The sequence below is a fragment of the Ruegeria sp. BHSB196 genome, from assembly GCF_059613135.1.
This window is the reverse complement of sequence record NZ_JBXWRY010000016.1, coordinates 1-82,615: the sequence shown is the minus strand read 5'-3', so window position 1 is coordinate 82,615 and position 82,615 is coordinate 1. Positions and strand designations below refer to the sequence as shown.

The window sequence follows — 82,615 nt, the reverse complement described above, 5'->3', positions numbered from 1 at the left end:
AGGCGATGCCGGGTCGCCACCCGCTCGGCCTCGGCCTTGACCGGGCAGGCATCGGCATCGACGAAAAGCGTCGTCACGCCTTCTTGGCCTGCTTCGGTGCGGGGTCGGGCACTTTGGCGACCGCGGGCTCCGGCGCTTTGGCGACCGCGGGTTCGGCGGGCTTCTTCCGCACCTTGAACTCTTCGGGAATCGGCATCCGGTTGAAGGCGTCCAGACCGGCGATCTTGTAGGCTTCGGCCAGGGTCGGATAGTTGAACGTGTTCTGCACGAAATAGTCCACCGTGCCCTTCAAGTTCAGCACCGCCTGCGCGATGTGGATCAGCTCGGTCGCGCCTTCGCCGACGATCTGCACGCCCAGCACCCGCCGGGTCTTGAGCGAGAACAGCATCTTCAGCATCCCGTGCTCCAGCCCCATGATGTGCCCGCGCGAGGTTTCGCGGAACCGGGCAACACCGACCTCATAGGGGATGCCGCGCTCCTGCAGTTCCTCCTCGGACATGCCGCAGGTGGAGATTTCGGGCACCGAATAGATGCCATAGGGATACCACGGGCTCTCCGGCAGGGTGGGGGTTTCCAGCGCATGGCAGGCGGCCACACGGCCCTGTTGCAACGCGGTCGAGGCCAGCGACGGATGCCCGATCACGTCGCCCGTGGCATAGATATGCGGCACCGAAGTCTGATAGGTCTTGCGATCCACCGAAATGCGATTGCGGTGATCGGTCTCGATCCCGACGGCCTCGAGGTTCAGGGCCGAGGTCATGCCCATGCGCCCCGCCGCAAACAACAGCATCTCGGCGCGCACGTGACGCCCGTTCTCCAGTGTGATTTCCACATGCGCGCCGGCATCCTCGATCTTTTCGACGGCGGACCCCAGCCGCAGATCGACCCCGTTTTCCCGGATCTGATGGGTGAATTCGTGGATCAGGGTCGTGTCGATGAAATCCAGAAAGGTCTCGCGCGGTTCGATCAATGTGACCCGCACATCCAGCGCCGAGAACATCGTTGCATATTCGACGCCGATGACTCCGGCTCCGATAACGCAAAGCGAGCGCGGGATTTCTGCCATTTCAAGGAACTCGTCCCCGTCCACGATGGTCTTTCCGTTGAACGGCACATAGTCCGGGCGATAGGTCTTGGTGCCCGTCGCGATCAGGAATTTCGCGGCCGTCAGCCGCGTCTTTTCACCCGCATCCGCGGCGACCTCGATCTCGTGCGGGCCGATGAACCGGGCCATCCCTTCCAGCGTTTCGACATGGTTGCGATTGAACTGGTGTTCCAGAACATCGACCTCGTAATCGAGCGTCATGTGCAGCCGCGCCTTCAGATCCTCGGCCCGGATCTTGTCCTTGACGCGGTAGGATCGGCCGTAAAAGCTGCGCTCGCGCCAGCCGGACAGGTTCAGAACGGTTTCCCGCAGGGTCTTGGACGGGATCGTGCCGGTATGAACCGAGACGCCGCCCAGCCTGTCCTTGCGGTCGACCACCAGAACCTTGCGCTTGAGCTTGCCCGCCTGAATGGCCGCCGCCCGCCCCGAGGGGCCGGAACCGATGATGATCAGGTCATAATCGTATTTGCTCATCCCTCAGTCTCCGTACAATGCCTCGGCGTGAAAGGCGACGTGATCTTCCATGAAGCTGGACACGAAAAAGTACGAATGGTCATACCCCGGCTGAAAACGGTTGATCGCCTGCTGGCGGCGTTCGGCGATGGCCTGGGCCAGTGCCTCGGGGCGCAGCAGGTGGATGAACTGGTCGTTGGTTCCGGTGTCGATCAGGATCGGGCCGTCGAATCCCCTGTCCTTCATCATCAGCGAGGCGTCATGTTTCGCCCAAGCCGCGGGGTCGTCGCCCAGATAGGCGCTCAACTGCTTGCGGCCCCAGTCGCTGCCGGTCGGGTTCGAGATCGGCGCAAAGGCCGAGACCGACCGGAACCGGCCCGGCAGGTTCATCGCCAGTGTCAGGGCGCCGTGGCCGCCCATCGAATGGCCGGTGATGGCCTGACGGTCGCCGTCGATGGCGAAGTTCCCGGCCAGCAGCGCGGGCAGTTCCTCGGCCACATAGTCCCACATCCGGAAATGCGGCGCCCAGGGCGATTGCGTCGCGTTCACGTAGAACCCGGCGCCCTGGCCCAGATCATAGTCGTCGTGATCGGCCACCCCTTCGCCGCGCGGTGAGGTGTCGGGGAAGACCAGCGCGATGCCCTGCTCGGCGGCCCAGCCCTGTGCGCCTGCCTTGGTCATCGCGTTTTCGTGGGTGCAGGTCAGCCCCGAGAGATACCACAGGACCGGCACCGGCCCGTCCTTTGCCTCGGCCGGCAGGAACAGACCAAAGGTCATGTCGCATTGGCACGCCTCGGAGGCATGGCGATAGACGCCCTGCACACCGCCGAAACAGGCATTCTCGGAAAGGGTTTCCATCTGATCCGTCTCCTCGTTTGGGGTCGGGCCATGGCTAGCGGTCCGCCGCGCCTGCGTAAAGTGCAGGAGCGACCGGTCACGCGAATTTTCCGCAAGCGTTCCTGCAATCAGGGCGTGCCGAGCCAGGCGATGACGACCGGCACCGTCACGATGCTGGCGGCGGTGGACAGCAGAATCGCCGCCGAGGCCCGATGCGGCGCGATCCCGTAATGCGCCGCCAGGATGTAGACGTTCCCGGCCACCGGCAACGCGGCGGCGGCGATGGCGACCGTGGCCGAGAACGGGTCGATCGGCATCAGCCAGAGCAGCGCGACCGCGACCAGCGCCGGGTGGATGGCCAGCTTGCAGAAACCGAGCCAGGCGGCGATCTGCACCCGTTCCGCCGATTTGCTGGCCAGCGACGCGCCGATGGCGAACAACGCGCCCGGCGTGGCCGCGCCTCCCAGAATCGTCAGAAAATTCTCGGCCGGGGCGGGCACCGGCAGATTGAAGGCCGACCACAACAGACCCGCCGAGATCGACACGATCATCGGATTGCGCACCAGTCCCAGCCCGATCAGACGGAACGTGCCCAGCGTCAGCCTGCCGTCCCGCCCGCCATTGATCAGCGCCACGATGAGCGAGGAAAACACCACCAGATCGACCGCCAGGACCACCATGACCGGGCCGATGGCGGCTTCGCCGAACAGCATCGCCAGCATCGGCAGGCCCAGAAATCCGACATTGCCGATGGCGGCGCATTGCGCCTCGACCGCGGCGGTGGGGATGTTCAGCCCGCGCAGATAGGCGACCAGCGTCGCGATCGCATAGACGCCCGTCGTGCCGATCAGATACCCGACCACCAGGCGGCCATTGAAGATCTCGGCGAATGGCAGCGTGGCCGAGAACCGGAACAGCATGGCCGACAGCGCGAAGTAGAAAACGAACTTGGTCAGATAGGCAGTGGCTTCTTCCGTGAAGAACCGGGTGCGACCGGCCCAGTATCCCAGGCCGATGATCGCGAAGAAGGGCAGCGTGCGGAAAAAGATCTCGACCATGGCCGCGTTGGTACCACGGATTTTTTTCGCCGCAACGCCCCTTTGTCACCCGCTGCCGATCAGAATGCCGGCGGCCAGCACAAGCGCGCCGCCCAGAACGACCTGGAACGCGGCGCGGAAGAACGGCGTTTCCATGTACCTGTTCTGGATCCAGGCAATCGCCCACAGCTCGAAGAACACGATGATGATGGCGATGGTGGTGGCGGTCCAGAATTCGGGGATCAGATAGGGCAGGGCATGGCCCAAACCGCCGATCGTGGTCATCACGCCCGACGCCAGCCCGCGCTTGACCGGCGATCCCCGCCCCGAGATTTCGCCGTCGTCCGAGGCCGCCTCGGTGAACCCCATCGAGATACCCGCCCCGACCGATGCGGCGACCCCGACCAGAAAGGTGGTCCAAGTATCGTGCGTGGCAAAGGCGGTGGCAAAGATCGGCGCGAGGGTCGAGACCGAGCCATCCATCAACCCGGCCAGTCCCGGCTGCACCCAGGTCAGGATGAACTGCCGATGGGCCTTGGCGTCTTCTTCCGCGCGGCTGTCCTCGTCCAGATGCGTGTGTTCAAGCTCGGATGCCGTGGCCTGGTGCCCGGCTTCGGCCGCGGCCAGATCCCCCAGCAGCTTCCGGGTGGAGGCGTCGCTCGTGCGTTTTGCGGCGGCAAGATAGAACCGCTCGGCATCGGCCTCCATGGCTTCGGCCTCGGCGCGGATGCGGTCGATCCCGAGGTTTTCGACCAGCCAGACCGGGCGGCGCGCATAGTACCCGGCCACATGCTCGCGCCGGATCAGGGGGATGACCTGACCGAAGCGTTGTTCGTGCAGGGCGATCAGCCGGGCGCGGTGCTGGTCCTCTTCCGCCGCCATGCCGTCAAAGATCTTCGCCGTTGACGGATAGTCCGAGCGCAGCATCTCGGCATAGGAGCGATAGATGCGCGCGTCGTCCTCCTCGGACGAAATCGCCAATGCGATGACCTCCTGTTCGGTCAGATCGCGAAAGTGCTTGCGTTGAGTGATGAACCGCATGTCCTGCCTCATTATTAGAACGATTCTAAGATAGCGGTTGCGCCAGATCATGCAACAGCCGCCGCGAATCGTTGAAACTGAACTGAACGGTTTATAGATTTGAGAAACCGAATATCTCAGGAGACATCATGACCCAGGCCGCCACCATTCTTCGCACCGGACGCAAATTCGACCAGGTATTGCGCGGTGCGCGCGAGGTGTTCATGGCTGACGGGTTCGAAGGCGCGAGCGTTGACGACATCGCCCGCGTGGCGGGCGTCTCCAAGGCGACCCTTTACAGCTATTTCCCCGACAAGCGCCTGTTGTTCATGGAAGTGGCGCAGACCGAATGCAGGCTGATGTCCGAGCGGGTGCTGGCGATGATCGACGAGACCAAGCCGGCCCGCGAGGTGCTGACGATCGCCGCGACGCAACTGACCGGGTTCCTGGTCTCGGATTTCGCGCAAAAGGTCTTTCGCATCTGCATGGCCGAGCGCGACCGGTTTCCGGAACTCGGTCGCGCCTTTTACGCGGCCGGGCCTGAGAACGGTCAGCGGCAGCTTTGCGAATACCTTGAAAAGGCGGTCGCCGCGGGCGAATTGGTGATCGAGGACATCCCGATCGCCGCCGAACAGTTTTCGGAACTGTGCAAGACGCGCCTCTGGATGCGCGCCGCCTTTGGCATCCAGACCAGTTTTTCGCAGGAAGAGATCGAAGAGGTCGCCCTGCACGCCGTGGACACGTTCATGGCGCGGTACGGGGCCTAGTCCCGGCGACGCACCAACAGCTGATTGCCCTGCCCGCGCTTGGTTTCGAATATCTTGAGCGCGGTCACGAGGTCGGACAGCTTGCGTGTGCCATAGCTGCGCGTGTCAAAGTCGGGATTGGCCGCAATCAGGCGCTGGCCGATGCTGCCCAGCGTGTACCATTCGTCCTCCTGATCGATGGACTCCATCGCCTTGATCACCAGATCGCGGGCTTCGCGCATCTTGCTGGCCGGCAGCTTTTTGGCGGCGGGCTCGGCGCTGGTCTTGCCGCCGTTCGGACCTGCGTCGGTGTCTTCGGGGCCGGTCAGGTTCTCAAGAAAGATGAACCGCTTGCACGCCTTGCGGAACGCGTCGGGTGTCTTCATCTGTCCCATGCCGAACACGTCCAGACCCTGTTCGCGGATGCGGCTGGCCAATCGGGTGAAGTCGCTGTCGGAACTGACCAGAACGAACCCGTCGAACCGGCCAGAATGCATCAGGTCCATGGCGTCGATCACCAGCGCGATGTCGCTGGCGTTCTTGCCCACGGTGTTGGCCGGCTGGTGATGGGGAACCAGGCCGAACTCGGCCTGGACCTTGTTCCAGCCGCTCATCTGCTGGCTGGAGAAATCGCCATAGCACCGTCGCACCGACGCCTCGCCCAATGTCGCGATCTCTTCGAAGATCGCTTTCGTGAATTTGGGCGAGGTGTTGTCGGCGTCGATCAGGACGGCCAGCAGGGGGATGGGATCGGCCACTTAGTATATCACCACCGAGCGGATGCTCTCGCCCTTGTGCATCAGGTCGAAACCCTTGTTGATGTCATCCAACCCCATCGTATGAGTGATCATCGGGTCGATCTCGATCTTGCCGTCCATGTACCAGTCAACGATCTTGGGCACGTCGGTCCGCCCGCGCGCGCCGCCGAACGCGGTGCCGCGCCAGACGCGGCCGGTGACAAGCTGGAACGGACGGGTCGCAATCTCGGCCCCCGCTGGCGCGACGCCGATGATGATCGATTCGCCCCAGCCCTTGTGCGCCGATTCCAGCGCCGCGCGCATCACCTGCACGTTGCCGGTGGCGTCAAAGGTGTAATCCGCCCCGCCCTTGGTCAGGTTCACCAGATAAGGGACCAGATCGCCCTCGACTTCCGCCGGGTTCACGAAATCGGTCATGCCGAATTTCTCGGCCATCTCGCGCTTGGACGGGTTCAGATCGACGCCAACGATCTGATCGGCCCCGGCCAGACGCAGGCCCTGGATCACGTTCAACCCGATCCCGCCCAGGCCGAACACGATGGCGCGGCTGCCGATTTCCACCTTGGCGGTGTTGATCACCGCGCCGATGCCGGTGGTCACGCCGCAGCCGATGTAGCAGATCTTGTCGAACGGCGCGTCCTCGCGCACCTTGGCCAGCGCGATCTCGGGCAGAACCGTGTGGTTCGAGAAGGTCGAGCAGCCCATGTAGTGCAGGATCGGATCGCCATCCAGCGTCGAGAACCGCGACGTTCCGTCTGGCATCACCCCCTTGCCCTGGGTTTCGCGGATTGCCTGGCACAGGTTGGTGCGCGGGTGCAGGCAGTATTCGCATTCCCGGCATTCGGGCGTGTAGAGCGGGATCACGTGATCCCCCGGCTTCAGGCTGGTCACGCCCTCGCCCACCTCGACCACCACGCCCGCGCCCTCGTGGCCCAGGATGGCAGGGAACATCCCCTCGGGGTCGGCGCCGGACAGGGTGAATTCGTCGGTATGACAGATGCCGGTCGCCTTGATCTCGACCAGAACCTCCCCCGCCTTGGGGCCGTCAAGGTTCACATCCATGATTTCCAAGGGTTTGCCGGCCTCAAGGGCGACGGCGGCACGGGTACGCATGGTGTCATTTCTCCCTGTCGATTTGGCACGACCCTGCGTCAATCGCCGGGCATTTTCAACACCCGTTTCCTGACAAGCCGGTTCGCGCTATGACCGTCCGGAACCGACATCGCCGCAAAAAGGAACGCCAATGTATCGATTTGCTCTCGCCCTGACCCTGCTGGCCGCGTGCAGCGAACTCGGCACGACGACAGCCGTGGAGCCCGCAGGCGCGGCGGAAGCGGCGCCCGTCGATCTGGCCTTCTGCAAGGGCGAGCCCTTTGCCGACTCGGTCGGTCAGCCGGTTTCGTCCATCGCGGCGCTGCTGCCGGAAAACGCGCGGGTGCTCGAACCCGACAGCATCGCCACGCAGGATTACCGCATCGATCGGTTGAATGTCTTTGTGGACGGGAACGGGACCGTCAAGCGGCTGACCTGCGGCTAGGTCGCGGCGGGCGGGTCTCGACTCGGTTGCCGATTCTCGGGTAAGAACAAAACAGGAACATTTTGATGTCTTCCCGATGTCCAGACGCCGAATACTCTCGCTGTGGTTTCCCCGGCTCGGGGCCGAACGGTTGATCCGCGCCGCCCGCGGCCTGCATTCCGGCCCGCTGGCGGTGGTGGCTGAACGGTCCAACATGCAGGTCGTCACTTCGCTGAATACTGAGGCACAGGCCGCCGGTCTGCGCGTGGGCCAGCCGGTGCGCGACGCCCATGCCATGTGCGCCGCCCTTGTCACCCGTCCGCGCAACGCCCCCGCCGAAGCGGCCTTTCTGACCGCGCTCAGGCGCTGGGCGGGCAAGTTCAGCCCCTGGGTCGCCGAAGAACCCCCGGACAGCCTGATCGTCGATCTGTCGGGCTGCGCCCATCTGTTCGGCGGCGAAGCGGCTCTGCTGGACGTGATCGAGACCGACTGCGCCGATATGGGCCTGAGTGTGCAGATGGGCATCGCCGACACGCTGGGCGCGGCCTGGGCGCTGGCGCGCTTTGCCGGGCAAGAGGCCACATCCGACCGCAATGGCGACGCCATCAGCCAGGAGGCCCGCGCCACCCGCGCCCGCGCCGGCAAGCGGCGGCACTGGACCAGGGGCGGCGCCGCGCCGCAGGTGACGGCGCCGGGCGGTGGCGCCCGGATCGCGCCGCCGGGGCGGAGCTATGGCGCGCTCAGCCCCCTGCCCATCGCGGCGCTGCGGCTGGACGATCAGACCCTGGCGCAGCTGAACCGGCTGGGCCTGCGGCGGATCGGCGACCTGCTGGGCCAGCCGCGCGCCTCGCTGGCCCGCCGTTTCGGGCGCGGGCTGGTGCTGCGGCTGGATCAGGCGATGGGCAGCGCGCCGGAACCGGTCTCGCCCGCGCGGCCCCCGCATCACTTCGCGGTACGGATGACCCTGCCAAACCCGATCGGCCTGGCCGAGGACGTGATGGCCGCCATCGACCGGATGCTGCCGGCGCTCTGCGCCCGGCTCGAGGACAAGGGGCGCGGGCTGCGCACCCTGCGGCTCGAGGCGCATCGCGCCGATCAGGCGGCCGAGATCGTCGAGGTCGGGCTGGCCCGCCCGACCTTCGACAGGCACCGCATCCGCCCCTTGCTGGAGATGAAGATCGACCGGATCGATGCGGGCTATGGCATCGACATGCTGCGGCTGGAGGCGGTGCAGACCGAACCGATCCATGCCCGCACGCTTTCCGGCCATGCCGAAGCCAGCCGCGCGGTGCGCGACCGGCTGGCGGGCAACACCGCCGTTGACGACCTTACGGCCAAACTGGGCGCGCGGGTGGGGCTGGAGGCGATCACCCGCCGCCACCCGGCAAATTCGCACATCCCCGAGAAAACCGCGCAGGTGCTGGCCGCCGCCTGGTCCGAGCCCGCAAGCGACTGGCCCGCCCCGCCGCGCCCCCGTCCCCTGCTGATATGGCCGCCCGAACCGGTGATGGCGCCCGAAACCGCCGATGTTCCGGCGGTGTTCCGCTGGCGTGGGCGCGACTGGAAACTGGCGCAGGCCACCGGCCCGGAACGGATCGCGCCGGAATGGTGGCTGGACGATCCCAACTGGCGCAGCGGCGTACGCGACTATTGGGTGGTGGTGACGGAACAGGGCGACCGGCTGTGGCTGTTCTACGGCCATGGCGGCACGATGTCGGCGGGCTGGTTCTGCCAGGGGCGGTTCGCGTGAAATCCGGCGCAACGTACCTTGCCGGACGATCCAAAAGGGCGAAAACCGCGTGCTCGCGACGCCTCAAACCCCAGCGACCTGAACGCACAAGGCTTGATTTGGCCGAATTTTCTGGCAAGGCTGGAGCCATGAACATGCAGCCTCCCAGCCCGTTTGCGACGGGCCCGGCCCAGATGCAGGTCGCGTTCGACCGGCGCGAGTTGTCTTTGATCCTCTCTGTCTATGGCCGGATGGTGGCTGCGGGCGAGTGGCGCGACTACGGCATCTCGAACCTGCGCGACATGGCGGTTTTCTCGATCTTCCGCCGCTCGTCCGAACACCCGATCTATAGGGTCGAAAAACATCCCCGATTGCGCCAGAGGCAAGGGACATACTCGGTCGTCGGACTGGACGGGCGCATCCTCAAACGCGGTCATGACCTGCGCACAGTTCTGCGCGTGCTCGAACGCAAGCTGATCCGGGCGGTCGATCCCGACTAGAACCGTTTGTGGGCAGTCACCGGCCCGTCGCCCTGCGCCTCGATCCGCGCAATGGCGGAATCGATCGGCTCGTATTGCACCGCCATGTGATGCGCATTGGCATGCAGCAGCGTTTCCGGGTCCGCAACCCAGGCCACATGGCCCTTCCAGAACAGCAGATCGCCGCGTTGGGGCGGGGTGCCGGCGGCGACGGCCGTGCCAAGGGCCTTCTCCTGATCGCCGCTGTCACCGGGACAGGCCCCGCCACAGGCCAACAGCGCGGCCTGCACAAGGCCCGAACAGTCGATCCCGAACCGGCTGTTGCCGCCCCACAGATAGGGCGTGCCCAGAAACAGGGCCGCGACCGCGACCGGGTCGGACAGGGTGGAACCGGCCTCGATCAGGTGAACCTTGGGAACGAACCCCGCATCGGTTTCCAGAAACCGGCCCGCTTCGGACCGGGCCGAGACCTTGCTGCCGAAACTCAGGTTCATGCGCTCCGGGCTCTTCATGTCCGGCAGGGAATAGGCGTGGGTTGCCGGGGCCGTGACCCAGTGCGTGCTGCGTTCCGGGCGCGCAAGGTCCGACGACTTCACCCAGCCGGGATACCCATCCTTGTCCGAGGTGATCCGGCTCCAATCCCCGGCCTCGTCTTCGACGGTCACGACATCGCCGTACAGCAATTGCCGGTCGCGCGGCCCGTCCGGTCGCCGCAAGAGATCCACGACCGCGGATTTGACCCGCCGCGCGGTCATGTGCCCAGCAGTTCGGGCAGGGCTTCGAGCAGGGCGCGCGGCCCTTGTCCCAACCCGCCCTTGCTGCGCCCCGGGGCTTTCGCCTGTTGCCAGGCATAGATGTCGAAATGCATGTAGCGGCTGTCGGTCACGAAGCGCCGTAGAAACAGGGCCGCGGTGATCGACCCGGCAAACCCGCCGGCGGGGGCGTTGTCCAGATCGGCAAGTCCGGGTTCGATCATGTCCTCGTAAGGGTCGTGAAACGGCATCCGCCAGACCGGATCGGCCGCCAGCGCCCCGGCCCGCGACACGGCCTGCGCGGCGGCGTCGTCGTCGGTATAGAACGGCGACAGATCGGCCCCGACCGCCACCCGCGCCGCGCCGGTCAGGGTCGCCATCGAGATGATCAGGTCGGGCCGGTCTTCGTCCGCCAGCGCCAGCGCGTCGGCCAGAACCAGACGCCCTTCGGCATCGGTGTTGTTGATCTCGACCGTCAGCCCCTTGCGCGATGTCAGCACGTCGCCGGGGCGGAACGCGTCACCCGCCACCGAGTTTTCGACCGCCGGGATCAAGACCCGCAGCCTCAGCGGCAGCTTCAGTGCCATGATCATGCGCGCCAGGCCCAGAACATTGGCCGCCCCGCCCATGTCCTTTTTCATCAGCGCCATGGCCGCCGCCGGTTTCAGGTCCAGCCCGCCGGTGTCAAAGCACACGCCCTTGCCGACCAGCGTCAGGGCCGGTCCCGCATCGCCCCAGTTCATCTCGATCAGGCGCGGCGCCTGCGCGGCGGCCCGGCCGACCGTGTGGATCATCGGAAAGTTGCGGGTGATCAGATCGTCGCCCGCAACCGTCTCGCAGGACGAGCCGAACTCGGCGGCCAGCGCCTCGGCGGCCGCTTGCAGGTGGTCCGGCCCCATGTCCGAGGCCGGAGTGTTGACCAGGTCGCGGATCAGCGCCTCGGCATTCGCGAGGATCTCGATCCGCGCGGCATCGACACCCGCCGGCGCGACCAGCCGCGCCTTGGCGGGAGACTGGGACTTGTAGCGGTCAAAGGCGTAGCCTGTCAGCAACCAGCCGAGGGATTCGCGGGCCAGCACCTCGCCCTCCAGATCGGTGACGATCCGGTAGACACCTTTCGGCAGCTTCTCCGCGGCGGCGGCCAGCGGAAACCGCTTGCGGCGGCGGTTCTCGGCCTTTCCGTAACCGGCCAGGGCAAAGCCAGGCGCCCCCTGCGCCGCCGGCACCAGCAGAGCCTGCCCCAAGGCGCCGGTGAACCCGTTCGCCTCGATCCAGGATCGGGCCTCGGGGCTCTGCGCCTCCAGCCACGCCTCCAGTTCGTTCTGGTCGATCACGTGCAGGGGCAGGGCATCGTCGGACGGTTTTGTGAAAGACAGGGACATGGGTGGCTTACCTCGACGCGGTTCCGGCCCAGACTATCGCGCTGCAGGGCGCCCGCAAGTCCCGTCACACGGAAAGGTTCTGCTGGTCCCAAACGGCGGTCAGCGAGCGCTCTCCGACCCGGATCAACCGGAACAGGGTGGCGCTGGCCGCCACCTGATCGCCGCCATCCACCGAAACGGTCACGTCGCCCGCCACCCTGGCCAGTTCGGTCATTCCGATCTGCCTGGCGATGGCCACGATCGAACGCGCGCCCTTGCGCAGCCCGTACCAGTCCTGTTTGCGCCACATGCGTTCGCATCTGGACAGGCGCATCGCCAGTTCCTCGATGGCCCGGCACACCACGTCCTCGGCCCCGGATTCGCCCAATTGATCGTAAAGACGGCCCAGAGGGTCCGGATCAAGCCGCACGGATTCCCTCTGAACGAGTGTGATCACTTTCTCCACCACGTTCACCCCAATCGTTTGCACCCCCACGGCGCGCAGACATCCTGTTGCCGCGGGGGTTGCCAAAAGGTTGCCGTTGATGCGGATAATGTCTCGAATTTTGCTTCAATTCGGACTAGACGAGCCGGCAGCACCAAATACCGGGGACAAGTGAATGGAACATGCCAAACCTCTGCCGAGCTATCTGATACATCGATACCATGGCTGGAAGGCCACGACCTATTCCGAGAACCAGGCCTGGTACCGGCGCCTTGCGGCCGAGGGCCAGCGCCCCCGCGCGATGGTGATTTCCTGCTGCGACAGCCGGGTGCATGTCACGTCGATCTTCGGGGCCGAACAGGGCGAGTTCTTCATTCACCGCAACATCGCCAACCTCGTGCCGCCCTATGCGCCCGACGGCCACCACCACGGCACCAGCGCCGCCATCGAATACGCGGTCACTTCGCTGAACGTGTCGCATCTGATCGTGCTGGGCCACTCCCAGTGCGGCGGCGTTCAGGGTTGCATCGACATGTGCACCGGCCAGGCGCCTCAGCTGGAGGTCAAGGAAAGCTTCGTGGGGCGCTGGATGGATATTCTCAGACCGAAATTCGATCTCGTTTCCGACATCGCCGATGGCGCCGATCAGGCGCGCGCGTTCGAGAAATTCGCCGTCATCGCCTCGCTGGAAAACCTGATGACCTTTCCGTTCATCGCGTCGGCCGTCGATGCCGGAAAGCTCAGCGTCCATGGCCTGTGGACCGATATCGAGAAGGGCGGGTTGGAATGTTACGACCCGACCGTGAACAAATTCGTGCCGGTCTAGCCTTTACATTTCTGGCAACGGTTATAATTGAACAACAGTTCAATTAGGGGCGTGAACAACAATGGAACAGCTTCTTTCGCTGACGGCGGAAAACCTGATCTCGCCGATCATCCTGAGTTTCGTGCTGGGGCTGGCGGCATCGCTGGCACGGTCGGATCTGACAATCCCCGAAGCCATCGCCAAGGCGATGTCGATCTACCTTCTGTTTGCCATCGGTTTCAAGGGCGGCGTCAGCGTCGCTTCGCACGGGATCGATGCGACCCTGGGGTTCTCGCTCCTCGTGGGCGTAGCCCTGTCCGCCTTGTTGCCGCTGATCGCGTTCGCGCTGTTGCGGGTGCTGACCAACCTCGATCACGTGAACGCCGGCGCGGTGGCCGCGCATTACGGCTCGATCTCGATCGTGACCTATGTGGCGGGCACATCGGTGCTGGAAAGCCAGGGCCTGATCTACGAAGGCTACATGGTCGCCGTCGCAGCGGCGATGGAAGCGCCGGCGATCCTCTCGGCGCTCTGGCTGATTTCCCGCGGCGGCGGCGCACGCCAGATGGACGCGGGTCTCTGGCGCGAGATCGCCCTGAACGGGTCCATCGTCCTGCTCATCGGCTCGTTCGCCATCGGCTGGGCAACGGGCGAGGAAGGTCTGGCCGAAATCAGCGCCTTTGTCGTGTCGCCGTTCAAGGGCGTCCTGTGCCTGTTCCTGCTCGACATGGGGATCGTCGCCGGACGCGGGCTGCGCAGCGGGCGCGGCTTGATCGGGCCGGGTCTGCTGGGTTTTGGCGTGCTGATGCCCCTTATCGGGGCCAGCGCCGGATTGGCGGGCGCGCTGCTTCTGGGTCTGTCCACGGGCGGAACCGTGCTGTTGATGGTGCTGGGCGCGTCGGCCTCGTACATCGCCGTGCCGGCGGCGATGCGCGTTGCCGTGCCCGAGGCGAACCCTTCCATCTACCTGACACTGTCGCTGGGCATTACATTCCCATTCAACCTGACCCTGGGTCTGCCGCTCTATGTCGCCGTGGCCCGGACCGTGACCGGAGGATAATCCGATGCAGACACATGCCGCCAAAAGGGTAGAGATCACCATCGAAGCCATCATGAGGTCGCGCCTGACCGATGCGTTGATCGAGGCCGGGGTCACGGGCTTCACGATCCTGCCGGTGTTCGGTGGATCCGGGCGATCCGGCGAATGGAGCCGCTCCGGCCAGGTCAGCCGGGCCAGCGGCATGGTTCAGGTCATCTGCATCATCCGCCCCGAACGCCTGGACCAGCTTCTCGAAGCGGCTTTCTCCGTGGTGGACACCCATATCGGCGTGGTCAGCATCACGGATTGCCAGGTGCTGCGCGCCGAACGGTTCTGAACAGGAAAGGGGCACCCTTTCGGATGCCCCGCCAAAACCCCTTCCTTGGGGCTTACCCCTTTTTCAGAACCTCGCGGCCCAGCAATTCGGCGATCTGAACCGCGTTCAGCGCCGCGCCCTTGCGCAAATTGTCCGACACGCACCACAGGTTCAGGCCGTTTTCCACGGTCGAATCCTGCCGGATGCGGCTGATGAAGGTGGCGAAATCGCCGACGCATTCGACCGGCGTCACGTAACCCCCGGCCTCGCGTTTGTCGATCACCATGATGCCGGGGCTTTCGCGCAGGATGTCGCGGGCTTCGTCCTCGTCCAGGAACTCCTCGAACTCGATGTTCACCGCTTCGGAATGTCCGACGAAAACCGGAACGCGCACGCAGGTTGCCGTGACCTTGATCGACGGATCGACGATCTTCTTGGTCTCGGCGACCATCTTCCATTCTTCCTTGGTCGAGCCGTCCTCCATGAACACGTCGATATGCGGAATGACGTTGAAAGCGATCTGCTTCTGGAACTTCTTCGGCTCGACCTCGTTGATCGGGTTGTAGACGGCCTTGGTCTGGTCCCACAGCTCGTCCATGCCTTCCTTGCCCGCGCCCGAGACCGACTGGTAGGTCGAGACCACGACGCGCTTGATCCTGGCGCGATCGTGCAGCGGCTTCAGCGCAACGACCATCTGCGCGGTCGAGCAGTTGGGGTTGGCGATGATGTTCTTGTTCTTGTAGTCGTGGATCGCCTGCGGGTTCACTTCCGGCACGATCAGCGGGATTTCGGGGTCGTAGCGATAGAGCGACGAGTTGTCGATCACCACGCAACCGGCGGCGGCCGCCTTGGGGGCGTAATCCTTGGTCGCGGCCGATCCCACGGCGAACAGCGCCATGTCCCAGCCGGTGAAATCGAACGTGTCCAGATCCTGGGTCTTGAGTGTCTTGTCGCCAAAGCTGACTTCGGTGCCCAGCGAACGACGGCTTGCCAAAGCGGCAAGTTCGTCCACCGGAAACTGGCGCTCGGCCAGAATGTTCAGCATTTCGCGGCCCACATTGCCCGTGGCGCCGACGACGACGACGCGATAGCCCATGTTCTGTCTCCTGTACTAAGGACGCGCGTACATAGCCGCGTTGCGGGGAATAAAAAAGGGTCTCTGGGGCGGTTTTCGACGAATAACGCCGAATTGGGACGCGGCGGGGTGTCTCAGGTTTCGCCCAGCAGGGAACGATAGACCTCGACCAGCGCCCTGGCCTCGCCCTCGATGTCGAAATGCCGTTCCACATGGGCGCGGGCGGCCTGGCCCCAGAGCGCAAGGGAATCGCGGTCGGCCAGCATTTCGGACGCGGCCCCGGCCAGCGCCGGTATGTCGTCCGGCGGCACGATCCGGCCCAGCGCGGGGTCGGTCACGATCTCGGAAAACGCACCCACATCGGTGGCCACCACCGGCACGCCGCAGGCCATCGCCTCGAGCGGGGTCAGCCCGAACCCCTCCCACCGCTGCGGCGCGATGAAAAGGTCCAGCACCTGATACCACTCGGCGATCCGGTCCACCGTGACCTCGGGCTTGAACAGGATGCGGTCCGACAGGCCGGCCTCGGCGACCTTGTCCTTGAGCCCGTTCAGAAAGCCCACATGCTTTTCCGTGGCCCGCCCCATGACGATGCCCGTCGCGTCCGCGTACTGCCCGCAGAGTTCGATCATCGCATCGACGAAGGCATCCGTACCCTTCTGGTGCCGAATACGCCCGTAGCAGCCCAGCAGCAGCCCGTCGGGCAATCCCAGGCTGGCGCGCAGCGCGGCACGGTCCTCGGGCGGCGTGAAGTCCTGCAGGTTGATGCCATGCATGATGACGCGGGCGTCGCGCTCCAGATACCCGGCGGTCTTGCGCGAGGTGGCGACTACGGCATCCATCTTCGAGATCAGCCACTTCGTGTACCCGGTGTGCTTGCGCTGTGACGCGCTGGTGAACAGCAGCTTCAACCGCATCCGGACCACGCCGCGCAGCACCAGCCCCAGCAGCATTTCCGTGTTCCGCCGTGCGTGCCAGACCCGCAGCGTGCCGCGCGGCAGGAACGGCACCCGCGCCAGCGGGAAGTGTGGAACGTACGCCGGCAGGCCCGGACCCGTGGCGGCGATGTCGATCCACCGGGCCTGCAACGGCACCAGCCGCGCGATCGTCGCGGTCACGCCCGAAAGCCTGCGCTTGAGGTTGGGGGCGAGGACTCGCGGGTCTGTCACGTGGATCTCCTGAACCGGGCCGCCGGCGCGGCCTTAGTCGATGCTGTCCCGGCTGAATATGTAGATCGCGCATCCCAGCGCAAGCGCGAGTGCAAAAAAGCCGAAAATCGCGACATAGGGCGCGGTCGCGCCGGCCGCGACGGTTCCGGCATGGATTCGCCCGGTCACGAACTGCATGAGCCCGACCCCGCCGATGCCGAACAGGTTCAGCAGGGTGACACCCCGCCCGACCAGATGCGGCGGGATGAAAGCCCGGCCATGCGCCATGAGGACGGGAAAGGACGCCCCCATGAACCCGATCACCGCCATCAGCGCGACGGATGTCCAAACCGCATGATCGATCCAGAGAACCAACAGCGCCAGCGCCGCCGCGCCCAGCACGTTGCCGCCCAGGATGACCCATTTTCGGGTGCGAAACAGCCGATCCAGCGGCCCGTAACAGAACGTCCCCGCGATCATCGCCGCGCCCATCACCAGCGTGGCCTGCCCGATCTGGGTGGTGCCCAGATCGAAGACATCGCGCAGATAGGGCCCGGCCCAAAGCCCGCGCAGCGCGGCGGCCGGGGCATAGTTGACCAGCATCAGCGGCAGGATCGCCCACAATACCGGCTGTTTCAGCAGGTCCAGAACCGACCCTTTCTGATCGGCCGAGACCCGTTCCGGATCGCGGACGCTCAGCCAGATGCCGACGGCGACCGCCGCCGAGATCGCGGCAAGCGCCGCCAGTGTGGCCCGCCAGCCGACCAGTTCGACCGCCAGCGCGGTAGGGTAGGAGGCCACCAGATTGCCGACCGACCCGACACCCAGCATCACCGCCGCCAGCGTGGCGAATTTCGCGGGCGGAAACTCGCGGGCGAAAATGAAATAGGACGCCATCAGCACCGGCGAACAGCCCACGCCGATCAGAACCATCGCCAGGCCGATGTGAACCGGCGCCGTCGCGACCGCGAACAGCCCGGCACCGCCGCCGCCGCCCAGAAACAGCAGCACGGCCGCCGTCCGGCGCGGCCCGATCCGGTCCAGCGCCCATCCCACCGGCAGCTGCATCAGCGCAAAGGTGATGAACCAAAGCCCCGAGGCAAAGGCCAGATCCTCGGGCATCGCGCCGATGTCGCGCCCCAGATCGGCCGCCAGAACCGCCAGAAAGGCGCGGAAGAACTGGCTGAGAACATAGGCCAGACACAAAACCACCAACCCTGCCTGCATCGTCCCATCTTCCCCGGTGCCGCCGCTCACGGATGGTTGGCACGTTCCGCGCCTGCACACAACCGTGTGCGATTGGTTTCAGCCGGCTGACAAAGCCCGCAACCGGGTTATCTTGGGGCAAACGGGAGGATGGCGATGGAATCCGGGCAGGTGTCCTTTTACGATCGGCTTTCACCTCTGCGGGATTTTTCCCAGCTGGCCGAACCGTCGCGTTTCGCGCCGGTCCCGCCGGATTGGGTGGTCGGCGTTGCCGACATCGTCAACTCCACCGGCGAGATCGAACGGGGCCGCTACAAGACCGTGAACATGGTCGGCGCCGCGGTCATCTCGGCCATGATCAACGAACTCGGCGGACAGGTGTTTCCCTATGTCTTCGGCGGCGACGGGGCGTCCTTTGCCGTGCCCGGCGAGGTCGGGCAACGCGCCGAGCGGGTGCTCGCCGCGCTCCGTCGCTGGGCCGAAGAGGAGTTTCAGATCTCCATGCGCGCCGCTTTGGTGCCGGTCGCCGAGATCCGCGCGACGGGGCGGGACGTGCGGGTCGCGCGATTCGCCGCGTCGGACGGCGTGGACTATGCGATGTTCTCGGGCGGCGGCCTCACCTGGGCCGAGGCCCGGATGAAAGAGGGTGCGTTCCAGGTGCCTCCGGCCGATCCCGGCGCGCAGCCGGACCTCACGGGCCTGTCCTGCCGCTGGGCCAACAGCCGGGCCACGAACGGCCACATCCTGTCGATCGTGGTGCAGCCGACCCCGCAGGCGACCGAGCGCGATTTTGCCGATCTGGCCCGGCGCATCGTCGAAGCGGCGGACGGGCTGGAGCGCGGCGGTCACCCGGTTCCGGCTGCGGGGCCGCCGATCCGATGGCCGCCGCCGGGCCTCAGCCTGGATGCGCATGTGGCCCGCGGCCGGAGCAACCTGACCCTGAAGAAAACCGTGCTTCTGGGTCAGAACCTTTTGATCTGGCTGCTGTTCCGGACCGGCATCCACTTGGGCGACTTCGACCCGGTCCGTTACAAGCGGATGGTCTCCAGCAATGCCGATTTCCGGAAATTCGACGATGGGCTGAAGATGACGCTCGATTGCGACCGGGACACGCGGCAGCGGATCGAACAGCTGCTGGACGAGGCCCGCGCGCGCGGCAAGATCCGCTTTGGCCTGCACGCGCAGGACGAGGCGATGATGACCTGCATCGTGCCATCGGCGATGCAGGACGATCACGTGCATTTCATCGACGGCGCATCCGGCGGCTATACCCAGGCCGCCGCCGCGATGCGCGCGTGACCCTAGCGGGCCGCGCGCAACCGTCCGACGACGCCGGTCGGGAAGAAATAGACCGACAGGATGAACAGCACGCCCAACCACAGCAGCCAACGGTCCGCGCTCAGCAGTTCGGGCAGCACCGGCAGCCCGTCCACCACGCCCGAGGCCACCCCCATCAGGTTCTGGAGATAGTTCTGCGCGATCACCAGAACCGTCGCGCCGATCACCGCGCCATACATCGTGCCCATGCCGCCGATCACCACCATCAGCAGGATGTCGATCATGATCTCCATCGACAGTGCCGTATCCGGCCCCACATAGCGCAGCCAGATCGCGTAGAGGCTGCCGGCCAGCGCGGCGACGGCCGCCGAAAGGCAGGTCGCGGCGACCCGGTAATGCACCACCCGGTATCCGATGGCCTCGGCCCGGAAGTCGTTTTCCCTGATCGCCTGCAGCACCCGGCCAAAGGGCGAATTCACCACCCGCAGCATCAGCAGGAACAGGATCAGGCTGCCGAAGAAGATCAGGTAATAGGCCAGCAGCTTGCCGTTCAGCTTCACCCCGAACAGCTCGTCGCCGAACCTGAAGGCCGGCCCCAGCGCGCGCGGCGTCTGAAAGGTCAGCCCGTCCTCGCCCCCGGTCAGGCCCGACAACTGGCTGACCAGCACGGCGACCGCCGACGCGACCGCCAGCGTGATCATGGCGAAAAAGATCGCCCTGACGCGCAGCGAAAACAGCCCGATGATCAGCGCCAGCACCGCCGCCAGCGCCGCCCCCGCGACCGAGCCGACCAGCAACGCATCGAACCCGCGCCCCATATGGGTCGAGGCCAGCGCCACGCCATAGGCGCCGATGCCGAAGAACATGGTATGCGCGAAGCTGACGATGCCGCCATAGCCCAAAAGCAGGTCATAACTCGCCACCAGCACGACGAAGATGCAGATCCGCGCGGCCGTATCCACCGTGCGCACACCGGGAAACAGGAACGGCGCCAGCGCCAGGCAGACCAGGATGACGCCGAGGATCAGCGCCAGGAGAACCGAACGGGGCGTGTCGCCCGAAAGAACTGCTTTGATCATTTCGCCTTCACCACCGGGATCATGCCCATCGGGCGCCACATCAGGATCGCGACCATCAGGCCGATATTCGAGATCAGCGCCACCTTGGGCTCCAGGAACGCCACATAGTTCTGCATCAGCCCGACCAGCAGCGCCCCGAGGAAACAGCCCTCGACGCTGCCCAGCCCGCCAATGATCACCACGATGAAGATCAGGATCAGCGCCTGATTGCCCATATGGGCGGTGATGACCTCCTGATAGAGGCCCCACATCACCCCGCCCAGACCGGCCAGGGCCGAGCCGGCGATGAAGACGCCGACGAAGACCAGCCGCAGCCGGTAGCCCAGCGCCTGCACCATCTCGCCGTTCTCGACGCCGGCCCGCACGATCAGACCGATCTTGGTGTGGCGCAGAACCCATCGCATGGCCAGAAACACCACCAGGCCGATGCCCACCGCCACCAGCCGGTATTTTTCGATGGCCGCGCCGGCAAAGGTCACGGCCCCCTTCAGGGCCTCGGGGCGCGCGATATAGATCTCCTCGGGCCCCCACAGCACGATGATCAGCTGTTCGACCACGATCAGCCCGCCCATCGTCACCAGGATCTGCTTCAGGTGATGGCCATAGACGGGCTCGACGATCACTTTCTCAAAGGCCCAGCCCATCGCGCCGGTTGCCGCCATCGCCGCGAACACCGCCGCCATCAGCGCCGCCAGGTTCAGTGCCAGCGACGGGGCGGCGGTCATGTGCCCCAGCACCAGCAGGACCGACACCCCGACGAACGCCCCGACCGACACGAACGCGCCATGGCCGAAATTGATCACGTCCATCAGCCCGAAAACCAGGGTCAGCCCCGAGGCCATGATGAAGATCATCATGCCCATGGCCAGCCCCGACACGGTCAGCGTCAGCCACGAGGTCGCGCTCGGGATCGCCAGGAACCCGAACACGATCAGCGCCGGGATCAGCAGCACCGGCATCCATGGCGCGATCCGGTGCGCGAACGAGGCCCGCGCCATCTTGGGTGCATGTTCCGGGGCCGCCGTCATGCCTGCCCTCCTGCTTCTTTCTGGTCAAAAATACCCATGTTCCCACCTTTCGGCCGGCGCTTCAGTGCGCCTCCATGCTCAGGCCCATCAGCCGCTCCTGCAGCTCCGCGTCGCCTGCCAGTTCGCGCATCTGCCCCGCCCAGATCATCCGCCCGTCATCCATGACACAGGCGGTGTCGCCGAGCGCGCGCGCGACCGAGAAGTTCTGTTCCACCAGCAGGATCGACGCGCCCTGGTCCTTGAGCTCGCGCAGGGCGCGCGCCATGGTCGAGATGATCGCCGGCGCCAGGCCCTTGGTGGGCTCGTCGATCAGGTAGAGCCGCCGTTCCTCCACCATCGCCCGCGCGATCGACAGCATCTGCTTCTGCCCGCCCGACAGGTTCCCCGCCTCGGATTTCCAGAAGGTCTTGAGCGGCGGAAAGATCGAAAACACCCAATCCAGCCGCGCCGCGTCCATCGGCCCGGACGCGGCGGCCAGGATCATGTTCTCCTCCACCGTCAGATCGGCGAAGATGCCCATGTCCTCGGGCACGAACCCGACGCCGGCCCGTGCGATCGCCGGGGTCGGTGTCGTGGTGATGTCCTCGCCGTCCAGCAGGATGCGGCCGCGATGCGCGCGCCAGTGGCCGATGATCGTGCGCAGCGTCGTGGTCTTGCCCACGCCGTTGCGCCCCAGCAGCATCGTCACCGCGCCGCGCGGCACCTCCAGATCGACGCCCTGCAGGATGTGGTACTGCGCGATGTTGGTATAGACCCCTTCGAGCCTCAGAATGGGATCAGACATCTTCCAGCTCCCGGCCCATGTAAGCCTCCTGCACCACGTCCGAGGCCATGACCTCGGCCGGCGGTCCGTCCGCGGCCAGGGCTCCGTTGTGCAGCACGATGATGCGGTCGGCCAGGGTCCGGATCACGTCCATCTTGTGCTCGACCAGCAGGATCGTCCGGTCCTTCTGCGCCTTGAGGTCCGAGATCAGGTCCAGCACCACCGGCGCCTCGTCCACGCTCATGCCCGCGGTCGGTTCGTCGAACATGTACACATCCGGATCGAGCGCGATCAGCAGCGCCACCTCCAGCTTGCGCTGGTGGCCGTGCGACAGTTCCGACACGATCTGATCGCGGTTGTCCAACAGCCGCACCCGCTCCAGAATTCCTTCGGCCGCTTCGGTCAGTTCGGTGTGGCGGCTGGCCATGGACAGCAGGTTGAACCCCTGATGGGCCTTGGCCTGCACCACAAGCCGCACGTTTTCCAGCACCGAAAGGTTCGGAAACAGGTTGGTCAGCTGGAATGCCCGCCCGATCCCGGCGCGGGTCCGCTGCGACACCGACAGCGCGGAAATCTCGCGGCCGCGCAGCAGCACCTTGCCCGAGCTTGCCGGAATCTGACCCGAGATCAGATTGAAATAGGTGGTCTTGCCCGCCCCGTTGGGGCCGACGATGGCGGTCAGCTCGCCGGCCTGAAAGGCGCAGGTCACGGCGTCCACCGCCACGTGCCCGCCAAAGCGGACGGTCAGAGCCTCGGTCGCCAGGATAGGGGGTGTCATCGGTCGTGTTCGTCTTTCAAAAAACCGGCCCGGAGACACGGGGCCTCCGGACCGGCCAAGTCCACGGGGATTACTGGTTGCGAACCGGGATCGGCAGGTCGTCGATCGTCAGTTCACGGACAAGCTCCGGAATGGCCCATTCCACGTTGTCATCCACCTTGATCTTGAAGTGGTACATGGATTGCAGCGCCTGGTGATCCTCGGGGCGGAACATCATCTTGCCCTTCGGCGTCTCCCACTCCATGCCTTCCATCGCTTCGATCAGGGCCTCGGTATCGGTGCCGCCTGCCTTCTTGATCGCCTCGACGATCGCGATGCCGGCCGCCATGCCGCCCGCGGTGAAGAAATCCGGCGGCGTGCCGAAGCGTTCCTGATGCTCCTTCACCAGCCAGTCGTTCACCGGGTTGTCCGGGATTTCATAGTAGTAATAGGTCGCCCCCTGCATGCCGGGGAAATCCTTGTACCCCTTCATCGCGGCCAGGATGTTGCCGCCGGTGGCGATCTCGATTCCGAACCGGCCCGGATCCATGGCGTTGATCTTGCCCATGGGGTTGCCGCCACCGGCCCAGATGATGAACAGGCGCTTTTCGCCGTCCAGATCCTTCATCGCGTTGAAGATCCGTTCCGCCGCGGCGGTGAAATCGGTTGTGTCGGTCGGCACGTATTCCTCGTGCACGATGCCGCTGCCTGCCCCTTCCAACGCCTCCTTGAAGGCGGCGATGCCGTCACGGCCAAAGGCATAGTCCTGCGCCAGCGTCGCGATGTGCACGTTCTCGCCGGCCAGCGCGATGGCGTTGGCCACGGCGTCCTGCGACGAGTTCCGCCCGGTGCGGAAGACATAGCGGTTCCAGTTCTCGCCGGTGATCGAGTCGGCCACGGCCGGCTCCACGATCAGCAGCTTCTCGTACTCCTCGGCCACCGGCAGCATCGCCAGGGCCACGCCCGAGCTGACCGGGCCGACGGCCAGATCCACCTCGTCGTCGCCATAGGCCTCTTCCAGAAGGGCCTTGCCGTTCTCCGGCTTGAGCTGGGTGTCCTTTTCGATCACGACGATCTTTTCGCCGTCGATCTCCATGGTGCCGCCCGTTGCGTATTCCAGCCCCAGCATCAGCCCGTCATGGGACTGCTTGGCATAGGCTTCGAACGGGCCGGTCTTGCCATAGACATGAGCGATCTTGATGTCGGCGGCGGCGGCGGATGCCAGGGCCAGCGCAGACACCATCCCTGCGCACAAAATGCGTTTCACGATTATCCTCCCCGATGGCGCGCCTCGGTTTCGGCGCTGCAATTTCTGAATGTATGCAGGCTAATGTCGCAAGGGCGTTTGGGTCAATTATGCGGAAATACGTATTCCCTTACTTGCCCTTCCACTTTGCCGACAGGTCGCGGGCGTTTCTGGCCAGGATCATCACGTCCAGACCCACGGCCAGAAACTGCGCTCCAAGATCCAGATAGGCTTGTGCGGCCTCGTCGGTCGTTCCCAGAATGCCGGGCGCCTTTCCCGCGGCCTTGATGCGCGCGAGCGCGTCGGCGATCACCGCGCGGACCTCGGGCGCGGCGCCGTTGCCCGCATATCCCATGTCGGTCGAAAGGTCCGAAGGTCCGATGAACACGCCGTCGATGCCTTCGACCTGCAGGATGTCGTCCAGCGCCGCGATCCCGGCCCGGTTCTCGACCTGCACCAGCAGGCAGATTTCCCGGTCGGCGGTCTGAACGTAGTCGGGGACCGAGCCGAACATGGTGGCGCGGGCCGAGGTTGCGCCGACGCCGCGCGCGCCCTCGGGCGGATAGCGGCAGGCGCGCACCAGGTCGCGCGCCTGCGCGGCGCTTTCCACGATCGGCACCAGGACGGTCTGCGCCCCGGCATCCAGTACCTGCTTGATGATCCAGGTTTCGCCGATAGGAACCCGAACCACCGGATGCGCCGGGCTTGCCGCCAGCGCCATCAGCTGATCCCGAATCGACCGGATGTCGTTCGGGCCATGCTCGGCGTCGATCACCAGCCAGTCGAAGCCGGTGGTGCCCATGACCTCGGCCACGCTGGCCTCGCCAAAGCTCATCCAGCATCCGATCAGCCGGTCTCCGCGCGCAAGCGCCTGTTTGAAACTGTTGGTGGGGGCGGGCATGGGCGAACTCCCGGATGGACGGTTGGGGATCTGGGACACGATACGCAGCCGTGGGCTGGCGTCCAGCCCGATCAGTCTGACAGGGCACGCGCAACTTCGGTGATCACCTCATGGGCCATCATCACATCCGCCTCGGTCGTTTCGAACTGGCCGGCCTGAAACCGGATCACCAAGTCGCCGTCCACGCGGGTTTGCGTCAGATAGATCCGGCCGTCGTCGTTGATGGCGTTCACCAAGCGCTGGTTCAAATCATCCAAATCGGCGTTTCGGGCTGGTACAAAACGGAAGGTCCAGAGCGACCACATCGGCGGAGTGACGATTTCAAAGTCGGGCTCGGCCGCCAGCCTGTCGTGCAAGGCCCGCGACCAATCGATGTGGTTGCGCAGCCGCTGGCGCAGCCCTTCCAACCCGTAGGTGCGGATCACGAACCACAGTTTCAGCGCCCGGAACCGGCGGCCCAGCGGCACCGACCATTCGGAATAGTTGATGATCCCGTCCTTGCCGTGGGTCTTGAGATACTCGGGGCTGATCGCCAATGTCTGAACCAGATCGTCCGGATTCTTCAGGAAATGCGCGCAGCAATCGAACTGCACGCCCAGCCATTTATGCGGGTTGAACACGATGCTGTCGGCCTTTTCGATGCCGGGCCAGTAGTGGCGGTATTCCGGACAGATCATCGCCGATCCGGCCCAGGCCGCATCCACGTGGCTGTAGAGACCATATTTGGCTGCAATTTCAAGACACCGATCGACAGGATCGGTTGCGCCGGTGCCGGTGCCCCCGACACACAGGATCACCCCGGCGGGGTGCTGTCCGGCCTCCAGATCGGCCTTTATCGCGGCCTCCAAAGCCGCCGGATCCATTCCCCTCCAGTCGCCCTTGATCGGGATGCGCACCAGGTTCTCCTGACCGATCCCGGCCACCCAGATGGCCCGGTCGATCGAGGTGTGCACCTCGGACGAACAATAGACGCGCAGCGGTTTCTGCCCGAACATCCCCTGCTGGTTGCCCTGCCAGTCCAGCGCCTTTTCCCGCATGGTCAGCACGGCGGCCAGAGTGGCCGAGGACGCCGAATCCTGGATGACACCCGCGAAGCCCTTGGGCAGGTCCAGCGCCTGACGCAGCCAATCCATCATCCGCGTTTCCATCTCGGTCGCCGCCGGAGAGGTCTGCCACAACATGCATTGCGGCGCGATGGCGCTGGCCAGAAACTCGGCCAGAACCGACGGCGCCGAGGCGTTCGAGTTGAAATAGGCGAAGAACCGGGGATGCTGCCAATGGGTGATCCCCGGCATCACGATGTCCTCGAAATCGCGAAAGATGACCTCCATCGCTTCGGGGGTTTCCGGTGGGGTCTCCGGCAGGGCCTGCAGCACCTCTCCCGGTTCGGTGCGGGCCCGGACCGGGCGTTGACCGACGGTCAGGTGATACTCCCGCGCCCAATCCGCGATCTTGCGCCCCCAATCGGCGAATTCGTCCCAATTCATGTCTGGCTCCGTCCGGTATTCCTTTGCCGCACCGCCGGCGGCCTCGCCATCGGCGCGGAACGCGCATGTTAATTAACATGTCAAATAAAAAACCGATTCTGTCAAACGACCCTACGTACTCGTGTGTTGCTTACGTAAGGGAATTCGGCAAAAATTCGGCATGAACAATGATTTACCTCTGACATCCAGGTCTTTGCCGATCGCGCTGCTCAGGGCGCGGGAAAAGGTGATGGGCCCGATCCGCGCCATGCTGGCCGATGTCGGCATCACCGAACAGCAATGGCGGGTTCTCAGGGTGTTGCAGGAAGAGGGGCCGCAAGATCCGACCCGCATCGCGGAACGCGCCTGCCTGTTGCTGCCAAGCCTGACCCGCATTTTGCAAAAGCTTGAAAAAAAAGAACTTATCGAACGCCGCCCGGACGATCGTGACCGCAGGAAACAGGTGATCCGCATCACGCGAGAAGGGCGGCAGATCATCCATGACAATCTGAGCACCAGCGTCCGGGCGGCCGAACGTCTAAGGGCCCAGATGGGGGCGGAGCGGTACGAAACGCTTCTGGACCTGCTCAACGAGTTGCACGACCTGAAGGACTGAGGCCAAGCATGGAACGATTGCGTTCCGCTTGATCGCCAGGCCTGCAGTTGGATAGATGCAATCTATGCGAAACCTTTGGAAACTGCTGCACTCGCCGCGCAATCTGATCATCTTCGAGGCGGCAGCCCGCACGAAATCCTTCACGCGCGCCGCCGAGGAGCTGAGCATCCAGCAGCCTTCGGTCAGCGCCGCGATCAAGCAACTGGAATCGGCGCTGGGCGTTCACCTGTTCATCCGGCGGCATCGCAGCGTCGAACTGACCGAAGCTGGCCAGAGACTGTATGCCACGGCAGCGCGGGCGCTGAACGACATCGAAAACTGCGCCGCCGACATCCGCAGGACGCCCAAGGACCGGCACGTCACGCTGAATTCCTCGACCGCGTTTTCCTACTACTGGATGATGCCGCGGGTTCACGACCTGCGGCAGAAACATCCTCAGGTGGATTTGCGCATGCAGATCAGCGATCGCGAACCGGATCTCGACGAAGAGGATATCAGCCTGGCCATACGATTGGGAAACGGCTCCTGGCCTGGATATGACGCGGCGCTCATCGCGGACGAGGTGATCTATCCGGTTGCCAGCCCGCAGGTCATGCACGGCGCGCGCAACCTGCGCACCATTCCCAATCTGCTGCACGAACGCCTGATCCATCTGGAGGAACCCATTCGCGCGCGGCCAAGCTGGCGGCAATGGTTCGCACATCACGGCATTTCGGGCTGCGACATTTCCGCGGGACTGAGGCTCAACGACTATGCGCTTGTCCTGCAGGCGGCGTTGAACGGCGAGGGGTTTTCCTTTGGCTGGAACCATGTTGTCCGGGGTCTGATCGACAGGGGGCAGTTGGCCGCGCGCAAGGAATGGGCCTGGCGGACTGGCAACGGTTTCTATCTGGTCTGGTCGCAGTCCCGGCGGCTGTCCGATGATGCGGTCAAGGTTCGCGACTGGGTGCTGAGCCGGGCCGAGGCGGATCGCCGTTCGGATCCGGATTTCTGAGGCCCCGCCGGAGAAGAGGGGGGTTTTCTCCGGCGAGGGGGCCAGGATGGATTGCGTTACTTTGCCTGGCCCAGGGCCGGAACATCCCGGTGTTCCCCGGGATTCCGGCCCGTGCCGCAGGGCAGGTGATGGTCTGAAATGAGACCGTCCCGGGTCAGTGGAACGTGGGTGCGACTTCCCTGACCGGAGCGCCCTGAAGCATTCCTTTGCCGATACTTGATGGATCGGTCGTGTTTGTTCATGCCCCGAAAAGTTGTTCTCGCGAGGGTTTCCTCCCCGCTTTTCGGCAGGTACCGGTGTCCTTCGCCCCTCTGACGGCATCCAAGCCGCCCCGAGTGAGTGGCCCGCCGGCTTTGGCGTTCAAGCGTCCGGTCCTGCTCGATTTTAACTGTAGTACATTCGCCGCGAAATCCAACCTGATGGCGCGATAAAATCTCGGTGAAACACACGCGGGAAGCCGCATCGCGCCACCAAACGGAAGCACGGCGGCGAAAACGGCCTTGGATCAAGGCGAAAGCCTCGAGGTCGTGAAGCCATCGAACGGAGGCGAATTGCATGTCGCCGATCCCCACACGGTTGAATAATCCCCCGATTGGCCAACCACGTCACGTTGCCAGATGGGGATTTGCCGACTCTAGCGCGGATCCCACTCCTCGGCAGGTTGCAATGGGAAAGGATGTCTCGATTGCGCGAAATCGCGCCGGTTCAATCGCTGGTTGCCGGCAACATATGGCGCGCCGCGCCGGCCGTTGGTCCGATTCCCCGGAATGCGACTGTGACGGGCCATCCTTGCGCGGATCGCAGGACTCAATAAGGTAGAAGCCGGAGCCGCAACCGACGGGGGGAGGGGTCGTTTGGCACAGAAACTGGGAACACTCGAAGACCTGCCGCCGGACTATCTCAGCGAACTGGAGCAGGCGGGCGTCGCCCCCTTGTGGCCCATGATGCGCAACGTCCTGCCGCATGGTGCCCCGCAACCGGTGTCGCGGCCGGGATACTGGAGCTACGACATCGTTCGCCCGCTGTTGCTGCGCGCCGGTGAATTGACCCCGGTGGAAAAGGCCGAACGCCGGGTACTGGTGCTTTCGGACCCGGGGCGTGGCGTCGGGGCGATGCAGGCGACCGCGACCATCTATCTCGGTCTGCAGCTGCTGCTTCCCGGCGAAAAGGCGCCCGCACATCGCCACACGCCGTCGGCGGTGCGGATCATCGTGGAAGGAACCGGTGGCTACACGGTTGTGGATGGTGAGCGCCTGCCGATGGAAGAGGGCGATCTGGTGCTGACGCCGGGCGGTGAGTGGCACGATCACAGCCATGACGGCGACGAACCGGTGGTCTGGCTTGACGCGCTGGATCTGCCGCTTTTCCTCTATCTCGAAGGATCCTATGCCATCGAAGGCGAGTTGCAGGCGCAAAGAAACCGTCCGGACGCCAGCCAGGTCGAGTACCGCGCGGCCGGTCTTGCGCCCTCGCGCCGCGCCGGATCGGGCGCCCGCCGCTATCCGATGATGCGTTATCCGTGGAAACGGACCGAGGCGGCGCTGCGCGAGATGGCGGAATACGGCCAGGACGTCGCCGAACTGGACTACATCAACCCCGAAACGGGACAGGACGTGTTGCCGACGCTCGGGTTCACGGCGATGCTGCTGCGCGCGGGCCAATCGCATGCCGCCCCGTTCCGGTCGTCGTCCTGCGCGTTTCATGTCGTCAGCGGCGACGGCGAGTCGGTCGTCAACGGCGAGACGGTTCGCTGGCGGTCCAAGGATACCTTCACCGCGCCGATCTTTGCCGACATAAGCCATGCCGCGTCGTCCGATGCGTTTCTGATCCGCATTCACGACCGCCCCCTGCAAGACAAGCTCGGCTACTACGAGGAGCGCCCGCGATGACTGAAAGCCTGTTCAGCCTCCCGCAGGTTCCGGGCATTCCGGTACGGGGCGAAGCGGCAACCTATCCGATCGGCCGCATCTTTTGCGTGGGCCGGAACTATGCGGCCCACGCCGCTGAAATGGGACAGGAAGTGGATCGCGAAGCGCCGTTCTATTTCACCAAGTCGGCATCCAATGCGGTCCTTTCGGGTGCCACGGTTCCCTATCCGCCGGGAACGGAGAATTATCACTACGAGATGGAATTGGCGCTGGCCATCGGCCAACCGGTGTTTCGCGCGACCAGGGACGAGGCTTGGCGCGCGGTCTATGCCTATGGCTGTGCGCTCGACATGACGCGGCGGGATCTGCAGATCCGCGAACGCAACAAGCAGCGCCCCTGGGATCTGGGAAAGGATGTCGAGAACGGCGCGGTCTTTGCGCCCATGACCAAGGCGGCGGACTGGACGCCCGCGGACGATACGCGCATCCATCTGGCGGTCAATGACGAGGTAAAGCAGGATGCGACGCTTGCCGAACTCATCTGGAAGATCGACGAGATCATCGGCCACCTGTCGGGCTTTTATCATTTGCGTCCCGGCGACTTGATCCTGACCGGCACGCCGGCCGGTGTCGGCCCGGTGCTGGCGGGGGATGTGATCACCGGCGGAATAGACGGGCTGGAGCCGATCCGCCTGACGCTGGCCGAGGCGGGCTGACCATGGCCGCCGACCGCATCCTGATCGCTGGCGGCGGCATTGGGGGATTGGCGGCGGCAATCGGTCTTGCGCAGCGCGGTGAACGGGTTCTGGTGCTGGAAAAGGCCGCGCGATTCGGCGAGATCGGCGCGGGCATCCAGCTTGGGCCGAACGCGTTTCACGCCTTCGACTTTCTCGGGGTCGGAGATGCCGCGCGGGCCATGGCGGTCTATATCGACAACCTGCGACTGATGGATGCGCTGACCGGCGACGAGATCACGCGCATCCCGTTGGGCGATGAGTTCCGCGCACGGATGGGCAACCCTTATGCGGTCGTGCATCGCGGCGAGCTGCACGGCGTCTTCCTGAGGGCGTGCCGGGACAGTCCGCTGGTCGAGTTGCGCACCGACAGCGCGGTCGCCGGCTATGCGCAGGACGGTGAAACGGTGTTCGCCATCCTCCAGGACGGCACCCGCATCCAGGGAAAGGCGCTGATCGGCGCCGATGGGCTTTGGTCCAAGGTACGGGCGCAAATGCGCGATGACGGACCGCCGCGGGTGTCCGGACATACGACCTATCGTTCGGTGATCCCGATCGAGGACATGCCGGAAGACCTGCGCTGGAACGCCGCGACGCTGTGGGCCGGACCGCGCTGCCATATCGTGCATTACCCGCTCTCGGGCTGGAAAAGCTTCAACCTCGTCGTCACCTATCACAACGACGCCCCGGAGCCGGTAGCCGGAATGCCGGTGTCGCATGACGAAGTGCGCAAGGGCTTCGATCATGTCAGCCCAGTGGCCCGGCAGGTGATCGACAAGGGGCGGGACTGGAAGCTCTGGGTTCTGTGCGACCGGGATCCGGTCATGCAGTGGACCGATGGCCGGGTCGCCCTGTTGGGCGATGCGGCGCATCCGATGCTGCAGTATTTTGCGCAGGGCGCCTGCATGGCGATGGAGGACGCGGTGTGTCTCGCGGCGCTTTTCGAGACCGGCGGTGCGGTTGAGAGCATTTTGCGGGACTATCAGGAAAGACGACGCTTGCGCACAGCACGGGTTCAGTTGCAGTCTCGGGAAATCGGAGAACACATCTATCACCCCGACGGGGCCCATGCGGCGCTGCGAAACAGGATCATGAGCGCCAAGTCCCCCGAACAGTGGTACGATGCGGTCGAATGGCTGTACGGAAGTACGGGTCTGGAGGGCGCGGTGTTCGCCTGATCGGAGTGTGAGCAATATATTGCATTGTGAAGGCAAGTTGGCATTATATTGCTAAAAGAGGGGTCAAAGGGAGGATGACATGACCTATCGGAGAACGCTTTTGGGCGTGATTGGCGGCGCGGCCGTCGCGGCACTGGCCACCGGTTTCAGCGCCGGAACCGCGCTGGCGCAGGAAGTCACGCTGAAACTGCACCAGTTCCTGCCGGCACAGGCCAACGTGCCGAAACTGGTTCTAGATATCTGGGCGGACAATGTGGAAAAGGATTCGGATGGCCGGATCAAGGTCGAGCGGTACCCGTCCATGCAGCTCGGCGGCAAGCCGCCGGAACTGATGGACCAGGCGATCGACGGCGTTGCCGATGTCGTCTGGACCGTGGTCGGCTACACGCCGGGCCGATTTCCCAGCACCGAAGTCTTCGAACTGCCGTTCATGATGACCAATGCGCGGGCGGTCAGCCGCGCCTATTGGGAGATGTTCGAAAAGCACATGAAGGATGACGAGTTCAAGGATGTCCACATTCTTGGAACCTGGGTGCACGGTCCCGGAATGCTGCATACCGCCGACCCGGTGGAAAGCCCCGAGGATCTGCAGGGCATGAAGATCCGGGGCGGCTCGCGTTCGGTCAATTCGTTGCTGACCAAGCTGGGCGCGACTCCGGTCGGGATGCCGGTGCCGGCGGTGCCCGAAGGACTGAGCAAGGGCGTGATCGACGGCACCACGATCCCGTGGGAGGTGACGACCGCCCTGAAAGTGCCGGAACTGGTTGAGAACCACACCGAGTTCGAGGGCCGCGCGCTGTATACGCTGACCTTCGTGCTGGCGATGAACAAGGACAAGTATGACAGCCTGCCCGACGATCTGAAAAAGGTGATCGACGACAATTCGGGGCTCGAATTCTCGGTCTTCGCCGGCGGCACCCAAGCGGATGCCGACGGACCGGCCCGCGTGGTCGCCGAGGATCTGGGCAACAACATCATCACCATCGACGAAGCTGGCGTCGAGGAGTGGCGCGCGCTGGCGCAGCCGATCTATGACGAATGGATCGCCGACATGGAGTCCAAGGGCAAGGACGGCAAGGCGCTGATCGAAGAGGCGCAGATGCTGATCGAGAAATACACGCCGCAATACACCAACTGATACCGGCGCAAGACAAGGCCGCGGCGCCTCGGCGCCGTGGCCGTTCGTCCCCGCAACAGATCGAGGACCAATGCAGAAAGTCATGATGGGGTTGGCCAGAACCCTGGCCATCATCGGCGGGATCGTTCTGAGCGCCCTGATCCTTTTGACATGCGTGTCGATCCTGGGCCGTTTGCTGAACGGGTTTTTTCACGGCGCGTTCATGCAGGGCATCGCGCCCGGCTTTTCCGACTGGGCAATCGGGATCGGGATCGGACCCGTCAACGGCGATTTCGAACTGGTCGAGGCCGGCGTGGCCTTTGCCATCTTCTGTTTCCTGCCGCTATGTCAGATCACCGCGGGGCACGCGTCGGTGGATATCCTGGCGAATACCTTTCCCAAGGGCGTCAACCGGTTTCTGCGGATGGTGACTGAGATCGTGTTCGCGGGCGTCCTGATCCTGATCGCGTGGAAGCTGTTCGACGGCATGATGAGCAAGAAGGAATACGGCGAGACCACCTTTCTGCTGCAGTTCCCGATCTGGTGGGCCTATGCGCTCAGCTTTGCCGCGTCTCTGGCGGCGGCCATCGTCGGCGTCTACATGGCCTGCATCCGGACCTATGAATTCGCGACCGGCCGCATCCTGATCTGGGACGGTGTGGAGGCAACCCATTGACCGCGCTGGAAATCGGAATCGCGTCCTTTCCCGCCTTGATGGTGCTGATCTTTCTGCGGGTGCCGATCGGGCTGGCCATGTTTCTTGTCGGTCTGGTGGGCCTCATCCTGGTGACCGGCGGCACGCAGGTCGCCTTTGCCCGCCTCAAGAACGAAACCTACACCACCTTTTCCAGCTATTCGCTGACCATCGTGCCGATGTTCCTGCTGATGGGGCATTTCGCGACGCTGGGCGGCATGTCGAACGCGTTGTTCCGAGCCGCCGAAGGCTGGCTGGGCCATCGGCGTGGGGGCGTCGCCATGGCCTCGATCGGCGCCTGCGCGGGTTTTGGCGCGATCTGCGGGTCGTCGCTGGCCACCGCCGCCACGATGGGCCGTGTCGCGCTGCCCGAGCTCAAGCAATATGGCTATGCCGGCGGCTTCTCGACCGCGACACTGGCAGCGGGCGGGACGCTTGGTATCCTGATCCCGCCCTCGGTGGTTCTGGTGATCTACGCCATCCTGACCGAGCAGAACATCGCCAAACTGTTCCTCGCCGCCTTCATCCCCGGGATCATGGCGGCGCTGGGCTATGTCATCGCCATTTCCATCTATGTGCGACTCTATCCCGAGAGTGCGGGAACACGGCCGCCGGTGCCCTATTCCGAGCGGTTTGCGGCGCTGCTGCAGGTCTGGCCGGTTCTGTTGGTGTTCGGGCTCGTGGTCGGCGGCATATATCTGGGCTGGTTCACCCCGACCGAAGGCGCGGCAGTCGGGGCCTTTGGCACCGGCGTCATCGCGTGGTTCAACGGGGGGCTGACCCGGGCTTCGCTCGCCGACAGCTTCATCGTCACCGCCCGTTCGACGGCAATGATCTTTTTCATCATTCTGGGCGCGGGGTTCTACAACGGCTTTCTCGCCCTCACGCAGGTGCCGCAGGAACTGTCGAACTATGTCGTCAGCCAGGGGTTTTCACCCTGGGTCGTTCTGGCGCTGATCCTGTGCTTCTATCTCGTCTTCGGCTGCCTGATGGACAGCCTTTCGATGATCCTGCTGACCATCCCGATCTTTTTCCCCGTGATCTCGGCGATGGATTTCAACCTGGTCTCGCTGCCTGCCATGCAGGCCGAAGCGGCGATGGAGGTGCTCAGAAACGGTGTCCCGCAAGGGATGGGGGCCGAAATGCTGGCCTCGATCCAGGAGGCCATCGCCACCGGCACCGAACTCACGCGCGAGCAGATGAAGGAATTGGGCATCCGCGTCACCCGCGGCATGGCGAACCGGATCGAGGCGGAATATGTCGCGATCTGGTTCGGTATCCTGGTCCTCATCGTCGTCGAGGTCGGGCTGATCACGCCACCGGTTGGCATGAACCTGTTCATCATCAACGCGATGGACCGAACCACGCGGATCATCGAGACCTACAAGGCCGTTCTGTTCTTCGTGGCCTCGGACATCGTTCGGGTCATCATCCTCGTCGCTTTTCCGACGATCACGTTGTTTCTATTGCCGGGCTGAACGGTTTCAGCCCGGTCTGATCTGTTGCGCCCCGATCGGTCCGGGGTGCCGCCGCGTGGGAGGCGACGATGAGCGGTTATGTTGCGCATGACGTAATCCGTGAGGATGCGGGCGATGGTGTGATCCTGCTGCGGTCCGCTCATCCCCTGCCCAAACCGGCCGCCAGGACTGCCGACTGGCTGCATCGCTGGGCCGCCGAACGTCCGGAGACGGTGTTTCTGGCCGAACGCAGCGGACCCGGCTGGCGCGTGTTGCGATATGGCGATGCGCTGGAACAGGTGCGCGCCCTGGCGGCGGGCTTGCTGGCGCGCGGGCTCGGGACGACCACACCGGTCCTCATCCTCTCCGGCAACAGCATAGACCAAGGTGTACTGAGCCTGGCGGCGCAGTATGTCGGCATCCCGACGGTGCCGGTGGCCGAGCAGTATTCCCTGATCCCCGGGGCACTGAAGCAGCTGCACCACATCATCGGGCTGATCGACCCGGCGATGGTCTTTGCCGAAGATGGCGAAGCCTTCGCATCGGCGCTTGCAATGGACGACATGGCGGGACGGCAAATCGTGGTCAGCCGGAATGCCGGCCTTGGCCACGCGAAGCTGCATGACTTGCAGTCGGAAACCGCAGATATCGAGACCGCTGCCGCCCGCGTCGGGCCGGACACCGTGGCCAAGATCCTGATGACATCCGGCTCGACCTCGCACCCCAAGGGCGTGCTGACGACGCAGGCCATGATGTGCGCCAACCAGGCGCAGTATGAACAGGCGCTGCCGTTTCTGTCGGACCGACCGCCGCGTCTGGTCGATTGGCTGCCCTGGAACCACGTATTCGGCGGCTCGAACAACTTCAACCAGATGCTGGCCTTTGGCGGGTCGCTCTACATCGACGGGGGAAAGCCCCTGCCGGCGCTGATCGGCAAGACGTTCGAAAACAACCGCTTGATGAATGGCACGATCGCCTACAACGTGCCGATCGGATTTGCCCAGTTGCGGACCGAGATGCGGAAGGACGAGACCCTCCGCCGGAATTTTTTCTCGGATCTGGACATGCTGTTCTACGCGGGCGCATCGCTCGCCCCGGATGTCTGGCAGGATCTGAACGACATGGCGCTTGAGGTCAGGGACGAACCGCCCCTGATCACCACCTGCTGGGGCATGACCGAAACCGCCCCGGCCTGTATTTTCCAGCATTTCCCGGCAAACCTTCCGGGGATCGTGGGTGTTCCCTTGCCGGGCGTCACCGTCAAACTGGTGCCGGAAGTGGGCGACCGGTACGAGGTGCGCGTCAAGGGGCCAAACGTCTTTGCCGGCTACCACGAAGACCCCGAGAAGACCGCCGAAGCCTTCGATGCCAACGGGTTCTTTTGCAGCGGCGACGCGATGACCCTGGTCGATCCGGGCGACATGAACCGGGGCCTGCGGTTCGACGGGCGTATGTCCGAGGATTTCAAGCTGGCTTCGGGTATCTGGGTCCGGGCGGCAGCGATGCGGCTGGAGTTGCTGGCGGCCCTGGCGCCCTTGGCCGCGGATGTCGTCGTGACGGGCGAGTACCGCGATCAGGTCGGGCTGATGATTCTGCCGACGGCAGCGCTGGCCGAAGGGTTGGAGGACCGGGACGGCGCCTATCTGCCCGCAAGCCAGGCTGCGGCGATCGCGGAGCGCCTGAGGCAGGTCAACGGCGACAAGGGCACATCGGCCCGCATCACGCGGGCGCTGATCCTCTCCAAACCTCCGTCGATGGCGGATGGCGAGATCACGGCCAAGGGCAATCTCAATTTCAGGAAACTGCTGGATCGGCGGGCCAAACTGCTGGAAAGACTGTACGATGACGCCGACCCGGCCACGATGGTTGTGCAGTAAGATGCAAGGCGGCGCCCATGTTTATGCATTATCTTGCCAAATTCGACGCAAGATGCATTATGGCCGCCCAAGGGGCGAGGGTGTGCGCAAACTGCTGTCAACGGCTGTCAAGGCGCGCCACCTTTGCCATGCATGGGAGGGAACCGGATGAGCGGAAACGCCGCGCTGTATTTCGTGGATCGCCATGTCGCGGAGGGAAACGGCAATCGCCCCGCCTTTCGAGAGGCGGCAGGCCAAAAGCGCCGGATGACCTATGCCGAGCTGGCCGACGCATCGGCCCGCGTTGCGGGTGCCTTGTCTCGGGCAGGCATACCGCGCGAGGCGCGCGCCGCCATGCTGGTTCTGGATCAGATCGAGTTTCCGCAGATCTTCTGGGGTTGCCTGAAAGCCGGTGTCATTCCTGTTCCGCTCAACACCTTGCTGGCGACGCCGGTCTATGACGTGATCCTGAACGACAGCCGCGCGGCGTGCCTGTTCGTGTCCGAGGAACTCTGGCCAGTGGTTCGCGACGCCGCCCGGGCCTCACCGCATCTGGCGAAGGTCGTCGTTATCGGGTCGGCGCCGGACGGCACGCAGAGTTTCGACGATTTCATGGCCGATGCCGTTCCCGCCGAACCGGTGCCGGCCTCGGACGACGATACGGCCTTCTGGCTGTACTCGTCCGGTTCGACGGGCCAGCCCAAGGGCGTGCGTCACGTGCACGGAAGCCTCCGGGCCACCGCCGATACCTATGGCGCGCAGGTCTTGCAGATCGAACCTGACGATGTGGTGTTCTCGGCCGCAAAGCTGTTCTTTGCCTATGGCCTGGGAAACGCCATGACGTTTCCCATGTCCGTGGGTGCCGAAACCGTTCTGTTCAACGGTCGGCCGACCCCCGACAGCACGATCGACATCATCGCCGCCGAAAAACCGACGGTGTTTTGCGGCGTGCCGACCCTCTATGCCGCCACGGTGGCGCAGCTCGAGCAGCAGGGTGTGCCGGATGTGACGCTCCGCCGCTGCATCTCGGCCGGTGAAGCCCTGCCCGAGGACATCGGACGCGCCTGGCAGCGCCTTTGGGGCGTGGACATCCTGGATGGTGTGGGATCGACCGAGATGCTGCACATCTTTCTGTCGAACGCGCCGGGGGATGTCCAATACGGCACGTCCGGCCGGCCCGTGCCGGGCTATGAAGTGCGGTTGGTCGATGAGAATGGCACGGATGTGGGCGTCGGCGGGCTGGGCGAACTGCTGGTGCGCGGTGCCTCTGCGGCGGATGGGTACTGGAACAAACGAGACAAGAGCCGCGCCACCTTCGAGGGCGAATGGACCCGAACCGGCGACAAGTACGAACTGACTCCGGAAGGGCGCTATGTCTATTGCGGGCGCACCGACGACATGTTCAAGGTCTCGGGAATCTGGGTGTCGCCCTTCGAGGTCGAACAGGCGCTGATCTCGCACCCGGCGGTGCTCGAAGCCGCGGTGGTCGCGGCGCGCGACGGCGATGGCCTGGAAAAGCCCAAGGCCTATATCGTTCTGAAACAGCCCGCCACCGACGGGTTGCCGGACGAATTGAAGCAATTCGTCAAGCAGAAGGTCGGTCGCTGGAAGTACCCCCGCTGGATCGACTTTGTCGAAGATCTGCCCAAGACCGCCACCGGCAAGATCCAGCGCTTCAAGCTGAGGGAGGAGGCGTGATGTTGGAATGGTCCCGAACGCCGGAACGGCCCATGAACGCCAACGGAATTTCTCTGGAATACGCCTGTTTCGGACCGCCGCCGTCAGAGGCTCCGACCATCGTGCTGCTGCACGAGGGGCTGGGATGCGTGGCCCGGTGGCGCGATTTCCCCGAACTTCTGTCGCAGCGCACCGGGCTGGGTGTTCTGGCCTATTCGCGGCAGGGTTATGGCCAATCGGACCCGGTCGCGTTGCCGCGTCCGACCGACTTCATGACGCGTGAGGCTCTGGATGTGTTGCCGCATGTGCTGGACCAGGCCGGAGTCGGTCGATGCATCCTGTTCGGGCATTCCGACGGGGCGACCATCGCGGCGATCTATGCCGGCAGCGTTGCGGATCACCGTGTGCGCGGTCTGATCCTTGCGGCACCGCATTTCTTCACCGAAGAGATGGGGCTGGCCGAAATCGGCCGGGCGCGCGAGGCGTACGGAACGACCGACCTGAAGGATCGGATGGCAAAGTACCATCGCGACCCGGACGGCGCGTTTCGCGGGTGGAGCGACGTGTGGCTGACGCCCGAGTTCCGCAAATGGAACGTGGCCGAAGTCATCGACTACATCCGTGTGCCGATCCTTGCCATTCAGGGGCGCGATGACCAATACGGAACGCTGGCACAGATCGACGAGATCGTGACCCGCGCCTATTGTCCGGTTGACACGGCGATCCTGGACTGCCGCCATGCTCCGCATCAGGAAGTGCGCGACGCGACCCTGGACGCGGTTTCCGACTACTGCGCCCGCCTGATGCGGATCGAGGCCGCGCAGGGCGTTCCGGCCTGATCGTGGACCGCGGCCTTCCCATAATCGCCTATGTTCCGGGTCGCACCGCCCGGCCGCCCGAGGAGGCTTTCGCGTCGGTTTGTGCCTCTGTCTCGCCCGGCATGAGCGTTGATGAGATCGCAAACTCCGCGGCCTGGCGCATGGGTTGGACCCTGTTCGAGCGGGGGTTCTTCTGGGAGGCGCACGAGGTTTGGGAACCGGTCTGGATGAACCTGCCTCCGAATTCGATCGAACGGACCTTCGCTCAGGGATGTATCCAACTTGCGAATGCCTGCCTCAAGATCCGCATGGGACGCCCCAAGGCGGCGCTGCGATTGTGCGTGGCGGCGCGCGAAGCCTTTGACGCCTGCCGCGATCAGTCCACGGTCCTCGGCCGCGAGGTCGCGCCCGCGCGTGCCCGATTGGAGAGGGCATTCTTGGAGTTGAGGGATGTGCAATATAATGCTAGCACGACATGAAATTCTTTGGAGATTCTGGTCAGTTTCTGGCAACCTCATGAATTACAACGATAGAAATATGCATTATTATGCCAAAATGGCATTGCCAGAACATGTAATTCGCACTAAAGTACAGTCTGCTGAACGTTTGAGGAGCCCGGAATGACCCAGCGCATCGACTTTCAGACCGATCCCTCGAAATACCGCCATTGGCGCGTCGAATATGATGGTGAGATCGCCAATCTGATCATGGATGTGGATGAACAGGGCGGGCTGTTTCCAGGCTATGAGCTGAAGCTGAATTCCTACGATCTGGGCGTGGATATCGAGCTTGCGGATATCGTGCAGCGGATGCGGTTCGAGCACCCCGAAGTGAAAGTCGTGGTGATGCAGTCAGGCAAGGACAGGGTGTTCTGCGCGGGCGCAAATATCCGGATGCTGGGCGGCGCGAGCCATGCGCACAAGGTGAATTTCTGCAAGTTCACCAATGAAACACGCAACACATACGAGGCGGCCGAGGAGGACTCGGGGCAGAAATACATCGCTTCCGTCAAGGGATCCTGCGCAGGGGGCGGTTATGAGCTGGCGCTGGCCTGCAACTACATCATGCTGACCAATGACAGCACGTCGTCGGTCGCCTTGCCCGAGGTGCCCTTGCTTGCGGTGCTCCCCGGCACCGGCGGGCTGACCCGCGTCACCGACAAGCGCAAGGTGCGACGTGATCTGGCAGATGTCTTCTGTTCGGTCGAGGAAGGTGTGCGCGGTCAGCGCGCCGTGGACTGGCGGCTGGTCGATGAGGTCGTTCCGAACTCCAGATTCGACGAGATCGTGCAAGAACGCGCCCGCGAATTCGCTGCGGCGTCCCGAAAACCTTCGGGACTGAAGGGAATAGAGCTGACGCCCCTGAACCGCAGTTTCGGCGAAGATGGCTCGGTCACGTATTCCACTGTCGAAGTGTCGGTGGACCGCGCGGCCGGCCGGGCGGCGATCACGGTGAAAGGCCCCGAGGAGGATGCGCCGGCCGATACCGACGCCTTGCAGGCTCTGGGCGCGGACGGCTGGATGCTGCGCGCGGCGCGGGAGCTGGACGACGCGATTCTGCATCTGCGCCTGAACGAACGGGAATTGGGGTTGATCGCATTCCAGACCCAAGGCGATCCGGCCCGTGTTCTGGCGCATGAAGCCCTGCTGCTGGACAATTCCGAAAACTGGCTGGCGAACGAAATCCTGAAATACTGGAAAAGGGTCTTGAAACGGATCGACATGACCTCGCGCAGCCTTGTGGCGATCGTCGAACACGGCTCTTGTTTCGCCGGTGTTCTGGCCGAGCTGCTCTGGGCCGTGGACCGCTCCTACATGATGCTCGAAGAATTCGAAGGCGACAATCGCCCGCTGGCCACCGTCACGCTGAGCGCCAGCAACTTCGGCACCTATCCGATGGGCAACGACCTGTCGCGCCTGGCCACCCGGTTTTGGGGGGAACCTGAGGCCGTTGAGACCCTGAAGGCCCATATCGGCGAGCCGCTGGAGGCCGCCGAGGCCGAGGAACTGGGCCTTGTGACCTATGCGCTCGACGATATCGACTGGGAGGACGAGGTGCGCGTGTTCCTGGAAGAACGCGCCAGCTTCTCGCCCGATGCGATGACCGGAATGGAGGCCAATCTGCGCTTTGCCGGGCCGGAAACCATGGAGACCCGCATCTTCGGGCGCCTGACCGCCTGGCAGAACTGGATCTTCCAGCGCCCCAACGCGGTCGGACCCGAAGGGGCCTTGCAGCGATACGGCACCGGGCTACGCGGCGAATACGACATGGAACGTGTGTAAGGGGCCTGGGCCTCTAGCGGAGGAAAGAGATGCTTGATCTGATCAATGTGAGTTACGACACCCAAATCCCGAACAACGTGGGGCTGAGCCAGGACAAGAAGGTGCTCAAGGCGCTGGAAAAATGGCACCCCGGTTACATCAACTGGTGGAACGACCTGATTCCGCGGGATTTCCAGGAGTCGCTCGTCTATCTGCGCACCGCCGTCAGCGTCGATCCCAAGGGATGGGCCAAGTTCGACTATGTGAAGATGCCGGAATACCGCTGGGGCGTCCTGCTGGCTCCGCAAGTCGAGGACAGGGTCATTCCCTGCGGAGAGCACAAGGGCGAACCGGCCTGGCAGGAGGTGCCGGGCGAATACCGGAACATGCTGAAACGCCTGATCGTCATTCAAGGCGACACCGAACCGGCTTCGGTCGAACAGCAGCGGTTGCTGGCCCTGACCGCCCCCTCGCTTTACGACATGCGCAACCTGTTTCAGGTGAACGTCGAAGAGGGCCGGCACCTGTGGGCCATGGTCTATCTTCTGCACAAGTATTTCGGCCGCGACGGGCGGGAAGAAGCCGACGACCTGCTGCGCCGCCAATCGGGGTCGGAAGAGGCTCCGCGGATGCTGGGTGCGTTCAACGAGGAAACGCCGGATTGGCTCTCTTTCTTCATGTTCACCTATTTCACCGACCGGGACGGCAAGATGCAGTTGGAATCGCTGGCGCAGTCCGGCTTCGACCCGCTCAGCCGCACCTGTCGCTTCATGCTGACCGAGGAAGCGCATCATATGTTCGTCGGCGAAACCGGCGTCGGCCGCATCGTTCAGCGCACCTGCGAGGTGATGAAGGAAAACGGCATCGACGATCCGTATGACGTGGGCCGGATCCGCGACCTGGGCGTGATCGACCTGCCGACGATCCAGAAGAAACTGAACCTGCATTACACGCTGTCGCTGGACCTGTTCGGTCAGGAAGTCTCGACCAATGCCGCCAATGCCTTCAACGCCGGCATCAAGGGCCGGTACATGGAGAACCGGCTGACCGACGATCATCGGTTGCAGGGCGACACCTACACCGTCTGGGATCTGGATGACGGCAAGGCCGTCCAAAAGGAGGTTCCGGCGCTGACCGCGATCAACATGCGCCTGCGCGACGACTATACCAAGGACGCCGCGGGCGGCGTCGGACGGTGGAACAAGATCATCGAGAAATGCGAGGTGGAGTTCGAACTCAAGCTGCCGCATGAAGCGTTCAACCGCAAGATCGGGGTCTTTGCCGACAAGCTGTTCGATCCGTCCGGCAAGCTTGTCAGTGGTGCGGAATACGACAAGGGCTTGCCGGAATGGCTGCCGACCCATGCCGACGGCGATTTCATACAGTCTCTGATGAAACCTTGCTACGAACCGGGTCAATACGCCCGCTGGATCGCCCCGCCCAAGGTGGGCATCGACAACAAACCGGGCGATTTCGAATACGTGAAACTGCACATGGCATAGCACGCAAATCCGGGCCGGGCGCCGCAAACGGTAATAATTCGTGACGATAACCGGATTGACGGACTCACCTTTTGTCCTGTTTTTTGGACCCGGCTTGTTCAGATTGGGGAGACCCGCAATGCAGATCAACCGCTCAAAGGCAGAGACACCGAAACTCGAAGCCCTTGCCGGTCAGGTATCCGCGCTGCAAGGCCCCTGTGTCGGCTGTTCCAACTGTGTCGGTCTTTGCGAGGCACTGATCGACACGCTGGTTCTGCCTGACGTGATCCTGTCCAAGAAACGCGAGAGTTCATGAACCAGCCGCTCAAGCAGCACCTCATCGACCCAGAAATCTGTATCCGTTGCTACACCTGCGAAATGACCTGCCCCGAGCAGGCCATCGAGCATGACGACATGAATGTGGTGGTGGATGCATCCAAGTGCAATTTCTGCATGGATTGCATTCCTGTCTGTCCGACCGGATCCATCGACAACTGGCGGGTCGTCAACGAGCCTTACTCGCTGGACGACCAGTACGGCTGGATGGAACTGCCCGAGCAGGAGGACATCGCCGGCGATGACAGCGGTCTGGAGGCGCTGGACGACTCCATCGCCGCCCTGCTGGCCGAAGCGCACAAGGGCGCCGGCGGCAAGGCGCGGGCACCGGACACGGCGTCGAAGCCGACCATCAACATGTATGGTCTTGGCAAGCCGGCCGAGGCCAAGGTCACGGGCAATTTCCGCCTCACAGCCGAGGACAGCGACAGCGATGTGCGCCATATCATCCTGGATTTCGGGTCTCTGCCGTTTCCGGTCTTGGAAGGGCAGAGCATCGGCATCATCCCGCCCGGAACGGATGAGAACGGGGAGCCTTTTCTGCCGCGCCTCTATTCCGTTTCGAGCCCCCGCGACGGCGAGCGCCCGAACTTCAACAACCTTTCGCTCACCGTGAAGCGCGAAGAAAAGGGCGTCTGTTCGAACTATGTCTGCGATCTGAAACCAGGCGATACCGTCAAGGTCACGGGGCCGTTCGGCGCGACCTTCCTGCTGCCGTCCGATCCGAATGCGCATCTTCTGATGATCTGTACCGGCACCGGCTCGGCCCCGTTCCGGGCCTTCACGATGCGGCGGCAACGTGAATACCCCAAGCTCAAAGGGTCGCTCACCTTGGTGTTCGGCGCCCGTCGCCCGCAGGAACTGCCGTATTTCGGCCCTCTCAAGAAAGTGCCGGAAGGCTTCATGGCGAAACACTTTGCCTTTTCAAGGCAGGAGGGCGAGCCCAAGCACTATGTCCAGGACAAGCTGCGGGAAAAGGCGGAACAGGTCGCTGCGGTACTCAAGAACCCGAATGGCCACATCTACATCTGCGGTCTCAAGGCGATGGAACAAGGGGTGGAAGAGGCCCTGAACGACATCGCCCGCGGCGTCGGGCTGGATTGGGCCGACCTGCGCGACAGGATGCGTGACGCGGGACGTTACCACGTCGAAACCTACTGAAACGCCAAAGGGCACGCTCAGGCGGCAATTTTGATTGCCCGCAGAGCCCTGCCGTCGTAATTTGTGCATTATTTCACATAATGCATGCGGGCAGTATGACGGAAATCACCAACTTCCGGGGCGAAAGCAGATCGCAGAGCGGTGCCGATCTGATCGAGGAGTCCGTTTCGTCGCTGATTGCCCGGGTCGGCGAACGTGTCCGCAAGGCGCGCGAAAGGCACGGTATCCCGCGGCGGGTGCTGTCGGAAGTCTCGGGCGTATCGCCCAGATATCTGGCGCAACTCGAAGCGGGCGAGGGGAACATCTCGATCGGACTTCTGCAGCGGGTGGCTGTCGCCCTGGATCACCGGATCGAATGGTTCGTCGGTGAGGACGACCCCTGGACCTCGGAGGCGTTGCGGGTGGCCGATCTGTTCCGGACGGCCAGCGCGGACGTGCAGCAGAGCGTTCTGCGCACGCTCAATCCGGAACCCGCCGAGGTGTTGCGGGCCAACCGGATCTGCCTGGTCGGACTGCGCGGCGCGGGCAAATCAACCTTGGGTGCGCTGCTGGGGGCGGAACTGGACGTGCCGTTCGTCGAACTGAACGAGAGGATCGAGGAACAGGCCGGTATGCCCGTGAGCGAAGTCATGGCGTTGTATGGGCAAGAGGGTTATCGCAAGCTCGAGGCACAGGCGGTCGATCGGATCATCGCGACCCATGACACGATGGTTCTGGCCGTGGCGGGCGGTATCGTGGCCGAGCCCGAGACCTACAACACCCTGCTTAGCCATTTTCACACGGTCTGGCTGCGGGCGTCGCCGGTCGAACACATGGAGCGGGTGCGCGCGCAGGGCGATGAACGCCCGATGGCAGGCAATCCCGAAGCGATGGAACAGCTCAAGTCGATCCTGACCAGCCGCGAGGCGCTCTATGCCAAGGCGCAGGCGCAACTGGACACGTCGGGCCAGACTGTCGAAACCTCGCTTTCACAGCTCATGACGCTGGTTCTCGAACGGGGATTCCTCAACTGAGGTCAGGTGCGGGTTACATTGGATCGCGCAGCCAGCCATCGGAAAAAACCACGCGGTCCATCCCGGCAAAGCGGCGCACACGCTCCAGCTCGGCTTCCAACCGCTGCGCCCGGCCCGCCGACCATTTCACCCGTCGTTCGGGCCAGAGCGCGCGGATGCGCAGTTCGCCGCAATCCCGATGCGCTTTCATGTCGATTCGGCCGATCAGCCGCTCGCCCTCCAACAACGGAAAGACGTAGTAGCCATAGGTTCGCTTGGCTTCCGGAACAAACACCTCGATCCGGTAATGAAACCCGAACAGCCGCTCGGCCCGGTTGCGGTCGCGCAGGGCGGGATCGAACGGGCTGAGCACCCGCATCCGGCCCGGCGCGGCGTCCAGGCGCGCGGCGGCCTCGCCAATATTGGGCCGGGCAAAGACCTTGCGCGCCCGACCGTCGGCGCAGTCGATTTCGATGGCCTCGATCCGGCCGCCAGCCAGCGCCTGATCGCACCAGCTCTTGGCTTCGTCCACCGTGACCGTATCCCAAAAGGCCGCCAACTCGCCGGAAGTTGCAAAGCCCAGCCGGTCCAACGCCGCGTTGCACAGCCAGTCCACGGTCGCGCCGCGGTCGCAGGGCGCCTTGCCCGGGCAAAGATGCGTCTCGATCACGCGTTCGGTCAGGTCATAGCGTTTCTGAAATCCGTCGCGCCCGATGACCGTCAAGGCGCCGGAGCGCCAGAGGTATTCCAGCGCGGTCTTGGACGGATGCCAGTCCCACCAGCCGCCGGAGCCCTTTCTTTCGTCCTTGCCGACATCCGACGAACTGACCGGGCCGTGATCGCGAACATGCTGCAGGACCGTTTCGAACCGCTTTTCGAACCCGTCGCGCCGCCAGTTCTTCCACCGCGCCTTCAGCAGTTCGGCATCGCGTTGGAACCTGAGATGCCAATGGCGATAGAACTCCATCGGGATGACGGCGGCATCATGCGTCCAGTGTTCGAACAACGCCCGGTCACGTTCGTAGAGCCGCTTGAGATTGTCGGTTCTGTAGGACGGCCGGCGTGCGTACAGGATCATGTCATGCGCCCGGGCGACCGTGTTGATGCTGTCGAGTTGAACGAAACCGAGGCGTTGGATCAGATCCAGCAAGTCGGTTCCCTTGGCAGGGCCGGCAGGCTGCTCGAGCAATGCGTGCCGGTCTAGGAAGAGCCTCCGCGCGGTGCGGTTGTCGAGCCGTTGGAGCGCCATCGGATCAGCGCCGCTTGAGCGTATCCCCATAGCTGATCTTGGGGGTCAGCGTGACGCGCGTTTCGATCTCGGCATCCGGGTTTTCCAGTTTCGCGGCGATGATCTCGGCCGCCTTGCGGCCGATCTCAAGACGGCAGGCATCCATCGTGGCCAGCTTGCGCGGCAACCCTTGCAGCAATTCCACGTTGTTAAACCCGGCCAGACCGATCTGGCCGGGAATGTCGATACCCTGATCCAGCAGGTAAAGCAGGCCGCCGGCTCCGATCATGTCATTGGAGTAATAGAGAAAATCCAGCTCGGGTGAGCGTTCCAGCATGGCCTGTGTCATTTCGCGCCCCTTGGCCAGCGCCGATCCGCCGGAATAGAACTCGCGGTCCTCGATCTCGACCCCGTTCTTGCCCAGAACTTCGGTGAAGCCCTCGAACCGTTTCCGCGCCCGATGGTCCAACGGCATCTTGGTGCCCATGAAACCGATATGGCGATAACCCGCTTTCAGGATCGCCTGCGCCATCTCGCGCCCGGCGCGGCGATGCGAAATGCCTACCATCGCATCGACCGGCTTGCCGTCGGTATCCATGATCTCGACCACCGGGATCCCGGCGGAATCCAGCATGGCCCGCGCCGCGTCGGTATGCTCTAGCCCCGCGATGATGACGCCGGAGGGGCGCCACGAGAGCATCTCGTACAGCACCTTCTCTTCCTTTTCCGGCAGATAGTCGGTGACGCCCACGACCGGCTGCAATTCGGTGCCTTCCAGAACCTGGTTGACGCCGGTCAGAACCTCGGGGAACACCATGTTCGACAGCGAAGGGATGATTACCGCCACCAGGTTCACCCGGTTCGACGCCAGAGCCCCGGCGATCTTGTTGGGGACGTAGCCCAGCTCTTTGGCGGCGGCCAGAACGCGGCTGCGCGTGGCGTCCGACACGTCCCCGCGATTGCGCAGCACCCGGCTGACCGTCATTTCCGATACACCTGAAGCCTCTGAGACATCGCGAAGGGTGAGTGGGCGTTTTGTTTCTGTAGTCACCGGAATACCTGCGCTGATTGTTTCGCCGGATGCTAGCGCGAACACGGGGATTGGTTCAACTGTTGTCAAAGGCGATGACAAGGTGGCAAAAGGCGGCTAGAGAAAGGCGGCGCGGCCCCGTGGCTCAACTGGATAGAGCAGCCCCCTCCTAAGGGGCAGGTTGCAGGTTCGAATCCTGCCGGGGTCGCCATTTGTCTCGGCAGGATCAAGTTCGTCGGCTCCTTCCTTGCGCTCCTCGTCCCAAGAGTGCTTGAGTGCCACATGACAAAACAGCGAAAGGCGGCGCAGCGTGTCTTGGCCATCCAATACCGGGATCAGCGACGAGAAACGGCGGCAATGGCGAGATCGGTACGGTGAAAGCGATGCCTTGGCGGGTATCGAAACCACCGACTCCTTCCAGCCGTTTTCGCAGATCAACGACATGTTCACCCGCGCCTTCTGGGACGACACGGTGCGCAGCGTGCGCACGGACGGGTTCTTTGCCAGCTACCGGATGAAGGCGGCATATCGAAAAGGCGACGGGTTCCGGCAAAAGGACTTTGCGCTGCGCAATGCGAGTTGGCTGATCTCGGACATCGTCAGCAACCGGAGTGCCGCCGACGGCCGGCGCGAAGGCTTCCAGGCGCCGATCGCCTATGACACGCCGGTTGCCGAAACCAAGGCCGACATCAACGCTCCCGACAGGATGAGCTCCGAGATCAAGCGGATCGCCCGGTTTTTCGGGGCCGATCTGGTCGGTATCACCGACATGGACGAACGATGGCTCTACTCGGCGCGGGTGGATGTGCGTGATTTCTCCGAGGCCGAGAACCGACTGCCCGACGGCCTTACCAGCGTCATTGTCCTGGGTCATCAGATGGATAAGGATCTGGTCGCCACCTACCCCTCGGCCCTGGCGGGGGCCGCGACCGGGCGGGAATATTCCCACGAAGCGGCCATCGTGATCCAGTTGGCCGCCTATATCCGCAATCTGGGCTACGAGGCCGTCGCGTCGATGAACGACACCGGGCTGGTAATTCCCTATGCGATCAAGGCCGGGTTGGGGGAATATGCCAGAAATCAGATGGTGATCACGCCGGAATTCGGCCCGCGCCTCAGGTTCTCCAAGATCTTCACCGACCTGCCGCTGTCTCACGATGCGCCGCGGCCGCTTGGGATACAGGCGTTTTGCGACATCTGCACCCAATGCGCCGATGCCTGTCCGGTCAAGGCTCTGCCCTATGGACCGAAAACGACGAGCGATCCGGATGACATTTCGGCGATTCAAGGCGTGCGGAAATGGACCTCGGACGCCCGGGCGTGTTTCGGGTACTGGGCAAAGCTGCAATCGGACTGCGCCATCTGCATGCGGGTTTGTCCGTTCAACCGTGACTTCAGCAAGCCCCGCCACCGCTGGTGGCTCGGATTGGCTCTGTCCCGGTTCCGGAAACTGGCGCTCTGGCTGGACAAGCGAGGGAATCGGGCAAAAAGGCTCAAGCCAAGGGACTGGTGGCGATCGGCCGGTGGCGCCTGACGGTTCAGGGCGCCGTTATTGGCGCGACGGTGCAATCCCGTGTCGCAAACAACATTGAGTGTCGCCGCCGCGCCGGGTGAATGTCAGGGCCAAGCCGCCACCTCAGCAAATGGAACTACGGAAAATGCTGCATCAAAAACCGGGTCTGATCGACGCCGTCCGCGCACGGTTCGCGCATGTGGACTCCTGCCCGTTTCAAGGCCCGCGGATCTTCTTTGAGAACGCGGGCGGCGCGTTGACGTTGAACGCGGTGGTCGAAACTTCGGCCAAATTCGCCGCGATCCCGGACAATCAGGGGCGGGACAATGCGGCGAGCCATGCGCTGGTCGATATCATCGACAAGTCCAAGGCGGATCTGGCCACGTTCATGAACGCTTCATCCGGGCAGTTCTTTGTTGGTGAAAGCGGGACTGAGCTGTTGTTCCGAATGATCCGCACCGCTTGCGTCAATGCGCCCGCGGGCAGCAAGGTGATCGGCAGTTCCATTGAGCACCCGGCCAGCCGAAGCGCCGCGCGCCGCTGGGCGGAGATTGCGGAACTGGACTATGTCAATGTGCCCCACGACGACGATACCGGCCTGGTCACCGCCGAGGATTACAGAATGTACCTGACGCCGGACGTGTCTGTGGCGACGATCCTGCATGCCTCCCCGGTGACGGGAATGGGGATGGACGTGGCCGGCATTGCCGCCGCGATCCGCGAGGTAGCGCCGGATTGCCTGATCATCGTGGACGGGATTCAGCACGCCGCGCATGGCCGGATTGACCTGGACAGCTATGGCGTCGATGGTTACGCGATCTCGCCCTACAAGGTGTTTTCGCGCCACGGGTACGGGGTTGCCTGGATCTCTGACCGGCTGACGGCGCTGCCTCATGACATGCTGATCGACGCGCCGGCCACGGGCTGGGAATTCGGTACGCGCGACACCGGCTCCTATGCCACGATGTCCGACGTGGTGGCCTATTTCGACTGGCTGGGCGGAGAAGTCTCCGACGAAACCGGACGCCGTGCGCGCATCGAGGCCGCGGGCCGCGCGATCCACGCCTACGAGACCCACCTGACCCGGGCGATGATCGACGGCACCGGCAACCTGCCCGGGCTGCGGGACATGGATCACGTCAGGATCCTTGCAGGCGCGGACAATCCGGCGCGCGAGGGGCTGGTTTCGGTCGTGGTCGATGGCGTGCCCTCGGCCGAAGTCGTGACGCGCCTGAACGCGCAGGGCATTCGCACGCATACCCGCAAGGCAGATCACTACAGCGGCAATGTTCTGGAACCGCTGGGCCTGAGCGACTGCATTCGGATATCGCTCTGCCACTACAACACTGAACACGAGGTGGCCCAACTGCTGGCCGCTCTCAAGGGCATCGCGGACTAGCGTCCGCCGCCGGGCGCAGATTTTGACCGGCGCCTCTTGCGCGCGCGATCAGGCTTGGCTACATCCCCCGCAGGGGTGATTAGCTCAGTTGGTAGAGCGCTTCGTTTACACCGAAGATGTCGGGAGTTCGAGTCTCTCATCACCCACCAGGCTTTGCGACGTGTTGCCGGCAGCGGCCTGGCCGTCTTGCCCCAAGGGTCAAATGCCGCACCGCCTTGAACCCAAAGGCTCACGCGTATAGGGAAAACCCTGCGCGCTCAGGGGAGGCTTTGATGCAGGACGATCCCAAAACTCTCGTTTCCACCGAATGGCTGGCCGCCCATCTCAAGGATCCCGACCTGCGGATTCTGGACGGTTCCTGGTACCTGCCGCAGCAGGGGAGAGATGCAAGGGCCGAATACGAGGCCGCACATATTCCCGGCGCGCGGTTCTTCGATATCGACGAGATTTCGGATCACCGGTCCGACCTGCCGCACATGGCGCCGCCGGTCGAGAAATTCATGTCGCGCCTGCGCGCCATGGGGGTTGGCGACGGTCATCAGGTCGTGGTGTATGACGGTGCCGGCCTGCAATCCGCCGCGCGCGTCTGGTGGCTGTTCCGCCTGATGGGACAGGACAACATCGCCGTCCTGGATGGCGGCTTGCCCAAATGGCAGGCCGAGGATCGACCGGTTGAGGATCTGCCGCCGGTCATCCGCGACCGTCACATGACGGTGCGTGTTCAGAATCATCTGGTGCGCGATGTCACGCAGGTGTCCGCCGCTGCCAAGCTGCGCGATCACGAGATCGTGGATGCCCGATCCGCCGGACGGTTTGCCGGAACCGAGCCCGAACCGCGCGAAGGCTTGCGGGCAGGTCATATCCCCGGCTCGCGCAACGTGCCGTATGGCACCCTTTTGAACAAGGACGGGACGATGAAGTCGCCCGAGGCGTGCCGCGCCGTGTTCGAGACGGCGGGCGTCGATCTGTCCATGCCCGTGATCACCACCTGCGGATCCGGCGTGACCGCAGCCATCCTCAGCCTTGCGCTGGAACGCATGGGCAAGAAAGATCATTCGCTGTATGACGGATCCTGGGCGGAATGGGGTGCGTTTCCGACTCTGCCCGTCGCAACCGGAGAGACGTGATGTTCGAGAATCTCAAGCCGCAGCCTGCCGACAAGATCCTGATGCTGATGCAGATGTTCCGCGACGATCCGCGGGATCAGAAGATCGATCTGGGTGTGGGTGTCTACAAGAACGCACAGGGCGTTACTCCGGTCATGCGCGCGGTCAAGGCCGCCGAACAGCGGATCTGGGAAGAGCAACAGACCAAAGCCTATACCGGGCTGGCCGGCGATCCGGCCTATGCCGACGTCATGATCGGCCTCATTCTCCGCAATGCCGTGCCGCGCGAAAACGTGGCGGCGGTGGCCACACCGGGCGGTACCGGCGCCTGTCGCCAGGCGTTCGAGATGATCCGAATGGCCAATCCCGATGCGCGCGTCTTCGTGTCGAACCCGACCTGGCCGAACCATTTGTCGATCCTGAACTATCTCGGCATCGAAACCGTTGCCTACCGGTACTTCGACGACGAAACCCGAGGCGTCGATTTTGACGGCATGATCGCGGATCTGCAGACCGCCAAGGCGGGCGATGTGGTCTTGTTGCACGGATGCTGCCACAATCCGACCGGAGCCAACCTGAACATGGTGCAGTGGCAGGAGGTGGTAAACCTGATCAACGATCAGGGTCTCGTCGCGATGATCGACATCGCCTATCAGGGATTTGGCGACGGTCTGGAGGAGGATGCGCAGGCGACCCGCCTTGTCGCGGCCTCGGTCAAGGAATGCCTGATCGCCGCGTCCTGTTCCAAGAATTTCGGCGTCTACCGTGAGCGCACGGGCCTTCTGATGGCAGTCAGCGCCGATGCCGGTCAGACCGCGCTGAACCAGGGCACGCTGGCGTTCCTCAATCGCCAGAACTATTCCTTCCCGCCCGATCACGGCGCACGGGTGGTTACGACGATCCTGATGGACGAGGCGCTGCGCGCCGACTGGGCGGCCGAACTGGAAGAAGTGCGTCTGTCGATGTTGGGACTGCGCAAGCAACTGGCGGACGAGTTGCAGCGGCTGAGCGGATCCGACCGGTTCGGATTCCTGGCCCAGCACCGCGGCATGTTCTCGCGTCTCGGTGCCGCGCCGGAACTGGTCGAGAAGCTGCGGGTTGACCACGGCATCTACATGGTCGGTGACAGCCGCATGAACATTGCCGGGCTGAACGCGGCGACTGTGCCGATCCTGGCACAGGCGATCGTGGACGTGGGCGTGTAACCGGGCGTCGCGCCGCGCTCGGATCACCCCGGGCGCGGCGGCGTGTCCACATAGCGCATGTCGCCATCGGCAACCGCAAATGGCGCGCCTCCGGCCGTCAGAACTGCGCGGTCCTTCATGTTCTTGAAGTCGAACATCGCATTCAGGACGACATCCGTGCGGCCCTGATATTCCTTGGGGCGATAGATGCAGATGCCCATTTCGTCGTCGAGGCGCACGTAGGTATAGCCGGCTTCACCCACGAGCTTTCCACCTGATGTGACGTAGCAGGTTGTTTCCGTCTCATAGCTGACGGTATGGGTCGAAAGATCCTTGAAATCGCCCGTGCCGGAATGGTGAACGCCGGTCCACTCCAGGCTGGTTCCGATGAGGGACTCGGGTGCTTTCGCCATGGCTCACCTCCGCTTTGCTTGGCCTGCGAGGGATATTAGCCACGACCCCGGTTTCATGCAAAACGCCCCGGAACTGGCCGGGGCGTTTTCAGTTTGCAGAGCGTTGGCTCAGCCTTTCGAGAACTCCGGATAGGCTTCCATGCCCAACTCGCCCATGTCGAGGCCGTTGATCTCTTCTTCCTCGCCGACCCGCAGGCCGACGGTGGCCTTGAGGATCGAGAACAGGATGAAGCTGACCACGAAGACGAAGATCCCGATGGCCGCGAAGCCGATGATCTGTGTCACGAAGGACGCGTCGCCATTGGTCCAGGCCACGATGAAGGTGCCCCAGAAGCCGGCGATCAGGTGAACCGGGATCGCGCCGACGACGTCGTCGATCCGCATCCGGTCAAGCATCGGTACCGCGAACACGACGATCACGCCCCCGATGCCCCCGATGATGAGCGACTGGAACAGCGACGGGGCCAGAGGTTCGGCGGTGATCGAAACCAGACCGGCCAGCGCGCCGTTCAGGACCATGGTCAGGTCCACCTTGCCGAACAAGACCTGCGTCAGGATCAGCGCGGCAACGGCTCCGGCGGCCGCAGCCATGTTGGTGTTGGCGAAGATACGGCTGATGTCGGCGATGTCCCCGATGGTGCCCATCGCCAGCTGCGAACCGCCGTTGAAGCCGAACCAGCCCAGCCACAGGATGAACGTGCCGAGAGTGGCAAGCGCCAGGTTCGAGCCGGGGATCGGAACGACCTTGCCATCCTTGTTGTACTTGCCGATACGCGGGCCCAGCACGATGGCGCCGGCCAGTGCCGCGAATCCACCTGCGGCGTGCACCAGCGTCGATCCGGCGAAATCGCTGAAGCCCATCTCGGACAGCCAGCCACCGCCCCACTGCCACGAGGCTTCGATCGGGTAGATGACGCCGGTCAGGACGATCACGAAGATGAAGAAGGGCCACAGCTTGATGCGTTCGGCCACGGTGCCCGAAACGATCGACGCGGTGGTGGCACAGAACATCAGCTGGAAGAAGAAGTCCGAGCCGACGGATGCATAGGACAGATCGGTTTCGACACCATCCAGGCCGACCGGCTCAAGCGCCGTGGGCGAAAACGCACCCAGGAAACCGGTGATTGTCCAGCCATCACCCGGATACATCAGGTTGAAGCCGACCAGCCAATACATGATGGCGGCAAAGGAAAACAGGCCCATGTTCTTGATCAGCTGCATGGCGACGTTCTTGGAGCGCACGAGTCCGGCCTCGAGCATGGCAAAGCCCGCGGCCATCCAGAACACCAGGAAACCGCCGACCAGGAACAGCAGCGAGGTCAGGATGTATTGCGTGTGCTGCGCGGTTTCGCCTGTGGCGGCGGCCTCTTGCGCAAGGCCCATCTGCGGCAGCGCGACAATCGCGGCAGCAGGGATAACAGATTTCATCAGGTTCATTGTCAGTCCTCGAATGATTGTGAGTGAGGCGCTCAAAGCGCGTCCTCGTTGGTTTCCCCGGTCCGCACGCGCAGAGCCTGCTCGACATCGAGGACAAAGATCTTGCCATCGCCGATCTTGCCGGTCTTGGCGGTGGACGAGATGGTTTCGATGATCTGATCGACCATGGTGGCCGGCACCACGATCTCGAGCTTGACCTTGGGCACGAAATTCACGGCATATTCCGCGCCGCGGTAGATTTCGGTGTGTCCGGACTGCGAGCCGAAGCCCTTGATCTCGGTCACCATCATGCCGCGCACGCCCGCCTGGGTGAGCGCCTCGCGCACCTCTTCGAGCTTGAACGGCTTGATTGTCGCTATGATCAGTTTCACGTCGTTCCCCTTCACTGTGCCGGCCCACCCGGCATTTTGCACCTGCAGAAAAACCGTCAATCGGCTGAAACGGAACGGGGAAGCCGCGGTTGCTGCGTCAAAACGCCACCAAGTTGCACAATGTTTGGGCAGAAATCCAATTTTGGCGAAAAAACAGGCAGATTTGAGAGCGGTGCGATGCCAAATTCACACCTCAACATGGGCGCTCGGGCAGGGTATGGTCTCGCGAAAGAACAGATCGGGCAGAGTCGACGAATGACTGAATCCAAACGCCGCAGACCACCCTTGGTGGCGGACAAGCGATACCCGTCTGCGGGAAAGGGAAGGGCGTCGTCAAAGGCGGGGCGGAAATCCTTGGTCAAAAAGGCGGGCACGAAAAAAGGCGCACCCAGAAAGGCGGCGCGACGAACCGCGCGCCGAACATCCCGCGGTTCGGGCGGCATTCTGGGTTTCTTCAGACGCTTTTTCGGCTGGGTCTTTCGCCTGATCTGGGGCTTCACCTGGCGCGTCGGAATGATCGTGGTTCTGCTGATCGCGGTGGCGGTCGGCTATGTCTACACGACCTTGCCCGAAGCCAATACCTTGCTCGACGGGCGCGCACGCGGCTCGGTCACGCTGCTGGATCGGGACGGCAAGGTGTTTGCCTGGCGCGGCGACCAGTTCGGCGGGGTCATCACCGCCGATACCGTATCACCACATCTGAAGAATGCGGTCATCGCGACCGAGGACAAGCGCTTCTATCGCCATTTCGGGATCAGCCCGCGTGGCATCGCCAGCGCGGTACGCATCAACCTGAGCGAAGGGCGCGGGCCTTTGTCCGGGCATGGCGGCTCGACGATCACCCAGCAGACCGCCAAACTTCTCTGCCTGGGCGTTCCCTACGATCCCGGCGCATGGGAGTCCGAAGCCGCATATGAGGCCGATTGCCGGCAAGGCTCGCTCTGGCGCAAGGTCAAGGAAGCGATCTATGCCATGGCGATGGAGGCCAAGTATTCCAAGGACGAGATCCTTACCATCTATCTGAACCGGGCGTTTCTGGGCGCCGGCGCGCGTGGCTTCGAAGCGGCAAGCCAGCGGTACTTCGGTATCTCGGCTGCCGAAGTCAGCCCGGCCGAGGCGGCGATGTTGGCCGGTCTGCTGGTGGCTCCGACACGCTATGCGCCGACCAACAACCTGAAACGATCCCAGGACCGGGCGCGGCTGATCGTCGGGCTCATGGAGGATCAGGGGTACCTGAACGGGACCGAAGCGGACTGGGCGCGCGACAATCCGGCCGAACTCTCCGAGGCCGCCGCGGCCCGCGCCGGGGGGTATTTCGCGGATTGGGTCATGGCCAGCGGGCCGGAATACTTCACCCGCAACACGACCGAAGACGTGGTCATCCGGACGACGCTGGATCAGCGCATCCAGACTTCGGCGGAAGAGGCACTGAAGTTCATCTTTCAGGAAAAGGTCAAGGAAGGGTCCGAGGCGCAGGCGGCGATCGTGGTCATGTCCGCGGACGGGGCCGTGCGCGCGATGGTCGGCGGACGCAAGACCAAGGTGTCCGGCGCGTTCAACCGTGCGACACAAGCGCTGCGTCAGACCGGGTCATCGTTCAAGCCTTTCGTCTATGCTGCGGCGCTCGAGCTCGGATACTCGCCGCTGGATATCGTGGTGGACGAACCCTATTGCATCGATATTCCCGGATCGGGCCGTTGGTGCCCCAAGAACTACACCAACAAGCACTATGGCCGCGTGACGCTCGCCGACGCGCTGAAGAACTCGCTGAACGTGCCCGCGGTCAAGGTCGCCGAAGTGGCGGGGCTTGAGAACGTCCGGCAGGTTGCCAGTGAATTCGGGATCGAAAGCGATCTGGCGGCCGGGCCGGCCCTGGCTTTGGGCGCATCGGAAAGCACGCTGATCGAAATGACCGGCGCCTATGCCGGCATCCTGAACGGGGGGTCGTCGGTCGAGCCCTACGGGCTGACGGAACTCAAGCTCATGGGTGACGAGCAGCCGGTGATGACGACGACCAGCGGAGTCGGAGAAAGGGTGATCCGCGAGGACGCGGCGCGGCAATTGATCTGGATGATGGAAAAAGTCGTGTCCGAAGGGTCGGGCGGCAGGGCCGCACTTCCGGGCTGGCAGGTGGCCGGCAAGACCGGCACCACGCAGGCGGCGCGCGATGCCTGGTTCATCGGGTTCACGGCGGATTACGTGACCGGCGTCTGGATGGGATATGACGACAACACGCCGCTTTCAGGGGTGACGGGCGGCGGTTTGCCCGCCGAAATCTGGCACGAAACGATGCTGCGCGTGACCGAGGGCATGACACCCACACCCTTGCCGATGATGGCGCCGCCTCAACCTACACGCACCGAGCAGCCGAAGCGACAGAGAAAACCGAACACCGGAATCGGGGCGGCGGTGGACAAGCTGTTCCGCGACCTCTTCAGCCGGAATTGAACCGACCGCGGACCGCGGCAACCGCAGGCGCAGGTCACACCTTGTCCGGCGACCTGAACGGCTGAGCCGTTAGTGATCCGAGCACGGGCGGTGCAGTTACGCGGTGTTGCCCAGATCGCGGATCAACTGATCCAGATTCCCCTTGCGCGCATCCAGCATTGCCCCGATTTCGGTGCGCTCGGTCAGCAGCATGTTCACGCCTTCGATGAACATGTTGAAGAACTTGTCCTTCCCGGACTTGTCCGAAACCAGGAACGTGACCTCGAACGGAGCTTCGCCGCGCAGCTTGACGGTGCTGCGCACCTCATACCCGGCCTTGATCTTGCGGGCGTTCCGGACCGTCACTTCTCCGCCGATGAATTCGCGGAAACGGCGGCCGTATTTGCGCGAGATATATCGCTGGAACGCTTTGGTGAACTGCCGCATCTGGGCGGGTGAAGCCGTGCGCGCATCCGGCCCCAAGGCATAGCGGGCCATGATCGGAACATCGGCATATTGCACGAAGATCTTTTCGAAGTCCCGCAGCATCGCGTTTTCGGACTTGCCCGAGTCGATCACCCTGTTGATGTCGGCCACGACGCTGTCCACCAGTTGCTTGGCGCTGGCCTCGGTCAGCGCCAGCACGGGCAATGGCAGGGCGGCAAGGCTCGCGCCGGTCACGGCGGCGGCCAGGAAATTTCGACGGTTCATCCAGCTATTCTGCATAGGGATCCTCATATGGGTCCAGTGACGGGTCGGACGGGTCCGGTCCGATCTCGGCATAGGGATCGGTATATAGGCCGAGATAGGCGTCCTCGTCGTCGGTTGCCAGTTCGAAACGGCGGTTCTGAAGATAGATCAGGCGCGCCTGGGCGTAACTGTCGGCGCTGCCGTACAGAATCGAGTCGACCGTGTCGGAGTACCGGCCCCGGTCGCCCATGCGGCGTACGACCTCGGCGTAAAGGCCGGCATTGTCTACCGGGCGGGTCGGCGCAAAGTCTATCGGGTTGGTGAAAAGGTTCACGATCACGCCAACCGCATCACGGGTCGTTGACGGGCCATAGAAGGGCAATTCGACATAGGCGCCTTCTCCAAAACCCCATACGTGCAGGGTTTCGCCAAAATCCGTATCGACGCGCGGAATCTTCAGATCGCTGGCCGGATCGCCCAGCCCCGCGATCCCGACGGTCGAATTGACCACAAACCGGAGCAGGGCGATGCCCGATTCCTTCGGCTTTCCCTGCAACAGGAAATCGACCGCCTGACCCGGCATCGTCAGGTTTTCGGCAAACAGGTTGAAGCTCGTCACCATCGGCTCGGGGACGATCGTGACATAGCCTTTCGAGGCAGGCCGGAAAAAGAACCGGTCCACACCACGGTTGAACTCGTGGATCGTGCGGTTGGTTCCTTCGAACGGGTCGTTGATGCCGCTCGGGGCCGCCGCATCGGGTCTCTGGGCGCAGGCCGTCAATCCCGTCGCTGTGACCAGAACCAGCAGGAGTTTGGGGATGGAACGGTTGAACACGGGCTTCGTTACTCCACGGCGGACGGCCTGGCAAATCAGAAGTTCCACTTTGCAATCAACCGGTACGCTGCCAAATTCGCGAACGCTTCGGGAATGCGCGACGGACACAAAACACACAAGCGTCTATCGCGGACACGTCCGGACGTAAAGAAGGGACTGACTCTCGGCCCGGAATGAGAGAATAGGCGCGTATCTCGTGCAGATAGCACGCCACACGCAGTTTCAACGGATTTGGCACCTGTTGGCGCAAAAGCGCCGGTTTTGTGCTTTTCGCGGGGTTTGATCCCGGCTAGCGTCCGCGCGAACCTGAACAGCGGAGGAAGCGATTCATGAGCATCGCAGCGAAACTAGAAAGTCTGGGCGTCACCCTGCCCGAAGCGCCCGCGCCCGCGGCCAACTATGTGCCGTTCGTCCGGGTCGGCAACCTCGTCTATGTCTCCGGTCAGATCTCCAAGGATGAAAGCGGTCTGATCACCGGCAAGCTCGGAGATGATCTGGACGTGGACGCCGGCGCCGCGGCCGCGAAGGTCTGCGCGATCAACCTGCTGGCGCAGGTAAAGGCGGCATGCGACGGCGATATCGAGCGTCTTGTTCGGGTCATCAAGTTGACCGGTTTCGTGAATTCCACGCCCGATTTCACCCAGCAACCCCAAGTGATCAACGGGGCATCCGATTTTCTGGGCGAGGCGCTGGGCGAGGCGGGGCGCCATGCCCGCGCCGCCGTCAGTGCGGCGGCCTTGCCGCTGGGCGTCGCGGTCGAGATCGAAGGCATTTTCGAAATCCGATGACACCGCCGCTGCCGCGCGCCTTTTTCGAGCGCCCGATCGCCCATCGGGCGCTGCATGATCTGCGCGCCGGGCGTCCGGAAAACAGCCGCGCGGCGATCCGGGCCGCGGTCGAGTTCGGTTACGCCATCGAAATCGACCTGCAGATGACCGCGGACGGTCAGGCCATGGTGTTTCACGACTATGATCTGGGCCGGTTGACCGGGCGATGCGGCCCGATCCGCCAACTGACTGCAGCCGAGGCCGGCGAGACCGCCTTGCTTGACGGCGATGGCGAAGGCATTCCGACGCTGTCAGACGTGCTGGAGATCGTGTCCGGGCGCGTGCCTTTGCTGATCGAACTCAAGGATCAGGACGGGGCCATGGGAACCGATATCGGCACTCTGGAACAAGCGACAGTCCGCGCGCTGGCAAGGTATGCCGGCCCGGTTGCGGTGATGTCGTTCAACCCCAACAGCGTGGCGAAACTGGCCCGCCTGGCACCTGACCTGCCGCGCGGCATCGTGACGAGCGCCTACGACCCCACCGAATGGCCGCTGCCCGATCCGCTCTGCGCGCGTCTGCGCGATATCCCCGATTTCGACCGGTCGGGTTCGGCCTTCATCAGTCATGAGGTGACGGATCTGGACCGCCCGCGCGTGGCAGAGTTGAAAGCCGCCGGGGTTCCGGTTCTGTGCTGGACGGTGCGGGCCGCCGAGCAAGAGGCCAAGGCCCGCCGGATTGCGGACAATATCACCTTCGAAGGCTATTTGGCCCGGCCCGCGGCTTGATCCCGGCCCACGCGAGCACAGATAGAGTCTGGGCATGGAGGCGGCATGGATCAGGCACAGATCGAGGTCAGGGTTCTTGGATCGCTCGCCCAGATAGATGCGCGCGACTGGGACAACTGTGCCTGTCCGGAAACCGCGGATGGCGGTCGGCCGCTCGATCCCTTCACGACCCACCGCTTTCTGTCCGCTTTGGAGGAAAGCGGGTCGGTCGGCCCCGGCACCGGCTGGCAACCGCAATACCTGACCGCCTATCTCGACGGGATGCTGATCGCGGCCGCGCCGATGTACGCCAAGTCGCACAGTCAGGGCGAGTACATTTTCGACCACAGCTGGGCGCACGCCTATGAGCGGGCCGGAGGGCGCTATTACCCGAAACTTCAGATCGCGGTGCCCTTCACGCCGGCGACGGGCCGCCGGTTTCTGGTGCGGCCGGGATATGGCGAGATCGGCATGTCCGCTCTGGTTCAGGGTGCGGTCCAACTTGCATCGGACAATCGCGTTTCCTCGCTGCACGCCACCTTCTGTACCGAGGACGAGGCCGGCGCGGGCGAGGCAATGGGCCTGTTGCACCGCGCGTCTCAGCAATTCCACTGGCTGAACGCAGGCTATGCGGAATTTGACGACTTCCTTGCGGCGCTCTCGTCGCGCAAGCGCAAGAATATACGGAAGGAGCGCGCGCAGGCCCAGGGCTTTGGAGGCGGCATCAGAACGCTGACGGGCGGGGAAATCCGGCCCGAACATTGGGATGCCTTCTGGGTGTTCTATCAGGATACCGGATCGCGCAAATGGGGATCACCCTATCTGACCCGTGCTTTCTTTGACATCGTGCATGACACGATGGCGGAGGATGTGGCGCTGGTTCTGGCCGAACGTGACGGGCATCCGGTGGCCGGGGCCTTGAACTTCATCGGACGCGAAACCCTGTTCGGGCGGTACTGGGGCTGTATCGAACATCACCCCTGCCTGCATTTCGAGTTGTGCTATTATAGGGCGATCGACCTGGCCATCGCCCTTGGGTTGAAGCGGGTCGAAGCCGGTGCGCAAGGCGAACACAAGCTGGCGCGCGGATATATGCCGACGCGCACGCACAGCCTGCACTGGATCCAAGATCCCGGTTTCGCCTCGGCGGTCAGACGATATCTTGAGGCCGAAAGCGAAGCCGTCGGGGAAGAGATTGAAATCCTGACGGACTATGGCCCGTTCAGGAAGTCGAACCCGGAGGAACAGCAATGACCGAACTCTTGTCCAACGAGACCCGCGGACCTCTCCTGGACCCGCTGTTCAAGAACGGCTGGACCATGGTCAAGGACAGGGATGCGATCACCAAGACGTTCATCTTCGACAATTTCGTGGAAGCTTTCGGATGGATGACCCGTGTGGCGATCTGGGCCGAGAAATGGAACCATCACCCGGAATGGTCGAACGTGTACCGTACGGTCGAAGTCACGTTGTCCACCCACGACGTGGGCGGTCTGTCGTCGCTTGACGCCAAACTGGCGCGCAAGATGGACGCGCTGGTCTGACCTGGAACTTCAGATGATCGGCACCGGGCCGGCAAGGCGACACGCCGGCCCGGACCGCTTTCAATCGAGTATGCCGTTGCCGTCCTTGTCGGCGGCCGAAAACTCCTCGGACAGGTGGGTGCCGAATTCCAGCTTGGTCACGGAATTGTCGCCGTCCTTGTCGATCTGCTGGAACTGTTTGATGTCCAGAAACGGCTTGGCTTCGGCCTGGCCGAGCGTTCCGTTCTTGTCCGCATCCATGGCCTGAAACGCATAGTCGGAAAAGGCGTCGTATTCTTCCTTTGACAGGAACCCGTCGTTGTTCTTGTCGATGGCGGCCAGTTCGGCCTCGTTCAACCCGGCCACCTGTGCCGACGCCACGGAGGCCGCGGCAAAGGACGCGAGGATCAGTGCAAGTCGCATTTTCATCCGGTTTTCTCCCTCAGCACGCGTAACGTTGTCCGGAGGTCGCGCCCGCCGCCGCGCCTGCCGCAGTCAGGATGGCCTGCCCGGACCCGCCGCCGAACTGGTTGCCGATCGCGCCTCCGATCAGCGCGCCGCCGATGCTGCCACTGAGGCACGCGATCTCGTGCTGCCTTGCCGCCTGGGCCTGAGGCGTCGGCGCCGGTGCGCAAGCGGCAAGTGCACCGCTGGCACCGAGCACCAAGCCAATCAACTTGAGTTTCATGCAATATCTCCCCTGTTTGCGGAACAAGTATTCTCGCAAACCGGAACCGCGGCAAGCGACAACCGGCCTATGCGCAAAAAACGGCAACTTGCGGCCCCGGCCCGAACCGGGGCCAAAGCGGTCACATCGCCGCCAACAGCCCCTCGCCGGCGGAAACCTCGCACGCACCGGGGTTTTCTTCGAGATTGAGCGCCACGACCTTGCCGTCCTCGACCAGCATCGCATAGCGTTTCGACCGCGCGATCAGTCCCGCTGGCGGCGCATCGAATTCCATGCCGATCGCCTTGGTGAACTCGGATTGGGCGTCGGCCAGCATGGTCAGGCCGGCCGCGGCGGCTCCGGTTGCCTCGCCCCAGGCTTTCATGACGAACGGGTCGTTGACCGACACGCAGATGATCTCATCCACGCCCTTTTCGTCGAACTGCGCCTTGGTGCGGATGAAGCTGGGCACATGCGCCGAATGGCAGGTGGGCGTGAACGCGCCGGGCACCGCAAAGATCACCACCTTGCGGCCTTTCACCTTGTCGGACATCGACACCGGTTCGGGCCCTTCGGCTCCCATCATCGTCAAGGTTGCGTCGGGCAGATTGTCTCCGGTCGAAATCATCTTTCTCATCTCCTCGTTGGGTTTGCGGTTCGGCTATCTCCGGCATATAGCTGAGCGGGTGAGTATGACCATGGGTAATCGACAGGGCGGGAGGAACATGAGCCACATTGTCGTGATTGGTGCCGGACAGGCGGGGTCATCCCTTGTTGCCAGGCTGCGCAAGGAGGGGTTTCAAGGCGCAATCACCCTGATCGGAGCCGAACCGGTCCTGCCCTATCAGCGGCCGCCCTTGTCCAAGGCATACCTGTTGGGGGAAATGGAGCTGGAGCGCCTGTTCCTTCGGCCGCAAAGCTTCTATGACGAACAGAACATCACGCTGCGCCTTGGCCAGCGTGTGACCTCCATCGATCCTGCCGCAAAGACCATCGCTCTGGGTGACGAAACCCTGTCCTACGACCAGTTGGCGCTGACCACCGGATCGGATCCGCGCAGACTGCCGGCAGCCATCGGCGGGGACTTGCAGGGGGTGCATGTGGTCCGGGATCTGGCGGATGTCGATGCCATGGCGCCCTCGGTGACCGAAGGCGCGCGCGCCCTGGTCGTTGGCGGCGGCTATATCGGCCTCGAGGCCGCGGCGGTCTGCGCAAAGCGCGGCGTCCAGGTGACTCTGGTGGAAATGGCCGACCGCATTCTGCAACGGGTGGCTGCGCCGGAAACCAGCGACTATTTCCGCGCGCTTCATGGCGGGCACGGCGTGGACATCCGCGAAGGAGTTGGTCTGGAGCGCCTCACCGGCGCGCATGGCAAGGTTGCCGGAGCGGTGCTGACCGACGGAACCGAACTGCCGGTCGATTTCGTGGTCGTGGGAGTTGGGATTGTTCCTTCCACCGCGTTGGCCCAGGCCGCGGGATTGGACATCGAGAACGGCATCAAGACCGATTCGCACGGCCGCACCTCGGACCCGTCGATCTGGGCTGCGGGCGACTGCACGTCGTTTCCGTACAAGGGCGCGCGAATCCGGCTGGAAAGCGTGCCGAACGCGATCGATCAGGCGGAACTGGTGGCGCAGAACATGCTGGGCGCGGGCAAGGACTATGTCGCGCAGCCCTGGTTCTGGTCCGACCAATATGACGTGAAACTTCAGATCGCCGGCCTGAACACCGGCTATGACCGGGTGGTGACGCGGCAGGGAGAGGGGCCGGCGACCTCGTTCTGGTATTACAAGGATGGACAATTGGTGGCGGTGGACGCGATGAACGATCCGCGCGCATACATGGTTGGCAAACGGCTGATCGACTCGGGCAAGTCCGCCGATCCTGCGGTGGTCGCGGACCCGGGGACCGATCTGAAGCCGTTGCTGAAAGCGTGAGGATCATTTCGGGGAACTTCCGTGGCCGAACCCTGGCCGCGGTGGGCAAGGGCGACGCGGGCGCGCATCTGCGCCCGACCTCGGATCGGGTGCGCGAAAGCCTGTTCAACATCCTGGTGCACCAGATCGATCTGGACGGGTTGCGGGTCCTGGATCTGTTTGCCGGCACCGGCGCCTTGGGGCTGGAAGCACTGTCGCGCGGTGCAGAGCATGTGACCTTCGTCGATGACGGCCGCACCGCGCAGAACCTGATCCGCAGGAACATCGACCTCACGCGCAGTGCGGACCGGACGGAACTGATCCGTCGCGACGCAACCCGGCTCGGCGTCAATCCCGGCGCGCCGTTCGATCTGCTTTTTCTCGACCCGCCCTATGGCAAGGGGCTCGGGCACAAGGCCCTTGCCGCATGCCTTGCCGGCAACTGGATCGCAGACGGTGCGCTGATCGTTTGGGAGGAAAACGCGCCCATGTCCGCGCCCCCCGGCTTCGATCTTCTGGACAGCCGCCGGTATGGGGATACCCATGTCACGCTGATGCGAGGGACCGCGGCCTGACCCGCGCCTTGCGGAAGATCGAGCTCTCGCCGTCGTCACCAGTTGGTCATTTGGGATCCTGGCCCGGATTGTGCTAGGTTGCCGGTCATGGACCGTGCACTGACGGCTCCGCCCTGGGGCTTCACACAGGACGCAGAAACCACCACCGGGCCGCCAAGGAAACCCCGTGGCGCACCGGTCTTCATACACGATGCCGTAACGCCCTGGCGGGGAGAGACCGTGCTGCTCGCCATCTGGCGCGCGCAGGAGGCCGAGAATCAGGACGAATAGGTCGGGTGGAACTTGCCTGCCGGTGACAGGGTAAAGATATCGACGCCATTCGCCGTCACGCCCACCGAATGCTCGAACTGTGCCGACAGCGACTTGTCGCGGGTCACGGCGGTCCAGTCATCGGCCAGCGTCTTGGTCTCGGGGCGGCCCAGGTTCACCATCGGCTCGATGGTAAAGAACATGCCTTCTTCCAGAACGGCGCCGGTTCCCGGGCGACCATAGTGCAGCACGTTCGGCGGCGCGTGGAACACACGGCCCAGCCCGTGACCGCAGAAATCGCGCACGACACTCATCCGGTGCGCCTCGACATAGGTCTGGATGGCATGGCCGATATCGCCGAACGTGTTGCCGGGCTTGACCATCTCGATGCCTTTGAACAGCGCATCATGTGTCACCTGGATCAGCCGTTCGGCCTTGCGTGGAAGCTTGCCCGCGACATACATCCGGCTGCTGTCGCCGAACCAGCCATCGACGATCACGGTCACGTCGATATTCAGGATGTCACCGTCCTTGAGCTTCTTGTCGCCGGGAATGCCGTGGCAGACCACGTGATTGACGGAGATGCAGCTGGCGTGCTGATAGCCCTTGTAGCCGATGGTGGCCGATTTCGCACCGGCCTGCTCGACCATCCGGGTGATGATCCGGTCTATCTCGCCCGTGGTCTGGCCGGGAAACACATGCTCGGCAATGTCGTCGAGGATCCGTGCAGCCACCGCCCCTGCCGCGTGCATCCCGGCAAAGTCGGCCTGTTCATAGATGCGGATGCCGTCCTTGGTCAGGCGGCCACGGTGTTCCTTCATCAACGCGGGGCTCCAATTGTTGCGCGCAGCACCCTCTTTACGCTGCTTGCGCAGAAAGTGCCAGAGGGCGCGGGGTCGCGGCGATCAGAGGGTAGAACCGATCCTGATCTCTTCAAGGGTGATTTGGGTCGCATAGACCAGGCTTTCAACGCCTTTTGCCCGTGCCGTCTTGTTTGCTGCCGCGTAGGCCGGATCGATGTCCGCCGCCAGTTCGAACCGGTCGCAGTCGGTGCGCTGCACCAGATACAGCAGGATGGCCCTGTGCCCGCGCTCGGCCATCGCCGCCAACTCGCCAATATGCTTGGTGCCGCGTGCGGTTACGGCGTCGGGGAATTCGGCCAGGCCGGGTTGGCGGGACAGGGTCACGCTTTTGACCTCAACATAGGCGTCCGGCAGCCCTGGTTGGGTCAGCAGAAAGTCGATACGGCTGTTCCTGCCGTATCTCACCTCGGCCCGAACGGTTTCATATGCGGCCAGTTCGGGAAGCTCGCGCGCCTGAAGTGCCGCCCGCAGCGCCCTGTTCGGCACCGAGGTATCGACGCCGGTGAAATGTCCGTCTTCATGTTCGACCAGCCGCCAGCCGTATTTCAGCTTTTTCTTCGGATCGTCATTCGGCTCCAGCCAGATTTTCGTTCCCGGGTCCGCCAACCCCATCATGCTGCCGGGATTGGCGCAGTGTGCCGTCACCTCGCGCCCGTCTTCGAGCAGGCAGTCGGCCAGAAAGCGTTTGTAGCGGCGGATCAGGCGGGCGGGAACAAGAGGGGTTTGAAAGCGCATGGGTCCGGGCCTATACCTGCGCTGTGACACGTTCAAGAGGAGGTGGCGCCATGGCCAATCCAACCGCCGCGATGCTGGTGATCGGGGACGAGATCCTGTCCGGCCGCACCCGCGACGCCAACATGCATTTCCTGGCCGGGGAACTGACCAAGCATGGCATCGACCTCAAGGAAGTTCGCATCGTGAGCGACGACGAGTCCGCCATCGAAAAGGCGGTCAAAGATCTGTCGGCGGCCTACGACCATGTCTTCACAAGCGGCGGCATCGGGCCGACCCACGACGACATTACCGCCGATGCCATCGCCCGCGCTTTTGGCGTCGGAATCGGTGTTCGCGACGATGCCCGCGCGCTTCTTGAGGCGCATTACGAGAAAACGGGGCTGGACCTGAACGCGGCCCGATTGCGGATGGCGCGGATTCCGGACGTGGCGACCCTGATCGAGAACCCGGTCTCGGCCGCGCCGGGATTCACCCTTGGCAACGTGCATGTCATGGCGGGCGTGCCGCTGGTGTTCCAGGCGATGGTGGCAAGCGTTCTGCCCACTCTGACCGGCGGGGCTCCGCTCATGTCGCAGACCCTGCGCGTGAACCGGGGCGAGGGCGACATCGCGGAAACCCTGTCGCTGCTGGCCGCGGCCTTCGACGATCTGTCCATCGGATGCTACCCGTTTCAGGTGAACGGTGTCTTCGGCGCCAATGTCGTGATTCGCGGCACCGACGGAGCCCGGATCGACGCCGCCGCGACACGCCTTGCCAAGGAGCTTGCGCTTTGACGATCGACTGGGCGCAGGTGGTCGATGGCACCTGGCCTGCCGCTCAGTATGTACGCTGCGGTCCGTTTCTGCTGCGCCGGGGGCAGGGCGGCGGATCGCGCGTGTCGTCGGCCAGCCGGATCGGCGATGTGTCCGTATCCGACATTGACGCCGCCGAGCGGGCGATGCTGGAGATGGGCCAAAAACGGATCTTCTGCCTGCGCCCGGGTGACGAGGTGCTGGATGCAATGCTTGCCGCGCGCGGTTACGAGATTCTCGATCCGGTCAACATCTACTCCTGTCCGGTCGCACAGCTGACGGACACCCCAGTCCCGCGCGTCACCGTCTTTGCCCTGTGGGAGCCGTTGGCCATCATGCGGGAAATCTGGGCCGCTGCGGGGATCGGGCCGGAGCGGCTGGCGGTGATGGACAGGGCCAAGGGCCCAAAGACCGGCCTGCTGATGCGGCACCGGGACAAACCGGGCGGTGCGGGCTTTGTCGCTATTCACGATGGTGTCGCGATGGTGCATGCGCTCGAGATCCTGCCGCATCAGCGGCGGCAGGGGCTGGGCCAACGGGCCATGCGCGGCGCGGCCTTTTGGGCGCTGGACAACGGCGCCCATACCCTTAGCGTGATCTGCACCAAGGCGAATGACGGGGCCAATGGTCTTTACCGCTCTCTCGGAATGCAAAGGGCCGGAGAGTATCACTATCGCCAGATTGTCTGAGGGGAGAGAGACAGACGTGACGAAACAGAAACAGCCCACCGCGCTCGACTTGCCGATGGTGGATCCGCTGCCGCCCGAGACACAGAAGTACTTCGCCATCTGCCAGGAAAAGCTGGGCCTCGTGCCGAATGTCCTCAAGGCGAACGCCTTCGACATCGACAAGCTGAACGCCTTCACGGCGATGTACAACGACCTGATGCTGGCCGATAGCGGGCTTTCCAAGCTGGAGCGCGAGATGATCGCCGTCGTGGTGTCGTCGATCAACAAATGCTTCTATTGCCTGGTGGCGCATGGCGCGGCGGTGCGGCAGTTGTCGGGCGATCCGCAACTGGGCGAGATGCTGGTCATGAACTATCGCGTCGCCCCGTTGGATCAGCGTCAGCGCGCCATGCTGGACTTTGCCGCCAAGATGACGACCGCCAGCGCCGAGATCGAGGAACCCGACCGACAGCGCCTGCGCGACGTCGGGTTCTCAGACCGCGACATCTGGGACATCGCCAATGTGGCTGGGTTCTTCAACATGTCCAATCGCGTGGCCAGTGCAACGGCCATGGTGCCCAATGAAGAGTACCATTCCCAGTTTCGATGATCCGGCCCCTTCTTCTCTGCGCCGCGATTGCGGCGGGTCCGCTTTCGGCCCAGCAGCTTGCGCTGCCCAGTGGCGCCCGGCAGCTGACCGAACGGATCAGCCCCTTCGACAGCTACCAGTTGCCGACCGGTGTGTTCGCGTCGGGACGGGTGCCCTCCCGCACGGTTGAAGGCCGGGTCGAACGCCGCACCTGGCGCATTCAGGCGGGGTCCAGTACGACCTTGCAGATCCTCGCTCCGTTGCGCGAACAGATTGAGGCGCAGGGATTCGAGATCGTGCTGGAGTGCGAGGCGCGGCAGTGCGGCGGTTTCGATTTCCGTTTCGGCACCGAAGTCGTGCCCAATCCCGACATGTACGTGGCGCTCCGCGATTACCGCTTCGTCTCGGCGGTGCGCGGCGACGAGGCGCTCAGCCTGCTGGTCAGCCGCAATCCACCTGATGCCTATGTGCAGATCATCAGCGTTGTCCCCCCCGAGATCGAGGCCGAAGTGCCGTTTGTGGTCTACGAAACCGAGGCCGGGCCCGAGGGGCTGCTGACCGATCTTGGGCTCAACGGGCGCGCGATTCTGGACGACCTCGATTTCGGAACCGGCGACGATACGCTGGGACCGGGGCCGTTCGCTTCACTGCAAACGCTGGCAGGATTGCTGGCCGACGATCCGAACCTGCGTGTCGCATTGGTCGGCCATACCGACGATGTGGGCGCCCTGGACACGAACATCTCGCTCAGCAAACGCCGGGCCGAGGCCGTTCTGGAACGGCTGGTTTCGGCGCATGGTGTTGATCGCGGCCGGCTGGAGGCGCAGGGCGTCGGCTATCTCGCGCCGCTGACTTCCAACCAAACCCCCGAGGGGCGCGAACGAAACCGCCGGGTCGAGGCGGTCTTGCTGGTCAACTGAAATCCGGCAATTGCTTTGCGTGAACGCGCCAATCCTGTCATCCTGAGCATCCGGGAGGGCCAGCCATGCAAAACCGTTCATCGAAACCCGTCGCTCTGATCGTCGGTGTGGGATCGGGCCTGTCGGCATCGTTTGCGCGTGAACTGGCGCGGGCGGGCTACACGTTGCACCTTGTTGCGAGGGATACGTCCGACCTGTCGGACCTCGTCTCGGAGACCCACGCCAAGGTGCACGAGCTTGATGCCACGGACATCGAAGGCGTGGCCGAACTCGTAGCGGGCCTGCCGGGAGAGTTGCGGGTGGCCTGCTACAACCCGTCGTCGCGTCAGCGCGGCCCGATTGCCGATCTTGAGCCCAAGGCCGTTCGCAAGGCCGTCGAAGTCACGGCTTTCGGGGCATTCCTGCTGGGCCAGGCGGCGGCCAGGCGCATGTTGAAACAAGAGATGTCGGACGGCCGTCGGGGGACGATCCTGTTCACCGGCGCTTCTGCGGGCGTCAAGGGATTCCCGATGTCCGCACCTTTTGCCATGGGCAAGTTCGCACAGCGGGGCCTTGCCCAATCCATGGCGCGAGAATTGCATCCCAAGGGTATTCACGTGGTCTGGGTGAACATCGACGGCGCCATTCGCAGCGATCTGCGGTCCGAGCCTTCGGACGCGCCGGACAGCATGCTGAATCCGGATGCCATCGCGCGGGAATACATGCATCTGATCCGTCAGGACAGGTCCACCTGGTCCAACGAACTGGACATCCGGCCCTGGGTCGAGAAATTCTGACCGCGCAACCGGATCGGCAAAGAAAAACCCGCGCCAGAGGCGCGGGTCGCCGAAGTTGCGGGAGAAAGACGATCACCAGTCCATCGGACCTTTTTCGGCGAAGGAGTCTACGAGGAAGTCAATGAAGGCACGCACCTTTGGCTGCGTGAACCGGCCCGGCGGGTATACGGCATAGATGCCCTGCACCTCGTCGGGCAACGAGGGCATGGCGTCTTCCACCAACCCGTTCTTCAGCGAGTCCGCATAAAGATAGCTTGGCAGATATGCGATCCCCAACCCCGATATGGCCGCGTTGAGAAGCGACTGGCCGTCATTCACGCTGAGCCAACCGGCGGTGCGAACCTGCCTTTTTTCTCCCGAAGGCGCGGTCAGTTTCCAGACATTGCCCGAAGACTGGCTGGAATAATGCAACAGCTTGTGCTCGTTCAGGTCGTCGATTTTCTGGGGGCGGCCGTAGCGTTGGATATATTTCGGAGAGGCCACCATGCGTTTGACCGTTTCGGTCAGCTTGCGCGCGCGCAGGGTGCTGTCTTCGAGTTCCCCGATCCGGATCGCCACGTCGAACCCTTCCGAGATCAGTTCAACATAGCGGTTGTTCAGGACCATGTTCACCGTGATGTCCGGATAACTGGCCAGAAAGCTGGAAAGCACCGGTGACAGGTGGTTGACCCCGAAATCGGTCGCCACGCTGATGCGCAACAGCCCGGAGGGGGCCGATTGCATGGATGTGACCAGGGCGTCGGCCTCGCCGGCGTCGTTCAGCACCCGGCGGGCGCGGTCATAGTAGGCCAGCCCGATTTCCGTCGGTGAAACCCGGCGCGTCGTCCGGTTCAAAAGCCGTGCTCCAAGTCGCGCCTCCAGACTGGAAACATGCTTGGAAACCGCCGATTTGGAGATGCCCATCTTCTTGGCGGCATCAGTGAACCCCCCCTGATCCACCACATTGGCAAATGCTTCCATTTCGGTCAGTCGATCCATACCGCAACCCCAACTCTTCATTCTTTGGTTACGTTGTCGCCGCAAATCTGGGCGAGATCACGGCGGCGATGGGATAATATCGGGGATTTCGCAAGGATCGTTCGCCACGCGGAAACCGAAAAACAGCGAAATCCATGTATAATCAAGCTGCGACTCATCGACCTGACAGCAAAAAGTCTTGCAAAGTGATCGCCTTGCGCACAGGCGATTTCAAACAATCGGGAGGGGAATTCATGAGAAGTCTGATCGCAGCCGTAACCGCGTGTCTGATCGCATCTCTGGCTTATGCTGGCGGTGAAACCCCCGCCAGCCCCGATGCAGAAGTCTATTTCGTCAACCTGTCGGACGGGGACACCGTGACATCACCGGTGACGGTGGTGTTCGGCCTCAAGGGCATGGGCGTTGCCCCCGCGGGTACCGAAAAGGAAAATACCGGGCATCATCATTTGCTGATCGACCGGCCCCCGTTTGGCCAGGGCGAGGACGGTGCGGAAGAACTGACATATGGCGTTCCGGCCGATGACAACCACCTGCATTTCGGCGCCGGACAGACTGAAGTGACGCTGGATCTGGCGCCGGGTCCGCATACGTTGCAGTTGGTCCTTGGGGATCATGCGCATGTTCCGCACGCGACACCGGTCATGTCCGAGGTGATAACGATCAACGTGGAATAGGGCAAGCCGCCAAAACACGGTGGAAGCCGTGTGAAAACAACTGCTTGAGCCTTTGTCATTGACAGGCGAAAGGGACGGGTTTGTCGTTCCGTCAAGCGCCGGAAATGTGCCGGGTTCCAAAAACTGGCGCAATGGCCGCGACGATGGAAGTCAGGTTCCGGCGCTCGCCCCGACGGTGAGAACCTTGCCCAAAACGACCGGAGAGAAATGCGCCTTGCCGCCCGTGCCGAAAACGTGCCGCTGCAGTTTCGAGAATGCGTCCAGGTAGTGGGAGTAAGAGGTCAGGTCCACCCCGGCCGGAACGGGCAGCATGTCGCCCAGATTTCCCGAATACCCGCGAACGCTGATTTCCATCTGGGCGCGCGATAGCCCCAGTTGCGCTTCGGCGGCGATGTTCGGTACGGACACCTGCACGTTGCTTTTGAACGTGGTGGCCTCGATCCGCAGTTGCACCGCGACGCCGATTTCGACCTTCTGGCCTTCAATCTCACCGGTTGTGAACATCTTGGCTTCCTGGACCACACCGACCGAGCTGCCTTCGGCACCACCCTGGAACAGGCCGGAAAACCAGTTCAGCTTGCCTTTGGCATCGCGCACATAGGCCACCGAACTGACAAAGTGCTGATCGAGCGTCACCGCCGGAGGCGCTGCCGGCGCGGCCGTTTCCAGACCTTCTTCGCTGCCATGCATCGGGTCCAACACACGGAATCGGTATTCCGAAAGAGCTTCGTCGCTGTCCAGCAAGGGGACATAGGTAAGGGCATCGGCCATGTCATTCAGTCCAAATCCGGTTCAATTAATGCCTCAGCCTACCACTTTTGCGCGATCTCCCCAAATCCGATCACAGCGCCGCCGCCAGCCGTGTGCCCTGGTTGATCGCCCGCTTGGCGTCCAGTTCGGCGGCCACGTCGGCACCGCCGATCACATGCGGGGTGATCCCGCGTTCGATCAGTGCGTCAGCCAGGCTGCGCTCGGGCACCTGTCCGGCGCACAACACGATCGTATCCGCCTGGATCACGGTTGGGTCGGCGCGCTCTTCGCCGAAGGAAACATGTAGGCCTTCATCGTCGATCCGCTCGTAATTCACGCCGCCAACAAAGTTGACTTCCTTCATCTTCAGCGTCGCGCGGTGGATCCAGCCGGTGGTCTTACCCAGCCCCTTGCCATGCGCTTGTTTCTTGCGCTGCAGCAGCGTGACCTGCCGCTTTGGCGCCTCTGGCTGCGGGCCTTCGGGCGCGAGGCCCGAGCGGTGCTGCTCGGGGTCGGCGACGCCCCATTCCTTCATCCAAAGGGGCAGGTCGGTGGTGGGCGAATGGCCCTCCTCCAGCAGGTATTCCGACACGTCGAAGCCGATGCCGCCCGCGCCGACCACGGCGACGGACTTGCCCACGGGCGCCTTGCTGCGCAGCACGTCGATATAGCTCAGGACGTTGTCGCGGTCCTGTCCAGGGATCTGCGGGTCGCGCGGGTTGACGCCGGTGGCGATCACCACCTCGTCGAACCCGGCCAGATCGTCGGCGCCGACCGTGCGGCCCAGTTCGACCTTGACGCCCAGATCGTCCAGCATGGTGCGATACCAGTCCACCAAGCCCCAGAACTCTTCCTTGCCCGGCACCTGCTTGGCCATGTTCAACTGCCCGCCGATCTCGTCGGCCTTGTCGAACACGGTCACGTCGTGGCCCCGCTCCGCCGCGGTCATCGCCGTGGACAGGCCCGCCGGACCTGCGCCCACGACGGCCACGCGCTTGGGCGTGGCGGCCTTTTCGATCACCAGCTCGGTTTCATGGCAGGCGCGCGGGTTCACGAGGCAGGATGTCAGCTTGCCGCTGAACGTGTGGTCCAGGCAGGCCTGGTTGCAGGCGATGCAGGGCGCGATCTTGGCGGACTCGCCGGCCATGGCCTTGGCCACGAAATCCGCATCCGCCAGCATCGGCCGCGCCAGCGAGACCATGTCGGCGCAGCCCTCGGCCAGCACCTGCTCGGCCACTTCCGGCGTGTTGATCCGGTTCGAGGTGATGACCGGAATCCCCACCTTGCCCATCAGCTTCTTCGTCACCCATGCGAAAGCCGCCCGCGGGACGCTGGTGGCGATGGTCGGAATCCGCGCCTCGTGCCAGCCGATGCCGGTGTTGATGATCGTGGCCCCGGCCTTTTCGACCGCTTGCGCCAGCTGCACCACCTCTTCATGAGTCGAGCCATTGGGCACCAGGTCGATCATCGAAAGCCGGTAGATGATGATGAAATCGGTCCCCACCGCCGCGCGGGTGCGGCGCACCACCTCGATGGCTAAACGCATCCGGTTCTCATAGGACCCGCCCCAGCGGTCGGTGCGCTTGTTGGTGTGGGTCACCAGGAACTGGTTGATGAAATACCCCTCGCTCCCCATGATCTCGACCCCGTCATAGCCCGCCTTCCGGGCCAGCACGGCGGCGTTCACGATATCGCTGATCTGCTTCTCGATCCCTTCCTCGTCCAACTCGGTCGGCGGGAAGGGCGAAATGGGCGATTTGACCGGGCTGGGCGCCACGCATTTCGGACCATAGGCATAGCGGCCCGCATGCAGGATCTGCATGGCGATCTTGCCACCCGCCTGATGCACCCGGTCGGTGACGATCGAATGGTTCGCCACGTCCTTGTCGCTGGTCATCATCGCCGCCCCCGGCAGGACCGAGCCTTCGAGGTTCGGCCCGATGCCGCCCGTGACCATCAGCGCCACGTCGCCACGCGCGCGGGCGGCATAGAACTCGGCCACCCGGTTCCAGTCGCCGGTTTCCTCAAGCCCGGTATGCATCGAGCCCATCAGCACGCGGTTCTTCAACGTGGTAAAGCCCAGATCCAGCGGGGCCAGCAGGTTCGGGTACGCAGTCATCGAAAACTCTCCCTCACGGTTCGGGCCGAAGATTTATGCGCACGTCAATGTTGTCACGCGAAACCTAACGTCACCCCCTTTGCTGACGCGGCGGCGCTTGCTAGACGGGGATCATCACCGCAAGAGGCCGCAAATGACCCCGGACCAGATCGCCAAACTGCCCTATCGCCCCTGTGTCGGCGTGATGCTGATGAATGCCGAGGGAAAAATCTTCGTCGGCCAGCGCAACGACCGGTTCGAGGACGCCTGGCAAATGCCCCAAGGCGGCGTGGACAAGGGCGAAGACCCGCGCGAGGCGGCGCTGCGCGAGTTGCGGGAGGAAACGGGCGTCAAACCGGAACTCGTCGAAGTCGTCGCCGAAACCGACGGCTGGCTGCCCTATGACCTGCCGCACGACATCGTGCCCAAGATCTGGAAGGGCCGCTATCGCGGGCAGGAGCAGAAATGGTTCCTGCTGCGGTTTCTGGGGACAGACGACCAGATCGACATCGAGACCGACCACCCGGAATTCACCCGCTGGAAATGGCAGGACCCGGAGCAGTTGATCGAGGACATCGTGCCGTTCAAGCGGGACGTCTATGAGCGGGTGATGGAGGCGTTTCGGGGGTATTTGGGGTGAGGGTTGAAGCTAATTTGAGTCGAAACGAACCTCAAAGCTAGTGCTTGCGGCACGAAACCCGTTGGGAAGTTTTGGGAGTTCTCGTAAAGTTCAATGTGCCGCTCGTCGTTGTGCAATGTTGTTGTGCCTAAATAGTACGGAGATTATTGTAATCGCGGCGTCGCGAATTGAAACGTCTAGTGAAGTTGGCAGACAATCTTTGGAGGTCAAGTTGCCCGTCCCAGTCGCGCTCCTGGCGGGAGCATTCGGTCAAGCAGTAATTCAGGTAGCGACAAAGCCTTGGCCGTGGATAGCTATTGTGGGCCTATTTGCGGTGGGAAAGTTCGACTTTGGTGTTTTTGCAGACGAGGTGCAAAGAATAGTTTGGGGACTTTGGCCTTTCGTAATTCTGGTCATTTTCGCTTGGATAGCGATTGCATCTATTAAGATCTACATTACACAGCTCAACAGAGAAACTCGGCCGCCCAAGTGAAAAAAAGGGATGTGAAATTCTTACACCGAATACTGGTTTTATCAGTCGTCGGGATAGTGACCGGTATCGGCGTTGTTGTTGTGAAGGCCAGTGCAGAAATGGAAAAAGTGGTGGCATCATCAACGTATAGAGATGCGCTGCTAGTCCTTGCACCGCTCGGTGGGCTTCTTCTGACAGGTTATGGTCTGACACATCGAACATTTTCCTCGCGAGGCTTGGTTTCAGAGGTCTTTGTGGTGCTCGGGGCGTATTGTCTCTTTTTATCGGTGGCCGCCCCACATTTCAAATTGAGAGAAATCCCAGTGGGTCACGAATGTAGATTTTGGCAATTTGGGTGTACGGCTTCGGAACAAGTTCCAGATTTTAGGCTGACAATTCTGTTTCTTTTTCTTGCAATTTCTGCCTATGGCTACAGCCTTTTTCGAGAGCGAATTTTTTTGCGCGGCTAAGCAGTCAGCGCGCTAGAGATTGATTTCCTCAACTTCGAACTCTCGTTGGACTCTGGCTCCGCAACTTGGTTGTCCCCCGCATTCCATCTTTCCCACAAAACACCCCCCCTCAAACCAACCCTTCCTCCCTCAACAACTCCAACACGTTGGTATCCGGACGCGGACCGATATGACTGATCACCTCGCGGGCGCAGACGTTGCCGATGCGGGCGCAAGTTTCAAGGTCGCGGCCCGTCGCCATGCCGAACAGGAACCCGGCGGCGAACTGGTCGCCCGCGCCGGTGGCGTCCACCGGCACAACCTTTTCCACCGGAACGTCGATGCGGCCGCCGCCGTTCAGAACCGTCACCCCGTCGCCCGAACGGGTGCAGACCACCAGCGGGCAGATCGCCGCCGTGCGCCGCATCGCGTGTTCCAGGTCGTCGGTCTCGAACAGCGATCGGATCTCGGCCTCGTTGCCGATCACGAAATCCAGTTCGTTTTCGATCAGCGACAGGAAATCCGCCCGGTGCCGCTCGACGCAGAAGGGATCGGAGATGGCGATGCCGGTCTTGCCTCCGCCCTCGCGACAGTCGCGGGCGGCCTCCAGAAAGGCTGATTTCCCCTTGTCCTTGTCGAACAGGTAGCCTTCGAGGAACATGATCTGGCTGTTGCCCGCCACCTCTTTCGGCACGTCGGCGGAACTGAGTTCGGACGAGATGCCCAGGTAGGTGTTCATCGACCGCTCTCCATCGGGCGAGACGAAGATCATCGAGCGCGAGGTCGGCAACTCGCCGCCCGGCACCGGCGGGTTCACGAAATCCACCCCGTCCTCGTTCATCGCATCGGCATAGAAGCGCCCCAGCGCATCGTCGTGCACGCGCCCGATGAACGCGGCCTCAAGCCCCAGCGCCCCTGCGCCGGCAATCGTGTTGGCAACCGAACCGCCTGGCGTCTGCACCCGGTCGTCCATCGCGGCATAGAGCACTTCGCCCCGCTCGCGTTCGATCAGTTGCATGATGCCTTTTTCTATTCCCATGATTTCCAGGAAACTGTCGTCGGCATGGCTGATCACGTCCACGACGGCGTTTCCGATGCCGACGATCTGATAGGTCTTCATAGGTTCTTGTCCTCGAATTGACATAAATCGCGAATGATGCAGGTGCCGCACAAGGGTTTGCGCGCCTTGCAGTGATACCGGCCGTGCAGGATCAGCCAGTGATGGGCGTGCAGCTGGAAATCGGCCGGAACGTTGTCTTCGATGGCGCGCTCGACCGCATCGACATCCTTGCCGGGGCAGATCCCCGTCCGGTTGCCGACGCGAAAAATGTGGGTGTCTACCGCCTGTGCCGGGTGTCGCCACCACATGTTCAGAACAACATTGGCGGTCTTGCGGCCAACGCCGGGCAGCGATTGCAGCGCGGCGCGGGAATTGGGCACCTCGCCGCCATAGTCCTCGACCAGAATGCGCGACAGCTTGATGACGTTCTTGGCCTTGTTCCGGTAGAGGCCGATCGACTTGATGTGTTCGATCAGGCCCTCTTCGCCCAGATCCAGCATCTTTTGCGGCGTGTCTGCGACCTTGAAAAGGTCGCGCGTCGCCTTGTTCACGCCTGCATCCGTGGCCTGGGCCGACAGGGCGACGGCCACCACCAACGTATAGGCATTCACATGTTCCAGCTCACCCTTGGGTTCAGGATTCGCTTCCCGAAACCGGGTGAAGATCTCGCGGATCGTGTGATAGTCGAGTTGCTTTGCCATCCGGGCCTTAATGCCTTGGGACGCGGTGGCCCGCAATTGAAATCCGAGCGCCATTCCGCCGCGCCGCCGGGACTGTGCATGCAGGGTGACACCGGCATGCGGGGCCGGCGTCAGACGACCGCGACGCCCTGTGCTTCAAGATGTTTTTCGATCCGGTCCCAACGCTCGGCATCGGCGGCCAGAACGGCGCGGCGGTCGATTTTCACGTCGAAGCCCCGGTTCAATGCGCCAAGCGCCGTGGTCTTGACGCAGTGGCAGCCATCGAGGCCGCAGAGAACCAGCGAACCGATCCGATTCTGCGCAAGAAACGCCTCGAAGGCTTTCGAGGAAAACGCGTCGGACAGGGGTTTCTCGAAATCGGCCGTGGCCGCGATGTCCAGTCGCGGGTCCAGCTTCAATCCGCGCGAGTCCCGATTGCCGAGGCCGCGATTGAACCATCCGTTGAGCGTATTGGCCAGGCATCCCTGAAAAACCTGCCGGACCACGATCACCGGATCGCCACGCTGCTCGGCCTCGGCAACCAATGCCCGGATCCTGGCGAACACCTGGTTCAGTTCCGCGCCGTCCCAGCGATGGCCGCCGTTTCGCCCGGTGAAATCCTCTTGCATGTCGATCACGACAAGGGCGCGACCGGTTCTGGTGTTCCGGTCGATGCAACGGCCGCGTGTCGGCACCGTCGCTTTTCGAATGCCATGGAGGAGATAGGCAACGATACCCGATGTAACGATGAGCAGAATCCAGAATGCGGTCATGTCAGCCCTTTCCGGCCTCTCCGGCAAAGAACCCGGTCAGCGCCAATTGAACCTTGTGATGCGCCGTGATCTCGGCCTCGGTGAATTGCCCCGCGATTTCGGCAACGCGCGCGGTTTCGGCGTCGCGGATCGCTTCGATCACGGCCGCGCCCTTGCGGGTCAGCCAGTAGCAGGGCGACCTGGCGTGATCGGGATTGGAACGCGCATCGACAAGACCGGCCTGAAGAACCTCCTTGAGGATGCGGGAAACGAACTGGCGTTTCAGATGCAGTGCCGCGCCGAGCTGCGGCGCGGTGGATCCGGGTGACAGGTGCAGCCCTTCCAGTATCGCGCGCTGACCCACCGTGATCCCGTATGGTGCGGTACCGCGTTCGACGGCAGCGGTGATGTTGCGCAGCAACGGGCGCGTGGCTTGAATGGCTTCGTACAACAGGTCGGTCTTCTCGGTCATGTGGCCACGGTAGGACTCCTAGGATGATTCGTCAACTAAGTTGACAAAACATGCGCAGGAAACGGGTCGATGGGGCGGGTGAACCGGGATAGGGTAGTGCACGGATCGAGAGGTGAGTCATGAATGTCCAGAACACCGAAAACGGTTATCACTACGGGGTCATGCGCCGGGCGATCGAACTGATCGACCAGGGCGGCGAAAACCTGTCGCTGGATGAACTGGCCCGTCATATGAACATGAGCCCGGCCCATTTCCAGCGGCTTTTTTCACGCTGGACCGGCGTTTCACCGAAGCGCTATCAGCAGTACCTGACTCTGGGCCACGCCAAGGCTCTCTTGCGCGAGCGATTCACCACTTTGGAAACCGCTCACAACGTCGGATTGTCCGGCAGCGGCCGGCTGCACGATCTGTTCATCCGGTGGGAGGCGATGAGCCCCGGCGACTACGCGCGCAAGGGCGAAGGTTTGGAGATTTTCTGGGGCTGGTTCGAAAGCCCGTTCGGCCCGGCGCTGGTCATGGCCACGGCCAAGGGCATTTGCGGCATCGCGTTCAGCGCCGAAACCGGAGAGGAGGCCGCGATGGACGACATGCTGTCGCGCTGGCCCAAGGCCGTTTTCGTTGAGGATCCGATGCGTTTGCGTCCCTGGGTCTTGAGCGCCTTCGGCGCGGCCGGCGACAGGCTGGAGCCGACGCCGCTCTATCTGATCGGAGCTCCTCTGCAGATCAAGGTCTGGGAGGCTTTGCTGCACATACCGTCAGGGCATGTGACCACCTATTCCGAGATCGCTCATTCCATCGGATCGCCACGGGCCGTGCGCGCCGTGGGCACCGCTGTGGGGCGCAACCCGATCAGCTGGCTGATCCCCTGCCACCGCGCCCTGCGGAAATCCGGTGGACTGGGCGGCTACCACTGGGGCCTGCCTGTCAAGCGCGCCATTTTGGCCTATGAAAGCGCACGGGCCGAGGCATGAACCTCGGAACCCCGGCGCGGGTTCGGGGATGCGGTGCCAAGGGCGCGGCTTGATTGGGCAAGGATTTGCCGATCTCACCGATTTGTTGCTTGTGGTTGCTTTTGCTTGCCGTGCTATGCTGGGCGCAATCAAACAGACCCGACAAACGGGTATCTGAGCAGAAGGTGATTCCATGACGATTTCAAAGTTTGCTCTGGCGACGAGCGTTTGCGCGGCATTGGGTCTGAGCGCCTGTACCGATCCGGGCACATTGACGGCCCCGGGCGATCCGAACCAGAACGCAAAGGGCGGCGCGCTCATCGGTGGGCTCTTGGGCGCGGGCGTCGGTGCCCTGGCCAACGACTCGGACCCGGGACTTGGCGCGCTGGCCGGCGCTGCCATCGGGGCCGCCGCGGGCGGCGCCATCGGCAACCAACTGGACCGTCAGGCGGCGGAGCTGCGTCAGCAACTGGCCAATGACGGAATCACCGTCGTCAATGCCGGCGACAGGCTGATCGTCACGGTTCCCAACGACATCACATTCGACACGGACAGCGCCACGGTGCGCCCCGCCTTGCGGGCGGATCTGGTGAAAGTCGGTCAGAACCTGGTCAACTACCCGAAATCTAACGTGCAGATCATCGGCCATACCGACAGCGATGGCGATGCCGCCTACAACCTGCGTCTGTCCGAGCGCCGCGCCAACGCCGTTGCCGACATCCTGCAGGCGAACGGTGTGAGCTATGCGCGGATCACCACCATCGGCCAGGGTGAAAACAATCCGATCGCCTCGAACCTGACGCCGCAGGGCAAGGCGCAGAACCGTCGGGTCGAAATCGTCGTCGTGCCCAGCGGCAACGCCTGACCTGGTTTTGGACCAGCCATCGGACAGGGCCGCGAGTCGCGGCCCTTTTTGGTATCCGCACAGTGACTGCGCGTCACTCGGGGTTTGGTCTGCGCGCAGGGCGGGCTAGGTATCGGCAAACGAACACAGTGGAGCATCCAGAATGACCCATCCGATTCTCCTGGGCCTGTCCGGTTCCTTGCGGCAGGGCGCGACGAACCGCAAGCTGATGCGCGAGGCGGCGCGGCTGTTTGATCCGGGCACGTTCATCGAGGCCGATCTGGATCTGCCGCTTTACCACGGCGACAGGGAAGAGGCCGAAGGCATTCCCGACAAGGTGCAATTGCTGGCCGATCAGATCGCCGCGGCCGACGCGGTGGTCATCTCGACGCCGGAATACAACAAGGGGCCTTCAGGGGTTCTGAAGAACGCGCTGGATTGGGTCAGCCGGACCAAGGGCAACCCGTGGCAGGACAAACCAGTTGCCGTCATGTCCGCCGCCGCGGGTCGCGCAGGCGGTGAGCGCGCCCAGATGATCCTGCGTTCTTTCATGGTGCCGTTCCAGACGCGGCTGTTGCAGGGGCCCGAGATACACCTTGCCGGAAGCTCGAAAGAGTTCGACGAGACCGGCAGGCTGATCAGCGAACGGTACGAGAGCTCGCTGCGCCTCCTGATGCAGAAACTGCGTGCCGAAGCCGGGTACTGAAGCACCGCCGCTTGCTCTGGCCGGCCGGGCTGCTAGTCTCGCCGGCATGAAGGATGATGGCCCCGTCGAAACCCGGCAAGACGTGAT

Annotated in this window: 86 protein-coding genes and 2 tRNA genes; 49 read left to right on the top strand and 39 right to left on the bottom strand. The window is 63.4% G+C overall.

The genetic code is table 11. The features are described from left to right. The 5 genes from AC2FNJ_RS10185 to mbfA all read right to left on the bottom strand — a co-directional run. On the bottom strand, positions 1 to 77 hold a 77-nt coding region (locus AC2FNJ_RS10185), incomplete at its 3' end, for a DUF188 domain-containing protein (RefSeq protein ID WP_496764122.1). Continuing rightward, positions 74 to 1,579 carry a Si-specific NAD(P)(+) transhydrogenase gene (sthA, locus tag AC2FNJ_RS10180; RefSeq protein ID WP_496764120.1) on the bottom strand — a complete coding sequence of 502 codons (1,506 nt, stop codon included), beginning with the start codon at positions 1,577 to 1,579 and terminating at the stop codon, positions 74 to 76. The genes AC2FNJ_RS10185 and sthA, both read right to left, overlap by 4 nt. 3 nt (positions 1,580 to 1,582) lie before the next feature. Then, positions 1,583 to 2,416, bottom strand: a complete 834-nt coding sequence (gene fghA, locus AC2FNJ_RS10175) for an S-formylglutathione hydrolase (protein WP_496764119.1) — start codon at positions 2,414 to 2,416, stop codon at positions 1,583 to 1,585. Between the two features lie 107 nt (positions 2,417 to 2,523). Next, positions 2,524 to 3,453 (bottom strand): AEC family transporter, encoded by a 930-nt coding sequence (locus AC2FNJ_RS10170; protein WP_496764118.1) that lies wholly within the window; start codon positions 3,451 to 3,453, stop codon positions 2,524 to 2,526. Positions 3,454 to 3,498: 45 nt separating this feature from the next. Then, positions 3,499 to 4,473 (bottom strand): iron exporter MbfA, encoded by a 975-nt coding sequence (gene mbfA, locus AC2FNJ_RS10165; protein WP_496764117.1) that lies wholly within the window; start codon positions 4,471 to 4,473, stop codon positions 3,499 to 3,501. Between the two features lie 128 nt (positions 4,474 to 4,601). On the opposite strand from mbfA, the gene AC2FNJ_RS10160 reads away from it, so the two are divergent. Then, positions 4,602 to 5,219 (top strand): TetR/AcrR family transcriptional regulator, encoded by a 618-nt coding sequence (locus tag AC2FNJ_RS10160; RefSeq protein ID WP_496764116.1) that lies wholly within the window; start codon positions 4,602 to 4,604, stop codon positions 5,217 to 5,219. On the opposite strand, the gene AC2FNJ_RS10155 is transcribed toward AC2FNJ_RS10160, so the two are convergent. Both AC2FNJ_RS10155 and AC2FNJ_RS10150 read right to left on the bottom strand, forming a co-directional pair. After that, complete coding sequence (locus AC2FNJ_RS10155; protein WP_496764115.1) at positions 5,216 to 5,956, bottom strand: NYN domain-containing protein; 741 nt, start codon at positions 5,954 to 5,956, stop codon at positions 5,216 to 5,218. The two genes, AC2FNJ_RS10160 and AC2FNJ_RS10155, sit on opposite strands and share 4 nt — an antisense overlap. Next, entirely contained in the window at positions 5,957 to 7,069 is a 1,113-nt protein-coding gene (locus AC2FNJ_RS10150; protein WP_496764114.1) for an S-(hydroxymethyl)glutathione dehydrogenase/class III alcohol dehydrogenase, read from the bottom strand. It abuts the gene before it with no gap. A 130-nt stretch (positions 7,070 to 7,199) separates the two neighbouring features. On the opposite strand from AC2FNJ_RS10150, the gene AC2FNJ_RS10145 reads away from it, so the two are divergent. The 3 genes from AC2FNJ_RS10145 to AC2FNJ_RS10135 all read left to right on the top strand — a co-directional run bounded on the left by AC2FNJ_RS10145 (position 7,200) and on the right by AC2FNJ_RS10135 (position 9,701). Next, positions 7,200 to 7,493, top strand: coding sequence for an I78 family peptidase inhibitor (locus AC2FNJ_RS10145; protein WP_496764113.1), 294 nt, complete (start codon positions 7,200 to 7,202; stop codon positions 7,491 to 7,493). A gap of 76 nt (positions 7,494 to 7,569) precedes the next feature. Then, entirely contained in the window at positions 7,570 to 9,222 is a 1,653-nt protein-coding gene (locus AC2FNJ_RS10140) for a Y-family DNA polymerase (RefSeq protein ID WP_496764112.1), read from the top strand. Between the two features lie 128 nt (positions 9,223 to 9,350). Further along, the gene (locus AC2FNJ_RS10135; protein ID WP_496764111.1) at positions 9,351 to 9,701 is read left to right on the top strand and encodes a DUF2794 domain-containing protein; all 351 of its coding nucleotides are present in this window, start codon (positions 9,351 to 9,353) and stop codon (positions 9,699 to 9,701) included. On the opposite strand, the gene AC2FNJ_RS10130 is transcribed toward AC2FNJ_RS10135, so the two are convergent. The 3 genes from AC2FNJ_RS10130 to AC2FNJ_RS10120 all read right to left on the bottom strand — a co-directional run bounded on the left by AC2FNJ_RS10130 (position 9,698) and on the right by AC2FNJ_RS10120 (position 12,223). After that, the gene (locus tag AC2FNJ_RS10130) at positions 9,698 to 10,435 is read right to left on the bottom strand and encodes a C40 family peptidase (protein WP_496764110.1); all 738 of its coding nucleotides are present in this window, start codon (positions 10,433 to 10,435) and stop codon (positions 9,698 to 9,700) included. The genes AC2FNJ_RS10135 and AC2FNJ_RS10130 overlap by 4 nt on opposite strands. Further along, positions 10,432 to 11,814 carry a leucyl aminopeptidase family protein gene (locus AC2FNJ_RS10125; protein WP_496764109.1) on the bottom strand — a complete coding sequence of 461 codons (1,383 nt, stop codon included), beginning with the start codon at positions 11,812 to 11,814 and terminating at the stop codon, positions 10,432 to 10,434. The genes AC2FNJ_RS10130 and AC2FNJ_RS10125 overlap by 4 nt, the downstream gene beginning before the upstream one ends. 64 nt (positions 11,815 to 11,878) lie before the next feature. Beyond that, positions 11,879 to 12,223 carry a hypothetical protein gene (locus AC2FNJ_RS10120; protein ID WP_496764108.1) on the bottom strand — a complete coding sequence of 115 codons (345 nt, stop codon included), beginning with the start codon at positions 12,221 to 12,223 and terminating at the stop codon, positions 11,879 to 11,881. A 190-nt stretch (positions 12,224 to 12,413) separates the two neighbouring features. Between AC2FNJ_RS10120 and AC2FNJ_RS10115 the strand changes: the two genes are divergently transcribed. From AC2FNJ_RS10115 to AC2FNJ_RS10105, 3 genes are all read left to right on the top strand, one after another. After that, positions 12,414 to 13,064, top strand: coding sequence for a carbonic anhydrase (locus AC2FNJ_RS10115; protein ID WP_496764107.1), 651 nt, complete (start codon positions 12,414 to 12,416; stop codon positions 13,062 to 13,064). Between the two features lie 61 nt (positions 13,065 to 13,125). Next, positions 13,126 to 14,103 carry a sodium-dependent bicarbonate transport family permease gene (locus AC2FNJ_RS10110; protein ID WP_496764106.1) on the top strand — a complete coding sequence of 326 codons (978 nt, stop codon included), beginning with the start codon at positions 13,126 to 13,128 and terminating at the stop codon, positions 14,101 to 14,103. Between the two features lie 4 nt (positions 14,104 to 14,107). Then, on the top strand, positions 14,108 to 14,419 hold the full coding sequence (locus tag AC2FNJ_RS10105; protein ID WP_496764105.1) for a DUF3240 family protein: 312 nt from the start codon (positions 14,108 to 14,110) through the stop codon (positions 14,417 to 14,419). 52 nt (positions 14,420 to 14,471) lie between these two features. On the opposite strand, the gene AC2FNJ_RS10100 is transcribed toward AC2FNJ_RS10105, so the two are convergent. The 3 genes from AC2FNJ_RS10100 to AC2FNJ_RS10090 form a co-directional block, all read right to left on the bottom strand. Then, positions 14,472 to 15,494 carry an aspartate-semialdehyde dehydrogenase gene (locus tag AC2FNJ_RS10100; RefSeq protein ID WP_496764104.1) on the bottom strand — a complete coding sequence of 341 codons (1,023 nt, stop codon included), beginning with the start codon at positions 15,492 to 15,494 and terminating at the stop codon, positions 14,472 to 14,474. 113 nt (positions 15,495 to 15,607) lie between these two features. Further along, positions 15,608 to 16,642, bottom strand: coding sequence for a glycosyltransferase family 4 protein (locus AC2FNJ_RS10095; RefSeq protein WP_496764103.1), 1,035 nt, complete (start codon positions 16,640 to 16,642; stop codon positions 15,608 to 15,610). Positions 16,643 to 16,675: 33 nt separating this feature from the next. Then, positions 16,676 to 17,848: an MFS transporter gene (locus tag AC2FNJ_RS10090; RefSeq protein WP_496764102.1), complete on the bottom strand. Its 1,173-nt coding sequence runs from the start codon at positions 17,846 to 17,848 to the stop codon at positions 16,676 to 16,678. Positions 17,849 to 17,983: 135 nt separating this feature from the next. Here AC2FNJ_RS10090 and AC2FNJ_RS10085 point away from each other — a divergent pair, with 135 nt between their 5' ends. Continuing rightward, positions 17,984 to 19,126, top strand: a complete 1,143-nt coding sequence (locus AC2FNJ_RS10085) for a DUF3095 domain-containing protein (RefSeq protein WP_496764101.1) — start codon at positions 17,984 to 17,986, stop codon at positions 19,124 to 19,126. Between the two features lie 2 nt (positions 19,127 to 19,128). Here the strand turns inward: AC2FNJ_RS10085 and AC2FNJ_RS10080 are convergent, their stop codons facing one another. From AC2FNJ_RS10080 to AC2FNJ_RS10050, 7 genes are all read right to left on the bottom strand, one after another. Then, positions 19,129 to 20,184 (bottom strand): branched-chain amino acid ABC transporter permease, encoded by a 1,056-nt coding sequence (locus AC2FNJ_RS10080; protein ID WP_496764100.1) that lies wholly within the window; start codon positions 20,182 to 20,184, stop codon positions 19,129 to 19,131. After that, a complete protein-coding gene (locus AC2FNJ_RS10075) occupies positions 20,181 to 21,212 on the bottom strand; it encodes a branched-chain amino acid ABC transporter permease (RefSeq protein ID WP_496764099.1) in 1,032 nt (343 codons plus the stop codon). The genes AC2FNJ_RS10080 and AC2FNJ_RS10075 overlap by 4 nt, the downstream gene beginning before the upstream one ends. A 61-nt stretch (positions 21,213 to 21,273) precedes the next feature. Continuing rightward, positions 21,274 to 21,996 (bottom strand): ABC transporter ATP-binding protein, encoded by a 723-nt coding sequence (locus AC2FNJ_RS10070; RefSeq protein ID WP_496764098.1) that lies wholly within the window; start codon positions 21,994 to 21,996, stop codon positions 21,274 to 21,276. Then, the gene (locus AC2FNJ_RS10065) at positions 21,989 to 22,753 is read right to left on the bottom strand and encodes an ABC transporter ATP-binding protein (RefSeq protein WP_496764097.1); all 765 of its coding nucleotides are present in this window, start codon (positions 22,751 to 22,753) and stop codon (positions 21,989 to 21,991) included. The genes AC2FNJ_RS10070 and AC2FNJ_RS10065 overlap by 8 nt, the downstream gene beginning before the upstream one ends. Positions 22,754 to 22,823: 70 nt before the next feature. Continuing rightward, a complete protein-coding gene (locus AC2FNJ_RS10060) occupies positions 22,824 to 23,999 on the bottom strand; it encodes a substrate-binding domain-containing protein (protein WP_496764096.1) in 1,176 nt (391 codons plus the stop codon). Between the two features lie 109 nt (positions 24,000 to 24,108). After that, positions 24,109 to 24,879, bottom strand: a complete 771-nt coding sequence (locus AC2FNJ_RS10055; protein ID WP_496764095.1) for an HpcH/HpaI aldolase family protein — start codon at positions 24,877 to 24,879, stop codon at positions 24,109 to 24,111. A gap of 71 nt (positions 24,880 to 24,950) precedes the next feature. Continuing rightward, complete coding sequence (locus AC2FNJ_RS10050; RefSeq protein WP_496764094.1) at positions 24,951 to 26,366, bottom strand: pyridoxal phosphate-dependent decarboxylase family protein; 1,416 nt, start codon at positions 26,364 to 26,366, stop codon at positions 24,951 to 24,953. A gap of 160 nt (positions 26,367 to 26,526) precedes the next feature. Here AC2FNJ_RS10050 and hpaR point away from each other — a divergent pair, with 160 nt between their 5' ends. The 17 genes from hpaR to AC2FNJ_RS09965 all read left to right on the top strand — a co-directional run bounded on the left by hpaR (position 26,527) and on the right by AC2FNJ_RS09965 (position 45,606). Next, entirely contained in the window at positions 26,527 to 26,961 is a 435-nt protein-coding gene (hpaR, locus tag AC2FNJ_RS10045; RefSeq protein WP_496764093.1) for a homoprotocatechuate degradation operon regulator HpaR, read from the top strand. Between the two features lie 64 nt (positions 26,962 to 27,025). Beyond that, positions 27,026 to 27,955 (top strand): LysR substrate-binding domain-containing protein, encoded by a 930-nt coding sequence (locus AC2FNJ_RS10040; protein WP_496764092.1) that lies wholly within the window; start codon positions 27,026 to 27,028, stop codon positions 27,953 to 27,955. 854 nt (positions 27,956 to 28,809) lie between these two features. Then, on the top strand, positions 28,810 to 29,844 hold the full coding sequence (locus AC2FNJ_RS10035; protein WP_496764091.1) for a cupin domain-containing protein: 1,035 nt from the start codon (positions 28,810 to 28,812) through the stop codon (positions 29,842 to 29,844). After that, positions 29,841 to 30,539 carry a fumarylacetoacetate hydrolase family protein gene (locus tag AC2FNJ_RS10030; protein WP_496764090.1) on the top strand — a complete coding sequence of 233 codons (699 nt, stop codon included), beginning with the start codon at positions 29,841 to 29,843 and terminating at the stop codon, positions 30,537 to 30,539. The genes AC2FNJ_RS10035 and AC2FNJ_RS10030 overlap by 4 nt, the downstream gene beginning before the upstream one ends. A 2-nt stretch (positions 30,540 to 30,541) precedes the next feature. Then, entirely contained in the window at positions 30,542 to 31,735 is a 1,194-nt protein-coding gene (locus AC2FNJ_RS10025; protein WP_496764089.1) for a 3-hydroxybenzoate 6-monooxygenase, read from the top strand. A 79-nt stretch (positions 31,736 to 31,814) separates the two neighbouring features. Then, the gene (locus AC2FNJ_RS10020) at positions 31,815 to 32,873 is read left to right on the top strand and encodes a TRAP transporter substrate-binding protein (RefSeq protein ID WP_496764088.1); all 1,059 of its coding nucleotides are present in this window, start codon (positions 31,815 to 31,817) and stop codon (positions 32,871 to 32,873) included. 70 nt (positions 32,874 to 32,943) lie between these two features. Further along, the gene (locus tag AC2FNJ_RS10015) at positions 32,944 to 33,528 is read left to right on the top strand and encodes a TRAP transporter small permease (protein WP_496764087.1); all 585 of its coding nucleotides are present in this window, start codon (positions 32,944 to 32,946) and stop codon (positions 33,526 to 33,528) included. Next, positions 33,525 to 35,024, top strand: coding sequence for a TRAP transporter large permease (locus tag AC2FNJ_RS10010; RefSeq protein ID WP_496764086.1), 1,500 nt, complete (start codon positions 33,525 to 33,527; stop codon positions 35,022 to 35,024). Before AC2FNJ_RS10015 ends, AC2FNJ_RS10010 begins: the two co-directional genes overlap by 4 nt. Positions 35,025 to 35,092: 68 nt before the next feature. Next, a complete protein-coding gene (locus AC2FNJ_RS10005; protein ID WP_496764085.1) occupies positions 35,093 to 36,880 on the top strand; it encodes a feruloyl-CoA synthase in 1,788 nt (595 codons plus the stop codon). Positions 36,881 to 37,027: 147 nt separating this feature from the next. Then, complete coding sequence (locus AC2FNJ_RS10000; protein WP_496764084.1) at positions 37,028 to 38,557, top strand: benzoate-CoA ligase family protein; 1,530 nt, start codon at positions 37,028 to 37,030, stop codon at positions 38,555 to 38,557. Then, complete coding sequence (locus AC2FNJ_RS09995) at positions 38,557 to 39,375, top strand: alpha/beta fold hydrolase (RefSeq protein WP_496764083.1); 819 nt, start codon at positions 38,557 to 38,559, stop codon at positions 39,373 to 39,375. The genes AC2FNJ_RS10000 and AC2FNJ_RS09995 overlap by 1 nt, the downstream gene beginning before the upstream one ends. Positions 39,376 to 39,515: 140 nt before the next feature. Further along, positions 39,516 to 39,833 carry a DUF309 domain-containing protein gene (locus AC2FNJ_RS09990; protein ID WP_496764082.1) on the top strand — a complete coding sequence of 106 codons (318 nt, stop codon included), beginning with the start codon at positions 39,516 to 39,518 and terminating at the stop codon, positions 39,831 to 39,833. Between the two features lie 141 nt (positions 39,834 to 39,974). Further along, positions 39,975 to 41,636, top strand: coding sequence for a 2,3-epoxybenzoyl-CoA dihydrolase (gene boxC / locus AC2FNJ_RS09985; protein ID WP_496764081.1), 1,662 nt, complete (start codon positions 39,975 to 39,977; stop codon positions 41,634 to 41,636). Between the two features lie 29 nt (positions 41,637 to 41,665). Next, positions 41,666 to 43,117 (top strand): benzoyl-CoA 2,3-epoxidase subunit BoxB, encoded by a 1,452-nt coding sequence (gene boxB / locus AC2FNJ_RS09980; protein WP_496764080.1) that lies wholly within the window; start codon positions 41,666 to 41,668, stop codon positions 43,115 to 43,117. A gap of 118 nt (positions 43,118 to 43,235) precedes the next feature. Next, positions 43,236 to 43,412 carry a hypothetical protein gene (locus AC2FNJ_RS09975; RefSeq protein WP_496764079.1) on the top strand — a complete coding sequence of 59 codons (177 nt, stop codon included), beginning with the start codon at positions 43,236 to 43,238 and terminating at the stop codon, positions 43,410 to 43,412. Next, positions 43,409 to 44,593, top strand: coding sequence for a benzoyl-CoA 2,3-epoxidase subunit BoxA (gene boxA, locus AC2FNJ_RS09970; protein ID WP_496764078.1), 1,185 nt, complete (start codon positions 43,409 to 43,411; stop codon positions 44,591 to 44,593). The genes AC2FNJ_RS09975 and boxA overlap by 4 nt, the downstream gene beginning before the upstream one ends. A 95-nt stretch (positions 44,594 to 44,688) precedes the next feature. After that, positions 44,689 to 45,606, top strand: a complete 918-nt coding sequence (locus tag AC2FNJ_RS09965) for a helix-turn-helix transcriptional regulator (RefSeq protein ID WP_496764077.1) — start codon at positions 44,689 to 44,691, stop codon at positions 45,604 to 45,606. Between the two features lie 13 nt (positions 45,607 to 45,619). Here the strand turns inward: AC2FNJ_RS09965 and AC2FNJ_RS09960 are convergent, their stop codons facing one another. Together AC2FNJ_RS09960 and AC2FNJ_RS09955 are read right to left on the bottom strand one after the other, a co-directional pair. Beyond that, a complete protein-coding gene (locus tag AC2FNJ_RS09960; RefSeq protein WP_496764121.1) occupies positions 45,620 to 46,834 on the bottom strand; it encodes a winged helix-turn-helix domain-containing protein in 1,215 nt (404 codons plus the stop codon). Between the two features lie 4 nt (positions 46,835 to 46,838). Next, a complete protein-coding gene (locus AC2FNJ_RS09955) occupies positions 46,839 to 47,864 on the bottom strand; it encodes a LacI family DNA-binding transcriptional regulator (protein WP_496764076.1) in 1,026 nt (341 codons plus the stop codon). Between the two features lie 113 nt (positions 47,865 to 47,977). On the opposite strand from AC2FNJ_RS09955, the gene AC2FNJ_RS09950 reads away from it, so the two are divergent. From AC2FNJ_RS09950 to AC2FNJ_RS09925, 6 genes are all read left to right on the top strand, one after another. Next, positions 47,978 to 48,054 (top strand) — tRNA-Arg (locus tag AC2FNJ_RS09950). A gap of 99 nt (positions 48,055 to 48,153) precedes the next feature. Beyond that, the gene (locus AC2FNJ_RS09945) at positions 48,154 to 49,377 is read left to right on the top strand and encodes a 4Fe-4S double cluster binding domain-containing protein (protein WP_496764075.1); all 1,224 of its coding nucleotides are present in this window, start codon (positions 48,154 to 48,156) and stop codon (positions 49,375 to 49,377) included. Between the two features lie 124 nt (positions 49,378 to 49,501). Next, complete coding sequence (locus AC2FNJ_RS09940; protein ID WP_496764074.1) at positions 49,502 to 50,755, top strand: aminotransferase class V-fold PLP-dependent enzyme; 1,254 nt, start codon at positions 49,502 to 49,504, stop codon at positions 50,753 to 50,755. 73 nt (positions 50,756 to 50,828) lie between these two features. Further along, a tRNA-Val gene (locus AC2FNJ_RS09935) sits at positions 50,829 to 50,904 on the top strand. 123 nt (positions 50,905 to 51,027) lie between these two features. Beyond that, the gene (sseA, locus tag AC2FNJ_RS09930) at positions 51,028 to 51,882 is read left to right on the top strand and encodes a 3-mercaptopyruvate sulfurtransferase (RefSeq protein WP_496764073.1); all 855 of its coding nucleotides are present in this window, start codon (positions 51,028 to 51,030) and stop codon (positions 51,880 to 51,882) included. Further along, a complete protein-coding gene (locus tag AC2FNJ_RS09925) occupies positions 51,882 to 53,066 on the top strand; it encodes an amino acid aminotransferase (protein ID WP_496764072.1) in 1,185 nt (394 codons plus the stop codon). Before sseA ends, AC2FNJ_RS09925 begins: the two co-directional genes overlap by 1 nt. A gap of 23 nt (positions 53,067 to 53,089) precedes the next feature. Here AC2FNJ_RS09925 and AC2FNJ_RS09920 read toward each other — a convergent pair whose 3' ends face one another. From AC2FNJ_RS09920 to AC2FNJ_RS09910, 3 genes are all read right to left on the bottom strand, one after another. Continuing rightward, positions 53,090 to 53,458: a hypothetical protein gene (locus AC2FNJ_RS09920; RefSeq protein WP_496764071.1), complete on the bottom strand. Its 369-nt coding sequence runs from the start codon at positions 53,456 to 53,458 to the stop codon at positions 53,090 to 53,092. Between the two features lie 108 nt (positions 53,459 to 53,566). Further along, a complete protein-coding gene (locus AC2FNJ_RS09915; RefSeq protein WP_496764070.1) occupies positions 53,567 to 54,895 on the bottom strand; it encodes an ammonium transporter in 1,329 nt (442 codons plus the stop codon). Between the two features lie 32 nt (positions 54,896 to 54,927). After that, complete coding sequence (locus tag AC2FNJ_RS09910; RefSeq protein WP_496764069.1) at positions 54,928 to 55,266, bottom strand: P-II family nitrogen regulator; 339 nt, start codon at positions 55,264 to 55,266, stop codon at positions 54,928 to 54,930. A 255-nt stretch (positions 55,267 to 55,521) separates the two neighbouring features. On the opposite strand from AC2FNJ_RS09910, the gene AC2FNJ_RS09905 reads away from it, so the two are divergent. Further along, on the top strand, positions 55,522 to 57,714 hold the full coding sequence (locus AC2FNJ_RS09905; protein WP_496764068.1) for a transglycosylase domain-containing protein: 2,193 nt from the start codon (positions 55,522 to 55,524) through the stop codon (positions 57,712 to 57,714). Positions 57,715 to 57,810: 96 nt separating this feature from the next. Here the strand turns inward: AC2FNJ_RS09905 and AC2FNJ_RS09900 are convergent, their stop codons facing one another. Both AC2FNJ_RS09900 and AC2FNJ_RS09895 read right to left on the bottom strand, forming a co-directional pair. After that, positions 57,811 to 58,419, bottom strand: coding sequence for an MlaC/ttg2D family ABC transporter substrate-binding protein (locus AC2FNJ_RS09900; protein WP_496764067.1), 609 nt, complete (start codon positions 58,417 to 58,419; stop codon positions 57,811 to 57,813). Beyond that, entirely contained in the window at positions 58,409 to 59,218 is an 810-nt protein-coding gene (locus AC2FNJ_RS09895) for an MlaA family lipoprotein (RefSeq protein WP_496764066.1), read from the bottom strand. Before AC2FNJ_RS09895 ends, AC2FNJ_RS09900 begins: the two co-directional genes overlap by 11 nt. Positions 59,219 to 59,547: 329 nt before the next feature. On the opposite strand from AC2FNJ_RS09895, the gene AC2FNJ_RS09890 reads away from it, so the two are divergent. Genes AC2FNJ_RS09890 through AC2FNJ_RS09875 form a run of 4 tightly spaced genes read left to right on the top strand, consistent with a single transcriptional unit; the run spans position 59,548 to position 62,296 of the window. Beyond that, positions 59,548 to 60,006: a RidA family protein gene (locus AC2FNJ_RS09890; protein WP_496764065.1), complete on the top strand. Its 459-nt coding sequence runs from the start codon at positions 59,548 to 59,550 to the stop codon at positions 60,004 to 60,006. Beyond that, positions 60,003 to 60,773: a glycerophosphodiester phosphodiesterase family protein gene (locus tag AC2FNJ_RS09885; protein ID WP_496764064.1), complete on the top strand. Its 771-nt coding sequence runs from the start codon at positions 60,003 to 60,005 to the stop codon at positions 60,771 to 60,773. Before AC2FNJ_RS09890 ends, AC2FNJ_RS09885 begins: the two co-directional genes overlap by 4 nt. Positions 60,774 to 60,818: 45 nt before the next feature. Then, on the top strand, positions 60,819 to 62,006 hold the full coding sequence (locus AC2FNJ_RS09880) for a GNAT family N-acetyltransferase (RefSeq protein ID WP_496764063.1): 1,188 nt from the start codon (positions 60,819 to 60,821) through the stop codon (positions 62,004 to 62,006). Continuing rightward, positions 62,003 to 62,296, top strand: coding sequence for a 4a-hydroxytetrahydrobiopterin dehydratase (locus AC2FNJ_RS09875; RefSeq protein ID WP_496764062.1), 294 nt, complete (start codon positions 62,003 to 62,005; stop codon positions 62,294 to 62,296). Before AC2FNJ_RS09880 ends, AC2FNJ_RS09875 begins: the two co-directional genes overlap by 4 nt. A gap of 60 nt (positions 62,297 to 62,356) precedes the next feature. On the opposite strand, the gene AC2FNJ_RS09870 is transcribed toward AC2FNJ_RS09875, so the two are convergent. The 3 genes from AC2FNJ_RS09870 to AC2FNJ_RS09860 form a co-directional block, all read right to left on the bottom strand. Further along, positions 62,357 to 62,704 (bottom strand): EF-hand domain-containing protein, encoded by a 348-nt coding sequence (locus AC2FNJ_RS09870; RefSeq protein ID WP_496764061.1) that lies wholly within the window; start codon positions 62,702 to 62,704, stop codon positions 62,357 to 62,359. A 13-nt stretch (positions 62,705 to 62,717) separates the two neighbouring features. Next, on the bottom strand, positions 62,718 to 62,963 hold the full coding sequence (locus AC2FNJ_RS09865) for a glycine zipper 2TM domain-containing protein (RefSeq protein ID WP_496764060.1): 246 nt from the start codon (positions 62,961 to 62,963) through the stop codon (positions 62,718 to 62,720). 121 nt (positions 62,964 to 63,084) lie between these two features. After that, complete coding sequence (locus AC2FNJ_RS09860) at positions 63,085 to 63,570, bottom strand: peroxiredoxin (protein ID WP_496764059.1); 486 nt, start codon at positions 63,568 to 63,570, stop codon at positions 63,085 to 63,087. Between the two features lie 97 nt (positions 63,571 to 63,667). Here AC2FNJ_RS09860 and AC2FNJ_RS09855 point away from each other — a divergent pair, with 97 nt between their 5' ends. The 3 genes from AC2FNJ_RS09855 (at position 63,668) to AC2FNJ_RS09845 (ending at position 65,703) form a co-directional block, all read left to right on the top strand. Then, entirely contained in the window at positions 63,668 to 64,879 is a 1,212-nt protein-coding gene (locus AC2FNJ_RS09855) for an NAD(P)/FAD-dependent oxidoreductase (RefSeq protein WP_496764058.1), read from the top strand. Continuing rightward, positions 64,876 to 65,433 carry a 16S rRNA (guanine(966)-N(2))-methyltransferase RsmD gene (rsmD, locus tag AC2FNJ_RS09850; protein WP_496764057.1) on the top strand — a complete coding sequence of 186 codons (558 nt, stop codon included), beginning with the start codon at positions 64,876 to 64,878 and terminating at the stop codon, positions 65,431 to 65,433. Before AC2FNJ_RS09855 ends, rsmD begins: the two co-directional genes overlap by 4 nt. Positions 65,434 to 65,520: 87 nt before the next feature. Continuing rightward, complete coding sequence (locus AC2FNJ_RS09845; protein WP_496764056.1) at positions 65,521 to 65,703, top strand: hypothetical protein; 183 nt, start codon at positions 65,521 to 65,523, stop codon at positions 65,701 to 65,703. Here AC2FNJ_RS09845 and map read toward each other — a convergent pair. Next, on the bottom strand, positions 65,691 to 66,503 hold the full coding sequence (gene map, locus AC2FNJ_RS09840; RefSeq protein ID WP_496764055.1) for a type I methionyl aminopeptidase: 813 nt from the start codon (positions 66,501 to 66,503) through the stop codon (positions 65,691 to 65,693). The two genes, AC2FNJ_RS09845 and map, sit on opposite strands and share 13 nt — an antisense overlap. A gap of 84 nt (positions 66,504 to 66,587) precedes the next feature. Then, positions 66,588 to 67,280 carry a DNA/RNA nuclease SfsA gene (sfsA, locus tag AC2FNJ_RS09835; protein ID WP_496764054.1) on the bottom strand — a complete coding sequence of 231 codons (693 nt, stop codon included), beginning with the start codon at positions 67,278 to 67,280 and terminating at the stop codon, positions 66,588 to 66,590. A 50-nt stretch (positions 67,281 to 67,330) separates the two neighbouring features. On the opposite strand from sfsA, the gene AC2FNJ_RS09830 reads away from it, so the two are divergent. From AC2FNJ_RS09830 to AC2FNJ_RS09810, 5 genes are all read left to right on the top strand, one after another. Then, complete coding sequence (locus AC2FNJ_RS09830) at positions 67,331 to 68,053, top strand: competence/damage-inducible protein A (protein ID WP_496764053.1); 723 nt, start codon at positions 67,331 to 67,333, stop codon at positions 68,051 to 68,053. Beyond that, positions 68,050 to 68,760, top strand: a complete 711-nt coding sequence (locus AC2FNJ_RS09825) for a GNAT family N-acetyltransferase (protein WP_496764052.1) — start codon at positions 68,050 to 68,052, stop codon at positions 68,758 to 68,760. Before AC2FNJ_RS09830 ends, AC2FNJ_RS09825 begins: the two co-directional genes overlap by 4 nt. A gap of 16 nt (positions 68,761 to 68,776) precedes the next feature. Next, a complete protein-coding gene (locus AC2FNJ_RS09820; protein ID WP_496764051.1) occupies positions 68,777 to 69,349 on the top strand; it encodes a peroxidase-related enzyme in 573 nt (190 codons plus the stop codon). Further along, positions 69,346 to 70,248: an OmpA family protein gene (locus AC2FNJ_RS09815; protein WP_496764050.1), complete on the top strand. Its 903-nt coding sequence runs from the start codon at positions 69,346 to 69,348 to the stop codon at positions 70,246 to 70,248. Before AC2FNJ_RS09820 ends, AC2FNJ_RS09815 begins: the two co-directional genes overlap by 4 nt. 65 nt (positions 70,249 to 70,313) lie before the next feature. Next, positions 70,314 to 71,024, top strand: a complete 711-nt coding sequence (locus AC2FNJ_RS09810) for an SDR family NAD(P)-dependent oxidoreductase (RefSeq protein ID WP_496764049.1) — start codon at positions 70,314 to 70,316, stop codon at positions 71,022 to 71,024. Between the two features lie 72 nt (positions 71,025 to 71,096). Here AC2FNJ_RS09810 and AC2FNJ_RS09805 read toward each other — a convergent pair whose 3' ends face one another. Then, the gene (locus tag AC2FNJ_RS09805; protein ID WP_496764048.1) at positions 71,097 to 72,002 is read right to left on the bottom strand and encodes a LysR family transcriptional regulator; all 906 of its coding nucleotides are present in this window, start codon (positions 72,000 to 72,002) and stop codon (positions 71,097 to 71,099) included. 233 nt (positions 72,003 to 72,235) lie between these two features. On the opposite strand from AC2FNJ_RS09805, the gene AC2FNJ_RS09800 reads away from it, so the two are divergent. Beyond that, positions 72,236 to 72,676: a DUF4399 domain-containing protein gene (locus tag AC2FNJ_RS09800; protein ID WP_496764047.1), complete on the top strand. Its 441-nt coding sequence runs from the start codon at positions 72,236 to 72,238 to the stop codon at positions 72,674 to 72,676. Positions 72,677 to 72,826: 150 nt separating this feature from the next. Here AC2FNJ_RS09800 and AC2FNJ_RS09795 read toward each other — a convergent pair whose 3' ends face one another. Next, on the bottom strand, positions 72,827 to 73,447 hold the full coding sequence (locus AC2FNJ_RS09795; protein WP_496764046.1) for a hypothetical protein: 621 nt from the start codon (positions 73,445 to 73,447) through the stop codon (positions 72,827 to 72,829). Positions 73,448 to 73,517: 70 nt separating this feature from the next. Next, positions 73,518 to 75,545, bottom strand: coding sequence for an FAD-dependent oxidoreductase (locus AC2FNJ_RS09790; RefSeq protein WP_496764045.1), 2,028 nt, complete (start codon positions 75,543 to 75,545; stop codon positions 73,518 to 73,520). 133 nt (positions 75,546 to 75,678) lie between these two features. On the opposite strand from AC2FNJ_RS09790, the gene AC2FNJ_RS09785 reads away from it, so the two are divergent. Further along, the gene (locus AC2FNJ_RS09785; RefSeq protein WP_496764044.1) at positions 75,679 to 76,164 is read left to right on the top strand and encodes an RNA pyrophosphohydrolase; all 486 of its coding nucleotides are present in this window, start codon (positions 75,679 to 75,681) and stop codon (positions 76,162 to 76,164) included. A gap of 1,030 nt (positions 76,165 to 77,194) precedes the next feature. On the opposite strand, the gene AC2FNJ_RS09780 is transcribed toward AC2FNJ_RS09785, so the two are convergent. The 4 genes from AC2FNJ_RS09780 to AC2FNJ_RS09765 form a co-directional block, all read right to left on the bottom strand. Continuing rightward, the gene (locus AC2FNJ_RS09780; protein WP_496764043.1) at positions 77,195 to 78,184 is read right to left on the bottom strand and encodes an adenosine kinase; all 990 of its coding nucleotides are present in this window, start codon (positions 78,182 to 78,184) and stop codon (positions 77,195 to 77,197) included. Continuing rightward, positions 78,181 to 78,825, bottom strand: a complete 645-nt coding sequence (nth, locus tag AC2FNJ_RS09775) for an endonuclease III (protein WP_496764042.1) — start codon at positions 78,823 to 78,825, stop codon at positions 78,181 to 78,183. The genes AC2FNJ_RS09780 and nth overlap by 4 nt, the downstream gene beginning before the upstream one ends. A 110-nt stretch (positions 78,826 to 78,935) precedes the next feature. Next, complete coding sequence (locus AC2FNJ_RS09770; protein ID WP_496764041.1) at positions 78,936 to 79,577, bottom strand: cysteine hydrolase family protein; 642 nt, start codon at positions 79,575 to 79,577, stop codon at positions 78,936 to 78,938. A gap of 1 nt (position 79,578) precedes the next feature. Further along, positions 79,579 to 80,028 carry a MarR family winged helix-turn-helix transcriptional regulator gene (locus AC2FNJ_RS09765; protein ID WP_496764040.1) on the bottom strand — a complete coding sequence of 150 codons (450 nt, stop codon included), beginning with the start codon at positions 80,026 to 80,028 and terminating at the stop codon, positions 79,579 to 79,581. Between the two features lie 119 nt (positions 80,029 to 80,147). Here AC2FNJ_RS09765 and AC2FNJ_RS09760 point away from each other — a divergent pair, with 119 nt between their 5' ends. The 3 genes from AC2FNJ_RS09760 to AC2FNJ_RS09750 all read left to right on the top strand — a co-directional run bounded on the left by AC2FNJ_RS09760 (position 80,148) and on the right by AC2FNJ_RS09750 (position 82,528). Further along, positions 80,148 to 80,999: a methylated-DNA--[protein]-cysteine S-methyltransferase gene (locus AC2FNJ_RS09760; RefSeq protein ID WP_496764039.1), complete on the top strand. Its 852-nt coding sequence runs from the start codon at positions 80,148 to 80,150 to the stop codon at positions 80,997 to 80,999. Positions 81,000 to 81,171: 172 nt separating this feature from the next. After that, positions 81,172 to 81,843 (top strand): YiaD family glycine zipper/OmpA-like lipoprotein, encoded by a 672-nt coding sequence (locus tag AC2FNJ_RS09755; protein WP_496764038.1) that lies wholly within the window; start codon positions 81,172 to 81,174, stop codon positions 81,841 to 81,843. Between the two features lie 142 nt (positions 81,844 to 81,985). Then, a complete protein-coding gene (locus AC2FNJ_RS09750; protein ID WP_496764037.1) occupies positions 81,986 to 82,528 on the top strand; it encodes an NADPH-dependent FMN reductase in 543 nt (180 codons plus the stop codon). Positions 82,529 to 82,615: the final 87 nt, after the last annotated feature.

Coding starts and splice junctions, on each gene's coding strand:
- AC2FNJ_RS09860 (WP_496764059.1), bottom strand. CDS start 63,570: ATGATTTCGACCGGAGACAATCTGCCCGACGCAACCTTGACGATGATG.
- fghA (WP_496764119.1), bottom strand. CDS start 2,416: ATGGAAACCCTTTCCGAGAATGCCTGTTTCGGCGGTGTGCAGGGCGTC.
- sseA (WP_496764073.1), top strand. CDS start 51,028: ATGCAGGACGATCCCAAAACTCTCGTTTCCACCGAATGGCTGGCCGCC.
- AC2FNJ_RS09960 (WP_496764121.1), bottom strand. CDS start 46,834: ATGGCGCTCCAACGGCTCGACAACCGCACCGCGCGGAGGCTCTTCCTA.
- AC2FNJ_RS10055 (WP_496764095.1), bottom strand. CDS start 24,879: ATGCCCGCCCCCACCAACAGTTTCAAACAGGCGCTTGCGCGCGGAGAC.
- AC2FNJ_RS10160 (WP_496764116.1), top strand. CDS start 4,602: ATGACCCAGGCCGCCACCATTCTTCGCACCGGACGCAAATTCGACCAG.
- AC2FNJ_RS09900 (WP_496764067.1), bottom strand. CDS start 58,419: ATGCAGAATAGCTGGATGAACCGTCGAAATTTCCTGGCCGCCGCCGTG.
- AC2FNJ_RS09885 (WP_496764064.1), top strand. CDS start 60,003: ATGACACCGCCGCTGCCGCGCGCCTTTTTCGAGCGCCCGATCGCCCAT.
- boxB (WP_496764080.1), top strand. CDS start 41,666: ATGCTTGATCTGATCAATGTGAGTTACGACACCCAAATCCCGAACAAC.
- AC2FNJ_RS09875 (WP_496764062.1), top strand. CDS start 62,003: ATGACCGAACTCTTGTCCAACGAGACCCGCGGACCTCTCCTGGACCCG.
- AC2FNJ_RS10070 (WP_496764098.1), bottom strand. CDS start 21,996: ATGTCTGATCCCATTCTGAGGCTCGAAGGGGTCTATACCAACATCGCG.
- AC2FNJ_RS09815 (WP_496764050.1), top strand. CDS start 69,346: ATGATCCGGCCCCTTCTTCTCTGCGCCGCGATTGCGGCGGGTCCGCTT.
- mbfA (WP_496764117.1), bottom strand. CDS start 4,473: ATGCGGTTCATCACTCAACGCAAGCACTTTCGCGATCTGACCGAACAG.
- AC2FNJ_RS09750 (WP_496764037.1), top strand. CDS start 81,986: ATGACCCATCCGATTCTCCTGGGCCTGTCCGGTTCCTTGCGGCAGGGC.
- AC2FNJ_RS10145 (WP_496764113.1), top strand. CDS start 7,200: ATGTATCGATTTGCTCTCGCCCTGACCCTGCTGGCCGCGTGCAGCGAA.
- AC2FNJ_RS09865 (WP_496764060.1), bottom strand. CDS start 62,963: ATGAAACTCAAGTTGATTGGCTTGGTGCTCGGTGCCAGCGGTGCACTT.
- AC2FNJ_RS09770 (WP_496764041.1), bottom strand. CDS start 79,577: ATGACCGCATTCTGGATTCTGCTCATCGTTACATCGGGTATCGTTGCC.
- AC2FNJ_RS09870 (WP_496764061.1), bottom strand. CDS start 62,704: ATGAAAATGCGACTTGCACTGATCCTCGCGTCCTTTGCCGCGGCCTCC.
- AC2FNJ_RS10170 (WP_496764118.1), bottom strand. CDS start 3,453: ATGGTCGAGATCTTTTTCCGCACGCTGCCCTTCTTCGCGATCATCGGC.
- AC2FNJ_RS09920 (WP_496764071.1), bottom strand. CDS start 53,458: ATGGCGAAAGCACCCGAGTCCCTCATCGGAACCAGCCTGGAGTGGACC.
- AC2FNJ_RS10115 (WP_496764107.1), top strand. CDS start 12,414: ATGGAACATGCCAAACCTCTGCCGAGCTATCTGATACATCGATACCAT.
- AC2FNJ_RS09855 (WP_496764058.1), top strand. CDS start 63,668: ATGAGCCACATTGTCGTGATTGGTGCCGGACAGGCGGGGTCATCCCTT.
- AC2FNJ_RS10105 (WP_496764105.1), top strand. CDS start 14,108: ATGCAGACACATGCCGCCAAAAGGGTAGAGATCACCATCGAAGCCATC.
- boxA (WP_496764078.1), top strand. CDS start 43,409: ATGAACCAGCCGCTCAAGCAGCACCTCATCGACCCAGAAATCTGTATC.
- AC2FNJ_RS09760 (WP_496764039.1), top strand. CDS start 80,148: ATGAATGTCCAGAACACCGAAAACGGTTATCACTACGGGGTCATGCGC.
- AC2FNJ_RS10080 (WP_496764100.1), bottom strand. CDS start 20,184: ATGATCAAAGCAGTTCTTTCGGGCGACACGCCCCGTTCGGTTCTCCTG.
- AC2FNJ_RS09890 (WP_496764065.1), top strand. CDS start 59,548: ATGAGCATCGCAGCGAAACTAGAAAGTCTGGGCGTCACCCTGCCCGAA.
- AC2FNJ_RS10020 (WP_496764088.1), top strand. CDS start 31,815: ATGACCTATCGGAGAACGCTTTTGGGCGTGATTGGCGGCGCGGCCGTC.
- AC2FNJ_RS09755 (WP_496764038.1), top strand. CDS start 81,172: ATGACGATTTCAAAGTTTGCTCTGGCGACGAGCGTTTGCGCGGCATTG.
- AC2FNJ_RS09925 (WP_496764072.1), top strand. CDS start 51,882: ATGTTCGAGAATCTCAAGCCGCAGCCTGCCGACAAGATCCTGATGCTG.
- AC2FNJ_RS10075 (WP_496764099.1), bottom strand. CDS start 21,212: ATGACGGCGGCCCCGGAACATGCACCCAAGATGGCGCGGGCCTCGTTC.
- AC2FNJ_RS09790 (WP_496764045.1), bottom strand. CDS start 75,545: ATGACTGCGTACCCGAACCTGCTGGCCCCGCTGGATCTGGGCTTTACC.
- AC2FNJ_RS10030 (WP_496764090.1), top strand. CDS start 29,841: ATGACTGAAAGCCTGTTCAGCCTCCCGCAGGTTCCGGGCATTCCGGTA.
- AC2FNJ_RS09965 (WP_496764077.1), top strand. CDS start 44,689: ATGACGGAAATCACCAACTTCCGGGGCGAAAGCAGATCGCAGAGCGGT.
- AC2FNJ_RS09905 (WP_496764068.1), top strand. CDS start 55,522: ATGACTGAATCCAAACGCCGCAGACCACCCTTGGTGGCGGACAAGCGA.
- sthA (WP_496764120.1), bottom strand. CDS start 1,579: ATGAGCAAATACGATTATGACCTGATCATCATCGGTTCCGGCCCCTCG.
- AC2FNJ_RS09800 (WP_496764047.1), top strand. CDS start 72,236: ATGAGAAGTCTGATCGCAGCCGTAACCGCGTGTCTGATCGCATCTCTG.
- AC2FNJ_RS10005 (WP_496764085.1), top strand. CDS start 35,093: ATGAGCGGTTATGTTGCGCATGACGTAATCCGTGAGGATGCGGGCGAT.
- AC2FNJ_RS10065 (WP_496764097.1), bottom strand. CDS start 22,753: ATGACACCCCCTATCCTGGCGACCGAGGCTCTGACCGTCCGCTTTGGC.
- AC2FNJ_RS10015 (WP_496764087.1), top strand. CDS start 32,944: ATGCAGAAAGTCATGATGGGGTTGGCCAGAACCCTGGCCATCATCGGC.
- AC2FNJ_RS10025 (WP_496764089.1), top strand. CDS start 30,542: ATGGCCGCCGACCGCATCCTGATCGCTGGCGGCGGCATTGGGGGATTG.
- AC2FNJ_RS10140 (WP_496764112.1), top strand. CDS start 7,570: ATGTCCAGACGCCGAATACTCTCGCTGTGGTTTCCCCGGCTCGGGGCC.
- AC2FNJ_RS09780 (WP_496764043.1), bottom strand. CDS start 78,184: ATGAAGACCTATCAGATCGTCGGCATCGGAAACGCCGTCGTGGACGTG.
- AC2FNJ_RS10085 (WP_496764101.1), top strand. CDS start 17,984: ATGGAATCCGGGCAGGTGTCCTTTTACGATCGGCTTTCACCTCTGCGG.
- AC2FNJ_RS09765 (WP_496764040.1), bottom strand. CDS start 80,028: ATGACCGAGAAGACCGACCTGTTGTACGAAGCCATTCAAGCCACGCGC.
- AC2FNJ_RS09915 (WP_496764070.1), bottom strand. CDS start 54,895: ATGAACCTGATGAAATCTGTTATCCCTGCTGCCGCGATTGTCGCGCTG.
- AC2FNJ_RS09810 (WP_496764049.1), top strand. CDS start 70,314: ATGCAAAACCGTTCATCGAAACCCGTCGCTCTGATCGTCGGTGTGGGA.
- AC2FNJ_RS10100 (WP_496764104.1), bottom strand. CDS start 15,494: ATGGGCTATCGCGTCGTCGTCGTCGGCGCCACGGGCAATGTGGGCCGC.
- AC2FNJ_RS10090 (WP_496764102.1), bottom strand. CDS start 17,848: ATGCAGGCAGGGTTGGTGGTTTTGTGTCTGGCCTATGTTCTCAGCCAG.
- AC2FNJ_RS09880 (WP_496764063.1), top strand. CDS start 60,819: ATGGATCAGGCACAGATCGAGGTCAGGGTTCTTGGATCGCTCGCCCAG.
- AC2FNJ_RS09805 (WP_496764048.1), bottom strand. CDS start 72,002: ATGGATCGACTGACCGAAATGGAAGCATTTGCCAATGTGGTGGATCAG.
- AC2FNJ_RS09940 (WP_496764074.1), top strand. CDS start 49,502: ATGCTGCATCAAAAACCGGGTCTGATCGACGCCGTCCGCGCACGGTTC.
- AC2FNJ_RS09830 (WP_496764053.1), top strand. CDS start 67,331: ATGGCCAATCCAACCGCCGCGATGCTGGTGATCGGGGACGAGATCCTG.
- AC2FNJ_RS09785 (WP_496764044.1), top strand. CDS start 75,679: ATGACCCCGGACCAGATCGCCAAACTGCCCTATCGCCCCTGTGTCGGC.
- AC2FNJ_RS10040 (WP_496764092.1), top strand. CDS start 27,026: ATGCGAAACCTTTGGAAACTGCTGCACTCGCCGCGCAATCTGATCATC.
- AC2FNJ_RS09995 (WP_496764083.1), top strand. CDS start 38,557: ATGTTGGAATGGTCCCGAACGCCGGAACGGCCCATGAACGCCAACGGA.
- AC2FNJ_RS10125 (WP_496764109.1), bottom strand. CDS start 11,814: ATGTCCCTGTCTTTCACAAAACCGTCCGACGATGCCCTGCCCCTGCAC.
- map (WP_496764055.1), bottom strand. CDS start 66,503: ATGAAGGAACACCGTGGCCGCCTGACCAAGGACGGCATCCGCATCTAT.
- AC2FNJ_RS09795 (WP_496764046.1), bottom strand. CDS start 73,447: ATGGCCGATGCCCTTACCTATGTCCCCTTGCTGGACAGCGACGAAGCT.
- AC2FNJ_RS09990 (WP_496764082.1), top strand. CDS start 39,516: ATGGGTTGGACCCTGTTCGAGCGGGGGTTCTTCTGGGAGGCGCACGAG.
- AC2FNJ_RS10150 (WP_496764114.1), bottom strand. CDS start 7,069: ATGCGTACCCGTGCCGCCGTCGCCCTTGAGGCCGGCAAACCCTTGGAA.
- AC2FNJ_RS10110 (WP_496764106.1), top strand. CDS start 13,126: ATGGAACAGCTTCTTTCGCTGACGGCGGAAAACCTGATCTCGCCGATC.
- AC2FNJ_RS09845 (WP_496764056.1), top strand. CDS start 65,521: ATGGACCGTGCACTGACGGCTCCGCCCTGGGGCTTCACACAGGACGCA.
- sfsA (WP_496764054.1), bottom strand. CDS start 67,280: ATGCGCTTTCAAACCCCTCTTGTTCCCGCCCGCCTGATCCGCCGCTAC.
- boxC (WP_496764081.1), top strand. CDS start 39,975: ATGACCCAGCGCATCGACTTTCAGACCGATCCCTCGAAATACCGCCAT.
- nth (WP_496764042.1), bottom strand. CDS start 78,825: ATGGCAAAGCAACTCGACTATCACACGATCCGCGAGATCTTCACCCGG.
- hpaR (WP_496764093.1), top strand. CDS start 26,527: ATGAACAATGATTTACCTCTGACATCCAGGTCTTTGCCGATCGCGCTG.
- AC2FNJ_RS09975 (WP_496764079.1), top strand. CDS start 43,236: ATGCAGATCAACCGCTCAAAGGCAGAGACACCGAAACTCGAAGCCCTT.
- AC2FNJ_RS10000 (WP_496764084.1), top strand. CDS start 37,028: ATGAGCGGAAACGCCGCGCTGTATTTCGTGGATCGCCATGTCGCGGAG.
- AC2FNJ_RS10135 (WP_496764111.1), top strand. CDS start 9,351: ATGAACATGCAGCCTCCCAGCCCGTTTGCGACGGGCCCGGCCCAGATG.
- AC2FNJ_RS10130 (WP_496764110.1), bottom strand. CDS start 10,435: ATGACCGCGCGGCGGGTCAAATCCGCGGTCGTGGATCTCTTGCGGCGA.
- AC2FNJ_RS10050 (WP_496764094.1), bottom strand. CDS start 26,366: ATGAATTGGGACGAATTCGCCGATTGGGGGCGCAAGATCGCGGATTGG.